The sequence below is a fragment of the Puia sp. genome (assembly GCF_036500295.1).
GTDB lineage: Bacteria > Bacteroidota > Bacteroidia > Chitinophagales > Chitinophagaceae > Puia.
Window position 1 is genome coordinate 1 of record NZ_DASYCH010000057.1, and the last position, 106,280, is coordinate 106,280.

At 54.0% G+C, this 106,280-nt stretch carries 90 protein-coding genes; 46 read left to right on the plus strand and 44 right to left on the minus strand.

All coding sequences use genetic code 11. The annotated features are described in order from the left end of the window. Positions 1–194 precede the first annotated feature (194 nt). The 5 genes from VGM48_RS11485 to VGM48_RS11505 all read left to right on the plus strand — a co-directional run bounded on the left by VGM48_RS11485 (position 195) and on the right by VGM48_RS11505 (position 3,331). Positions 195–443 (plus strand): NAD-dependent epimerase/dehydratase family protein, encoded by a 249-nt coding sequence (locus tag VGM48_RS11485; RefSeq protein WP_331579158.1) that lies wholly within the window; start codon positions 195–197, stop codon positions 441–443. Positions 444–580: 137 nt separating this feature from the next. Further along, positions 581–1,357: an alpha/beta hydrolase gene (locus tag VGM48_RS11490; protein WP_331579160.1), complete on the plus strand. Its 777-nt coding sequence runs from the start codon at positions 581–583 to the stop codon at positions 1,355–1,357. A gap of 27 nt (positions 1,358–1,384) precedes the next feature. After that, positions 1,385–2,140 (plus strand): SDR family oxidoreductase, encoded by a 756-nt coding sequence (locus VGM48_RS11495; RefSeq protein WP_331579162.1) that lies wholly within the window; start codon positions 1,385–1,387, stop codon positions 2,138–2,140. A gap of 58 nt (positions 2,141–2,198) precedes the next feature. Continuing rightward, positions 2,199–2,414, plus strand: coding sequence for a hypothetical protein (locus tag VGM48_RS11500; protein ID WP_331579164.1), 216 nt, complete (start codon positions 2,199–2,201; stop codon positions 2,412–2,414). 62 nt (positions 2,415–2,476) lie between these two features. Beyond that, complete coding sequence (locus VGM48_RS11505) at positions 2,477–3,331, plus strand: hypothetical protein (RefSeq protein WP_331579166.1); 855 nt, start codon at positions 2,477–2,479, stop codon at positions 3,329–3,331. A 27-nt stretch (positions 3,332–3,358) separates the two neighbouring features. On the opposite strand, the gene VGM48_RS11510 is transcribed toward VGM48_RS11505, so the two are convergent. After that, the gene (locus tag VGM48_RS11510) at positions 3,359–5,818 is read right to left on the minus strand and encodes an ABC transporter permease (RefSeq protein WP_331579168.1); all 2,460 of its coding nucleotides are present in this window, start codon (positions 5,816–5,818) and stop codon (positions 3,359–3,361) included. Positions 5,819–6,072: 254 nt separating this feature from the next. Between VGM48_RS11510 and VGM48_RS11515 the strand changes: the two genes are divergently transcribed. Beyond that, positions 6,073–7,287 carry a T9SS type A sorting domain-containing protein gene (locus tag VGM48_RS11515; RefSeq protein WP_331579170.1) on the plus strand — a complete coding sequence of 405 codons (1,215 nt, stop codon included), beginning with the start codon at positions 6,073–6,075 and terminating at the stop codon, positions 7,285–7,287. Positions 7,288–7,335: 48 nt separating this feature from the next. Here the strand turns inward: VGM48_RS11515 and VGM48_RS11520 are convergent, their stop codons facing one another. From VGM48_RS11520 to VGM48_RS11540, 5 genes are all read right to left on the minus strand, one after another. Then, positions 7,336–9,156 carry a RagB/SusD family nutrient uptake outer membrane protein gene (locus tag VGM48_RS11520; RefSeq protein ID WP_331579172.1) on the minus strand — a complete coding sequence of 607 codons (1,821 nt, stop codon included), beginning with the start codon at positions 9,154–9,156 and terminating at the stop codon, positions 7,336–7,338. A gap of 20 nt (positions 9,157–9,176) precedes the next feature. Next, positions 9,177–12,491 carry a SusC/RagA family TonB-linked outer membrane protein gene (locus VGM48_RS11525; protein ID WP_331579174.1) on the minus strand — a complete coding sequence of 1,105 codons (3,315 nt, stop codon included), beginning with the start codon at positions 12,489–12,491 and terminating at the stop codon, positions 9,177–9,179. 50 nt (positions 12,492–12,541) lie between these two features. Further along, the gene (locus VGM48_RS11530) at positions 12,542–14,095 is read right to left on the minus strand and encodes a hypothetical protein (protein ID WP_331579176.1); all 1,554 of its coding nucleotides are present in this window, start codon (positions 14,093–14,095) and stop codon (positions 12,542–12,544) included. 86 nt (positions 14,096–14,181) lie between these two features. Further along, positions 14,182–16,944: a glycoside hydrolase family 2 protein gene (locus VGM48_RS11535; protein ID WP_331579178.1), complete on the minus strand. Its 2,763-nt coding sequence runs from the start codon at positions 16,942–16,944 to the stop codon at positions 14,182–14,184. 62 nt (positions 16,945–17,006) lie between these two features. Continuing rightward, entirely contained in the window at positions 17,007–18,524 is a 1,518-nt protein-coding gene (locus tag VGM48_RS11540) for a biopolymer transporter TolR (protein WP_331579180.1), read from the minus strand. A 216-nt stretch (positions 18,525–18,740) separates the two neighbouring features. Here VGM48_RS11540 and VGM48_RS11545 point away from each other — a divergent pair, with 216 nt between their 5' ends. Beyond that, positions 18,741–21,653, plus strand: a complete 2,913-nt coding sequence (locus VGM48_RS11545; RefSeq protein ID WP_331579182.1) for a ligand-binding sensor domain-containing protein — start codon at positions 18,741–18,743, stop codon at positions 21,651–21,653. Between the two features lie 16 nt (positions 21,654–21,669). Here the strand turns inward: VGM48_RS11545 and VGM48_RS11550 are convergent, their stop codons facing one another. Beyond that, positions 21,670–22,575, minus strand: a complete 906-nt coding sequence (locus VGM48_RS11550; protein ID WP_331579184.1) for a sugar phosphate isomerase/epimerase — start codon at positions 22,573–22,575, stop codon at positions 21,670–21,672. Positions 22,576–22,722: 147 nt separating this feature from the next. On the opposite strand from VGM48_RS11550, the gene VGM48_RS11555 reads away from it, so the two are divergent. The 3 genes from VGM48_RS11555 to VGM48_RS11565 all read left to right on the plus strand — a co-directional run bounded on the left by VGM48_RS11555 (position 22,723) and on the right by VGM48_RS11565 (position 26,305). Then, the gene (locus tag VGM48_RS11555; RefSeq protein ID WP_331579186.1) at positions 22,723–23,820 is read left to right on the plus strand and encodes a redoxin family protein; all 1,098 of its coding nucleotides are present in this window, start codon (positions 22,723–22,725) and stop codon (positions 23,818–23,820) included. Positions 23,821–23,997: 177 nt separating this feature from the next. Continuing rightward, on the plus strand, positions 23,998–25,404 hold the full coding sequence (locus VGM48_RS11560) for an MATE family efflux transporter (protein WP_331579188.1): 1,407 nt from the start codon (positions 23,998–24,000) through the stop codon (positions 25,402–25,404). 178 nt (positions 25,405–25,582) lie between these two features. After that, positions 25,583–26,305, plus strand: coding sequence for a murein L,D-transpeptidase catalytic domain family protein (locus VGM48_RS11565; RefSeq protein ID WP_331579189.1), 723 nt, complete (start codon positions 25,583–25,585; stop codon positions 26,303–26,305). Between the two features lie 100 nt (positions 26,306–26,405). Here VGM48_RS11565 and VGM48_RS11570 read toward each other — a convergent pair whose 3' ends face one another. Then, a complete protein-coding gene (locus tag VGM48_RS11570) occupies positions 26,406–27,020 on the minus strand; it encodes a hypothetical protein (RefSeq protein ID WP_331579191.1) in 615 nt (204 codons plus the stop codon). Beyond that, the gene (gene rpoN, locus VGM48_RS11575; RefSeq protein ID WP_331579193.1) at positions 27,017–28,498 is read right to left on the minus strand and encodes an RNA polymerase factor sigma-54; all 1,482 of its coding nucleotides are present in this window, start codon (positions 28,496–28,498) and stop codon (positions 27,017–27,019) included. Before rpoN ends, VGM48_RS11570 begins: the two co-directional genes overlap by 4 nt. A gap of 188 nt (positions 28,499–28,686) precedes the next feature. Here rpoN and VGM48_RS11580 point away from each other — a divergent pair, with 188 nt between their 5' ends. Further along, a complete protein-coding gene (locus VGM48_RS11580; RefSeq protein WP_331579195.1) occupies positions 28,687–28,926 on the plus strand; it encodes a hypothetical protein in 240 nt (79 codons plus the stop codon). 64 nt (positions 28,927–28,990) lie between these two features. On the opposite strand, the gene VGM48_RS11585 is transcribed toward VGM48_RS11580, so the two are convergent. The 4 genes from VGM48_RS11585 to VGM48_RS11600 are packed head-to-tail and all read right to left on the minus strand — an operon-like array spanning position 28,991 to position 33,758. Next, positions 28,991–30,211: a DegT/DnrJ/EryC1/StrS family aminotransferase gene (locus tag VGM48_RS11585; RefSeq protein WP_331579197.1), complete on the minus strand. Its 1,221-nt coding sequence runs from the start codon at positions 30,209–30,211 to the stop codon at positions 28,991–28,993. 17 nt (positions 30,212–30,228) lie between these two features. Then, the gene (locus VGM48_RS11590; protein WP_331579198.1) at positions 30,229–32,211 is read right to left on the minus strand and encodes a family 10 glycosylhydrolase; all 1,983 of its coding nucleotides are present in this window, start codon (positions 32,209–32,211) and stop codon (positions 30,229–30,231) included. Positions 32,212–32,232: 21 nt separating this feature from the next. Further along, positions 32,233–32,715 carry a DinB family protein gene (locus VGM48_RS11595; protein WP_331579200.1) on the minus strand — a complete coding sequence of 161 codons (483 nt, stop codon included), beginning with the start codon at positions 32,713–32,715 and terminating at the stop codon, positions 32,233–32,235. Positions 32,716–32,726: 11 nt separating this feature from the next. Beyond that, positions 32,727–33,758, minus strand: coding sequence for a radical SAM/SPASM domain-containing protein (locus tag VGM48_RS11600; protein ID WP_331579202.1), 1,032 nt, complete (start codon positions 33,756–33,758; stop codon positions 32,727–32,729). A 65-nt stretch (positions 33,759–33,823) separates the two neighbouring features. On the opposite strand from VGM48_RS11600, the gene VGM48_RS11605 reads away from it, so the two are divergent. Next, a complete protein-coding gene (locus VGM48_RS11605; RefSeq protein ID WP_331579204.1) occupies positions 33,824–34,600 on the plus strand; it encodes a glycoside hydrolase family 25 protein in 777 nt (258 codons plus the stop codon). Between the two features lie 5 nt (positions 34,601–34,605). Here the strand turns inward: VGM48_RS11605 and VGM48_RS11610 are convergent, their stop codons facing one another. Next, complete coding sequence (locus VGM48_RS11610; protein ID WP_331579206.1) at positions 34,606–35,211, minus strand: hypothetical protein; 606 nt, start codon at positions 35,209–35,211, stop codon at positions 34,606–34,608. Then, on the minus strand, positions 35,192–35,713 hold the full coding sequence (locus VGM48_RS11615; RefSeq protein ID WP_331579208.1) for a sigma-70 family RNA polymerase sigma factor: 522 nt from the start codon (positions 35,711–35,713) through the stop codon (positions 35,192–35,194). The genes VGM48_RS11610 and VGM48_RS11615 overlap by 20 nt, the downstream gene beginning before the upstream one ends. A 55-nt stretch (positions 35,714–35,768) precedes the next feature. Between VGM48_RS11615 and VGM48_RS11620 the strand changes: the two genes are divergently transcribed. Continuing rightward, positions 35,769–36,122: an arsenate reductase family protein gene (locus VGM48_RS11620; RefSeq protein WP_331579210.1), complete on the plus strand. Its 354-nt coding sequence runs from the start codon at positions 35,769–35,771 to the stop codon at positions 36,120–36,122. On the opposite strand, the gene VGM48_RS11625 is transcribed toward VGM48_RS11620, so the two are convergent. The 3 genes from VGM48_RS11625 to VGM48_RS11635 all read right to left on the minus strand — a co-directional run bounded on the left by VGM48_RS11625 (position 36,111) and on the right by VGM48_RS11635 (position 39,886). Next, a complete protein-coding gene (locus VGM48_RS11625; protein ID WP_331579212.1) occupies positions 36,111–36,707 on the minus strand; it encodes a transposase in 597 nt (198 codons plus the stop codon). The genes VGM48_RS11620 and VGM48_RS11625 overlap by 12 nt on opposite strands. Positions 36,708–36,816: 109 nt before the next feature. Continuing rightward, entirely contained in the window at positions 36,817–37,389 is a 573-nt protein-coding gene (locus VGM48_RS11630; RefSeq protein ID WP_331579214.1) for a hypothetical protein, read from the minus strand. Positions 37,390–37,537: 148 nt separating this feature from the next. Further along, entirely contained in the window at positions 37,538–39,886 is a 2,349-nt protein-coding gene (locus VGM48_RS11635; protein ID WP_331579216.1) for an ATP-dependent helicase, read from the minus strand. Between the two features lie 37 nt (positions 39,887–39,923). On the opposite strand from VGM48_RS11635, the gene VGM48_RS11640 reads away from it, so the two are divergent. Then, positions 39,924–41,072, plus strand: a complete 1,149-nt coding sequence (locus VGM48_RS11640) for a peptidase M48 (RefSeq protein WP_331579218.1) — start codon at positions 39,924–39,926, stop codon at positions 41,070–41,072. A gap of 20 nt (positions 41,073–41,092) precedes the next feature. Next, complete coding sequence (locus VGM48_RS11645; RefSeq protein WP_331579220.1) at positions 41,093–46,420, plus strand: AAA domain-containing protein; 5,328 nt, start codon at positions 41,093–41,095, stop codon at positions 46,418–46,420. Here the strand turns inward: VGM48_RS11645 and VGM48_RS11650 are convergent. Further along, the gene (locus VGM48_RS11650) at positions 46,417–46,575 is read right to left on the minus strand and encodes a hypothetical protein (RefSeq protein WP_325590382.1); all 159 of its coding nucleotides are present in this window, start codon (positions 46,573–46,575) and stop codon (positions 46,417–46,419) included. The two genes, VGM48_RS11645 and VGM48_RS11650, sit on opposite strands and share 4 nt — an antisense overlap. 86 nt (positions 46,576–46,661) lie before the next feature. Between VGM48_RS11650 and VGM48_RS11655 the strand changes: the two genes are divergently transcribed. Continuing rightward, positions 46,662–47,027 carry a hypothetical protein gene (locus VGM48_RS11655; protein WP_331579225.1) on the plus strand — a complete coding sequence of 122 codons (366 nt, stop codon included), beginning with the start codon at positions 46,662–46,664 and terminating at the stop codon, positions 47,025–47,027. A gap of 104 nt (positions 47,028–47,131) precedes the next feature. Here VGM48_RS11655 and VGM48_RS11660 read toward each other — a convergent pair whose 3' ends face one another. Beyond that, the gene (locus tag VGM48_RS11660) at positions 47,132–47,623 is read right to left on the minus strand and encodes an META domain-containing protein (RefSeq protein ID WP_331579227.1); all 492 of its coding nucleotides are present in this window, start codon (positions 47,621–47,623) and stop codon (positions 47,132–47,134) included. 49 nt (positions 47,624–47,672) lie between these two features. On the opposite strand from VGM48_RS11660, the gene VGM48_RS11665 reads away from it, so the two are divergent. Continuing rightward, positions 47,673–49,268 carry a Na+/H+ antiporter gene (locus VGM48_RS11665; RefSeq protein ID WP_331579229.1) on the plus strand — a complete coding sequence of 532 codons (1,596 nt, stop codon included), beginning with the start codon at positions 47,673–47,675 and terminating at the stop codon, positions 49,266–49,268. Here the strand turns inward: VGM48_RS11665 and VGM48_RS11670 are convergent. The 6 genes from VGM48_RS11670 to VGM48_RS11695 form a co-directional block, all read right to left on the minus strand. After that, positions 49,265–51,628 (minus strand): ATP-binding protein, encoded by a 2,364-nt coding sequence (locus VGM48_RS11670; protein WP_331579231.1) that lies wholly within the window; start codon positions 51,626–51,628, stop codon positions 49,265–49,267. The genes VGM48_RS11665 and VGM48_RS11670 overlap by 4 nt on opposite strands. Before the next feature lie 67 nt (positions 51,629–51,695). Continuing rightward, the gene (locus VGM48_RS11675) at positions 51,696–52,247 is read right to left on the minus strand and encodes an OmpA family protein (RefSeq protein WP_331579233.1); all 552 of its coding nucleotides are present in this window, start codon (positions 52,245–52,247) and stop codon (positions 51,696–51,698) included. Positions 52,248–52,250: 3 nt separating this feature from the next. Further along, on the minus strand, positions 52,251–52,517 hold the full coding sequence (locus VGM48_RS11680; RefSeq protein ID WP_331579235.1) for a hypothetical protein: 267 nt from the start codon (positions 52,515–52,517) through the stop codon (positions 52,251–52,253). 322 nt (positions 52,518–52,839) lie between these two features. After that, positions 52,840–53,949, minus strand: coding sequence for a hypothetical protein (locus VGM48_RS11685; protein WP_331579237.1), 1,110 nt, complete (start codon positions 53,947–53,949; stop codon positions 52,840–52,842). 2 nt (positions 53,950–53,951) lie between these two features. Beyond that, a complete protein-coding gene (locus tag VGM48_RS11690) occupies positions 53,952–54,683 on the minus strand; it encodes a hypothetical protein (protein ID WP_331579239.1) in 732 nt (243 codons plus the stop codon). After that, complete coding sequence (locus VGM48_RS11695; protein WP_331579241.1) at positions 54,652–55,215, minus strand: sigma-70 family RNA polymerase sigma factor; 564 nt, start codon at positions 55,213–55,215, stop codon at positions 54,652–54,654. The genes VGM48_RS11690 and VGM48_RS11695 overlap by 32 nt, the downstream gene beginning before the upstream one ends. Positions 55,216–55,388: 173 nt before the next feature. Between VGM48_RS11695 and recA the strand changes: the two genes are divergently transcribed. Beyond that, complete coding sequence (recA, locus tag VGM48_RS11700) at positions 55,389–56,390, plus strand: recombinase RecA (protein WP_331579242.1); 1,002 nt, start codon at positions 55,389–55,391, stop codon at positions 56,388–56,390. 303 nt (positions 56,391–56,693) lie between these two features. Here recA and VGM48_RS11705 read toward each other — a convergent pair whose 3' ends face one another. Beyond that, complete coding sequence (locus VGM48_RS11705; RefSeq protein ID WP_331579244.1) at positions 56,694–57,278, minus strand: T9SS type A sorting domain-containing protein; 585 nt, start codon at positions 57,276–57,278, stop codon at positions 56,694–56,696. Between the two features lie 159 nt (positions 57,279–57,437). Here VGM48_RS11705 and VGM48_RS11710 point away from each other — a divergent pair, with 159 nt between their 5' ends. The 6 genes from VGM48_RS11710 to VGM48_RS11735 all read left to right on the plus strand — a co-directional run bounded on the left by VGM48_RS11710 (position 57,438) and on the right by VGM48_RS11735 (position 70,058). Continuing rightward, positions 57,438–57,926, plus strand: coding sequence for a methylglyoxal synthase (locus VGM48_RS11710; RefSeq protein ID WP_331579246.1), 489 nt, complete (start codon positions 57,438–57,440; stop codon positions 57,924–57,926). Positions 57,927–57,938: 12 nt separating this feature from the next. Beyond that, positions 57,939–60,170: a transferrin receptor-like dimerization domain-containing protein gene (locus VGM48_RS11715; RefSeq protein ID WP_331579248.1), complete on the plus strand. Its 2,232-nt coding sequence runs from the start codon at positions 57,939–57,941 to the stop codon at positions 60,168–60,170. Positions 60,171–60,172: 2 nt separating this feature from the next. Then, positions 60,173–62,638 carry an AsmA-like C-terminal region-containing protein gene (locus VGM48_RS11720; RefSeq protein WP_331579250.1) on the plus strand — a complete coding sequence of 822 codons (2,466 nt, stop codon included), beginning with the start codon at positions 60,173–60,175 and terminating at the stop codon, positions 62,636–62,638. Between the two features lie 26 nt (positions 62,639–62,664). Then, on the plus strand, positions 62,665–64,704 hold the full coding sequence (gene uvrB / locus VGM48_RS11725) for an excinuclease ABC subunit UvrB (RefSeq protein ID WP_331579252.1): 2,040 nt from the start codon (positions 62,665–62,667) through the stop codon (positions 64,702–64,704). 19 nt (positions 64,705–64,723) lie between these two features. Further along, positions 64,724–67,633, plus strand: coding sequence for a DNA polymerase I (polA, locus tag VGM48_RS11730; RefSeq protein ID WP_331579254.1), 2,910 nt, complete (start codon positions 64,724–64,726; stop codon positions 67,631–67,633). Between the two features lie 121 nt (positions 67,634–67,754). Next, positions 67,755–70,058, plus strand: a complete 2,304-nt coding sequence (locus tag VGM48_RS11735) for a hypothetical protein (protein ID WP_331579256.1) — start codon at positions 67,755–67,757, stop codon at positions 70,056–70,058. 10 nt (positions 70,059–70,068) lie between these two features. On the opposite strand, the gene VGM48_RS25600 is transcribed toward VGM48_RS11735, so the two are convergent. Further along, a complete protein-coding gene (locus VGM48_RS25600) occupies positions 70,069–70,521 on the minus strand; it encodes a hypothetical protein (protein WP_414711252.1) in 453 nt (150 codons plus the stop codon). On the opposite strand from VGM48_RS25600, the gene VGM48_RS25605 reads away from it, so the two are divergent. The 3 genes from VGM48_RS25605 (at position 70,414) to VGM48_RS11750 (ending at position 73,254) form a co-directional block, all read left to right on the plus strand. Continuing rightward, the gene (locus VGM48_RS25605) at positions 70,414–70,779 is read left to right on the plus strand and encodes a DsbA family protein (RefSeq protein ID WP_414711253.1); all 366 of its coding nucleotides are present in this window, start codon (positions 70,414–70,416) and stop codon (positions 70,777–70,779) included. The genes VGM48_RS25600 and VGM48_RS25605 overlap by 108 nt on opposite strands. Before the next feature lie 111 nt (positions 70,780–70,890). Further along, the gene (locus VGM48_RS11745; protein ID WP_331579260.1) at positions 70,891–71,514 is read left to right on the plus strand and encodes a DUF5606 domain-containing protein; all 624 of its coding nucleotides are present in this window, start codon (positions 70,891–70,893) and stop codon (positions 71,512–71,514) included. 6 nt (positions 71,515–71,520) lie between these two features. Further along, entirely contained in the window at positions 71,521–73,254 is a 1,734-nt protein-coding gene (locus tag VGM48_RS11750) for a M3 family oligoendopeptidase (protein WP_331579262.1), read from the plus strand. Between the two features lie 228 nt (positions 73,255–73,482). On the opposite strand, the gene VGM48_RS11755 is transcribed toward VGM48_RS11750, so the two are convergent. Together VGM48_RS11755 and VGM48_RS11760 are read right to left on the minus strand one after the other, a co-directional pair. Next, positions 73,483–73,902 carry a Fur family transcriptional regulator gene (locus VGM48_RS11755; RefSeq protein ID WP_331579264.1) on the minus strand — a complete coding sequence of 140 codons (420 nt, stop codon included), beginning with the start codon at positions 73,900–73,902 and terminating at the stop codon, positions 73,483–73,485. 16 nt (positions 73,903–73,918) lie between these two features. Continuing rightward, the gene (locus VGM48_RS11760; RefSeq protein ID WP_331579266.1) at positions 73,919–74,581 is read right to left on the minus strand and encodes an SCO family protein; all 663 of its coding nucleotides are present in this window, start codon (positions 74,579–74,581) and stop codon (positions 73,919–73,921) included. Positions 74,582–74,653: 72 nt separating this feature from the next. Between VGM48_RS11760 and VGM48_RS11765 the strand changes: the two genes are divergently transcribed. From VGM48_RS11765 to VGM48_RS11780, 4 genes are read left to right on the plus strand one after another with little or no spacing between them, the layout of a single operon-like run. Continuing rightward, on the plus strand, positions 74,654–75,022 hold the full coding sequence (locus VGM48_RS11765; RefSeq protein WP_331579268.1) for a MerC domain-containing protein: 369 nt from the start codon (positions 74,654–74,656) through the stop codon (positions 75,020–75,022). 28 nt (positions 75,023–75,050) lie between these two features. After that, positions 75,051–75,644: a NifU family protein gene (locus VGM48_RS11770; protein ID WP_331579270.1), complete on the plus strand. Its 594-nt coding sequence runs from the start codon at positions 75,051–75,053 to the stop codon at positions 75,642–75,644. Beyond that, a complete protein-coding gene (gene pnuC / locus VGM48_RS11775; protein WP_331579272.1) occupies positions 75,644–76,279 on the plus strand; it encodes a nicotinamide riboside transporter PnuC in 636 nt (211 codons plus the stop codon). The genes VGM48_RS11770 and pnuC overlap by 1 nt, the downstream gene beginning before the upstream one ends. After that, positions 76,269–76,811 carry an ATP-binding protein gene (locus VGM48_RS11780; RefSeq protein ID WP_331579274.1) on the plus strand — a complete coding sequence of 181 codons (543 nt, stop codon included), beginning with the start codon at positions 76,269–76,271 and terminating at the stop codon, positions 76,809–76,811. Before pnuC ends, VGM48_RS11780 begins: the two co-directional genes overlap by 11 nt. Here VGM48_RS11780 and mtgA read toward each other — a convergent pair. The 4 genes from mtgA to VGM48_RS11800 form a co-directional block, all read right to left on the minus strand. After that, positions 76,800–77,501 (minus strand): monofunctional biosynthetic peptidoglycan transglycosylase, encoded by a 702-nt coding sequence (gene mtgA / locus VGM48_RS11785; protein WP_331579275.1) that lies wholly within the window; start codon positions 77,499–77,501, stop codon positions 76,800–76,802. The two genes, VGM48_RS11780 and mtgA, sit on opposite strands and share 12 nt — an antisense overlap. Before the next feature lie 27 nt (positions 77,502–77,528). Beyond that, on the minus strand, positions 77,529–78,035 hold the full coding sequence (locus tag VGM48_RS11790) for a hypothetical protein (RefSeq protein WP_331579277.1): 507 nt from the start codon (positions 78,033–78,035) through the stop codon (positions 77,529–77,531). An 80-nt stretch (positions 78,036–78,115) separates the two neighbouring features. Continuing rightward, on the minus strand, positions 78,116–78,760 hold the full coding sequence (locus VGM48_RS11795) for a LysE family translocator (protein WP_331579279.1): 645 nt from the start codon (positions 78,758–78,760) through the stop codon (positions 78,116–78,118). A gap of 41 nt (positions 78,761–78,801) precedes the next feature. Continuing rightward, positions 78,802–80,295 carry a GH3 family domain-containing protein gene (locus VGM48_RS11800; RefSeq protein WP_331579281.1) on the minus strand — a complete coding sequence of 498 codons (1,494 nt, stop codon included), beginning with the start codon at positions 80,293–80,295 and terminating at the stop codon, positions 78,802–78,804. 102 nt (positions 80,296–80,397) lie between these two features. Here VGM48_RS11800 and VGM48_RS11805 point away from each other — a divergent pair, with 102 nt between their 5' ends. Beyond that, on the plus strand, positions 80,398–81,102 hold the full coding sequence (locus VGM48_RS11805) for a hypothetical protein (protein WP_331579283.1): 705 nt from the start codon (positions 80,398–80,400) through the stop codon (positions 81,100–81,102). Here VGM48_RS11805 and VGM48_RS11810 read toward each other — a convergent pair. After that, entirely contained in the window at positions 81,097–82,389 is a 1,293-nt protein-coding gene (locus tag VGM48_RS11810) for a glycosyltransferase family 2 protein (protein WP_331579285.1), read from the minus strand. The genes VGM48_RS11805 and VGM48_RS11810 overlap by 6 nt on opposite strands. 68 nt (positions 82,390–82,457) lie before the next feature. On the opposite strand from VGM48_RS11810, the gene VGM48_RS11815 reads away from it, so the two are divergent. The 4 genes from VGM48_RS11815 to VGM48_RS11830 are packed head-to-tail and all read left to right on the plus strand — an operon-like array spanning position 82,458 to position 86,143. Continuing rightward, positions 82,458–82,748 (plus strand): metalloregulator ArsR/SmtB family transcription factor, encoded by a 291-nt coding sequence (locus tag VGM48_RS11815; RefSeq protein ID WP_331579287.1) that lies wholly within the window; start codon positions 82,458–82,460, stop codon positions 82,746–82,748. Between the two features lie 14 nt (positions 82,749–82,762). Next, positions 82,763–83,551, plus strand: a complete 789-nt coding sequence (locus VGM48_RS11820; protein ID WP_331579289.1) for an inositol monophosphatase family protein — start codon at positions 82,763–82,765, stop codon at positions 83,549–83,551. A 7-nt stretch (positions 83,552–83,558) separates the two neighbouring features. Then, positions 83,559–84,596: a thiamine-phosphate kinase gene (thiL, locus tag VGM48_RS11825; RefSeq protein WP_331579291.1), complete on the plus strand. Its 1,038-nt coding sequence runs from the start codon at positions 83,559–83,561 to the stop codon at positions 84,594–84,596. 8 nt (positions 84,597–84,604) lie between these two features. Next, positions 84,605–86,143 carry a S41 family peptidase gene (locus VGM48_RS11830; protein ID WP_331579293.1) on the plus strand — a complete coding sequence of 513 codons (1,539 nt, stop codon included), beginning with the start codon at positions 84,605–84,607 and terminating at the stop codon, positions 86,141–86,143. Here the strand turns inward: VGM48_RS11830 and nagA are convergent. The 3 genes from nagA to VGM48_RS11845 all read right to left on the minus strand — a co-directional run bounded on the left by nagA (position 86,121) and on the right by VGM48_RS11845 (position 88,617). Then, complete coding sequence (gene nagA, locus VGM48_RS11835) at positions 86,121–87,236, minus strand: N-acetylglucosamine-6-phosphate deacetylase (protein ID WP_331579295.1); 1,116 nt, start codon at positions 87,234–87,236, stop codon at positions 86,121–86,123. The genes VGM48_RS11830 and nagA overlap by 23 nt on opposite strands. 93 nt (positions 87,237–87,329) lie before the next feature. After that, positions 87,330–88,136, minus strand: a complete 807-nt coding sequence (locus tag VGM48_RS11840) for an amidohydrolase (protein WP_331579297.1) — start codon at positions 88,134–88,136, stop codon at positions 87,330–87,332. Between the two features lie 16 nt (positions 88,137–88,152). Further along, entirely contained in the window at positions 88,153–88,617 is a 465-nt protein-coding gene (locus VGM48_RS11845; protein WP_331579299.1) for a regulatory protein RecX, read from the minus strand. A gap of 131 nt (positions 88,618–88,748) precedes the next feature. Between VGM48_RS11845 and dnaN the strand changes: the two genes are divergently transcribed. The 7 genes from dnaN (at position 88,749) to mgtE (ending at position 96,182) form a co-directional block, all read left to right on the plus strand. After that, entirely contained in the window at positions 88,749–89,864 is a 1,116-nt protein-coding gene (dnaN, locus tag VGM48_RS11850) for a DNA polymerase III subunit beta (protein WP_331579301.1), read from the plus strand. A 31-nt stretch (positions 89,865–89,895) separates the two neighbouring features. Beyond that, positions 89,896–90,744: a sterol desaturase family protein gene (locus tag VGM48_RS11855; RefSeq protein ID WP_331579303.1), complete on the plus strand. Its 849-nt coding sequence runs from the start codon at positions 89,896–89,898 to the stop codon at positions 90,742–90,744. 28 nt (positions 90,745–90,772) lie between these two features. Then, positions 90,773–91,498 (plus strand): 3-deoxy-manno-octulosonate cytidylyltransferase, encoded by a 726-nt coding sequence (kdsB, locus tag VGM48_RS11860; RefSeq protein ID WP_331579305.1) that lies wholly within the window; start codon positions 90,773–90,775, stop codon positions 91,496–91,498. 124 nt (positions 91,499–91,622) lie between these two features. Next, positions 91,623–92,540 (plus strand): ROK family protein, encoded by a 918-nt coding sequence (locus VGM48_RS11865; protein WP_331579307.1) that lies wholly within the window; start codon positions 91,623–91,625, stop codon positions 92,538–92,540. 112 nt (positions 92,541–92,652) lie between these two features. Beyond that, complete coding sequence (locus VGM48_RS11870; protein WP_331579309.1) at positions 92,653–93,735, plus strand: iron-containing alcohol dehydrogenase family protein; 1,083 nt, start codon at positions 92,653–92,655, stop codon at positions 93,733–93,735. A 43-nt stretch (positions 93,736–93,778) separates the two neighbouring features. Continuing rightward, positions 93,779–94,702: a fasciclin domain-containing protein gene (locus VGM48_RS11875; protein ID WP_331579311.1), complete on the plus strand. Its 924-nt coding sequence runs from the start codon at positions 93,779–93,781 to the stop codon at positions 94,700–94,702. Between the two features lie 112 nt (positions 94,703–94,814). After that, positions 94,815–96,182: a magnesium transporter gene (mgtE, locus tag VGM48_RS11880; protein WP_331579313.1), complete on the plus strand. Its 1,368-nt coding sequence runs from the start codon at positions 94,815–94,817 to the stop codon at positions 96,180–96,182. Here the strand turns inward: mgtE and cydB are convergent. From cydB to VGM48_RS11900, 4 genes are all read right to left on the minus strand, one after another. Further along, positions 96,179–97,213, minus strand: a complete 1,035-nt coding sequence (cydB, locus tag VGM48_RS11885) for a cytochrome d ubiquinol oxidase subunit II (protein ID WP_331579315.1) — start codon at positions 97,211–97,213, stop codon at positions 96,179–96,181. The two genes, mgtE and cydB, sit on opposite strands and share 4 nt — an antisense overlap. Positions 97,214–97,220: 7 nt before the next feature. Next, a complete protein-coding gene (locus tag VGM48_RS11890; protein ID WP_331579317.1) occupies positions 97,221–98,606 on the minus strand; it encodes a cytochrome ubiquinol oxidase subunit I in 1,386 nt (461 codons plus the stop codon). A 10-nt stretch (positions 98,607–98,616) separates the two neighbouring features. Continuing rightward, positions 98,617–99,126, minus strand: a complete 510-nt coding sequence (locus VGM48_RS11895) for a DUF2480 family protein (protein ID WP_331579319.1) — start codon at positions 99,124–99,126, stop codon at positions 98,617–98,619. A gap of 71 nt (positions 99,127–99,197) precedes the next feature. After that, the gene (locus tag VGM48_RS11900; protein ID WP_331579321.1) at positions 99,198–101,351 is read right to left on the minus strand and encodes a peptidylprolyl isomerase; all 2,154 of its coding nucleotides are present in this window, start codon (positions 101,349–101,351) and stop codon (positions 99,198–99,200) included. A 528-nt stretch (positions 101,352–101,879) separates the two neighbouring features. Here VGM48_RS11900 and nadA point away from each other — a divergent pair. Continuing rightward, on the plus strand, positions 101,880–102,890 hold the full coding sequence (nadA, locus tag VGM48_RS11905; RefSeq protein ID WP_331579323.1) for a quinolinate synthase NadA: 1,011 nt from the start codon (positions 101,880–101,882) through the stop codon (positions 102,888–102,890). 35 nt (positions 102,891–102,925) lie between these two features. Here nadA and mnmG read toward each other — a convergent pair whose 3' ends face one another. Together mnmG and ybeY are read right to left on the minus strand one after the other, a co-directional pair. Then, on the minus strand, positions 102,926–104,788 hold the full coding sequence (mnmG, locus tag VGM48_RS11910; RefSeq protein ID WP_331579325.1) for a tRNA uridine-5-carboxymethylaminomethyl(34) synthesis enzyme MnmG: 1,863 nt from the start codon (positions 104,786–104,788) through the stop codon (positions 102,926–102,928). Positions 104,789–104,936: 148 nt separating this feature from the next. Then, entirely contained in the window at positions 104,937–105,371 is a 435-nt protein-coding gene (gene ybeY / locus VGM48_RS11915; protein ID WP_331579327.1) for an rRNA maturation RNase YbeY, read from the minus strand. A gap of 12 nt (positions 105,372–105,383) precedes the next feature. On the opposite strand from ybeY, the gene VGM48_RS11920 reads away from it, so the two are divergent. Next, the gene (locus VGM48_RS11920) at positions 105,384–105,614 is read left to right on the plus strand and encodes a FeoA family protein (RefSeq protein ID WP_331579329.1); all 231 of its coding nucleotides are present in this window, start codon (positions 105,384–105,386) and stop codon (positions 105,612–105,614) included. Beyond that, positions 105,611–106,186, plus strand: coding sequence for a nicotinate (nicotinamide) nucleotide adenylyltransferase (gene nadD, locus VGM48_RS11925; RefSeq protein ID WP_331579331.1), 576 nt, complete (start codon positions 105,611–105,613; stop codon positions 106,184–106,186). Before VGM48_RS11920 ends, nadD begins: the two co-directional genes overlap by 4 nt. The last annotated feature ends 94 nt before the right edge of the window (positions 106,187–106,280 follow it).

Below are 106,280 nucleotides of genomic sequence, written 5' to 3' on the forward strand. Positions count from 1 at the left end.
AAAAGTCAGCTGGCGATCTTCTTCAAAGATTCTTGATATAACAACAGTCTCCCGCGTATTCCAAAAATTAAATTATTGCAAACCAGCACCCTGTGTTTCCGGCACAAACTTGGTCTGTTGCAATGGAAATTTGTCAGCAGGAGTACTTCAACTCCTGCAAGTAAGAACTTTCACTTTCAAAAAACAATACAGTTATGAAGATCGTAGTAATCGGCGGAACCGGGCTTATCGGTTCGAATCTGGTAAAAAAGCTTTGCCAGTTGGGTCACACAGCGATAGGCGCCTCTCCTGCAACCGGAGTCAACACAATCACCGGCGAAGGCCTGAGTGAAGCATTGACGGAGGCAAATGTTGTTGTAGATGTAGCCAATTCTCCCTCCTTTGAGGACAACGCGGTCCTTGAATTCTTTAAGACGTCCACGACGAACCTGCTTGCGGACTGAAAGACGATGCCCTGGTTCCGGCAAAAACCGCGCGACTTGGAAACATCCTATTCGCAGATTGGCTCAAGACCCAGTTGGTTAAAAACTGATGCACCAGGCAGCAGTATCCTTATTTCTAACTCTCAAAATCTGATTTTATGTTTACTCTTAACCGATCTATCGCCCTGGCATGGGCTGCAGTGGTTGCGATATTTATCCTGCCACAAAATGCAAATTCACAACCTGTCCCAAAAGGAATAAAGAATGTGGTGTTGGTTCACGGCGCCTTCGCCGACGGTTCCAGCTGGGCAAAGGTCATTCCCATACTGCAATCGAACGGGTATCGGGTGGTCGCCGTACAAAACCCCCTCACTTCATTCGAGGAGGACGTTGCTGCCGCCAGGCGTGCGATCGCATCCATGGACGGACCAGTCTTACTCGTGGCCCATTCCTATGGAGGGATGGTGATCACCGAAGCGGGAAACGATCCAAAGGTCGCCGGATTGGTTTATGTCGATGCGTTAATCCCCGAAGACGGTCAATCGGTGGCAGATGTGATCAAACCATATCCCCCCTCTCCGGGCAATAAAGAGTTCCAGCAGGACGCTTCGGGGTTCCTGAGTCTGTCATTTAAAGGGATCAACTCCTATTTCGCCCAGGACCTGAGTGCACAAGAAAGAAAAGTGCTTTATGCAACACAAACTCCCTGGGCGGCAAAAGCCACCGTCACGCCAATTACCAAAGCTGCCTGGAAGAATAAGCCGTCATGGTGCATCATCGGCCTAAACGATAAGACCATTCCACCTGCATTGACCAGGGTCGAGGCAAAAATGATCCATGCAACGACGCTTGAGTTGAGCTCGAGTCATGTGCCCATGCTGTCCCAACCGGTTAAGGTTGCCGCGTACATTATGCGTGCAGCACAGACCCTGTAATAAGATGGCCTTTTAAAAATTAATAGTATGAAAATCGTCATCATCGGAGGCTCCGGCCTCATTGGCAGCAAGGCCACGGCCAGGCTGCGCGGCAAAGGCAATGAGATCATCGCCGCGTCACCCAATACGGGAGTGAACACCCTGACCGGCGAAGGACTTGACGAAGTCCTCGACGACGCGGAAACAGTGATCGATCTGACCAATGCACCCTCCTGGGAAGACAACACGGCCATGGAATTCTTCACGACTTCGGGCCGTATTCTACTGGCAGCGGAGAAAAGAGCCGGTGTCAGACATCATCTCGTCCTTTCCGTCGTGGGCATCCCGCTGATGCAGGAAAGCGGTTATATGCGGGCAAAAAAGGCGCAGGAAGACCTGATCGCGCAATCCGGAATACCTCACACCATCATCCGGAGCACCCAGTTCTTCGAATTTATCAAAGGGATCACCGATCATGCCACAGAAGGGAATATTGTCCGGTTATCAGACGTTCAATTCCAGCCTATCGCCGCTCAGGATGTAGCTGTTTTTGTAGCGGAATCGGCATTGGAATTTCCTGTCAATAGCCTATTGGAGATTGCGGGTCCCGACCGCTTTCCGCTGCCCGGGGTTGTCACCCGTTATCTCCAAAGAACGAACGATCCCCGAAGGGTAGAGCCAAACGATCGCAGCCGATATTATGGTGCCCGGATAGAAGAATTTACCCTGGTACCCGCCGGCCTTGCAAAACTAGGGACGATCAATCTGGATGCCTGGCTTGCCGGTCAGCCGATGCGCGCCTGATCATTGTCCAGAAGCGACGGACAGCAGAATCATTTTCCGACAATCAAAATCAAATACCATGCGCCTTCCTTTTTTTCCTCCCGCACAAAATATCGCAGACGGACCATCACAGGAATTCAGCGACGAACGACCACCGGTAGTGATTCGCGAACAATCACAGAACACCAGCGAAGGCAGCGAGTTCCTCGACGACGCCCTTCGCACGGAAGATCTTTTCCTGCCCCGAACCGAAGAAAGCGTTGCGGCCGGAACTCCCGGTCACTTATTATTATAAACCAAATGAAATGCAGTTCGATGCCTGTTTATAGCTTAACTAGCCGGCCGGATATACAATCCGTGCTATCGACCCTTGGCATCCTTCTGCGGGAGCAGACCGCATTAGTAGAGCTGTTCTTACGGCAAACGGAAAAGCAACGGGTGATCAATCCCTTTCAATATGCCGGTGAACCCGTGATCGGCGATTCGATCACTGACGAGCTTTGGGAGGCAAGCGGAATGCGCCGGATCGTCCTGAATGAAGCCAATTTTGGGTCTTCACTCACGAGTCTTTCGGCTCTTATCAGCAACTGTTCGCTTATCGAGTTTGTCGACTGGGCGGTCACAGGCAATGTCTCGGACTCCTGGGATTGTCTCTATTCGAAGGTGATCAAACCCTCCGGTAAACGCGACTTTCGTTTTATCTTTCACCTCGGAGATATTGCGGTAAAACCGGTATTCGAGGTTGACGAGGTTCTCGACATCATCGGCGACTATTCCTCCTACGGGCGAGTGACGCTGATTCTCGACAATACGGAAGCCGATCATCTTTGGTGCAGGTTGAACGGCCGGGATCCCAGGGCCTTCACGCCCGGGTTGGGAACGCCGCCTCCCGGAACCAGATATAAGTCGCTTTTTAATACGATGAGGATCGACTCGATGATCGTTCTCTTTCCTGCTTTCGCCGTGCATTTCTCGCGGGCCGGTCTGTTCGACCTTGAGAGTCATTCGCCCGGTGGTTTGCTTAGAAGGGCCAATGACAGACGCAGCTTCAGCATCGGCTACCAACTTGGTTTATTGCTTCGGCTTGACGTCTTTTCTTGTGCGGCTCTTGGCCTGGCGTATACTGGAAGCGATCCCGGACCAACATTTTCGGATCCGGTGTCATCCGTCCTGATCGATTTCATCCAACATTGGTCGAACTCTTTATATTAAACAGCTGATCGTTGCCGTTCGATCAGCCTATTCGCTGCGCAGCGCTTTGACGGGGTTGGCGGCCGCGGCGCGAATGGCCTGGTAACTGATGGTCGCAAGGGCGATCGCCACGGCGAGGATCCCCGCAAACAGAAAGACCCACCACTCGATGTCGATGCGGTAGGTAAAGTCCTGCAGCCACTTATGCATGATCAGCCAGGCGACAGGCGAGGCGATGAGAAAGGAGATGACCACCAACCCAATAAAATCGCGGGAGAGGAGCAGAACGATATTGCCGATGGATGCACCAAGGACCTTTCGAACGCCGATCTCCTTTGTCCGCTGCGCGGCCGCGAAGAGCGAGAGCCCGAGGAGTCCAAGACAGGCGATGAAGATGGCGAAACCTGAAAATATAGCGAACGCCATACCAAAGAGCTGGTCGTTGGCATATTGAGCGTTGAATCGCGCGTCGAGAAAGAAGTAGTCGAAAAAGTTGCCGGGGAAGAAATTGTCGTATACCTTCTTTATCGCGGAAATAGTGGAAGACAGATCCTGCGAGTGGACCTTTATCGAAATAGAGCTGCCGGTACCGTATGCCGGCATCAGCATCGTGGGCTCGATCGGATATCGCAGGGACTTCTGGTGGTAGTTGTCGATCACTCCGACCACAGTCCATTCCCGTTGCCCGCGCAGGATAGTCTTGCCGATAGCATCCTGCGGCGTGCTGAAACCCAGCAGCTTTGTCGCGCTTTCGTTGATGATCAGGTTGTGCACCTTGCCGAAGTCAGGGTTGAAATCGGTATACGTATAATCCCTTCCCGCGATGACCTTTATTTTGTATAAACCAAGCCAGCCCATGCTGATGGCATTATGCCGCATCGTATAGCGGACGGTATTGTCCTGATCGAGGCGGCGCACATTAAAGCTCCGGCCCGTCTCGCCACCCATGACATTCCACGAGGTGGCCGCCCCCTGAATACCCCGGATTTCCGTCAGCTCATGCGTCATGCTGTTCATCCGGCTGATAAAAGTGGAATCCCAGGAGGTAAGGTTCGGTGGTCTAACGACCAGGACCCGGTCGATATTCATCCCCAACTCCTGACTGCTCATGAACCTGATCTGCCGATAGACCACCAGCGAACCGATGATCAGGATAACCGTGACCGCGAACTGACCGATCACGAGTCCCTTACGCAATAATACCCCGCCTTTCGAAGCACTGAATTTTCCTTTCAGCACGAGGATCGGCCGGAACGACGACAGCACAAACGCCGGATAGAATCCCGATACAAAGATGCCGGTCAGCACCAGGATCAGCAGGCCGATGGTAATGCTGTAGCCGCCCATGCTCTTTTGCAGAAGGTAGGTAAACGAGAGATGATGGCCGATCAGCGCATTGAAGGCAGGCTGCAGAATAAACATAAACGCCAGCCCCAAAACCAATGCAAAAAGATTGATCAGGAATGACTCCGTAAGAAACTGCCGGATCAACTGACCCTTCTCGGCGCCGATCACTTTGCGTACACCCACTTCCCTGGCCCTTTCCGTAGACCGGGCGGTGGAAAGATTGACGTAGTTGACCCAGGCGATAACGATGATAAAGAGGGCGATGATCAGCAACCCCCAGACGACGGTCGCGCTGCCGGTCTTCCCGATCTCATATTCGAAGTCGGAATACAAATGGGCCCGTGAAAGCGGCTGCAGATAGAACTTTTCCTCGCTGCCGGAAACTTTATTCCCTTGAAAATAGCGCTGGCTGAATCCGCCGAATTTGGCTTCGAGGGCTTTTGGATCCGTGCCTTTCTTCAGCTGGATATAATGCCAGAAATCGGAATCCCTGAAATCATAGTCGGCTTCCTTCCACGGGTCCTTTCCCGCATAAAGGGTGACATAGGAGGACAGCAGATCGAACTGCAAATGCGAGTTCTCCGGGACATCCCGGAGTATCCCGGTTATCTTATACGGGATAGAATCGGACCCCACGATGATGGCCTTTCCCAATACCGCGGCTACATCATTTCCCTTTACACCGAAATACCGGTTGGCGGCCGCCGCCGTAAGCACGACGGTATAGGGCTTCGCCAGCGCCGTATTCGCATCCCCTGCGACCAGCGGATAGGAAAACATCGTCAGAAAGGAATTGTCCACCCCAAACATCTCCTGATCGCCGAATTGCTTTTTCTCATAACTGACGATCCGTTTCCCAAACGGTTCCACCCGGGCATGATCGACGACCTCGGGAAAATCGTGCTGCATGGCTTTGCCGATGCCGGAATAGGTGATGGTTCCGTGCTGGATCAGCTTCCCATTCTGATAGCGATCGTTATACACGCGGTAGATGTTCCCGATGTTGGTGTTGAACTGATCATAGCTTAGCTCGAAATTGACGTACTGCAGGATCAGCAGACAGGCCGCCATACCGATGGACAGACCGATGACATTGATGAAGGAGAATATCTTGTTCTTGCGGATGTTCCGCCAGGCGGTGGTGAGATAACTTCTGAGCATAGTACTGGGGATTGGCTCTTCGAAAGACGAGCGCGCCGGCGAAATGTTGCACTGGGATTTCTTCCCAAAAACCCGGCGAATTTCTCCTTTTGGGAAAGCCTCCAAAAAAGCCGGCCCCCGGGAAATTGTTGAGTCTATACGCAATTGGATAATAACCAGCCCGTAACGGATGGTTGAAAGGCGTGATTTTAGGAATAACGCCTTTGGTATGAGCCTTGTCTTTACCTATACGACCCGCTTCCTAAACATCGTGTATGAAAAATCTTTACTTTCTTATCGCCCTTTTTCTCACAGTAACCGGCCTTTCCTTTTCGGCCGCGGCCCAGACGCCGGTGCATAAGCAAACCAAGAGTAATATCATTCTGAGCAACGTGGATGCCATCGGCGTAACCTTTACAAATACCAGCACCGCCGGTGATCTGATCATTGTTCAGATCACCTGGGATAAACAGAACAGGACCGTGCAATCCCTCACCGACAGCAAAGGCAATCTCTACCATCAAATTGGTACAGAGACCAGCTGGGGAGGTTCGTATAGGTCGGCCCTCTACTATGCTTATAACATCAGCGCCGACGCCTCGAAAATTACCGTCACCGCTAACCTCGATCACAAAACTCAAAATCTGCTCGAGATCTACGTCAGTGAATACTCAAATATTCTGTCGACCTCCGATCCGCTGGACCAGGTTAAGACCACCTTCGGCAGCGGCACTGCGATCAACACCGGGAACGTAACGACGACCTCTCCCAATGAGCTGCTCTATAGTATCGCGATTGGCGAATCGGTGCATATCACTGCCGGTGCCGGGTTTAATGTCCGGTCTACCGATCAGGATAATGTCGTAGAAGACCTAACCGGTGTCGCAGCCGGCTTGCGGAGCGCCAGTTTTACCGGCGGCGGCAACTGGATCGCTCAGGTAGCCTCCTTCAAAGCCGTTGTGACCACCCTGCCCGTGAGCCTTCTTTCGTTTGACGCCAGGACCTTGTCGAATAAGACCGTGGAATTGGATTGGGCAACGGCCACCGAAGCCAACAGCGATCATTTCGAAGTCGAACGCTCGCAAAATGGTCTGGACTGGACCACCGCCGGCCGGGTCGACGCCGCAGGCAATTCCAACACCACGCTAAACTATTCCTTCGTCGATGAGAATCCATACACCGGCCTTGGTTACTATCGGCTGAAACAGGTGGACCGGGATGGTAAAGCCACGATCTTCAAAACCGTGACGGTACATATTGACGAGGCTTCGATAGCCACCGTAAAAGTCTACCCAAATCCCGCGACAAGCTATCTCGTGGTCGAGGGTGCAACGCAGGCCGTGTCGATCTATAGTACAACCGGCCAGCGCATGCTTGTCCGCATTGTCCCGGATGGCGAGATGAAGACGACGGTCGATCTGACGTCGCTGCCCCACGGCGCCTATTTTGTAAAAGCCGGAGAACATAGCTCGCTGTTTTATAAGCAATAAAAAAAGCCGGCCCCGTTGGGGCCGGCCGAAAATGCCGCAAAGTCCGGTTTAGTTATACCCCGGATTCTGCTTCAGCACCACTTTCCCATTCGCATTTTCCGCATCGATCTGTTGCTGCGGAATCGCAAAATACTCGTTGACCCCTTTTGTGAAAACCGCGGTGTTCACGACATAGTAGAAGCTATGTCTCGTCTTCTCCGTAGCAACATAAGTATTCAGCGTATTGGCCATCAACCCCGTCCCATTATCCCAGCGTTGCAGATCGAAAAAGCGGTGGCCTTCCATCGCCAGCTCCAGGCGCCGTTCGAAACGGACCGCATTGCGGGCATAGTCCTGGCCGCTGGCCGTAAACGCCCCGGCCGGATAGGGCTTGACCAGATAGTTGTCCGCCTGGACCGCGCTGCCGCCGGTGGAATAAGTCCCGTTTGTCGCATTGTATGTCGCATTCTTATAGACCCAGCCCGCGGGACTGGCGGCACGGTTACGAACCATATTGACATAGGTCTCCGCCTGGTCAAGACTGCCGATCTCCACCTCGCATTCCGCATCCATCAGCAGCACATCGGCATACCGCATGAGATTGGTGTTGAGGGAAGTGATCTGCGTGGCGCCCCAAAAAACCGTCTCCGTGGACGAAGAGCTTCCCTGCTGGGCCTTTGCATAGACGTTCTTTTTCGCATCGAAGATGCCATTACTGTTGGGGTCACGAATCCAGTCGGCGGAACCAAGCCCCCAGTCGAGATAGGGGATGCCGGGCCGCGACATCGTCCAGTCGATCCGCGGGTCCAGCGTGCCGGTATAAAGATTGGCGGAATCACTTACGACCTTCCCGTTATTCGAAGTCCCGTCCAGTAGCGGCAATCCGTTGGCATCTGTCTTATACGCATTGGCCAGGTTCCAGCTGGGATTATTGAATCCGCAACAGCCTACCGGACCGCTGCCATAAGGGAAGTTGAGTACATCCCCCATATTGCCGTTACCCCCGTCATTGGCCGAGGAAGAGCCATCGTTGACGGAGTTCTGACAGGCGAATACGCTTTCCGGGCCATTCTTCTGCGGCGCGTTGAAGTTGGCTTCGAAGTTGGCACTGAGGGCATATTTCGCACCCGATGCCGTCACCCCATGCTGGATGACCTGGTCGAGATAGAATTTCGCGCTGTCGAATTTCCGCTGACACAGATAGTCCTTACCAAGAAAAGCCATGGCTGCCCATTTGTTGACACGCCCCGCCTCCGGCTGCACCTCGGGAAGGTTGTTTACCGCGTATAGCAGATCGCCGGTGATCTGCGGCCAGATATCGACATCGTTGGGAACGTTGAGGTTGTTGTTGACAAAGGAAACGTTCTCGTCGACATAGGGGAAGAAGTGGAAGATCCGGCGACCGTCCAGATGATAATAGCCCCGCAGGAACCGCGCTTCACCCGAGAGTTCGGTAGTGTCCGCCGGTGAAATGCCCGTCGACTGACGCATGACGCGCAGTACGTCGTTGGCGCGCTGGATCCCCAGGTAAAGGATCGTCCATTTTTCGTTGAGATAGGTCGTTGTGCCGCCCTGCGACAAGGCCCAGGATTCGAGCGTCGACAGATCCGGCTGGTCGGAAGGGACCGAGCCCTTATAAGAATCATCGGCACAGACGCTGCCGTATTGCCAGTTGGAGCCTGCACTGCCATACGCGTCGCCGGCAACCGGGACATTCTCGCCATCGAGGATGGCATAGGCGCCGATGAGCAGTCCGTTGACCCCGGACAGGTTTTGGATGTTCGCCTGCAACAGCGACCCCTGCGGCTCTACATTCAGCTTGTGACCGCAGGCTGATACGCCGAGGATTGCCGCCGTGACCCCAATTACTATTCTTTGTTTGCGATTCATATATTTCATTTTTGCAGACATTAATGAAGAGTTACGTTTACCCCGATGGTATACTGTTTCTGATTATTGGGATAGGCTCCGCCGTCGATCCCGAACAGGGTATTGCCGCCGAGCACTTCAGGGTCCTGCCCATCATAATTGGTGATGGTGAACAGGTTTAACACCTGGCCGTATACGCGGATGCGATCAAAATGAAGAGCCCGCAAGGCGGCATTGTCGAAGCTGTAGCCCAGGGTCAGCGTTCTGCACCGCAGGAAACTGCCGCTTTCCATCGCATAGGAGTTGAACGCGGTGGAGTTGCTGAAATTGGCGCTTTGCTCGAGCATCGGAACAGATGTTCCGGGGTTGGCTACATGCGCGGTCTGGTCGTTGATGTTCGTCGCACTGCCGCTGGAGTTGACAAGACGCGCCGATTGGGTGGCGACCCGAACACTCATCGCGTTGCCGAAAGCCTGGGGGAAATCCGTTGAGCCTTTCACGTCGTTGAGCACTTTGTTACCAATGGAGGTATACAGCAACATAAAGAGATCGAAATTCTTATAGTTCAGCCCGATATTCAGGCCGGCAGTGAATTTCGGATTCGGGTTTCCAAAGAAGGTCCGGTCCGAGTCCGTGATCTTTCCATCGTGATTGACATCGGCATACTTGAACCGGCCGGGCGCCGCGCCGTCCTGGGTAGCGGATTTGTTGACGTCATCATAGCTCTGAAAGAGTCCGACAACCTGGTAACCATAGAAGGCGCCCACCGGGTGGCCGGGCTGGAGCCGGGACTCCTGGGTCGCTCCGCTGTAAACAGGGATATAGGTCTCACCGGGAGGCAGCCGTTTGACCATGTTGACATAAGAGGTAAACGTACCGGTAAGATCGAATTTCAGCTGATTGGCCAACGCCGACCCATGATAGGTCACCGCCAGATCGATGCCATGGTTGGTGATGTCGCCGGAGTTGATATAGGGTAGCAAGGGTCCGGCGGCGGTAGCCGTCGCGGTACCCGCCGTGCCGGGGGCCGTGACCTGGTTGATCAGGCCGCTGATCAGCTTGTTGTACCATTCGATGGACAGGTCGATCTTGTTGTGCAGGATGGTGGCGTCGAGGCCGATATTGGTGAGTTGATCGCGTTCCCAGGTCGTTCCGGGGTTGCCGTATTGGAGGTTGGCGATACCGGCCGTGGCGGAGTTGCTGCTGCCGCTGATATCATAGGTCGATTGATTGGCCACCTGGCCATATAAGGAATAAGGATTCGTCGGGTTGATATTACTGATCGAACCCATCTTGCCCCAGCCGCCGCGAATCTTCAGGTCGGTGATCCAGTCGACATTCGCCAGGAACTTCTCCTTCGAGATGCGCCATGCACCCGACACGGAAGGGAAGATACCATAGCGCTGGCCGGAGGTGAATACCGAAGAGCCGTCCCGCCGGATGGTGCCGCTGATCAGGTATTTATCGTCATAGTTATAGTCCAGGCGCCCAAACAGCGAATAGATATTCGACTCATACGGCGTCGGCGTCAGCACGTTGTTCAGAAAGATGTTGGGATTCTGATTCGTTTGCGTGCTCGCATTGCCCGCATTGAGCGTCCAGAGATTGGGATTGACCGTAAGGCTGGACGAATCCGTGATATAATAATTCCCGCGGGAGGACTGCGAAGCCCGGCCCTGGTTGCTGATGTATTCGGTACCGGCCAGCAGGGTCAGGTTATGCTTTTCCGCAAACGTGTTGGAATATTTCAACGTGCTCGTCCAGGTGAGACTGGTATTCCAGCCATAGATCTCCTGATAGCTGTTGGCGTTGGTGTTGTTCTCCGCATTCTCGTAGGAGGTATAAAGGAAGGCATTGCTGTAGAAATTGTCCACCATCCCGCCCACCTGGGTATGCGCCGTAAAATGTTTCAGAAAATCCACCTCGGCAAAGACGCTGCCCGAGAGATTGTAGTCATTGTTCCGGTTGTTCCGCTGCCGTTCCTGTATGGCTACGGGGTTAGGTGCATTCCCCAGCCCGCCGCCGAGCCCCCCTGCATAATTTCCCACGATATCATGAACCGGGATGATGGTCGGGATCTGATAAGATGCGCCGATCGCATTGGCGTTGTTTACGCCGGCAAGATTTTGATACCCGGGATTCGACTTATACACCAGGAAAGCATTCTCCCCGATGCGTACTTTATTGTCCAGGAAGCTATAGGTGGAGTTGATCCGCGCGGAATATCGCTTCAGGCTCGTATAGATAAGCGTACCCGGCTGGTCGGTATAGTTAAAGGAATAAAAATAGGTCGAACGGTCCGAGCCACCGCTGGCTGAAATGTTTTGGCTCCAGATGGTGACGGGATGGAAGATGTCGTGGTACCAGTCATTGCCTGCCTTGTCGGCTTTCGTGATCTGGTTGGTGAAGAGCTGATAGGTGGCGGGATCCGTCCCCGGCGCCCCGGCCATCGCCCCCGTAGGAATTAGATAGTCGGGTACGACGGGTTGTGCTCCATTGCCATATTGTTTGTTGCTTGGGGTAAGCCCATCATTCAGATAGGTCTGCCACAGCGCCTGACCATATAAAGTCGGATCGGCAAGTCCGCCCCACCCTTTTTTCAGCGGTCGTTGAGTGCCGACATAGCTGTCATAGTTGACCGTCACTTTCCCGGTGCGGCCTTTTTTTGTGGTCACGATGATAACCCCATTCGAACCGCGAACCCCATAGATCGATGCCGCTCCCGCGTCCTTCAGCACCTGTACCGACTGGATATCATTGACGTTGATATCATGCAGATATCCGGGTGTTCCGTCGATGACGACAAGCGGGTCGGTGTTCCCGAAGGAGGTGATCCCGCGAATGTGGACATTGCTGTAGCCGCCCGGTTGACCGCTGTTGGCAACGGTAACCCCCGAGGCCTGTCCCTGGAGCAGCGACTCGGTGCTGCCGGAGGGAACGGATTTCATATCGGCGACGTTGACAACCGAAACCGATCCGGTGATGTCCTTTTTCCGCTGCGCCGTATACCCGGTGACGACTACATCGTTCAGCGTCGTGGGCGCCGCCGTAAGGCTGATATCCCCAAGGGCCGCACCGGCGGTCACCGGCAACTCGAGGTCGGTAAACCCAACCGCCGTAATGACAAGTGTTCCGGTGCTGCCGGCAAGATTGATGGAGAAGCTGCCATCCGTCCCGGAAGGAACAATGACTTTTGTACCCTTGAGAGTGATCGTAGCTCCGGGAACAGGCTGGTTGTCTGCTTTATTGATCACCCTTCCCGTAATCTTTCCCTGGGCGAAGGCCAGGCTGGTACAAAGCAGCAGGCTAAGTACCATACAGCTGATCCTGGTCAGCCGGTTTGTTTTTTTTGGCATAAGCAGTTTTTTATTTATTATTTAAAAAAGCAAAGACAAAAGGGTATTCATCAGGGTCTGGGTTCGGAATTACTGACAAAAGCAAGATGTTTACTATCCGGCGACCACGACGGTGCGTTGAGTGTGCCTTGCCCGCCATAGAGGTAGGCAATAACCCTGGGAGCACCCGGGGTCGTCAACGGCATCAGCCGAAGCGTTACATCCTTGTAAGAGGGATGGGAATCGGGGTCGATATCCATTGGAAAAGAGATGTAGGCCATCCACCTGCCATCGGGCGAAATATGCGGAAACCAGTTGTGATACTCGTCAAAGGTGAGTTGTTCTTTCCCCGAGCCATCCGGGTGCATCCGCCAGATCTGCATGGTGCCGCTGACATTGGCATTGTAATAAATATATTTCCCGTCGGGTGAATATTCAGGACCATCGACATGCGTCCGGGTATTGTTGGTCAGTGCGGTTTCTTTGTTGTCTTTCAGCGACACCTTATACAGGTTGTACACCGCCGATCCATTGCGTTTCGCCACGATTGCCAATTCCCTTCCACCCGGCGCCCAGCCATGCAGAAAGGAAGGGGTTACTTCCGTTACCAGCCTCGGCTCACCGCCGGTAAGCGGCAACACGTGGACAAAAGATCCCGATCCGCCGCCTGCCCGGCCGCTGCTGATACCCAGCATTTTTCCATCGAAGGAGATCATATGATCGTTGTTGATCCCACCGACGCTGCCGGTGTTCAGCTTTTCCGGCGTACCGCCTTCGATCGGAATAGTGTACAGCCCGCCGCCTTCGTTAAACAGCAGCTTCTTTCCATCCGGCATATAATTCGGTGCTTCGAACCGGCCCGGCGCCTCATGGATCACCTTTCGGCTGCCGTCGGCGATATCAAGGATCTCCAGGCGGCTGCCGAGTACGTCGTGCAGCGGCGCCGGTGTGACATGCGGGTTGGAACTGTATTCATGGATCACGGGTTTGTCGATCCGAACATTCCACACTTTGGCGTTGGCGACCTTATCCGAGTCGTGCGAGCAGATATAGAGTCCGACGAGCACCTCCTTCTCCAACGCGTCGGTCGAACAGGACCCGACCAGCTGCAGGGGTTCGCCGGGATGTGCGATCTTCATGGTGATAAGACTGCCGATCCGCTCGAGCTGGATCGTCTGACCGCCTTTCTTCGGATAGAAGCGTTCCTCTTCGGGGTCGCGCATGAACATCCCATGATAAGGCCGCCATTGCAGAACTACGAGCCCGTCGATATGCTTGCAGGCATTTGCGCTGGCCGCGCCTTCATCCGTGGACTCGCGGATCATCCAGCCAATCTTTCGATGACCGACCGCGTCTGCCGTGTCGCCGGTGAATTCAAAGTCGGCGGTAAGGATAAAATCGCCTTTCATTTTCCTGTACAAAAATTGGAATTCATCCTTGTTGAACCAGATATTGGCGCCCCCGCCTTTCAACCGATAGGTCTGGGTAGCCTCGTCATAGGTGGCATCGCCGTGGATCTTCGGATTGCCGATATCCAGATGGTCCTCGAAGATGCCCACCGGATGCTGGGCGAAGGCCGCCGCTCCGATGAGGAGGAAGGCAGGAAAGAGCAGTGCTTTGATCATATAGTAAGCGGTTTGTTGAGCAAAAGGATCCCCTCCGGCAGTCAAAAGCATTTTTTGACGCCGCGACTTTCATCACGCTTTTCAGTTTAAGGCATAAGGCGTAGGTCCGCCGATCGGATATTCCATCCTTCCAGCCGCAATTGCGGAGTCCGGCCGGCCAACGCGGCCACCGGGCAACTAACCTTTACCGTAATAGACTGTCCTGCCGGAATGGAGAAATAATTATCGGACCAGAAACTCGGCAGCACTTCCTCCCCACCCGCGGTCACCTGCGGGTTGACAAAAAATGCGAGCCGTGAAGAGACATTTGTAAAACGGAGCGTCCAGCCGGAATAGCCTGCTTTTTTCTCCGTTGCCTGCACTTGCGCCGTCACCCGGGCCGAAGGCATCGCGCGCAGATCGGCGAAGTCATGACCGGGGGACATCCAATAGACGTTTTGCGAGCAGGTCCTGCCTTCTTTGTCGGTCAACCGCAGCAGGACAAAGGAGATGCCTGTTGTCTGTTGCAGCACGGATCTCACCGGCAGCACTTCTCTGACGTCGGTTGTGTCGAGACTGACGACGCCTTCCTTTTTCAGCAGCGAGGTTCCGGTCATGCCGACCACTTCCACTTCATAATGCAGGCCCGGTCTCGGGATGTAGGTACGGTTGACCACCGCAACCGTCGAGTCGTCGAGGTTAAGCTGGATATGCACCGGCTCGCAGGCCCGTTGCATGAAATAATACCCGGCATTGGGTTCGAGATACCAGTCGTACACCTGCCAGACTACGCTGGGAAAGGCCGCGTTGAGCTTCCAGAGCATGACGCCGCCGGTCTCATTCAATTTATGTCCGGCCGCCTCGAAGATGCCCCGGTAGCCGCCTGCATTCAACAGCTGCATCTTTTCGGAAAAATCGCGGATGCTGACAGGCTTGCCAAAGCGATCGAGCATGGCCTTATAATAGGTGTCGTAGTGTCCGTTTCCCGTGCAGGCATCGTGATACCCCCAGGTATCGTTCAGCGGATAGGGCAGGCCGTTATCCGGAACCAGGTTGGGAATGATCTTCGCGAGTGTGTTGTACGGCGGTTGGGAGGGGATGCCCGTTTCGTCTTTAAAGACCCAATCCCTGCCGGCATCGACGAGCCGGTAATATTGTGCATCATCCTGCCAGGAGTATGGGCCGCCGCTATAGACACCCGCCGGCCGGTCATCGGGCCAGGAGCCCTTCCAGTCCTTTGGCGCCCGGGAGAAACCCGAAGAGCAGGGGATAAACGGCCGGGTACCGTCGAGATGGGCGACATTGTCGCGCATGGCATTGTAGAGTTCGGCCCGCGCATGTCCTTCGTTGCCCCCTGTCCAGACCAGTAGGCTGGGATGGTTGCGGATGCGATAGATGGTGCTGATGACGTTGCTGACAAAGACCCGGCTTTGGAGGGGCCAGTCCGCCGAACCCTTAAAGCCGCCGTTGGTATCCCCCGTGATCCAGAAGTCCTGCCAGACCAGCAGTCCATAGCGATCGGCCAATTCGTAGAAGTCATCGGTCTCGCCCAGACCGCCGCCCCAGATACGAACCAGGTTGACATTGGCGTTGCGGCAAAGGCGAAGCTCATAATCATATCGCTGATAGTCGCGGTTGAGCATCATATCGGGAACCCAGGCGCCACCCACCAGGTGGACCCGTCGCCCGTTGACAAAGAAATCCCGGCGTACCCAGCCGTTGACCGTAGTCGTGGCGGTGCTGACGGTGCGAACGCCAAAGACAAAAGAAGTGTCATCTGAGACACCGCCGCCATCCGCAAATTTCAGGCGAACGCGATACAGCCAGGGCTGTCCATAGCCATTAGGCCACCACAGCCGGGGATGATGCATCACCAGGGCAGGGATCTCCCCCGCGGACAAATGGATGGTCTTTACGCCGCCTGCGTCGATCATCGCTTTCGTCGTAAAGGCGATGGGTGCCCCGGCAAAATTCTCAGGCGTGATGGTCACCTCAACCTGTCCCTGTCGCGCCCGGGATTCATTATTCGTCAGCGTCAACTCAAGGTCCAGCCGGGCGATCCCCGTATCCGGCAGATTGGGCAACGTCGTAACGATCCGAGGCCGGCTGATCACCACCGCACCCGTCGTCCGCAGATATACCGGTTGCCAGATGCCGATATTGCGGTCCCGCACCGCGGGTATCCAGTCCCAGCCCACCGAGCTGAGCATGGTCACATTCTTGCCGATATCCCCGGTAGGTCCGCCGTTCTCATAAAAATCCTCCAGCGCCTTTAGCTGCGGCGTCGCCGGTTCGCCCGGGACATCGAGCGGGTATATTTTTACGGCAAGCGCATTCTCCTCCCCGGCATGGATCGCCGCGCTTGCGTCCAGATCAAACTCTTCGAACATCCCCACCATCTTTGCCGAATCCGCCAGAAGCCGGCCATTCAGCCAGACTTCCGCCCGGTAGTTGATGCCTTTGAAGATGAGCTGAAAATGCCGCCCCTTGTCGGTGCCCGGAACGGAAAACGTCGTCCGGTACCAGTACGGCTTCTTCCAGGGATTGGGTTCACCGGGCAGGAAGCTGTATTGCTCCAGATGATATTCCCGGTTAAACGTATCGGAAGCATCGGGGATCAGCATATTGTTCATCCCCGTATAAGGATCGGGATAGATCTTATTGGCCACGAGCCCGGTCAAAACGGTAGACGGCACGGTCACGGGGAACCAGTAATTGGCGGGTAGGTAATGGATGGACGAGAGGGAGTCCCCGCCGGCCCGCACCACCGCTGAAGATTGCAGGGTAAACCGGGTGAGCTTTACCTGGCTCACCGGCTGTGCCCGCAGAAGCGCCGGCAGCAGAAGCGCCGGCAGCAGAAAAGCACACATGGCAGTTGTTTGCAGGAGCCTGCGCCTGCAGCCGTTTAACATGAGCAATCGTTTTTGGCGTCTTAATTACCTCCCATGTCCGTATTACTGACAAAGGCAATTCTTTTTCCATCGGGTGACCAGGATGGAGTATTGATAGTACCCTGACCGCCGTAGATATAGGCGAGGACCTTCGGCGTTCCCTTGCCATCGATCGGCAGCAGCCGGAGATACACGTGCTTGTACGGCGGATGTATACCCGCGGGCGTTTCTTCGGGCAGGAAAGAAAGGTAGACGAACCATTTCCCGTCGGGCGAGATATGCGCAAACCAGTTGTCGAACCCGTCATTCGTCACCTGCTCCTGACCGCTGCCGTCGGGCTTCATGCGCCAGATCTGCATCAGGCCGCTGCGAACGGAATTGAAATAGATGTACTGCCCGTCAGGGGTGTATTCAGGTCCATCGTCAAGTCCCTTTGAGTCCGTCAGCCGGATCTCTTTTCCGCCGGCGGCGGGAACCTTATAGACATCGAACTCCCCGTTCCGCTCCCCGCAAAAGACGAGGTCCTTTCCGTCGGGGGACCAGCCATGAAGATAGGAGGGTCCCTTGGGCGTAATCTGTTTGGGCGTTCCTCCGGCTAGTGGGACCGTATAGATGATGGAACCGCCGAGGTCTCTTACAAAATTGCTAAGCCCCAACATTTTGCCGTCAAAGGAAAGGACATGGTCGTTATTATTGCTGGTCACCGACCCGGTATTGACGCGGGATGGCTTCCGGCTGGCCAGGTCGAAATTGTAGATGGTCCCTTTCGAGTCATTGAAGATGAGACTTTTCCCATCGGGTGTCCAGTTTGGCGCCTGGATCGAATAAGGAACGGTATAAATCACTTCCCGCTGTCCGGAAGCAATCTCCATCAGCTCGAGTCTGCTGCCAAGGGTCATTTGGGTCCGTTCATCAGATTGTCCTTTCAACGGCACCGTGATGCTGACATTGCTGAAAACCCCGGTTTCAAGAACATCCGAGTTGTGCGAGCCTACAAAAAGCCCGACATAGACCTCATCCCCCAGGTCGATGCCCGAGATGGTATCGGTCTCGAAAGGCTCCCCATAGATCGCGGCCCGCATGATGTATTGGTTTCCTTTTCTTTCCAGCTGAAGGATGTTGGCCTTGGTCATTTTCAGCTTATGTTCTTCTGTCTGCGCGCCGGCCGTCCGACGAAACTGCAGGGAGGTAAGTCCATCTCCATGCTCCACGGCATTGACATGCGGGGAGTTGCCATCCAGACTCTTGCGCACCATCCAACCCACTTTCCGGTGATAATTGACCCAGGTACCCAGAAACTCAGCCCGGGTGTAGAGGATGAAATCCCCCTTCATCTTTTTCCAGACGTACTGAAATTCGTCATGATCGGCCCAGACGTTGTAGCCCGCGCCGGTGATAACGTATTGCCCCGTGGCCGGGATGAACGTAGCCGAACCGGGTTTGACATTGATTCCGACATCGCCATGACCTTCAAAGATGCCCACGGACTGGGCAGCGGCCGGGACGGCGGAGAAGGCGAAAAAGGATGCAAGCAGTAGTAAGGCGTTAGACAATTTCATATGACAAATTTATGGTTGGATTGCTCAAATGTCCAGTTTTCGACTACATCTATACTACATCATACCCTAATATCTCCTTTGGGACTAAAGCAATTGCCACATCATCACCACATCAAAGGAGGATGGCCCCGGAAACCGGTACTTCTTTTCTGGGCGGTATCCCTATCTTTATGCCCGAAGTAGATCATGCCATATGTCACCCGAATACGAACCCTGATGACCCTCCTTTTAGGATGTATAGCAGGGGTCAGCCTGGCGCAAAACACCATCGGTATCCCGGAAATCGTCAACTACCCCCGGGATGTTTATGGTGCGGGCACTCAGAACCGGGGAATTGTTCAGGACCGGAACGGCATCCTCTATTTTGCGAACTATCAGGGTCTCCTGAGCTTTGACGGCAACTATTGGAAGAACTACCCCCTGCCTAACAAGACCGTCGTCCGGTCCATCGCTCTTGGTAAAGATAATCGCATCTATGCGGGCGGCCAGGACGATTTCGGCTATTTCTCCCCCGATAAGACGGGAAGACTGGTATTTACCTCGCTAAAAAGCCTCCTGTCGGAGAAGAACAATTCGTTTTCCGATATCTGGTTTATCGTTCCTTCCGGTAATGATGTCTTCTTTATGTCGCGGGAGGCGATCTTCCAGCTCAATAATAAGACGATCACGGTGTACCCCGCGGTTTCGGAATGGCGATTCCTGGGGGAAAGCAATCATCAGCTGATCGCCCAGGACGGAAAGAACGGGCTGCTGGAGTTTCGGGACGGCTTATGGACGCCGTTTATCAGGGAAAGCGCTTTGCCCGCCAGCTACCTGGCAACCTGCCTGTTCCCATTCGGTAAGGATAGCAGTTTTTTGGGAACGGTGAACACCGGCTTCTACATCCTGGCCAACAATACCATCACTCCTTTCCGGTTTGCCGGGCTAAATCCTTTTAACAACGAACGGATACTCACCGCCATCGCGGTCAACAAGGACTGGCTGGCGATCGGAACAAACCTTGACGGAACCTATATCGTCAATAAGCAGGGAGAAATGATCCAGAATCTTTCCCGGAAGGAGGGGCTCCAGAATAATAATGTCCTGATGCTTTTTCTCGATCGCAACAAGAATCTCTGGATAGGCCTTGACAACGGGATCGATTTTGTGGCCTATAACAACGCCATCAAACATATCTATCCCGAAAAGCTGAACGAAGGACTGGGTTATTGTTCCATAATATACAATAAGGAGTTGTTCGTCGGCACGTCCAACGGCCTTTATTCCCTGCCGGTTGATGATCGGCAGGATCTTAGCTTTCTGCGCGGTGAGTTTCGGAGCATCCCGGGAACAAAGGGTTCCACCTGGGGATTGAGCGATATTAACGGCGCCCTGCTGCTCGGGCATCACGATGGCGCCTTCGAGATCAAAAACGACCGGCTTCTGCCGATCGACACCAGCCGGGCCTACTGGACCTTTCTGCCGTTCTCCAACGTCCTGCCGTCTGCCCTCGTATTGGGGGGCAACGGGGTCGGCATCGATCTGCTCCAGTATGCCAATGGCCATTTTCACCCCGAAGGAAATCTGCCCGGCTATTCGGCTTCCTCGCAGTTTATCGCTCTCGACAATAACCGGAACATCTGGGTAGCCCATCCCTATCGGGGAGTGTACCGGGTAGATATGAACGAGATGGGACACCCGAAGGTGAAGTTGTACACGGAGAAAAACGGCCTGCCCTCCTATCTGAAGAACCATCTGTTCAAGGTGAAGAACCATATCGTCATCGCAACGGAGAAGGGCGTCTATGAATACAATCCCCGGCAGGACTCTTTTGAGCTTTCCGCCTATTTCAAGGATTTCTTTGGCGAACGCAATATCCGGGCGCTGAAAGAAGATGCCGCGGGGAATATCTGGTTCATCGAAGACAACAGCCTGGGGGTGATCGATCTCTCCGGCCCCAGACCGGAAACGATCTATTTTCCCGAGCTGAGCGGCAAACTCGTGGCCGATTATGAACACATCAACCCCTACGACAAGTACAATGTCTTCGTCGGGGCGGAGAAGGGTTTTTATCACATCAACTACGAGGAATACAAAAAGAACCACTACCCGCTGCAGGTACGGATCAGAAGCGTCCGGGCCTTCGGGCGATCCGACAGTCTGCTGTTCGGCGGTTATTTCGGCGAGGTGGACGACAGCCTGGAGCAGCCATCCTCCGCCGTGTATAGCATTTCCAATAAATGGAACTCCCTGCATTTTGAATATACAAGCCCGATGTACGCCGCACAAAACAGTATCCTGTACAGTTATTGTCTGAAGGGCTTCGACCGGGACTGGTCCGACTGGTCAAAAAAAACGGAGAAAGAATACACCAATCTTCCGGCGGGAACCTACAACTTCCAGGTCCGGTCAAAAAGCAATCTGGGCAATGAATCCGCGATCAGCAACTACAGCTTTACGATCCTGCCGCCCTGGTACCAGACCACCTGGGCCTATGGCTTTTACAGCCTCCTACTCGCCGGCATTCTTTGCCTGTTATATTTCTGGCAACGGCGCATCTTCCGGCAACAGCAGAAAAAACATGAGGAAGAGCAGGCACGGCTTCAATATCTGCACCAGCTGGAGCTGGAAAAATCCGAGAAGGAGATCGTCAAGCTGAAAAATGAAAAGCTCGAGGCGGAGATAGAGCATAAGAACACCGAGCTGGCTTCAACGGCGATGCATCTTGTGCAGAAGGGGGAGCTGTTGAGCAATATCCGGGAAGAGTTGGTCCGAATGAAAAAAGGCGCCAACGGCGAAGGTGTGGCGGCAGACGAGTTCAAGAAGATGTTGCGCATCCTCGGAGAAGAGAACAAGATGGACAAGGACTGGGAACAGTTTGCCGTCCACTTCGACAAGGTGCACAGCGATTTTCTGCAGATCCTGAAGCACTCCTATCCGGCGCTCAGCTCGCATGAGCTAAAGCTCTGCGCCTATCTGCGGATGAACCTCAGCAGCAAAGAGATTGCGCAGCTGGAGAATATTTCCGTAAGAGGGGTGGAGATCAGCCGCTATCGCCTGCGCAAAAAACTGAAGATCTCCACCGAAACAAACTTATTCGATTTCCTGATGGCGTTGCACGCAATGGGCAAGGCCCCAGGCCCGGTCTGAGAACCGGACCTTCCATTTACACCAGGTTCTGCCGGATATAGGTAATGCTCTTTGTGATGCTGTCGAAGGGGGAACCGGGACATTGGTCCTGCTCTACAAAGAAATACTTCATCCCGGCCTTGGCTTTCGCGGCAAAGATCCGTTTGAAGTCAACGGTGCCGCTGCCTACCTCCGTGAAAGAGTGCTTCGGCGTATTATCCATGTCCTTCAAATGCCAGAGGGGGAAGCGGCCGGGATGGGCGTCGAAAAGCTTCACCGGATCCTTCCCGGCCTTCGTCGCCCAGTAGAGGTCCAGCTCCATTTTTACCAATTGAGGATCGGTCTCGCTGAGCAATACCTCATACCCGGATTTCCCGCTTTGGGGATCGAACTCGAAATCGTGGTTGTGATGGCAGAACTGGATACCGGCCTTCTTACATTTTTCTCCGGCTACATTAAATTCGGCAGCCATCTTCTTATAATGGTCGAGCCCCCCGCGCTCCTTGGGCGACAACCAGGCGCAGATCATATATTGTAATCCCAGCGAATGAGCATCTGCCACGGCCTTGTCCCAGTCGTGGAGGATGGTTCCCTTATATTCACCGTTTGTGAGCGTCGCCCCCGAGCTATCCTCTCCCAGCCGGTAATGACAGCTTCGCATGACCAGGCCGTTGTTTTTCAGCACCCCCGCAAAGGTCTTGGGGTCCATTCCATAAAAGTTCTCTTTCCCGTCGTTGTAGGTGGCCCCTTCCAGCGAGTTATAGCCGATCTGCGCCACTTTGGCAAGAGTACCTTTTGGGTCTTTGGCCATAAAGTCCCGCACCGTATACAACTGTAGTCCGATTACCGGGCCGGCCGAAAGAAAAGAAGGGATTGCCGGCGCCGCCAGGATACCGGCGGAATAAAGTGCGGAGGTCTTAAGGAAGGATCTTCTCGTGTGCATGGTTGGAGTCGTTTTAATATGACAGAATTCGTTGCAGGTTTAAAATTATGCTTTCTCCTGTATTTTTCACTACATCATTACTACATCAGGCCCCGGAACCGGCGCATGGCTGCGATATAAATTGTAACTTTTGGGAAATTGGGCCATATGAATTTTCTCGCTTTTCTTACCAGTCTGATGCTTCTGGGGGGCGATCACCCCACCCTGCCTATCGGCGCCACTGCCCCTAATTTCTCCCTGCCGGGTGTCGATGGCAAGACCTATAGCCTGGCCTCCTTTAAGGATGCCCGGGTGCTGGTGGTGGTTTTTACCTGTAACCACTGCCCCACCGCCCAGGCTTATGAGGACCGGCTCATCCAACTGACAAAAGAATATAAGAGCAAAGGCGTCGCCGTCGTGGCGATCATGCCCAACGACCCTCAGTCCATCCGGCTGGACGAGTTGGGTTATACCGATATGGGCGACAGCTTTAACGAGATGAAGCGTCGCGCCGCGGAAAAACATTTCAATTTCCCCTATCTCTACGATGGCAAGACGGAGGCCGTCTCGTTGAAATATGGCCCTATCGCCACCCCGCATGTCTTCATTTTCGATAAGGCCCGGAAGCTTCGGTATAGCGGCCGGGTCGACGATGTGGAGAAGCCGACAAAAACTCCAAACACGCGGGACACCCGCAACGCGATCGAGGCATTGCTGAACAATAAGCAAGTCCCTGTGACGACGACAAAAGTCTTTGGCTGTTCGATCAAATGGGCGGAGAAAAGCGATTGGATCGCAAAAGCCAAAGAAGAGTGGGCAAAAGAGCCGGTAAAGCTGGAGACCATCACGGCCGATGGCATCCGGGAGCTGATCCGCAACAAGACCGAAAAGCTGCGGCTGATCAATGTCTGGGCCACCTGGTGCGGACCCTGTGTGGCGGAGTTTCCGGACTTCGTAGACATCAACCGGATGTATCGCCGCCGGGATTTCGAGTTTATCAGTATCAGCGCCGACGAACCGGCCAAGCGAAATAAAGCCTTGCAGTTTCTGCAAAAGTCCCAGGCCAGCGCCACGAACTATATTTTCAATATCGACGACAAGTACAAGCTGATCGAGGCTATCGACCCCAAATGGCAGGGCGCGCTACCGTATACCCTGGTTGTCGAGCCGGGCGGAAAGATCATTTACGCGAAAGAGGGGCCGATAAACGCCGCGGCCTTAAAGAAGCTGATCGTCGATGATCCGGCGATCGGCAGATATTATTGAGGGAGAATTTTTTCTTTTATTAAAAAAATTTCTCATCTTTACCCCTCAATCTCCGGGAATATGACCTGTTAAGTCTCGATCTGTCTCCATTGCAGATCGCCATCTCCACTCCTCTCCTCTGATGGGTTACTGCCCAACACGCCTTCTATTTTTTTACCTTCAAGTACAGACTTTATCATGTCATCTTCGCAACCTAATCAAAAAGGGAAAACCCTTTCTACCATAGCGCTTGTCCTGCGTCAATCCCTCTCGGGCGAACACCAGGATTTTACTTCGGGCAGCATCCGGCGTGCCGTTATTCTTTTATCGATCCCCATGATCCTCGAGCAGTGCATGGAATCGGTATTTGCCATTGTCGATATCTTTTTTGTCGGCCGGCTTGGCCAGGATGCCGTCACCACCGTCGGCCTGACGGAATCGGTGCTCACCCTTGTCTATTCCGTGGCCATCGGGCTTAGTATGGCAGCCACGGCCATGGTGGCCCGGCGCATCGGCGAAAAAGATCGCGAAGGGGCTTCACGCGCTGCCGCCCAGTCCATTATAATCAGTCTTGTCCTTACCGTGGTGATCAGCGTGGCGGGCAGCCTGCTGGCGCCGCATATTCTCCGCATCATGGGCGCGATCCCCTCGACGATCGCGGCCGGCGCCACGTATACGCGCCTGGTCTTTGCCAGCGTCATCGTGATCATGCTGCTCTATCTGATCAACGGCATCTTCCGCGGCGCCGGCAACGCCGCCATGGCGATGTGGTCCCTCTGGATCGCCAACGGCTGTAATGTCGTGCTCTGCCCGATCCTCGTGCATTTCTACGGACTGCCCGGCGCCGCCATGGCCACCATCATCGGCAGAGGTATCGGGGTCTGTTATCAACTGTTCTATCTCCTCCGGGGAAGCGGGGTGATCCGCTTTATCCGCAGTCATTTCCGGCCGGATGGCGTCATTATCCGCGGACTGACGAAGATCGCCTGGACGGGTACGACACAGTTTCTCATCGGTTCGGCTTCGTGGATCGTGATGACAAGGATCATTGCCAGCTTCAACGATACGGCCGCTACCGCGGGTTACCAGGTGTCCATCCGCATCCTGCTTTTCTTCCTCCTGCCCGCATGGGGGATGAGCAATGCCGCCGCCACCCTCGTGGGGCAGAATCTCGGGGCCGGCCTGCCCGACCGGGCGGAACAGTCGGTGCGCACGGCTTCCATCTACAATGCCGGGTTCATGCTGGTCGTCACCCTGCTTTTTCTCTTTGCCGCCTCGCCGATCGTAAAAGTCATCAATCCGGACCCGGCAGTGGAGGAATTTGCCATCAAAGTTTTACATATTGTTAGTATTGGATATGTCTTTTATGGGGTCGGAATGGTCCTTACCAATGCCTTTAACGGCGCCGGAGACACGCGAACCCCTACGGTTATCAATCTTTTCTGCTGCTGGGCCTTTCAAATCCCACTTGCGTGGACCCTGGCCATCGGGTTGAAACTGGGTCCGAAAGGGGTGTTTTGGGCCATCCTCATCACGGAAACGGCCATTTCCATCGTCAGTTTTATCATTTTTCGCCGGGGCCGGTGGAAGCGGGTAAAGGTGTAAGGGTATGCCTTTAAATTGTGGAAAAGTCCTGTAGGACACAATAAAAAATATATCGTAATAGACTCTTGCACAATCAGAAAATAGATAATATTTTAGTTTCCCCTCCGTTAATAACTCCGTTCGGGCACCGCTAAAAAGTGCCCGGCCAGATTTAATCCGGAGTAAAAACCTTTGAAACATGCGTCGCAGTCTATTTCATCCTGGCTTCTTGTGCGTCTTGGTCGCATTTGTTTTACCGGCAGGTATTGCAAGAGCCGGTGGTCCCGTCAAAACCAAAAGTTCAGCGAAAGCGGCGGCTTTTGCCGTCGAGGTGAACAATCTCTACCAGGCATTCGATCTGGAGGAGGTTGGGCTTAATAAAAAAGCTTTTGAATACGCCCTTAAGGGATATTATTATCTGCTGGAACATCACTGGCTGAACAAGACAAATATCCTGTCCATCTGCGACATGAGTCAGTCCTCCCGGAATAAACGGTTCTATGTGCTGGACCTTGACCAGAAGAAGGTGCTGGTGAATACCTATGTGGCGCATGGCCGCAACTCCGGTCAGGAGTTTGCCCGGTCCTTCTCCAACAGTCCTTCCTCTCACAAGAGCAGTCTTGGTTTTTATATCACCCAGGGAACCTATTATGGCAACAACGGGTTTTCCTTAAAGATCAGAGGGATGGAACGGGGCTTCAACGACAGGGCCAGCGGCAGGAATATCGTTGTGCATGGAAGCCAGTATGTCGGCCCGGACTTTTTGGATATGAACCGGTTTTGCGGCAGAAGCTATGGTTGCCCCGCGGTTCCGGCAGACGAATCGGAAATGATCATCGACCTTATAAAAGAAGGATCCTGTTTATTTATCTATCACCCAACCAAAAAATACATCACCAGAAGCAAGATACTTAACGGCTAGCATGGACGCATACTTCAGATGGTTTGAAGGTGAAAAAGCCCCCATTGGTTCGTACCCTATGGTAGGGCTTTTCTTTTTGACTTAACCGGCAAGGTCCCGATCAGAATTGCCACCCTATATATTGCGTGAGCAGGCCGACAATCACTCCGGCCCAGATCTCGAAAGAGGTATGTTCGGAAAGGATCAGGCGCGAAGTACAGACAATCCCTGTCAACAAAAGCGCAATGGCCACATACAGGCCCGAACCGTAATCATCATTGAAAGCAAACAGACAAAAGAACATCGTTGCACCGGCCAGCGCGATCGCATGCATGCTGACCTTGAAATAGATATTGCAGATCCAGGCGCCGCACACCGCCAGAAAAGTGCCAAGCAGGAAATGGACGGCCAGTGCAGGGGTATCGGGAAGGCGTTTAAACACCAGCCAGGTCCACCAATAAAAGATCATCGCTATCAGGTAAGGACCGATCCTTTCCTTTTCATTGCGCAGCATAGGTGACTTGATCAGCTGCAACCGCCAAAGCAAAAAGACGGCAAACAAAGGCAGAAAGGTATTGCAAAGGACGACCGTCATCAGCCGCATCACTTTTTGTTTTTGCTCGAAGCCTGCAAAAGCATAGGGATGAACAAAAATGATAAAGGCCATCACATAGGCGCTGATGAACAGCGGGTGAAAGACGATCGAGAAAAAATGCGCTAACGCTCTTTTGATCATAGTTCCTTCCTCAGTCTTGCGACGGGAATGTTTAATTGTTCGCGGTATTTGGCAACAGTGCGGCGGGCGATATTATATCCTTTCTCCTGCAACAGCTCGGTCAGCTTCTCATCGCTGAGGGGCTTCTTCTTGCTTTCGCCCTCGATGAGATCGCTGAGTATCTTCTTTACTTCCCTTGTCGAAACCTCTTCCCCGCTGTCCGTACTGAGTGATTCGCTGAAGAAAAATTTAAGCCGGTACGTCCCGAATTCCGTTTGGACGAATTTGCTGTTGGCCACCCGGCTTACCGTGGAGATATCCAGGGCTGTCCGTTCGGCAATATCTTTTAGGATCATGGGTCGCAGCGTCGTTTCATCCCCGGTGAGGAAAAAGTCGTGCTGGTAGTCCATGATCGTATGCATCGTATTATAAAGGGTCTGCTGCCGCTGCTTGATCGCATCGATAAACCATTTCGCGGCATCGATCTTCTGCTTGATGAACAAAACGGCCTCTTTCTGCCGCTTGTCCTTCTTGCTCCCCCGGTCATATTCCTTTAGCATCTCCTTATACCCCTCGCTGATGCGCAGGTCGGGCGCGTTCTTGGAGTTCAGGGAGAGTTCCAGCTTTCCGCCGGTGTTGGTGATAAAGAAATCGGGGATCACATAGCTCTCGGCCTTGTTGACCTCCGTCACATCCCCGCCGGGTTTTGGATTCAGCTTGATGATCTGGTTGATCACCTCCTTCAGCTGCTCATCGTCCAGGTTGAGACCCCGTTGGATCTTATCATAATGCTTCTTGGTAAACTCGTCGAAATAATAAGAAAGGACGTCGATCGCTATGTCGACGCTCTTACTGCTGTTCTTTTTCCGGCGTAGCTGGATAAGCAGGCATTCCTGCAGGTCGCGGGCGGCAACCCCCGCGGGATCGAAGTGTTGGATCTTCTTGATCAGCGACTCGATCTCTTCTTCGGTGGTCTCGATATTCTGCCGGAAAGCCAGGTCATCGGCGATGGAAGCCGTCTCCCGGCGCAGGTAACCATCATCATCGATGCTCCCGATGATCTGCTCGGCGATCTTCCTCGTGCGGTCATCGACGACCAGCATCCCCAATTGATCCAGCAACAGCTCATGAAACGAACTCTCCACCTTATGGGGCATTACCCGGTCCTCGTCCGCATCCGGGTAATTGTCGTCACGCAGTTTATAATCCGCTATATCGTCGTCGCCATCGTTGACATATTCGCTGATATCGATGTTCTCATATTCCGCCTCACTGCCATCCGCCTCTTCATATTCTTCCGCCGAGTCGAACTCATCCTTCAACTCCTCACTCCCATCCTCATGATCCTCCGTCACCTCCAGCGCCGGGTTCTCCTCCAGCTCTTCCTTGATCCTTTCCTCAAGGTTAGCCGTCGGCACCTGCAGCAATTTCATCAACTGAATCTGCTGCGGTGATAACTTTTGGAGTAGTTTTTGCTGTAATGATTGACTTAACGACATGTCTATCAGGGGTTTTGCTCTGCTCCTTTGACCCAATATCGGGTAAAAGGCGCGCGAACCACAAAAATCAGGCCGTAAATTTAAGGAAAAAGGAGGGACCAACCGTGCAACGAAAAAAAACTTTTCTTGTTGTATGTATCTCAATAGTTACCGCAGCTGTTAATGCCCAGTCAAGGGCGCCGTTCCCTGTGGAGAAAATTATCTTCACCCCGGCTTTCATCCCTGTTTTACACCTTTCGGTCCACCCGGCGACCCCTCCTCCCATCCCGCTTTCCCCGCGATCGATCACGCCCATCGATGGCAGCTATTATTCCAGCCATCTGGGCTTCTTCTGCAAAAAAGAGCTGGAGATTGAAAAATTCACCCGCCTGCCCCTGCATTTCCGGCTGGGATCGCTCGAATACGTCAATAGATTAGAAGGGAAATAAGCGCCGGGCACCCCCCGGGCGCAATAAGCCCCGGACGATCCGGCAGCACCCCAGGCCATCGGGATCAGGCAGCGGACGTCTTCTGCCGGGCCAGCACCTTCCTGACAGCCGCGACGATCTTCTCCCCTTTTTCCTTTGTCTGCTCTTCTGTCCAGGTCAGTCCGATCGCCGTGGAAAGACACCGGCTCATGATCTTGTCGCTGTCGGGAAACCCATCCGGCGCCAGGCCCGTCAGGGCGTTGCGCTGTTCTTCGTTGAGGTTGTTGAGTGTCGCCGCCTGCCGGAGATGATCCCACTTGCGGACGTAATGCCAGTTGTTATCAAACCAGTAGAAGTTTCCTGCCAGGCTGTTTTGTTGCCGCAGCTCGGCCACCACTGCCCGGGCGATCTCTTCCGTCGGCAGAAACCAGCTCAGGAAGGTATGGCTGTCTCCTTCGGCATCGGGGATTCGCCGGAAACCAATTTCAGCAACGGTTGAAAGTATCGCTTTCAGCGCCTGATGAGTCTTTTTCTGGATCGCCAGAAATTGATCCAGCTTCCCGATCTGCGCCAGGCCGATGGCGGCATGCAGCTCGGAGATGCGATAGTTATAGCCGATAAAGGGATGAGTGTCTGCACCGCGGTCGACGCCGGCATGGTCATGTCCATGGTCCGTATAGCCATCGCATTTCAGATAAAGTTCCTTGTCGTTCGTGATGACGGCTCCCCCTTCGCCACAGGTGACGGTTTTTACAAAGTCAAAGGAGAACGTCCCGGCATGACCGATGGTTCCCAGGGCGCGGCCCTTGTAGCTCGCCCCAAAACTCTGACAGGCGTCTTCCAACAGGATGAGGTCGTTTTCCTCACAGATCCGGGAAAGCGCGTCGAGGTCGGCCATGGCGCCGCACATATGAACGGGCATCACGCATTTGGTGCGGGGGGTGATGGCGCTGCGGACCGCATCCGGAGACAGGGTAAGCGTATCATCGATCTCCGTCAGCACGGGGATAGCCCCGACACTCAGTACGGATTCGAAGCTGGCCACAAAAGTAAACGTCGGCATGATCACCTCGTCGCCGGCACCGATGCCCAGCGCCGTGAGGGCTGTCGTCAGCGCCGATGTGCCGCTGGACGTAAGCTGCGCAAAACCGCAACCGAGCCGGGAGCAGATGGCAGCCTCCAGCTCTTTTGATTTCCAGATGCCCTTGCGCGGGCCGTCAAAGCCATACCGCATCAGGATACCGGTCTCCATGACGTCGTTGATATGTTTGCGTTCTTCAGGGCCAAAAAATTCGAAACCAGGCATATATAAAAATTTTTAGATTATTGATCGGCACCAAAGTTAGAAAAAAGCAACGGAACCGGCCGGCTTTCGACATTGTTTCGGCTGACGGCCGTGACAAAATAAAAAGGCGCCGGGCCCTTATCCTCGGCCGGCGGTTGATGAATCGTAAACCCCGCCACCTGGTCATAGGGGATAAACGCATTGGCGTGAATGGAATCGATATTCACCGTCGCCGAATCGGCCCGATAGATCGCATAGCCGCGAAGCGAGTCTTCCGTCGCCCCCTTGGACAGCCAGGCGGTGCCCGTTCGTTCCTTGCGATCATATTCGACATGAAAAAGCGGATCATGCGGCTTTGCCGAGTCGAGCCAGGGCATCGGCGGGATCAGCGCGGGATAATTGTAGTAATTGTTTTGAAGGCTGTCGCACCAGCCATAAGGGTTGCTCACAAAGCTGTTACTGCTGAAATAAACGGCGCCTTGCACTTCGGGATAGTCTCGCATCGCGCGGATCTGCCGGGGGATCTGGTTGGGGTCATGCCAGGCGGCGATCCGTTCGAAGGCCTTGTAGATGCCAAGACCGATGTAACAATGTTTGCCATAACTATGCCGCGCCCACCAGTCCAGCAGCGGGCCATAGGGCGCCCGTGGTTGATCGAAGTCGAAATAGATCTGCGGAACCACATAATCGATCCATCCCCGTTTGAGCCACAGCAGGACATCGGCATAAAGATTATCGTAGTCGGTAACCCCGCCCGAAGTTTCGCTGCCCTCGGGGTCCTGCGACCGGTTTCGCCAGATGGCAAACGGACTGACGCCGAATTTGCAATAGGGTTTTTCCTGCTTTATCGCCCTGCTGATCATCACGATCACCGAGTCCACATTGCTGCGCCGCCAATCGCCGATGGACAGCCCACCGCCATAGCGGACATAGGTGGCGTTATCGGGAAAATCCTTGCCCGGCGGACCCCCCTCGACGATATCATAGGGATAGAAATAGTCATCGAAATGCAAGCCATCGATGTCGTACCGGCGCACAAGATCCCGGATGACCATGGTGACATATTGTTGCACTTCTTTATTGCCCGGATCGAAATACAGGGTGTTCTCGAACCGGACGAACCAGCTTGGGTGTTTGCGGGTGATATGATCGGCGGCAATGGAGGACCTGCCCATCGTCTTTACAGCCCGGTAAGGATTGCACCAGGCGTGAAACTCCATGCCCCGGCGATGGGTCTCTTCGATCATAAAGGTCAGCGGATCATAGTAGGGGTCGGGCGCCTTGCCCTGGACACCCGTGAGCCATTCGCTCCAGGGTTCATAGGGTGAGGCAAAAAAAGCGTCGGCGGCAGGCCGGACCTGGACCACCAGTGCGTTCAATCCATTCCGCTTGTGCATCTCGAGCAGCCGGATGAACTCCACTTTCTGACTGTCCACGGGAAGCCCCTTCCGGGAGGGCCAGTCGATATTATCCACGGAAGCCACCCAGGCGGCGCGAAACTCATATTTGGGCGCCTTTTGAGCGGAGCAGACAAGCCCCGAAACGACCAGGAATACAAAGAAAACCGCAGACGACACCTGGCGCAGTTTATCGAGCAGCCCATTCAGCGTCTTTGTCTCTTCTTCGGACAGCTGCGTCATAAACTTGTCCGCGGACTCTTCAAAGGGATCGATCTTCTCCAGCAGTCTTTTTCCTTTTGCCGTGATCACCACGTCGACAAGCCGGCGGTCTTCGCCATTAGGCGTTTTCCGGACAAGCCCTTTTTTCAACAACCGGTCGACGATCCGGCTGGTGTCGCTCATCTTGTCGAGCATCCGCTGCCGGATCTGGAGCGTGGATAACGGCTTTCCCTCACCCCGCAGGATACGCAGGATGTTGAATTGCCGGGGCGTAATGTCCCATTCTTCGAAGATGGAGCTTATTTTTTCGGAAAGCCAGTTGTAGGTATAGATGAGATTGATCCTTGCTTTCTGGTATTCGGTGCGGAATTTCTTCTGATTTATTTCGTTTTCGAGTGCCATGCCTTACAAAGTAATGAAATTTTATTCAGGCAAAGTCTTGCGCAATTCGCATACCAGCATAAAAATTGTATAAAGATGATGGGCCTCGTGCAGGAGAAAGAACTCCACCCATTGCGACAGCTCGAACTGCCCATAGCGGGCATGCTTCCCCGTCCGGCATAGTTTGGTTTCGTCCATGCCTTCCAGTAGGGTGATCAGGGCCTGCCGGTCGGTGCGGATCTCTCCGAGCAGCCGCGACAGCGTCAGTTGCACATAGCGGGGAAATTCCGGATCGGCATCCGCAACATAACGGGAAAAAAACGGATTGTTCTCGTCCTGTATCCGCCCGAGCCGGTGCAGGAATACCGGCTGATAACAGGCCAGATGAGCGATATTCTCAAAGGCGCTCCATTTGGCGGGATCGACCCGTTGCCGGAGATGCTGCTCGGAAATATTACCGGTCAGCTCCCGGATAGTTTCGTGTTGATGACGGAGACGGGCGAGGATAGAGGCAGAAAGCGGCATATTTGTTCGGTTTAATTCTCCCAGACCTTTGTTCCCTCGCTGCAATTGGCACAGATGTCGATATTCTTCCGGCTTCCAAGCACCTGCCGTCTGAACTCGATATATTTTTCATCGTTCCACACCTCCTTAAAGGATTTTCCCTTCAGGTCGCCGAGCGGATGTTCGGCATCCTTGTCAAAGCAGCAGGGCACCACCAGTCCGTCCCAGGTGATCACCGTGGCATGCCAGAGCCGCCAGCAATGATTCTCCAGGGAGTTCTTGATAACCCGGCGGCCGTCCTTTTGCTTCCGGTAACGGCTGTATTTTTCGTTGACGGGGATCAGCCCGTTGGGGTCGTTCTCGTAATCATAAACCTGGGCTGTCTTGAACCGGACCTCATCGACGCCGGTCTCTTTTGCAAGCCGGCGGATATCTTCCAGCTGGTGCTCATTGGGCTTGACGACCAGGAACTGAAAAAAAACAAAGGGCTTCCTGCTGTTTAGTTCCTTTTTCCATTTGACGATGTTGCGGGCGCCCTCCAGCACCTTGTCCAGCCGGCCGCCGACCCGGTATTGTTCGTAGACATCCTGCGTGGTTCCGTCGATGGAAATGATCAGCCGGTCGAGCCCGCTCTCTACCGTCCGTTTTGCATTCCGGTCGTTGAGATAATGGGCATTTGTCGAGGTCGCGGTATAGATGCCCTTGGAGGAAGCATAGGCGACCATATCGAGAAAGGAAGGGTTCAGATAGGGCTCCCCCTGGAAGTAAAAGATCAGGTAGAGCAGGTCTTTGGAAAGTTGATCGAGCGTCTGGCGAAAGAAATCATTTTCCAGCATACCCGTGGGCCGGGTAAAAGCGCGCAACCCGCTGGGACATTCCGGGCACCGGAGGTTGCAGCTCGTGGTCGGCTCAAAGGAGATGGATACCGGATAGCCCCATTGAATAGCTTTTTTCGTCCATTTGCTCAGATAGTAGCTGCCCAGCACCTTCATGCCGTTAAATATCCTTCGCGCAGTGAGCTTGGACAAGAGGTTGATCGTATCGTGGCGATTAAATTCGGGCATGGAAGTATAAAAATACTAAATTATGTTTGTAACCGTTTGGGCACCCGAAGGCGCTAAAGATCACCATGGTAAAAAAGACAAAGAAGAGCAATACAGGCTGGAAGATATTCATATACACCGCCATCGCAGTCGTACTCGTTATGCTGGGTTTCGTGGGCTACGAATGGTGGCAGGAAAGAAGAGCTCATTTTGTCCGGTATGCCGAATTCGGGATCGATATCCCCGTCAACTATACCATCCATGGCGTGGATGTGTCCAAATACCAGGACGTCATCGACTGGAGCCTCGTACGGGATATGAAGGTGGGCGATGTGCAGATGAGTTTTGCCTTTATAAAAGCAACGGAAGGGCTGGGCAACGAGGACGCCTATTTCAAGCGCAACTGGAAAAAGGTGAAAGATGCGGGCCTGGCGCGGGGAGCCTATCATTTCTTCCTGGCCACCAAGAGCGGCAAGGCGCAGGCGGAGAATTTCATCAATTCCGTGGAGCTGGGGCCGGGTGATCTGCCGCCTGTACTCGACATCGAGCAGACCTATGGCATTCCAGGGGAAAAATTACGGGACCGGGCCAAGGAATGGCTGCAAACCGTACAGGACTACTATCATGTGATGCCCATCATCTATACGAATGTGGATTTCTACAAACAATACCTCAAGGATGATTTCGACGCCTATCCGCTCTGGGTGGCGCATTACCTGCAAAAAGAACGACCCAGTATTTACCGGGCCTGGGCCTTCTGGCAACACAGTGAAGCGGGCCGGGTGAACGGCATTATGACAAAAGTGGATTTCGACGTATTTAACGGAGATTCCACGGAATTCCGCAAACTCCTGATCAACTAGTCTTCCTACACCTCGTCCATTTCGCGCAGCAGCTCCTCCAGCTTGCGGATATGCCGGCCATACAACTTGTGGATATACCAGCGGTTCAGAAAATAAACGGCAACGGTGAGTCCGCCGGTAAGCGCGAACAGCAGCGACGCCATCCACACCCACGACGAGACGGGGGTCGTCCGGTTGTGAATGGTTATCTCAAAAGTTACAAAGAGACTCACCGGCACGATGAGGGTGCTGGACCAAAAGTAGAACCGGAGATATTTTTGCAGGGTCTTCAACTGTCCCGCCAGGTTGGACCGGACCTCACAGCTCACACATTGCATTTTTTTCAACAGGAGGTTCTTCCGGTAATAATACACATAAAAGAACGCGAACAGCCCGACGAACAGCCACGCCACGCCGGACATCTCGCCATTGAAAGCCAGCAAATAGAAAAGAATACAAAACCCGTAGGAAACGACCATCAGGATCACCTCCTTCCGCAGATTGCGGCGCATCCGGGCAATGGGTCCGCCCGATTGCTTTTGCAGCAACGCCAGGAGCTCCTCCCTGGAAGTCGCCGAAACCGGTGGCGTATCCTGCTCCTGCCAGATGGATTTAAGTGTTTCCAACTCCATAAACAGCCTCCTTTGTCATTTTACGTAATTTCTCTTTGATCCGGTTCATTTTTACCCGCAGATTATTCTGCGGGATACCCAGGATCTCTTCCATTTCTACATAGCTCTTGTCTTCGAGATAAAGCATCGTCAGCGCTTTCTCCACTTCCGTCAGCCGGCTGATGGCGGCATAAAGGGACTGCAATTGCTCCTCCTTTTCCGAATTGTATTGAATGTCCTGTAATTGGGTCGGCAGGCTGTCCGGGTTGATCGTGGTGATATGCCGGCGTTGTTTGCGCAGGTCGGAGATGGCCGTATTCAGGGCAATCCGGTAAAGCCAGGTGCTGAATTTCGAATCCCCCCTGAACGCCGGATAGGATCGCCAAAGCTGGATGACGATCTCCTGGAAAAGGTCTTGCCGGTCGGGCTCGGTAGCCCCATACATCCTGCAGATCTTGTAGAGGATACCGCGGTTGGTGTCCACCAGCCCGATAAAAGCGTCCTGTAGGCCCTGATTGTGCAAGTCGGGGGTTTTAACGATTTGTCGTCGAATGAACGAAATTATTACATTCGCAGCCATGAAGAAGATCTATCATCTCTCCACCTGCACCACCTGCCAGCGTATTCTGCAGGATACCGGTGCGGCGGAAAAAGGATTTGTCCTCCAGGATATCAAGACCGAAAAGATTACCGCCGCCGAACTCGACGCACTAAAGGAGAAGACCGGGTCCTATGAGGCCCTGTTCAGCCGGCGGGCTATAAAATACAAGGAATTGGGGCTGAAAGACAAGACGCTCACCGAGGCCGACTACCGCCGGCTGATCCTGGAGGAATATACTTTTCTGAAACGGCCCGTCGTCATCGCCGGGAAGAATGTGTTTGTCGGCAGCGAAAAGAAAACTCTCGAACAGTTGAAAAGATCAATTGGATGACAACAACTTCGATCCGAAAAGCCCCTGTTGCTGGACCACCCGGGTCCGGACGAGACCCGGCCTTCCCGTATAATCGCGCGCGCTGCTGAACAGGTATGCATCCGGCTGTTCGACGATCCTGTCCCTGACGGGGTTCTCATGGATATGAGCGATCCTTTCCAGCAGCATCCCGGGCTGCTTACAATCGATCCGCAGCGGGCTGCTACAGTCCTGCCAGATATGGAATCTCTCTTTTTTCTGCAGGGATTTACGATATTCCTCGAAATGCCGCAGCATCCAGTCCCGCCGGAAATCCATCTCCATTTCAATGGTTTCCAGCAGCGACCGCGTCGTATTTTTCTTGAATTCCCGCTCGAAATTGGCCGGGGCCGCAGCCTCCTTCGCCCGGACGATAAGATGCAAATGGCTGGGCATCAGACACCAGGAATAAATAGTCAGCCCCTGGGTGTCGACAAAATAATTCAATGCATCCGTGATCACCTGTTTATAAGCCGGCCGGGTAAATACGTCTATCTTGTCTACAATGTTGAAGGTCAGGAAATAACAGGAGTCCAGCGGAATTAGCGGCTTATCATTAGACAGCATGATCTCTTTTATTTTGGATTCACAAAATAATCAATGCGCAAACAGGTCCGGGATGGGGGATGTTGCTAAAATTACAACAAAAACATCCGAATCGTCTGCCCTGAACCGCTTATTTTTTTCCAATAAGAGACTCGCCGATGAGCCCGTCCGCCGTAAAGAGTTTCACCCGTTGCATGGGATAGGCGCTGCAATAGAGGTAATGGACCGGGTCGTCGACCCATTTGGCCTTTATCAGCTTGTCGATGGGGGTGGGAATGGGCTTGTCTTTGTTAACAAGCTTTTCAAGATCGACAGGCTGGTTGCCGAATTGCCAGAAATGATGCTCCGAATCATGCTGATACCGGTTGGCAAAGAAATGAAAAAGCCGCATCAGCCATTCCTTTCTGCTCTCATCCGGGTGCTCGGAGATGGCCCGGAGGATCTGTTTGGCCGAATAACTCTTCAGGTCGCGTAAGACTTTTGGTAGATTCCCCTTCCCTTGCTCCACGTCCGCGATCATATGCAATTGGCTTGGGAGGATGGTATATTCGTATACCCGTAACCGTTTATTCTCGATGCAGTAGTTGAGATTATCAACTAACAGATCGCAGTATTCATATCGCGTGAATACATCGATTCCGCCGACTACGGTTAGGGTTACAAAATACAATCCCTTGGGCTGTATCTTGTACATTTCGGTCATGCGGAAAAGGTAGTGAACTTTTGTTAAAACCCATAACTGCGCCGGGTTTCCGCGAGTGCCAAGAAGGCATTTTTTACTTCACTGCAGTAAAACCCCTCCCATCTTTTCCCATCGGGAGAATCTTTCCATGCGGGAGATGTTTTCCGGGTTATTCAACGATCCTCAGCTTGGCAAAGTTGAGCATGATCTTCTTTTCTCCATTGTACTGGAACTTGACGGTTGCGATCGGATTGTGCGCACTGCCCTCCATCGCGACGACTTCCCCGAATCCGAATTTCTGATGCTCCACTTTTTGTCCAACCTGCAAACCCGATGTATCGCTTGCCACAAAATCGGGCGAAGGATTGTGCTCGATCGTCTTCATATACGGCTTGGGCGGGACATAGGATGGACGCTGGTCTTTTTTTGTGGGCGGAGGACCATACTTTTTTTCCGCCTGTGCGGCGTTACCGCCAAAGCCGCCGCCATGCATCCGGTCATATGCGGAACCCGAGGATCCGGCAAAACCCTGATTGCGGGCGCCGCCGCCGGCAAAACTGCGGTCTAAATATTCCGAAGGGATCTCTTCGATGAACCGGCTGGGTTCATTTTGAACCAGGTTGCCAAACCGGTACCGCGTGTTGGCATAGGTGATCCACAGTTTCTCCTTGGCCCGGGTGATCACCACATAGAACAATCTTCTCTCCTCTTCCAATTCCTCGCGCGTATTGATCGCCATGGCATTGGGGAACAACATCTCCTCCAACCCCGCCGCGAATACGCAGGTGAACTCCAGCCCCTTTGCCGCGTGGATGCTCATCAGCTTCACCGTGTCGGCATTGGGGTCCTTGTCGTCGGCATCCGTCAGCAGCGTAATTTGCTGCAAATAGTTGCCCAGTCCCTTTGTCTCGGCCTCCAGTACGCCATCGTCATCGGGCCTTTCGGTGAATTCCTTGATCGAGTTGAGCAATTCCTGCACGTTCTCATAGCGGGCGAGACCCTCGGTGGATTTGTCGTTGAACAGTTCCTTGACGAGATTGGTCTGTTTCCCTACGTGCGCGGCCACCTCATAAGCATTTTGCTTCTCGAGCATCGACGCAAAGCTCCTGATCATCAGCACAAAATTTTCAATCGCCTCGAGTGTGCCGGCCTTAAAGCCGTACTGCCCGGCCTTTTCCAGCACTTGCCAAAGGGAGATATTGTTCTCGTTGGCGGCGAGGACGGCTCTGTCGATCGACGTCTTGCCGATACCCCGCGTAGGATAATTGATGATGCGCTTGAGCGATTCTTCGTCACGTGAGTTGACGATGATGCGGAGATACGCGATAAAGTCCTTGACCTCTTTCCGCTGATAGAAGCTGACCCCGCCAAACATCGTATAGGGAATCGCCATCCGGCGCAGACTTTCTTCAAAGGCCCGGCTCTGGGCATTGGTCCGGTAAAGGATGGCAAAGTCGCGGTTGTTGTAATGATTGCGCAGCCGCTGCTCCTGAATGGAGTCGGCGACAAATTTCCCTTCGTCATTGTCGGTCATCATCCTAACCAGCCGGATCTTTTCCCCGGGCGCATTGTCCGTCCACAGGTTCTTGGGAATTTGTCCCTTGTTGTTTCGGATGACCTCGTTGGCCACATTGAGGATACTTTGCGTGCTGCGGTAGTTCTGCTCCAGCTTCACCACTTTAACATCGTCATAATCCTTCTGGAACTGAAGGATATTCTCGATGGTGGCGCCCCGGAAGCTATAGATGCTTTGAGCATCATCGCCAACGACACAGACATTCTCATGGGCGGCGCCAAGCAATTTGATGATCTCGTACTGCGCGGGATTGGTGTCCTGGTACTCATCGATCATGATGTATTTGAACTTGTGCTGAAACTTGTGCAGCGACTCGGGGAAGTTCTTCAGCAACTCATACATCTTGATCAGCAGATCGTCAAAATCCATGGCTCCGTTCTTAAAACACCGCTTCGCGTAGGCATCAAAGATCTGGGCGATGGCCGGACGGTTGCTGCGCATATCTTCCTGCTGGATCGCATAATCGTTGGCATATTCCACGGGCCCGACCAGGCTGTTCTTCGCCTGGGAAATGCGATTGTAAACCGTATTTGGCTTGTAATGCTTGTCGTCGAGATTCAACTCGTTGATCACGGTCTTCAGGACGCTTTTAGCATCATCCGTATCGTAAATGGTAAAATTCCGGGGGTAACCCAGCCGCTCCGCTTCTCCCCGGAGCACCCGGGCAAACACACTGTGAAAAGTTCCTATATATAAGTTGCGGGCTTCGCTGTTGCCGAGGATCCTTTCCACCCGTTCTTTCATCTCTTTTGCCGCCTTGTTCGTGAACGTCAGCGCGAGGATATTCCAGGCGGGTACGCCCTGGGCCAGCAGATGCGCAATACGGGTCGTCAGCACCTTGGTTTTACCGCTTCCGGCACCCGCAACGATCATGATCGGGCCATCCTTATGCAATACCGCTTCTTTCTGTGGATCGTTCAATCCGCTAATATAATCTGGCATGTCGCGAAGTTACTTAAATCCGTAGATTTACGTGATTATGTTACCCGAGGTTCTACCTTATCACCTGAGCGTACGCGACCACTTTAAAAAGCATTCTTCCGTTTGGGAGTTTTTTGCCGCTGCCCATACCCGGGAAGAACAGCTGGGTGCATTCCAAACAGAATTACTAAAGAATAAATCTCCATTGCGGCGGGAAACCGATCCCGGCGTTTATGAACAGATCGATCTTGTCCTTGACCGGTTGGGTCTTGGTCAACTCTCCGTCACCGCCTGGCAGGCGGCGGATGCCGACGAGTTCGAGTGGAACGCCGGTATCGTTTATCTTCACCAGGAAGCGCACCTCGTTTTTTGCGGTCCGATCCGGCAACAGTTGAACGACGCCGAAATGCTGGCCGTCATTGCTCATGAGCTTACTCACATCCGGCTGTACACGGCTCTCGACGGAGAACTGGAGGTGGTGGACCGCATCATCACGGCCATCGCAAATCACCCCGGCAGCGAACCGCCTTACGACGAGACCGCCAGGCTTTTCAAAATATATGCGGAGATCTATTGTGACCGCGGCGCCTATGCCGTGCTGGGCGATTCCGATCCCATCATCACCGGGTTATCGAAGATCGCAACGGGTCTCCCCGGGGAAAATGCGACCACCCCGACCCACCCCAAAAATTTTATCCGCGCCCGCGCGATCCGGCTCTGGCAGGATCAGGGCGCAGCGGCGGACCCCGACATCGCAAAGATGATCGAAGGCCCGGCCGATCTGCACCGGCTGGACGTCTTTTCGCAATCGGCGCTTCACACCCTCACCCGGGAGGTGTTACTCGAACTGCTGCAACCGGATTGGGTACGCACCGCCGGCGTGCTCGGATTGGCACAGCAATATTTTCCCGGTTTGTCCTGGCCCGGCAATTCCGATACCGGCGTCCGCGAACGGCTGATCACCGCGCTTGAAAACGCAGAGCCCGGTATCCACGAATATTTTTCCTATCTTCTGCTGGATCTCGCCCTGGCCGACCCATCTTTGGAAAACCAGCTGGCGGGGCAGGTGATCGCATTTGCCGAAGAAGTTCGCCTGGCTGCGGTCTTCGAACCGATCTGCAAAAAGGAAATGCAATTCGGGGAAAAGAAATGGCAGCAATACAAACAATCGGCGCTGGCCGCCTGGCACGATGTTCGATCCGTATAAACCTATAGAAAATCGATCGCATGGAACAAGGTCGCATTCCTTTTGCCCGCTTCTTAGCCACCGCCTTTGACAAAGGTGATTATTCGACGGACGATACTATCGCCTTCGCCCTGCCTCTTTTCCGGGAGGTCCTGAGCTTTCATGAAGCCGGACTGGTCGGCGCCTTTGAAAAGGAGGAAGCCCTCTTCGTCACCGAAGGCGTTCTGGACATCGACGAGACACTCGCCCATGCGCCGGCCTATGCCCTCTATCGCGTCGGGACGAAGGCTGCCTATCTGCCCGGCTACGGCTGTTTTGAGCAACATGCCGGCCACCATGATCCGCAAACCGATATCTTCTGTCTGGGCCTGATCCTGGCCGGTATGGCCATGGGTCTCGATCTTTACGATCAGGAAGACCTCCGCCAATTCGTTTCCGGGCGGACCAATCCCTCTTTGCACTATCCCCGCATCCACCCTACCCTTGGGCGGCTGATCACGGAGATGACCGAGCTGGACAGAAGCCTCAGATCACAGGACCTCTATGATGTGATCGCCCGCCTGGAACATTACCGGGACTATGACCCGGAAAAACAAACCGATCTGAGCCAGGTGGCCGGCTGGATCCACCAGGAAATAAAAGAACGGGAAGCCTTTATCCTGAACAGACTTCGAAACCGCCTTTTTGATGTGAGCCGCCGGAACCGGCTATTGTACTATAAGCCCAACGCAAGATTTGTCAACCTCACGGTCAGCAGCGTTCCGATCGTCCTGCACTACCAAAGCATCCGGCCCGAACTGCTCTTCACCTGGAGTCCGGAGCTTGCCGGAAAGATCACCGGTATGAAGGAGATCGTGCTGAACAAATACCTGCGCTTCGAAGATCACGGCTATCTGCCTGCGTCGCTGGATGCGGTGCGCGTGGAGTCCCAGCGGAATATCCAGGAATATGGATTCAGCCAGCTTCGGCTGGTCATTGCTTTTCTGAACTGGCATAACCTGAAAGAGAGCCCCGGCGAACGGATCCAAAGTCCGCTGCTGCTGGTGCCGGTAAGTCTGAAGAAAAACAAAAAAGTAAAAGAAGATCATTATGTGCTGAAGGTGCTGGACAATGCCGCCGAGGTAAACCCCGTGCTGGCCGGCCAGCTGAGAGAGTTGTACGGCATCCGGCTCCCCGACTGGGTCGACCTCGATGAAATGAGTCCGGAGAAGTTTTACGAGTCGGTGAAGGCCCAGATCGAAGAGGCAAACCAGGGAATCGTCCTTCGCCATATCGACAACCCGCGTATCCGGCAAATCCATAGCGAAGCCCGGCAGACCGTGACCAACTATCGCAAGAGGGTCCGCCCCCTGCCGGAGAATCGGTCCGGTGATCATCCGATGGATGACAGCCATCCCCTGGGCAACTATAACCCGCTCGGGTTGGAGCTGTTCCGCCGGTATATCGAGCCAAAGAGCGGCTTTCTCCAGCTCTTGACCGACACGGAGATCAAGGCCCGCGCCGGTCATCTCATGGACCTGCCCTTGCAGGAAAAAGAACTCTTTCCCCCGGCCGAAAGCGAAAACAACCCCTACAGCTGGGATTTCGATGTCTGCAATATGGTGTTGGGCAATTTCAACTACAAGAAGATGAGCCTGGTGCAGGACTATAATTGGGCCATCGACCGCCAGCTGCGGCATCATAACTTCGACGCACTTTTCAGCAACGCGCCCCGGGTCGTGCCGGAACTCTCCGCCGATGCGGGAAATGGGTCGGGCAACCGGCCCGACGACTGGTTTCATGTCGTCACCGCCGATCCCACGCAGACAAAGGCCATCCTCCAGAGCCGTGCGGGACACAGCTATATCATCCAGGGGCCGCCGGGAACCGGCAAAAGTCAGACGATCACCAACCTGATCGCCGATTTTGTCGCCCGGGGAATGAACATCCTCTTCGTCTGTGAAAAACGCGCCGCCCTCGACGTCGTCTACCACCGGTTAAAACAGGTAGGCCTTGAAGAGCTTTGCTGCTATATCCACGACAGCCAGGGTGACAAGCGGGACTTCATCCGGAATCTCAAAAGCACTTATGAGGATTTTGTCGGGCATCGCGTGGACCTCCCCGCACTGAAAACCCGGCGCGAATCGCTGCTGCAGGCGATGGACCGGAACATGGAGCTGATCCGCGAATTCAATGACCGCTCGCTCGAATCCGGAAAAGACACAGGCATCACCGGTAGAGAGTTGATCGAGAAGATCATCGGGCTCCGGCAGGACCTTGTCGACCTGGATCCCCGTCAGGAAGAACTGCTGCCTTCCTTAATGGAGTGGACCGCGGCCGCGGAGGTCGTAGCGGAGCTGGAAGCTGTGCTCGAAGAGACCGGCGCGGACACCGCCTTCTCTCTGCACCCTTTCAGCCGGGTGCAGGAAACCATCTTTCTCGCCGATAGCCCGCACCGCACCCTTGACGAAACCCTACGCCAGGCGCTGGAGTCGCTGGAAGAAATCGAAACCCTTGTGAATGCCTGCCGCCTGGAGCCCCGGCATTTGCAGGAGGCCGAACGGTTGAAGAACCTGGTACAGTTTGCCGTTCTCCTGTATCCGCTGGCGCTGACCGGTAATATGGCGCTGGCCGACCCTGACCGGCCGGAGTCGAAAGAATGGAAGCGGCAGCTCGAAGCCTACCGCCGGCAGCAGGACGCTTATCAGGCCGCGCAACAACAGAATATTCATTGGAAACAGAAGATCTCCGAAGCAGATCTCGGGGCTGCGCTGGCCCTGACGAACAAACAGGAAGGGGCCTTCTTCAGCCTGTTGAACGGTTCGTGGCGCAGGTTAAGGCACCGGCTGCAGGAGAGCTATGACTTCACCGCACACCCGGGCGTGAAGCCTTCCTATCATCAGATACTCGAAGCACTGCAGACCGAGTACGCGGCGGCTCACCAGCTTGAACAGGTGCGGCAACAATTGCAGCTGCGCTACCAGCTGGATCAGCATATCGATACGGCAGGTCTGAGCATCGACCTGCTGCAGGGCAGGAAGGGACACCCCGAGCTCGACTACCTGATGCAGCGGCCGGATGGCGCCGCCCTGGTCGTTTCCTTACAGGCCCTTCAGCAACCGATCAGCCGCCTGGAGACCCGGCTGACGCGATGTCTGCACGAGCTTCCCACCGGAAGTCTGGCCGAGACCCGCGACGAGCTGGTCAATATCCGGCTCAACGCCGACAGTCTGCGCGACTGGCTGCCTGCACTGCGGGCCTTTACCGGACTTCCCGGCAGCGTAAAGACCAGCCTCCGGCGCCTGCCGTTGCGAATGAAACAAACCGAAGCCGCTATCGCAAAACGCGCCCTTCACCAGCTGTACCAGGCTCACCGCAGCTTCGCCAATACCGATGCCCAGACGCTTGAAAAGGCTGTTTTGCAATTCGGGAACGGCTATATGCGGCTTCAGGAACTGAACGCGGAACTGATCCGCGCTTTTGTCCGGCAACGTTTCCTGCAACAGCTGGACCTCGCGGGAAAACCGGCCGGCCAGTTGAACGAAGAACAAAAGAAGTTTAAAAAGACCTTCACGGAAGGCCGGAAGATCCTGGAGAATGAGTTTGGAAAGACCATGCGCTATAAAAGCATCCGGGAGCTCTCGGAAAAAGAAAGCGGCGGGGTTTTAAAGGCCATAAAGCCGGTATGGCTGATGAGTCCTTATAGTGTCAGCGACAGTCTGCCCATGGACGATTCCCATTTCGACGTAGTCATCTTCGACGAAGCCAGTCAGATCACGCTGGAAGAGGGCGTGCCGGCGTTATACCGGGCCCGGCAGACGATTATCGTGGGGGATGAGAAGCAGATGCCGCCGACGGATTTCTTTAGCGCCGGATCGAAATCCCTTGACCCGGACGATCTCGACAAAAGCGCGGATGGCGATGAGGACTGGTTGGCGGACGATGCCGACAGCCTGCTGGCGCAGGGCGCCCGTAAACTGGAAAGCACCCTGCTGAGCTGGCACTATCGCAGCCACTACGAAACGCTTATCAGCTTTAGCAATCATGCGTTCTATGAAGGGGCGCTGCTGACCATTCCCGACCGGACGATCCATCCTGCCGAAAAACCGGCTATCCGCATCGAATCACCGGCCGATGCCGCCGAACAGGTGAACAGCCTTTTCGACCGGAGCATCAGCTATCACCTGCTGACGAACAGCACCTATGAAAAACGCAGCAACCCGGCCGAAGCCGACTATATCGCCCGGCTGATCCGGGAGTTGTTGCGGCGCAAGACACCCGAAAGCATTGGAATCGTCGCATTCAGCCAGGAACAGCAGCACCACATCGAAGGGGCTCTCGACAGGCTGGCGGGCGAAGATGCCGAATTCGAACAACTGCTGGAAGAAGCGTATAACCGAACCGAGAACGATCAATATGCCGGCCTGATCATCAAAAACCTGGAAAATATCCAGGGCGACGAACGGGACATCATTATTATGAGTGTTTGTTATGGTCCCGACAGCCGGCATCGGATGCTGATGAATTTTGGTCCCATCAACAAGAAGGGCGGAGAAAAGCGGCTGAATGTTCTGTTCAGCCGTGCCCGTAAACATATGGCGGTGGTCAGCAGCATCCGGTATGATCAGATCACCAATGAATACAACGAAGGCGCCAATTACCTGCGTCGCTTTCTACAGTATGCGGAAGGGGTCAGCACCGGGAAGATGGCAATGGCAAGAACGATCCTCGATAGCCTGGTTCCCAACAAGACCGGCGAAGAGGCGCGGATCGCCCCAACGGTCATCCGGCGTCAGCTGAAAGACCAGATCACCGCCCTCGGCTATACCGTAGCCGGGCCGATCGGCCAGTCGGACTTCAAATGCAGCCTCGCCGTGAAACGGCATGCGGAGGATGAGGAATATGCATTGGCACTGTTGATCGATGATGAGGGGCATTACCGCAACGAGAACCTGATCGAACAATATTATCAGCGGCCCGCCATCCTGCGGAGTTTCGGCTGGAAGGTGCTTCCCGTCTACGCAAAGGACTGGCTGCACCAGCCGCAAAAAGTGATGGATCAGATCATAAAAGCCCTGAAGGAAGAGACGCCGCGACCCACGGTCGAACCCACAACAGAGACCCCGGCCCCGCTGCTGCCGCTGACGCCGGAGGCGAATACCCCGGGCCCCTATGATCATCTTTCCTTTCGCAGATTGGTGTCGGCGGATGGTAATTCCAGTCTCTTCTGGGAAGCGGCAACGGACGTCAATAAGCTGATCGTCCGGTGGGGGAAAACAGATACCCGCGGCCAGACAAAGCTAAAGACCTTCGCCGACGAACAATCCGCGCGAACGGAACTGGAGAGACAGGAAAAGGAACAGCTGGAAAAAGGGTTCCGGCCGGCTTAGGAGCCACGCTGCGAACCGCCTGTAAGCCGGGTATTGCTCTTCACCCCTTTGCTGTTGGCCTTTCCTTTTGGAGCAGGAAAGCCAGGGATATTGCTCTTGGGACCGGCCAATTGTTTGCCGTCTTTCTTTTTCTTATTGTTGGGGATGAGTGCCATATATATTGAATTTTTTCTGATTGTTAATAAGCAGGTATGAAGTTACTCAATATTAACGGAATTTTACCCGAGAAAGTCTATCCGATATGGCAAAAGAACTCTACTTAGATATCAGCACCGAGGACAGCGGCGGCAGTCTCTACCGGGTCATCGACGGGAAGGGTGAGGCGGCCTTTCTTTATAATCACAGCCAGATCGATCCCCTCACCGATGAGGTCACGGTCTTCGACACCTGGTATGTCAGCTTCGACGCGTTTTGGAAGAACCTGACGACAGACCCGAAATGGTATTACTGGCATCCGTTGTTTGTGCACCCCGAGCAACGGGAATTCGTTCGGGAACAATTAACGCGAGTGAACTGGGCGGTGCATCCTGACAGGAAATGGCAGGAGAGCCATCAACGGCAGTGGAAAAAGGTGCTAGCCGATCCCGAAGGCTATTATCGCTCCTGACCCGCACGCGAGGTCTCTGGCGCGAGGTCCTTTGCGCCAGGCCTCAGGCTACGTAAAACTCTTCGCCATACACATCGATCAGCGGCTGGCCCATTCCCGGCTCTTTAGGCCTTTAACGCCTTGGGTGCTGTCGCCGGTTTCCGCATCCAGCGGGAGAGTTCGGTTCGGTCATCGGAAAGCAGGGTCATGACTCCGTTACGAAGCCGGTAGTGCGTGGCGCTTTTCAGGCTCTTCATAAAAGCCGGTTCGTTATACCCCGGGCAGGCTATCTTTGTCGTGATGATCTTGTCGCTGAAGGAGAGGCTGCTGTCCTTGCCGCTGTACCAAAACTGACCCCGCATCGTGTTGCAACCCGTATTCCCCGTAAATCGTGATTTGTTGAGGTCCAGCTGAAGGATTGGCGTCTTGCCGGAAGCCGTGTCGGCGGCCAGCACCGGCTGAAGAAACCAGCTGCCTCCCAGGGTCGTGGAATCGGGCGGCCCCTTTGTAACGGCGGCAGCGGGCACAACGGAATCGCCTTTGTGCGCAGACGGGCCGCTTGCAGGTGACTGGCAGGCCAGGAAGGCCAGACTGACGGTGACAGCGATGAGTTTCATATTATAGTGTTTGTAGATACTATGGAAAAATTATGCCTACTTTACAATCATGGTTAAGGACAGCCTTTTACTGATCGTCTCGCTCCTTTTAATTGTCTCCATGCTGGCCATGCTCAGCCAAAAGCTGCGTATCCCCTATCCGATCTTCCTGGTGATCGCGGGACTGCTGATCAGCCTGGTCCCGGGTATTCCGAAGATCCAGCTGGACCCCGACATCATCTTTATCATCTTCCTGCCGCCGCTTCTTTTTTCCGCTGCCTGGTCCACCTCCTGGCATGACTTCTGGAAGTTTCGACGGCCGATCGGGTTATTGGGCATCGGGTTGGTGTTTTGTACGGCCTTTGCCGTGGCCTATTTCAGTCACTCTCTGATCCCGGAGTTCTCCCTGGCACTGGGGTTCCTGTTGGGGGGTATCATCTCTCCCCCCGATGCGGTGGCCGCCACCAGCGTATTCCAGAACCTGAAGGTCCCCAAAAGAGTGGTCGACATCCTGGAAGGCGAGAGTCTCGTCAATGACGCCTCCAGCCTTATCGTTTTTCGCTTTGCGATGGCCGCGGTCCTGACGGGGAAATTCGTGTTCTGGCGGGCGGGTCTGGATTTCCTGCTGGTGGTGGTCATGGGCATCCTGATCGGGCTGGTCATCGGGCAAATCGCCTATGCCATCTATCGCTGGCTGCCCACCACTTCGAGTATCGACACCGCTATTTCCCTGATCTGTCCCTACCTGATGTATATCGTCGCGGAACATTTTCATTATTCCGGCGTATTGGCCGTCGTCAGCGGCGGACTTTTTCTCAGCTACCGGAGTCCCGATATCTTCAGCTATGAATCCCGGCTACAGAATCAAAGCGTCTGGAACGTCATTGTGTTCCTTCTCAACGGCGTGGTGTTCATCCTCATCGGGCTGCAGCTGCCGAGTATAGTGCAGGGCTTAGGCGAATACAGCCTGGGCTCAGCCATCGGTTATGGTGTCCTCATCAGCCTGCTGACGATCGTGGTACGGCTGCTCTGGGTCTACCCCGGGGCGTTTTGTCCGCGGATGTTCAGCAAGCGGATCAGGCTGCGGGAGCCCAACCCGGGCTGGCGCCCGATATTTGTGATCGGCTGGGCGGGAATGCGGGGTGTCGTCTCCCTGGCATCGGCATTGGCCATTCCCATCACCCTGCCCGGCGGTGCGGCGTTTCCCCATCGCGACATGATCCTCTTTATCACTTTTTGCGTCATCCTGTCGACGCTTGTGCTGCAGGGATTGAGCCTGCCGATAATCATCCGGTGGCTAAAGGTGGAAACAAAAGAGAACACGGAAGAAGAACGGCTCTCGATCCGGCTTCGGATGGCCAACGCGATCGTCGATCATATCAATACCCACTATCCGAATGAAGCCGGCTCCATCGAAGCATTCACACGGCTGAAGAGCCGGTACGAACGGATGGCGGCTATCACCAGCAGCCGGCTGAAACATGAGGAAGAGGAGATGGGAAAGACTGCGCGGTTCCTGCCGCAATACCGGAAGTTGTTGATCGAACTGGTGGATATCCAGCGGCAGGAACTTGCCCGGATGCGCCGGCAAAATGAGTATTCAGAAGAGGTGTTGCGGAACAAGGAAACTGAACTCGACCTCGAAGAGGCGCGTTACCGTCGCTAGGGTCTCAGCTGCTGCAGGATGACCCGGTAGAGCTCTTCGGGATTAAAGGGTTTTACGATGACGCCGTTGAGCCCGGCGGCAAAGGCTTCGCTCTCCACTTCTTTTGGCATGCTGGCCGTCAACGCGATGATGGGAAGGGTTTCCCCGCGTTGCCGCAGAAGGGTCGTCGCCTCATAGCCATCCATTACGGGCATATGAAGATCCATCAGGATCAGCTGATGACGGCTCGAATCGAGCCGTTCAACCGCCTCCACGCCATTGGTCGCGACATCCACCGTAGCTCCATTATTCTCCAGCATGGTCTGCGCAACAAGCACATTCAGCGGATTGTCTTCCACCAGCAAGAGGGAAATATCGCGCAGCGGAAGTTCGTGACCCCCGATGGCCCGATCCGTCCTGCCGTCTATTTTAACCTCGTCGCTGAGCGGGAAGGTCTGGGTGTAAAAAAAGCAGGATCCTTTTCCCGGTTCGCTTTTCACCCGCAGTTCGACCCCCTGTAATTCCAGGATCCGTTTTGAGATGGCCAGACCAAGACCGGTGCCGCCATAGCTGCGGGAGGTGGAAGAGTCCGCCTGGGTAAACCGGTCGAAGATCATTTGTTGTTTTTCGGGCGAGATGCCGATGCCGGTATCCTCGACGCTGACGGTAACGGTCATGGCCTCTCCTGTCGCCTCCTGAACGAGGAGGGATACCCGCACCGAACCGTCCTTTGTGAACTTGATCGCGTTGTGGACAAGATTGTTGATCACCTGGCTTGTCCGGGTCGGGTCGCCGATGAGCATGCCGTCGAGCCGGTCGTCGACGTCAAGCAACAGGCTGATCCCTTTTTCACCCGCGGCAGTTTGCAGTCCCGCCACGATGTTTCGGGCGATGGCCGGCAGGTCGAGCGGGATCTGCTCGATGCTGATCTTGCCTTCTTCGATCTTATTATAATCGAGAATATTATTGACGATGCTCAGCAGGTTATTGGCCGAGAACATCAAGACATCCAGATCGCTTTCCTGATCGGGTCGCGGATCGTTGCGAAGCAGGAGATGCGTCATCCCGATAACGGCGTTCAGCGGCGTCCGGATCTCATGGGACATAGTGGAAAGGAATTCCGATTTTGCCCGGAGGCCTTGCTGCGCCTGATCGGCCGCCTGGCGAAAATTGTGGGCAAACCGATGGGACAGCGCCAGGGATTGCAGGAAGAAAAAAGAGAGATAGCAAATGAAAAGCACCAGGCGCAGATCGGGGATAAAGCCAAAATAATGCAGGTTGGTCAGCAGGAAGATGAGCAGCATGATGGCCGTGCTCAGCAGCGCGAAGAGCGAGCCGCTGCGGTGGTTGCGGGCAGCGCGGAGATAGACATACTCCGCATAGGCGATGAATGCGAACATGATCCCGAGGAAGAAGATGAGAAACCGGGTGAAGATGATCGTAGGCGTTAGAAGGACGGCCGCCGAAAAACAGAGACAAAACCCGACCATCAACTTCATCACGACGGGATGGGCATCCTGTGGATAGAGGTTCCGGGTGTAGACGGAAAACAGGGCAATGCCCAACGACAGGGTCAGGTACTCGATGCGAACGGTGATAAACCAATCCAGATGCGTGAACAGTGAATGGAGGGAGTAGTTATTCGTTCCTACCATCCGGTAGCTGAAGACGATGCAGAACAGCGAAAAGTAAAGGATCGTTTTGTCTTTGCGTCCAAAAGCATACAGCCCCAGGAAAAAGAGTCCGCCCATCAACATACAGCCCGTCAGCGCAAAATCATAGGCGGCATCCTGGTTCTTCTTCAAAAACAGCTCGTCTTTATCACCGATGAGGATATCCTTGAAGGGGCCGCCGCGCGCATGCCAGAAATTGGCCACCTGCATTACGAGGACAAGGGTATCCGATTCTCCGGGCGCCAGGGCGACGGTCCGGCTTACCCAAAAAGGGGTGCCATTTTCCCGTGTTGTCGCCGGTTGGCCATTCTGCGCTACGACAACCCCGTTCGCAAAAAGCTTGTAGGCGCTGTAAACATGGTGGATCTCAAGGCCGATCCTGGGTCTTTTGGCGGGTAGAAGGACGGTCAGCCGGTAGGTAGCATATCCCTGGGAAGGGACGGGCTGGCCATGAAGCCGGAGGTCCTTCCACAGGACCGGGAAGGGAACATAGTCGGGAGCGGCGGCGGAAAGGCTGTCGGGAGTCAGGAGCCGGTTCCAGTAGAATGCCCATTCTCCACTGATCTTCAATTCGTTGTCAAACAGATCGGCATTCCGCAGATCGATGATGCCTTTCTTGGCGACAGGCTCCTGGGCGAAGCCGGAAAGACTCAAAAGACCGCAAATAAGCAGAACCGGTACGACGACTATTCTCCGCAAACCTTTCATACAAGGCGAAAACGAAAAAAAAGCGGCCGTCTTGTCAGACGGCCGCTTTTTTATTTTATGGAAGTCCTTATTTCTTTTCGAGGAGCTTGAAGAACTGATCCAGTTGCGGCAGGATCACGATACGGGTGCGGCGGTTAGCGGCGCGACCTTCTTCCGTGTCATTGGCGGCAACAGGTACATATTCGCCACGGCCGGCAGCAGTGATATGGGCCGGATCGAGGCCATATTGTTTCTGCAGGATGCGAACGACGGAGGTAGCGCGTTTCACGCTAAGATCCCAGTTGTCCAGCATATAGGGCGGGCGGGAGTAGTTCTTGTTGTCGGTATGACCTTCGACCATGAACTCGATGTCGGGCTGAGCCTTCAGGACGGTAGCGACCTTGCCGAGAACGGTCTTGGCGGCATCGGTGACTTCATAACGGCCGCTCTTGAACAGCAGCTTGTCGGAGATATCGATATAGATGACCCCCTTGTCGACCTTGATGTTGATGTCCTTGTCATCCATGTTGCCGATCGCGCCTTTCAGGTTCATCACGAGGGCCATGTTGAGGGAGTCTTTGTGAGCCAGTTCGGCCTGGAGGTTCTGGATATAAGAATCCTTTGCGCCGATATTATCCAAAGATTATTTGATGCTTTCCGCCTGAGAGTTGGAGATAACAGAAAGATCTTGCAGTTGCTTGAGGGTTACGTCGTGGTTTTGTTTCAGGAAGTCGATCTGTTTGTTGAGGGCATCGAGCTGATTCTGCAGGGCGGTACGCTTGTTGGCGTCGTCGGCAGTCAGGTCGTTACAGTTCTTCAGGTCGCCGGCTAATTTGGCGTTGGCAGCGGTTAAGGAGTCGATCTTTGCCTGCGCAGCCTTAAATTTCTTCGAGCTGACGCATGAGAACATAAACACAGAAAAGGCAGTAAAAAGCAAAGTTTGTTTAAGCTTCATCATAGTAATATCTTTTTTTTAAAAAATAATTATCCCCTTCTGTGCATGCCGTGCGTGTTACTGCTGCCATCAGAGAAGAATAATGGTGTCAAAGATAACCCAACAAACTAATAAAAGATAATCTGTTGTAGCAAAAAATAGGCGAATTTGATGCCAAATTCACCGGTTGTGATCCCCATATTTTCAAAGTGGCCCGCGCAATGGGACAAAACAGGGGGGCTATTGGCTCCCGGGAGCTATCGTTTTGCCGCTGAAAGCCCTTTGCTGAAAGCCTTTGCTAAAAGGCCTTATAGCAAAGTCTGAGCCCGGGCGTTACATTTTTAAAGATGTTGCTAAAATAGATACAAGGCTGTAAGACGATGCGATTCCCGCGGAATTTGATCTCGCCGGCCGTCAGCCGCCAGCTGTCCCTTTCGAAATAATCCCCGCTCCGCCGGATAAAGTAGCCGAGGGAGATATTCGTATTGAGTCCGACGGGTGCCAGCGGGTCTTTTAAAGTCCCGGCGACGTCGAAGGCATAGTGGAAGACGAGCAGGTCGTTGCGATAGGTCCGCAACCGGCCCCGGCTGTCGGCGCCAAAGAGGAACAGGGGCTCCCAGTAGAGCCCGAATTGATTTACGTAGTCCTTTCGGCGGAGCCCGATCGTTACGCCGAGGTCGACCGACGGCGTCAGATAGTTTTTGTAGTTCTGCAAACCGACGATGGCATCGAGCTCCAGATAGTCATGGGTGTGGCTGTCGGAATAGATGGAATCGTCCTTGAGGGTAATGGAGGGGTCCTGCCTGAGATAAGCCGGCTTGCCTGGACGGGGGTTCCAGTCTCCAGCCCAGGTGTTGTTCTTTTTGATGCCCATCTCCTGCATTTTTGTATTGAGTCCCGTGGCGATCCAGTTTTCCAGATCGCTATACCGGTTGAGGATGACGGTAAGCCGGTTGAACCGGTTCTTTCTTTCCGCCAGCATAATATATACGGTATCCTGACGCAGCCGGAGAAGGCTGGGGTCGTTCTCGCCAAGCAGGAAGGTGGTTCCCGGCGACCGGGTCTCCCGGATCCGGACCATTTTATGACCCGCGGTATCGACGCGATAGTCGACGCGTTTGCCGGACAGCGGGTCGGAAAGCGAGTCTTTGAACGGCTTCATGTCACTCAAAAAAACGAGGAGCAGGGAATCGATGTTCTGGAAACGGCTGAGCTGGGAACCGTCCACCAGCTCCACCTCGAGGTAGTTGCCCTTGCTAAGATCGATATGAAAGGCTTTTTCAATGGAGTAGTGCGGGAGATCGAAAAACTGATCATCCGCGGTCCGCACCGGGTTATTGCGTTGGGCACAGAGGGATGCTGCCAGGCTCAGCGAAGCGCCGAGCAGGGCGACCGTTTTTAAGAACATGTCTAGCGATTTTGGGTGGTAAGATTTAGTTTCAGCCGGCTTTCATCCTCCCGGGAGGACGACGTACTTTCTCCGGGACCGGTATTCCCCAATCCCAGGCCGATGCGCAGAAGCGAAGGCTGCCGGTTGGCGGCCATTTGATGCGGCCGGGGTCCGCCGGGGTCCAGTTCGTTCCAATCGACCACCTTCCACTGTTTTTTGGGCGCCGGCTTTGACGGCCGGGCGGTTACCGGCGGCGGCGCGACGCTCGCCGGCTGCGCCGTGATGGTCGCCGGTTGCAGTGTGATGGTCGCCAGCTGCCCGGGTGCGATGGTCGCCGGTTGCCCGGGTGTGGTGGGCGCCGGGGCGGCCGCGGGTCTTGTCCGGGGCTTTAGCATTTTAGCCGGGGGCAGGGGGGCAGGCCCTTGCCGCGTCGGCAACACGCCCGGGGTTGCTTGCATCGGCGCCGGGCGCATCTTTTCCGCCACCGGCCGGTCTTTTCCGCCGGTAGTCCGGTCCTGGAACAACCGGGCGGCGGGGATCAGCAGGATCAGGATACAGGCGGCGACGGCCCGATAGCCGAAGAGCGGCCGGGGCGGCTTCTCGCCCAACCGCTCGAACAGCTTATCCCAGGCGGCATCCTTGTCGGTGAGCCCCTGTTCAGGGAGCGCTTCCGGCTGCGCAAGCTTATGTCGCCAGGCGGCAAAGGCATCGGGTGTCCGTTCACTGGGAATTTCGTTGGACTCGTTTGACATAGTTTATCCCCTTTTGCAATAGCATTTTTTGTAACAGTACCCGGGCCTTGCTGAGCTGCGACTTCGACGTCCCCTCGGCGATACCCAGGACCTTTGCGATCTCCCGGTGCTCCATCCCCTCGATCACGTGGAGGTTGAATACGGTCCGGTAGCCTACCGGCAGCTGGACGATCAGGTCGAAGATCTCCGCGGCCGAGAGATCGGCCAGCGGTTCCACCGGCGTGGAAACCTCGTCCGCCGTCATCTCCGGGACCACCAGAAAAGCATGGCGGCGGCGAAGGAACATCAGACATTCATTGACCATGATGCGCTTGATCCAGGCATGCAACGCCGCCTCCCCCTGATACCGGAATTCCTTCAAATGTGAAAAGAACTTATAAAAACCGTCCAGCAGCACCTCCTCCGCGTCCTGCCGGCTTTTCAGATACCTGCAGCAAAGCGCCATCATCGGATCGGCCAAATGATCGAAAAGCGCCTTCTGCGCTGCCGCGTTCCCGCTTCGGGCGTCCTGTATCTGTTCGGGTATGTTCATCCGGTCTACTCCTAAATGCAGTTTACGAACAATGCGTTGCCCGGGAAAATTTTAATTTTTGCCCCGGAGCCAAAAATATTAGTGAAAAAATACTAAGTTTGTTAGTGTGTATAATTAATTTATCCTAGCTTTGCTGAATCAATACATTTGGGGGAACTAAAAAAATAACGATTATGTCAAACACAGAGAAGCTCAAGGCTTTAAAGTTGACGATGGACAAGATAGACAAGGATTTCGGGAAGGGAAGTGTGATGATGATGAACGAAAAAAGCCAGGACCCCATGGAGGTCATATCCACCGGTTCAATCGGTCTGGATATCGCCCTTGGTGTCGGAGGTCTGCCGAAGGGAAGAGTAGTGGAGATCTATGGCCCCGAATCTTCTGGTAAGACGACCGTCGCCACTCATATCATCGCAGAAGCCCAGAAAAAGGGCGGCATGTGTGCGATCATCGACGCAGAACATGCTTTCGACAGCGCCTATGCTCAAAAGCTGGGCGTCGATATAGATAACCTGCTCATCTCTCAGCCGGACTACGGCGAGCAGGCGCTCGAGATCGCCGACCGCCTCATCCTCTCCGGCGCACTCGACGTTGTGGTCATCGACTCCGTCGCTGCGCTTGTCCCCAAGGGTGAGCTCGAAGGCGAAATGGGCGACAGCAAAATGGGTTTGCAGGCGCGCCTCATGTCACAGGCACTCAGAAAGCTGACGGCTACCATCAGCAAAACAAATACCATCTGTATCTTCATCAACCAGCTTCGCGAAAAGATCGGTGTCATGTTCGGCAACCCCGAAACAACCACCGGTGGTAACGCCCTTAAATTCTACGCCTCCGTCCGCCTCGACATCCGGCGCATGGCGCAGATAAAGGACGGCGATGAAGCAGTCGGCAACCGGGTAAAAGTAAAAGTGGTGAAGAACAAGGTTGCTCCGCCCTTCCGCGCCGCTGAATTCGACATCGTCTTTGGCGAAGGCATCTCAAAAATGGGCGAGATCGTCGACATGGGGGTGGAACTGGGTATCGTACAAAAAAGTGGTAGCTGGTTCAGCTACGGAACCGACAAACTCGGCCAGGGCCGCGATACCGTAAAACAACTGCTGCATGATAATCCCGAACTGGCGACCGAGATCGAGAAAAAGATCCGGGAAAAAGTAAAGGAAATGCAAGCCAGCTAATACAGCTGCCGGAAGTTTTTATTTAAATTGGTTTAGTAAGTATACGGGCTCCGATCTCCATCGGGGCCCTCTTTATTTTGGCGGCCTTTTGCTGCGCCGGGGAAGCGCCCGGAAGATTGAGCGCAAGGCGTGCGTATAAGTACGTATGGCTCAATCTACTATGGCTAAAAATAAAAAAGGGGTCTGAATAGAAATTCAACCCCGTTTTAAAATCCAATATCCTATGAAAAACCAAGATAAAGGTATAGGAATAAAATCAAATCTGCAATACCATTTTCAGGTAATATTTTTTTTAAGGCTATTTTAATTCTTAACCAATTGCTCGGAAATCGCTCTATTGCTTTCTTTATCAGTTACTCGGAGAATATAGACCCCTTGCTCCAGGGCGCCCACGTTAATCACCTGTATTCCAGGTTGTAACCGTTTACTTATTCGGATATTGCCGGAAGCGTCAAGGATTTGGAGGTCCAGACTGTGCTCTGTTCGCACGATAAAAACCTTGTCGACCGGATTGGGGTAGAATTTGAAATCGACATCTGTGGAGAGACTTAGTTGCATCGTCTTTGAATAGAAGGCAGAATCCTTGCGGCCCGAATATTTGACGCGGTAGAAATTGGCGCCGTTGGGCGGCGCCTGGTCCGTCAGCTCATAATGCCCCCCTGTACCCGTGGACCGTAACGCGCCGATGGTCTCAAAATGATTAGTATCCTGTCCTCGTTCTACGATGAAGTAATCTCCCTCCAGCGCACTGTCGGCATCCCATTGCAACCAAACCGACCGGCCCGTCTCCTTCAACGCAGCAGTGAAATTTATAACCGGCCCATGTTGCGCCTGGCAGGTGCAGCAAAGAACAATAGCCATCAACGAGAGACAGGTTCTTTTTTTCATTGCCGTTGGATCAGTAAGTAATCAACAACCGAGGGCGGAGAGCGTAACAAATTCCATGCCTGATGATTAAAACGATTCGCGGCCATCAAAATTTTTTGTGAGTTGTTATAGTATTCTTAAAGAAGGTATCTTCAATGCACGATCAAAACTGCTTCGTATATGCAAATCCCCGTGAGGAAAATGACCGGCACCAAACGCATCGCGCTTGTGGCCCACGATAACAAGAAAAGCGAACTCATCGAATGGGCCGTCTATAACAAAAAGGCCTTGAGCAAACATCAGCTCTTCGGCACCGGCACGACGGGCAGTCTCGTAGAAACAGCCCTCGGCCAGCCCGTCAGCAAATTCCTCAGCGGCCCGCTCGGCGGCGACCAGCAGATCGGATCGCGGATCGCGGAAGGAAAGCTCGACGTCCTGATCTTCTTCTGGGACCCCATGGAAGCTCAGCCGCACGACCCGGATATAAAGGCCCTTCTCCGTCTCGCCGTGACCTGGAACATCCCCTTCGCGTGCGACCGCGCCACCGCCGACTTCATGCTCACCTCACCCCTGATGTTCGCCGACTATGAGGTCATCATTCCCGACTATACCCAATACACCCGGCGTCTTGACAAGCCCGATAACTCCAATCTATCACCCAAACAATAACTATAAACACACATGAGAAAACAATTTCTTGCCGGCACCCTCCTGCTGGCGTCCACGCTTGCCCAGTCCCAGTCCCGCAGCCTCTCGGGATTCAACGAAGCCGAAGCCAAACAGGAAATCCAGCTGGAGTCGAGCTTCGACGGTTATCTCCGCGCCGCCAACGTCGACAGCGGCATCCGTATCATGTCCTCCCGCCCCCATCATGTCGGCTCACCCGGGGACAAAGCGGTCGTCGACTATATCTATAATAAGTTCAAAAGCTGGGGCTATGATGTCCAGACAGAGACCTTCTCCGTACTCTTCCCAACGCCGAAAGAACGGCTGTTGGAGATGACCGCGCCCAGCCATTTCAAAGCCACGCTTTCCGAACCCGCGTTAAAGGAAGACCGCACCTCGGGTCAGACCAGCGAGCAACTACCTACGTATAACTGTTGGTCGCCGGACGGGGATGTCACCGCCGAACTGGTGTTTGTCAATTATGGGATTCCCGACGACTACGATCGCCTCGAAAGAATGGGTATCTCCGTAAAAGGAAAGATCGTCATCGCAAAATATGGTCGTTCCTGGCGCGGCATCAAGCCAAAAGTGGCCCAGGAACACGGCGCCATCGGCTGCCTGATCTACTCCGACCCCAAAGACGACGGTTACTATGATGGTGAGGTCTATCCAAAAGGCGCCTTTAAGAGCGAATACGGCGTACAACGCGGTTCCATCATGGACATGCCGATCTATCCAGGCGACCCGCTCACTCCGGGCGTAGGTGCAACAAAAGATGCCAAGCGCCTCGATCGCAAGGACGCGGCCGTCCTGCTCAAAATACCCGTCCTTCCCATCAGCTATCATGACGCCGAACCCCTGCTGCGGGCGCTGGATGGACCCGTTGCACCGGAAGACTGGCGCGGCGCCCTGCCGTTTACCTATCATGTAGGTGCCGGCAAGACCCAGGTTCATCTCAAAGTGGCTTTCAACTGGGATATGAAACCGGTTACCGACGTCATCGCCAAAATGCCCGGCAGCGTATGGCCCGATGAATGGGTGATCCGCGGCAACCACCACGACGCCTGGGTAAATGGCGCGGGCGACCCCATCAGCGGCCAATCCGCGATGCTGGAAGAAGCCCGCGGACTGGCCGAACTGCGCAAGACCGGCTGGAAACCGAAGCGGACCATCGTCTATTGCGCCTGGGACGGGGAAGAACCCGGCCTCATCGGTTCGACCGAATGGGCCGAGACCCATGCGACCGAGCTCCAGCAAAAAGCCGTGGTCTATATCAATTCCGATGGCAATAGCCGCGGCTATCTGGGGGCCGAAGGCTCCCATGGCCTCGAACCCTTTGTCAACGAAGTGGCCCGCGACGTCATCGACCCCGAGACGGGTCTCTCCGTCATCGATCGTCGCCACGCCCGCGATCTCGTAAACGCCGCGGAGTCGGGTCGCCTGAAAAAAGAACTTTTCCAGAAGAAAACGATCAGCATCGGCGCAATGGGCTCGGGTTCCGACTACTCGTCCTTTCTCCAGCACCTGGGCATCCCCTGCCTCGACTTCGGTTATGGCGGGGAATCGGCCGGCGGGGAATACCATTCCATCTACGATAGCTATGACGATTACCGCCGCTTTAAGGATCCCAGCTTCCAATATGGCGTAGCCCTGGCTAAAACAGCCGGTCGTTCGACGTTGCGCATGGCGGACGCCAACCTCCTCCCCTTCGATTTTCGCGTATTGTACAATACCATTAACGGCTATGCCACCGATCTGATGACCCAGACCGACCAGCTCCGCGAGACGACGACCCTAACCAATCAGCTGATAAAAGACCACGACTACGCCAATGCCACGGATACGGCCAGGCACCTACTGGCGCCCGTCAGCAAGACCGAGGTTCCCTTCCTGGATTTCTCCCCGCTTCAAAACGCGCTCAACATGGTCGGGCAAGCGACAAAACACCTCGCCGATACCCTGGCAAAATCAAAGCTGAGCGATGCCCGGTTACAAGCCGTCAACGAGGCGCTCTATCGCGCGGAACAACAATTGCTATCTGATAACGGGCTTCCCCGCCGTCCCTGGTACCGGCATTCCATCTACGCCCCCGGCTTTTATACCGGCTACGGAGTAAAGACCCTGCCAGGCATCCGGGAAGCGATCGAGCAACGCAACTTTGCCGAAGCCCAGCAGCAGATCGCGATCGACGCTGCCGTGCTGAAGAAGTTCGCCGTTTATTTAAACGGCATCTTCCTGAAAGAATAGCCTTGACAAAACCTCTACGATATCTGATCCGAATAGCAGGCTCCTTTGTGGGCCTGCTATTGCTTGTATGGCTGGGCCTCATCGGCTACGCGCTTCTCAACAAAGCAGCGTTACTGGAAAAAGCAAGGGTCGCCCTGCAGGACCGGATTGGCGGCGATGTCCGCATCGGCAAGCTGGACCTTGCCTTCTTTCGGCATTTCCCCAACATTACCGCCCGGCTTTCGGATGTCTCGCTGCGCGACAGCGCCTGGGCCCAACATCATCACGATCTGTTAAAGGTGACCGATGCCTATATCTCCTGCAACCTGTTCAAAAGCCTCCTCAGCCGCCGGGTACAGCTGGGGGAAATGGATCTTGAACATGGCCAGATCTATTTCTATACCGACAGCACCGGTTACTCCAACACCTATATGCTGCGCAACCAAAAACCCGGCAAGGAGGACAAGAACGACAAGCCCGCCGATCCGCCCGACATCGGGCTCACCGATATTCGCTGGGTAATGGAGCGGCAGGATAAGCACAAGATCTTCGATCTCGATATCCGTAAGCTGCATTGCAGTATCAAAAGAGACAACCGCCTTCTCCGGCTTCACGTCAACACCGGCATGGTCGTCAACAGCTTTACCTTCAACACAGAAAAGGGCAGCTTTATAAAAGAAAAAGAACTGTCGGGAGATTTTGCGGTGGACTATAACACGGCCAGCAAGATCATCCAGTTCAGCGAGGCAAGGGTGGCTATCGACGGACACCCTTTTGTCTTTAGCGGCCGGTTCTTCCCCACCGTCATTCCCGACCCTTTCCTTCTGAAGATAGAAACGGACAATATCGCTTACCGGCAGGCGACGGCCCTGCTGACGCCAAACATCCAGCAGAAACTGGACATCTACGATATCGACAAACCGGTAAGTATCCACGCCCAGCTGGACGCGGGCTCCGCGGAGGATCGAACTCCACAGATCCAGGTACGGATCAATCTGGACAACGGCAGCCTACTGACCCCCGCGGGTCGCTTTACGGACGTGTCCTTTAAAGGCAGCTTCACCAATGAATGGCAGCGGGGTCAAAAACGCGAGGACGAGAATTCCGCCCTGCGCTTCCTCAACTTTTCCGGCCGCCTGCAGGAGCTTCCGCTGCACGCCGACACCATCACGATCACCAATCTAAAATACCCGCGGGTGGCCTGCGACCTGCATTCCCGGTTCCCCCTCGACCGGCTGAACGATCTCACCGGAAGCCAGACCCTGCGATTTATGGGCGGTACCGGTAACATGAACCTTTATTACAAGGGCCCGCTTTCCGAGAACGATACCGCGGGAACCGTCGTCAACGGCTTGCTCGACCTCGATTCCGCCGCACTGACCTATCTGCCCTACTCTTTTCGCCTGACCAACGGAAAAGGCCGGCTGCTTTTCAAAGACCAGGACCTGCTCATTGAACAGTTGAATATCCGCGCCGGCAACACGCCAGTTCTTGTAAAAGGGGTGGCGAAGAATCTTGTCGCCCTCCTGGACCGGAACGCGGAAAATGTCGGCATGGACTTCAACCTCACCGCGCCGCATCTTGACCTGGAAGATTGGACGGCCCTCGTGGGCAGGGCGGCACCGGGCAGCACCGCCCGAAATAAAAACAGTCCGTTTGCCGCGAGCTTCTCCCGCATCGACCGGCTGCTCAAAGAGGGCGCGATCCATGTGGGGATAGAGGCGGGTGACCTGCGGTACAGGAAGTTCTCCGGGGCACATGCCAACGCCGATCTGGTATTTGACGACCACGAGATAAAACTCAACCGGCTCACCATCCAACAGGGTGCCGGTTCCATCGACCTGAGAGCGCGGCTTAGCCGCAACGGCGGCGGCGACCACAACTTCGTCACACTCGAATCCCATCTCAACCGGGTCGATCTGCCAAAGCTCTTCGCCGCCTTCAACGACTTCGGCCAGGACGCCGTTACCGGCAAAAACCTGAAAGGCCTTCTTTCGGCCGATATCCGGCTCGACGGCGCAATGACCGAAAAAGCAAAGATGGTTGCCAATAGCCTGAAAGGAACGGTGGATTTTGCTATCGAAGGCGGCCAGCTGGTGGACTTTGAGCCGATCGAAAAAATAAAGTCGACCGTGCTGAAGAAAAAAGACCTCTCCGCGATCCGTTTCGCCGATCTGAAAAATCATTTCGACCTGGACTCCACCACCCTGACCTTTCAGCGGATGGAAATTCGCTCCACCGCTTTTATCCTCTATGCCGAGGGTCTCTATGATCTAAAGACCGGACCCGATATGAGTCTTCAGATCCCGCTCAGCAATCTCTCCAAAAATGAGAACCAGAACATCCCCCCGGATAGCAGGGGCAACGACAGCAAGGCCGGCGTGAGCGTCCGGCTGCGCGCCCGAAGAGGTGATGACGGGAAATTGAAGATCACCTGGGACCCATTTAAAAAAGCGCTTAAAAAAGCAAAACATCGGGCGGCCCGGTGAGCCGGGTAAAATCGTAATTTTACCCTATGCCTTTTAAACTTAATTCACCTTTTCCTCCTTCCGGCGACCAGCCGGAAGCCATTCGTCAGCTAACCGAGGGCATTCTCGCGGGAGAACAGTATCAAACCCTGCTCGGTGTCACCGGTTCGGGCAAGACTTTCACGATCGCGAACGTGATCCAGAACACGCAGCTTCCGACCCTCGTGCTGACGCACAACAAGACGCTCGTTGCACAGCTTTATGGCGAGTTCAAACAATTCTTCCCGGACAGTGCCGTCGGCTATTTTGTATCCTACTACGACTACTACCAACCGGAGGCGTACATGCCCGTCAGCAATACCTATATCGAGAAAGACCTTTCCATCAACGAAGAGTTGGAAAAACTGCGGCTGCAGGCAACCACCCAGCTGCTCAGCGGCAGAAGGGATATCATCGTGGTGGCCTCAGTCAGCTGTATCTATGGTATCGGTAATCCCGCCGATTTTGAGAACGGGATCATCCGCCTCAAGCGGGGGCAGGTGATCTCGCGCCAGGGATTCCTGCATTCCCTGGTCAATTCGCTCTACAAGCGAAGCGAGGTGGAGTTTGCACGCGGTAATTTCCGGGTAAAAGGCGATACCGTCGATATCAACCTGCCCTATGTCGACTATGGCTACCGTATCAGCTTTTTCGGCGACGAGATCGATTCGATCGAAAGCTTTGAACTTAAGACAGGCAAACGCATCGCCCCGATGGCGGATGCCGCCATCTTCCCGGCCAACCTCTATCTTGCCCCAAAGGATATCCTGCAGCAGGTGATCTACCAGATCCAGGATGAGCTGGCCGAACAGATAACCTATTTCAAGAACGTCGGAAAATATATCGAGGCGCAACGACTTGGCGAACGGGTGAATTACGATGTCGAAATGATCCGGGAGCTCGGATATTGCAACGGCGTGGAGAACTACTCCCGCTTCTTCGACCGGCGGATGCCCGGCACCCGGCCGTTCTGTCTGCTGGATTATTTCCCGAAGGATTTTCTGTTGGTGCTCGATGAGAGCCATCAGACCGTCCCGCAGATAAGCGGGATGTATGGCGGCGACCGCAGCCGCAAGCTGGTACTGGTGGATTATGGCTTCCGGCTTCCCAGCGCGCTGGATAACCGGCCGCTGAATTTTCATGAGTTCGAGACATTGACCGGCCAGACCATCTATGTTTCGGCCACGCCGGGCGACTATGAACTGGAACAGACCGGTGGCGTCGTCGTCGAACAGGTGGTCCGGCCTACGGGGCTGCTCGATCCGCCCATCGAGGTGCGACCCAGCACCAACCAGATCGATGACCTGCTCGATGAGATCGACAAACGCGTCAAAAAAGGCGACCGCGTGCTGGTCACGACGCTGACCAAACGAATGGCCGAAGAGATGGATAAATATCTTCACCGGATCGACATCAAATCAAAATACATCCATAGCGAAGTGGACACGCTGGACCGGGTGGAGATCCTCCGGCAGCTGCGGCTCGGCGAGATCGATGTGCTGGTGGGCGTCAACCTGCTGCGGGAAGGGCTCGACCTTCCCGAGGTCTCCCTCGTCGCCATCCTCGACGCCGACAAGGAAGGCTTCCTTCGCAATGAAAAGTCTCTTACCCAGACGGCCGGCCGCGCCGCCCGAAATGTGGACGGACTGGTGATCTTTTACGCCGATACCATCACCGAAAGCATGCAAAGAACGATGGATGAAACCCTGCGGCGAAGAGAGAAACAGATCGCCCATAACAAAGAACACGGCATCACTCCCCGCACCATCATAAAATCCAAGGAACAGGTGTTTGCGCAAACCTCCGTACTGGACATCAAGGGCTATAACCCGGAAGACCCGTATGCGCTGGCGCCAGACGCGGACCTTGTCCCCGTAGCCGCGGAAGACCAGGAGGTCTATCAAACCATTCCACAGGTGGAAAAGGCGATCACAAAGACCAAAAAGGAAATGGAGAAAGCGGCCCGGGACCTCGATTTCATGGAAGCCGCAAGACTCCGTGATGAGATGTTCACACTGCAAAAGAAGCTAAAGGAGATGAAGGCGTAAATTGCCTAATTTCGCTACTATGGAAAATACGGACAAGAGACTATTCCTCCTCGACGCGCTGGCGCTTGTCTTCCGCGCCTATTATGCACTGATCAGCAACCCGCGGCTCACCACCAAAGGCCGGAATACCAATGCCCAGTTTGGATTTACAAACGCCCTGTTGGATCTTATCAACAACCAAAAGCCTTCACACATGGCCGTGTGCTTCGATACCGAAGCACCGACCGAACGGCATATCGATTTCGCCGATTACAAGGCCAACCGGCAGGAGGCGCCCGAAGACCTTCTTGCTGCCCTGCCCGATATAAAGGCGATTATCACGGGTTTTAATATCCCCTGTGTGGAATTGGACGGGTTTGAGGCCGATGATGTGATCGGTACCCTGAGCAAGCAGGCCGCGGCGGCGGGTTATGAGGTGTATATGGTCACCCCCGACAAGGATTATGGCCAGCTGGTCTCGGAGAAAGTGCGTATTTACAAACCCGGTTACCAGGGTGGCACCGCCGAGATCCTTGGCCCGACGGAGGTTTGTGCTAAGTGGAATATCAAGGATGTCTCACAGGTGATCGATATCCTGGGGCTGATGGGTGACGCCGTCGACAATATCCCCGGGATAAGAGGAGTGGGGGAAAAGACGGCCGCCAAGCTGCTGGCTGAATTTGGTACGCTCGAAAATGTGATCGCCAACGCCGACGGCATCAAAGGTGCGTTGGGGGAAAAAGTGCGGGGGGGTAAAGAGGCTGCCATCATGAGTAAGAAACTGGCCACCATTATCACTACGGTGCCGGTGGAATTCCACGAAGAGAATTTCCAGCTGAAGGATTGGAACCGGGAGGCGTTGAATGAGATCTTTACGATGCTCGAGTTCCGCACCCTGGGCAAACGTATCCTGGGTGAGAGCTTTACCCCGGCCGTTGGCGCACCCGAGGGCGTGCAGACCGATCTGTTTGGCAATGCGGTGAAACCCGCCACGGCCAGGAAGAAACCAGCCGCGTCGACGCAATCCGCGGAGAAGCTGGAAGAAGCCAGCAATCGGCTGGAGGCTGCCGTGGAAAAAGGAGAGGAAGACCTGAAAAGCGAAGACGGCGATGGACTGCTCCCGCCGGCAGGCAGGACGATCCACAATACCGAACATCTCTACACGGCGGTGGTCGGCGAAGAGGCGATTTGCGCGCTGGTCGATAAATTAAAACAGGAAAAGGAGATCTGTTTCGATACGGAAACAACGGGTATCGATGCCAACGACGTCGACATCGTCGGCATGAGCTTCGCCGTGAAACCCGGTGAAGCCTGGTATGTCCCCTGTCCGCCCGATTTTGTCGCGGCGCAAAAGGTGATAACTCTGTTTTGTCCCCTCTTCGATTCACCGGATATCGTTTGGATCGGTCAGAACTTAAAATATGACCTGCTGGTGTTGAAATGGTATGGCATCACGCTGAAAGGGCCGATGTTTGATACCATGCTCGCTCATTATGTCATCGAACCGGAGGGCAAGCGCGGGATGGACCTCCTTAGCGCACAATACCTCGGCTATGAACCCGTGCACATCGAGGAATTGATCGGCAAGAAGGGAAAAGGCCAGGGAAATATGCGCGACGTAGAGCTGGAAAAGATAAAGGATTATGCCGCCGAAGATGCCGATATCACGCTGCAGTTGAAGCATACCTTCCTGCCACAACTGACAAAAAAAGAAGTGACCCGCGTCTTTTACGAAGTGGAGAACCCCCTCGTAAAAGTGCTCACGGATATGGAGTTCGAAGGCATAAAAGTCGATACCGGATTCCTGGTCGAGTATAGTAAGGAGCTGGATCGCGACGCCCGCCAGTCAGAAGAAAAGGTCTATCAACAAGCCGGCGAACGCTTCAATCTCGCTTCGCCAAAGCAGCTGGGGGAAGTGCTTTTCGAACGAATGAAACTGGATCCGAAAGCCAAAAAGACAAAGACGGGTCAATATGCGACGGGGGAGGATGTGTTGCTAAAACTCGCCAGCCGTCATCAAATTGTCGATGATATCCTGGCCTACCGCGAGCTTACGAAATTAAAGTCGACCTATGTCGACGCGCTGCCGCAGATGATCAACCGGAAGACCGGCCGCGTACATACAAGTTACGCACAGGCGGTCGCGGTAACGGGCCGGCTCAGCAGCAACAATCCCAACCTGCAAAACATCCCCATCCGGACCGAACGCGGCCGGGAGATCCGCAAGGCATTCGTTCCCCGCAATGAGGATTTCGTGTTGGTCTCCGCCGACTATTCGCAGATCGAGTTGCGCATCGTTGCCGCCATCAGCGCGGATGTTAACATGTGCGCCGCCTTTCGTGATGGCAAGGATATTCATACGGCCACGGCCGCAAAGGTCTTTGGCGTCGAGGAGTCGGCGGTGACCAAGGAGATGCGGTACAAGGCCAAGAGCGTCAACTTCGGGATCATTTACGGTCAGGGCGCTTTCGGCCTTGCCGATAACCTCGGCATCAGCCGGACGGAGGCAAAAGAGATCATCGATAATTACAAGGCCCAGTTCCCGGGCATCCAGAAATACATGGACGATACGATCAACTTCGCCCGCGAGACCGGCTACGTGCAAACCCTGATGGGCCGGAAAAGATGGTTGAAGGATATCAATTCCGCGAACTTCACCGTCCGGGGTTTTGCGGAACGAAACGCCATCAACAGTCCTATCCAGGGGTCGGCGGCCGATATGATCAAATTGGCCATGATCCGTATCCACGAAGAGTTTGCCCGGCAGGAGCTGCGATCGAAGATGCTCCTGCAGGTGCATGATGAATTGGTGTTTGATGCTTATAAAGCTGAGCTTGATATAATTAAACCCATAATAATGCGTTGTATGCAAACGGCGCTACCCCTGCCCCAGGAAGTACCCTCTATCGCCGAGATGGGCTCGGGAATCAATTGGCTGGAAGCACATTAGACTGATATTAAAATTGAGCTCGATTTTTTAACATCTTATTTGTAAATGGTAACAAACTTTGTGGGCTTAAACGAGTCTATATAGGCAATAACCTTGTTACTCTTAATATAAAAAATAACATATGAGAAGCATTCGTACTATATTCTCCATCTTGCTTGCCTCCGGCCTGCTCACGGGTACTGCCTTTGCTCAGGACGCCCAGGACGGGCCGCCGCCACAGCAGCAGCAACAGCAGCAGGATTGGCCGAGAAGTTTTACGACCGATGACGGCACCGTCATCAAGATCTACGAGCCCCAGCCGGAAAGCCTTGCGGACAATGTCCTCAAATCCCGTTGGGCTATTTCCGTTACGCAGTCCGGTAAGGATCCCGTATTCGGCACCTTTTGGTCGGTGGCCCAGGTCGAAACCGACAGGGACAACCGCCGGGTCATCATCCAGTCGGTAAAGGTTCCGAACGTAAAGTTTCCCGGTCAGACCGATGACAACTTTTCGAACAGCCTGAAAACGGCGCTGGAGGCCAACCTGCCTTCCGCCGCCGGTGATCTTTCCCTGGATGAACTGCTTTCTTCACTCGACGTGAACACGGAGCAGAAGAAATTGTCGAAAGACCTTAATACCTCGGCGCCCCGGATCATCTATAGTGATAAACCGGCCCTGCTGGTGATGATCGACGGTCAGCCCAAGCTGCAAAGCAACAAAGATTGGAATCTCGACGTCGTCGTCAATACCCCGTTTACGATCGTCAAGGCCAACAACGGCGGTTTCTATCTCTATGGCGGGAAGCACTGGTATCAGGCGCAGTCGGCAACGGGTCCCTATAGCCCTGCCGGCAATATTCCCTCCGAGCTGGAGCAGGTGAAGAGTGCCGTTGACAACGCCAACAGCAGCAATGCAGGCTATATCGACTCGGCTTCGGCTCAGCAGGACACGAAGTTATCGGACATCATCGTCAGCACTTCCCCTGCCGAACTGGTGCAGACCGACGGCAAACCCAGTTTCACAGGCATTGCCGGAACGGGTCTTTCTTACGCCACCAACTCTTCCAACGATCTCTTCCAGGATCAGGGTTCGGGTAAATATTTTGTACTGATCTCCGGCCGCTGGTATTCCTCCGGTTCGCTGACGGGTGGCTGGCATTATGTAGCCAGCAATTCATTGCCGGCCGACTTTGCCAAGATCCCCGAAGGCAGTCCAAAGGACAATGTGCTGGCCAGTGTAGCCGGTACGGATGCGGCCCGTGAGGCGATCATGGATGCCCAGGTTCCCCAAACGGCGAAGGTGGACCGCAACTCGGCCAACACCTCGGTCAACTATAACGGCGAACCCGAATTCTCGGCTTTGCAGGGTACGGATATGCAATATGCGACCAACACTTCCTCTTCCGTTATCCTCGATCACGGTATTTATTATTCCGTGGACAATGGCGTATGGTTTCAGGCGCCCAGCGCCAACGGACCCTGGACAGTGGCCACCGAGCGTCCTGATGAAGTGGACCGCATCCCGCCGACATCTCCCCTGTACAACACGAAATATGTTTATATCTATGATGTAACGCCGGATGCCGTCTACATGGGCTATACTCCGGGTTATCTCAACACGTATATCTATGGCTCTACCGTCGTCTACGGGACGGGGTACTATTACAATCCCTGGTACAACGGGTTCTATTACCCGCGGCCCTGGACATGGGGTTTCAATGTCTGCTACAATCCCTGGGCCGGCTGGACCCTCGGCTATGGCTTCGGCTTTGGCTGGTTCCACTACGGTCTTGGCTTCCATGGCGGTTGGGGTGGCTGGGCCGGCGGCGGCTGGTGGGGTCCCCACGTTTACCGCCCGATGTATGCCTGGAACAGGGGTAGAAGCTATGGCTTTTATGGCTCGAACTTCTATCGCAACCGGAATGTCTACGTGAACAATTACCACACGAATATCTATGCCGGCCGCGGCGGCGTGGTCACCCGGGATAATCATACCTTCTACAACCGGAATACGATCAGCAGAGGCGCCAGTTTCGGGAATGGCGGGCGGCCGGGATTCAACGGTGGCCGGCCGATAGGTCAGCAAAACGGAAGACCCGGAAGTAATGGGTTTGCAAGGCCGGGCAGAAACAATGTCTTTTCCGATCGCAGCGGCAATGTCTATCAGCGCAATCAATCGACCAACCAATGGCAGCAGCGGAGCAATAACTCCTGGCGGCCGGTGGGCAATAACCCGTCGGTTCAGCAAAATCTCAACCGGCAGCAACAGATGCGGGATCGCGGGCAGACCCGGACGCAGAACTTCCAGCAGTCCCGCAGCTTTGGCGGCGGCGCCGCAAGACCCGCCAGTGGCGGTTTTAGCCGGCCCTCGGGTGGATCGCGGCCTACTGGTGGCGGAGCAGCACGGCCTTCCGGCGGTGGCGGCGGCCGGCCGGGAAGACACTAAAAAAACTATCTTACTTTTGCCGGGGCTGGTGCCCCGGCAATTTTTTTTTAGACCTATGACGATCTATTATTGTTACGATGCGTATTGCGGTTGGTGTTATGGATTTAGCCCGGTGATCCGGCGCATCTATGAAGAATTTCGTGAGACCATTGCTTTCGAAGTGCTTTCTGGCGGGATGATCCTGCCTGAAAAGCCGCGGCCTATCGGGGTGATGGCAGAATATATCCGCGGCGCCTATCCGATCGTTGAAAAAAGGACCGGCATCCGGTTCGGCCAGGACTGGCTCTGGCATATCAATAACCCGGACGAAAGCGACTGGTATCCTCATTCGGAAAAACCGGCCATCGCCCTCTGTGTGTTCAAGGACTATTACCCGGATGATGCCGTCCTCTTCGCGGGGGAATTGCAATATGCCCTGCACTACGAAGGCCGCGATCTTACCGATGACGAAGCCTACCGGCATCTGCTTGAAAAATACCGGATACCCGAATCGGAATTCTACGGGAAGCTGCACGATCCCGCGTATAAAGAAAAAGCGCAGGAAGAATTCGCCCTGGTACGACAATTGAAAGTAAATGGTTTCCCCACCGTATTTTTACAGGTCAGCCCATCCCGATTCTACCTGCTTACCCGGGGGTATGCGGACTATGAAACGATACGGCAAGCAATCGGTCAGGCCTTATCCAGCGGCCCTTCTGACGCACATTTGCAGGGAAAATAATTGTCTATAAATGATCGATTAACATTAACTTGCATGTCCTCGAAAAAGGGCCAATGGGACGAAAAAACGGCGCCCTGCGCCCGAACAAAATGGGGTGTATAAACATCGAATATGGAATATAACAAGATCATTGCAGTTACCGGGATGCCGGGCTTGTACGAGTTGTTAAGCAGCAAATCCGACGGCGCTATCGTCCGTTCCCTGGATGACAAGACCACGCGATTTGTCGCCAGCCGCAGTCATAATTTTTCGCATCTGGAAAGCATCGAAGTGTATACCGTCCGGGACAATGTCAACCTGGTCGATGTGCTCAAGGCGATGGAAACCAGCGGCGAGAAGTTGCCCGATGAAAAAGACGGCGCGGCATTAAAAGCGTATTTCAAGAAAGTCTTTCCCGATCTGGATTTCGATCGCGTCTACAGCAGCGACCTGAAGAAAATGGTCAAATGGTTCAGCGTTCTGAAAGCAAACGAGATCGAGATCAAACTTTCCGAACCCGAAGAGGAAGCCGAAGAAGTGGAAGAGGGGTCGCCCGCTAAGGCATCGGTGTCGGAAGAAAACCCCGCGCCTGCGAAAAAAGCGGCAAAACCTGCAAAAGAATCGCAGGATAAGAAAGTAAAGGAAGAGGCTGCCGAAGAAAAACCAAAGGCGAAAAAAGCCGCCCCGAAGAAAAAGGCAGAGAAGGAAGAGAAAGAGGAGAAGCCAAAAAAGGCAGCAGCAAAAAAGAAAAAGTGATAAACAATGCCCACCGCTAATTTGGAAAAGCCGCAACGGCATTTCCTGCCCACCGAATATGTGCTTACGGATTGGAACAGTCTGGAGCCTTATTTCCAGAACCTTGCCGACCGGCCGCTGGATACCCGCGCACAGTTGGAGAAATGGTTGCTGGATATGAGCGAACTGGAGGCCTTCGTAAGCGAAGACGCCTGCTGGCGCCAGATCAAAATGACCTGTGATACAGAGAACAAATCGCTCGAAGAGGCTTTTAATTATTTCTGCCTCGAGATACAGCCAAAGATACAGCCCTACGCCGACCGGCTCAACCGGCGGCTCGTGGAAAACCCGCATACGCAGGAACTGGATCAGAAGGAATATTTCACCTACCTGCGCGGAGTCCAGAAACGGATAGAGCTGTTCCGGGAGGCAAATATTCCGCTCTACGCCGAGTCCAGTGTACTCGGCCAGCAGTATGGCGTCATTTCCGGTAAGATGACGGTCGAGGTTAACGGTCAGGAGTACACGCTGCAACAGGCGTCGAAATTCCTGGAAAACCCCGACCGGACGCTGCGCGAGAGCGTCTACCGCAAGATGCAGGACCGGCGGCTGAAGGACAAAGAAGGACTGAATGACCTGTATTCCAAATTGATAGGCCTCCGCCACCAGATGGCTCAAAACGCCGGATTCCCCAATTACCGGGATTTCAAGTTCGAAGAACTGGGCCGGTTCGACTACACCAAAGAAGATTGCTTCCGCTTTCATGAAGCAGTGAGAGAATATGTCGTCCCGCTGGTCGGCCGGATCAACGAAAAAAAGCGAAAGAAGCTGGGTCTCGACACCCTGCGGCCCTGGGACGGGGAAGCGGAGCCGGAAGGGACGGAACCCCTGCGGCCTTTTACCAATGGACAGGATCTCCTGACCAGGACAACCGCCTGCTTTGACGAGCTAAACCCCTTTTTTGGGGACTGTTTACGGACAATGCAGCAAATGGGCCGGTTCGACCTGGAAAGCCGCAAGGGCAAGGCGCCAGGCGGCTACAACTGCCCGTTAGCGGAAACCGGGGCTCCGTTCATCTTCATGAATGCCTCGGGCCAGATGGGCGACCTGACGACCATGGTCCACGAAGGCGGCCACGCCATTCACTCCTTCCTTTCACATCCGCTAAAACTTAGCGCCTTCAAGGAGTATCCCATGGAGATCGCGGAGGTGGCCAGCATGTCGATGGAGTTGTTCAGCATGGATCACTGGGAGTTATTCTTTACAAATAAAAACGATTTAGCACGGGCCCGGGAACACCAGCTTGAAAGAGTGATCTCCATTTTTCCCTGGATCGCGACTATTGATAAATTTCAACATTGGGTATACGAAAACCCTAATCATTCGCTCGAGGAAAGAAAAGAGAACTGGCTGCGTATTCTGAATGAGTTCTCCTCGCAATCCGTTGACTGGACCGGGTTGGAACACTATCGCGAATACGGCTGGCAGAAGCAGCTCCACCTTTATGAAGTGCCGTTTTACTACATCGAATACGGCATCGCGCAGTTAGGAGCCATCGGTCTTTGGATGCAGTATAAGAAGAACAAAGAGAAGGCATTAAGTAATTATATAAAGGCGCTTAGCCTCGGCGGAACACGCACGCTACCGGAATTATACGAGGCCGCGGGCTTGAAGTTCGACTTTTCAAAAGAACATATCAAGCAGCTGATGGCATTCGTGAGCGAAGAGATGGAAGCGATCGAGACGCAAGATTTGCAATAAGAGTGCGCGAAAAAATTTTTAAAAAATACCCGGAAAGTAGTACCTGTATCGCTTGTTCGTATGCTTTTTTCCGGCTATATTTGCAATGAATCATTCGCAAAATGTAAGTGGGTAATCCGCGAATCTAATATAAAGAGGACGACGGCAAGCGCCGTCGGTACATAAAGAAGCTACTAATCAGAGCCTTAACCAAAAGTCCCGGTGTTTCTACATCGGGGCTTTCTCTTTTTATCTGTTACAGCTCTTGCACACACCGCTGACAAGCATTTCCACCTGATCGCTGACATATCCCCGTGGGAGCTTTATCGGCGGCACCGTCACATCTTCCAAACAAACCGTATTGCCACAGTTGTTGCAAATGAAGTGCACATGATCATCGTGGTGATGTCCACCGGAACAGTCGTCTTTACACAACGCGTAACGTATAGAATTATCCGCGGTCGGTATACTGTGGATCAATCCTTTCTCCAGAAAGGTTTGTAAGGTCCGGTAAACCGTGACCCGGTCGAACTTCTCTCCCGCCCTCTTCTCGATATCGCTGTGCGACAGCGCTCCATCCTGCTGGAGAAAAAGCTCGAGAATCTTTCTCCGCCCACCGGTGATGCTCAACTGATTTTTCTTTAGGAGCTCATCTATTTTTTTCTCCATGATCGGCCTCTTTTGATCAACCCGGGTTATTGTTAAACAAACCATTTGCAAAACGGGGCACCGTTGTTTTTTCCTTTAGCAGCCTCCGGATATCCTTTTCCATATCGGCCAATTCATCCTTCTTCAACCCATCGTAGATCTTCCTTACCCTACCGCCCTTGTCGACAAGCGCCAGGAATTGGGTATGCAGAAATTGCTCATTGATATTTAGCGCATTGTTTTTCGGATCGTCCAGCAGATAGCCCGAACGCGCCAGGTGGTAAAGACTATCCTTGCGGCCGGTGAGGAAGAACCATTTCTTCGGATTGGCGCCAAGTGAATCGGCATAGACCTTCATCCGCGCAACGCTGTCCGTCTCAGGATCCACGGTATAGGAAAGAATGCGAAAATCGGCTTCGCCCGCAAACTCATGCTCGACATCCCGCATATTCGTATTCAGTCTTGGACAGATCCCCCTGCAGGTCGTAAAAAAATACTCGGCGACATACACCTTGCCGGCAAGATCCTTATCCGTCACCGGCTTGCCTTCCTGGTCACTAAAGGAAAAAGCAGGCACCGTGCTCAGTACCGGCAGCACCGGCTCGCCGAATCCGGGGATGATCCGGCCGATCGCAAAATAAAAACCGACAAAAAGCAGGATAAAAAATCCCAGCAGGAAGAGAAGCTTCTTCTTTTTCATGATTTGACAAAGTTAACAATGTTCCGGCAAAATTATTTGCAACATTGTTGCAAGAGTGTTAGTTTTGCACCCATGGAGTCCAGGATCAATTGGGATGCGCTCGGAGTCACCACCTCCGTCCTTTGCGCCATACACTGCGCCATTCTGCCGCTGGCGGTAGCCAGTCTGCCCATATTGGGGATCAATATCATTCATCATGCCGGTTTTGAATATGGGATGATCGCCCTGGCCTTTGCCATCGGCACGCGGGCCCTCTGGCATGGCTTCCGCCGCCACCATCACCGGTGGGTCCCTCTCCTGCTCTTTGGGGCCGGAATGAGCTTCCTGATAGCCAAACAGATATGGCATGATTACGAACTGGCCCTCCTTCCCTTTGCCGTCATCGGGATCGTCGCCGCCCATGTGGTAAATTACCGGTTTTCCCGAGTCCGCGAGATTTAGTATTTTTGCTGGACTAATAACGGCTTTTATGATCAAAACAGGTAACCCGGTGATCAGTATCTATACCGAAATGACTCCGAATCCGGAAACGATGAAATTCGTGGCCAATAAACTATTGTATCCCGGCAAGATCATCGATTTCCCGGATGTCGAATCCGCCAGGCCTTCTCCGCTGGCCATCGAGCTGTTTGGTTTTCCCTTCATCAAAAGCGTTTTTATCGCCAGCAACTTTGTCACCCTGACAAAGACCACCGATACCGATTGGGATGACGTTATCCCCGCCATCCGGCAATTCCTGAAAGAATATCTCGAAGAAGGAAAGTCCGTCGTCAACGAGGACGAAGTCGTTATCACAAAATCCGAGGGCAACACGATCGATGCCGACGATGACGATGTTGTAAAGCGTATTAAAGAATTGCTGGAGAACTATGTGAAGCCAGCCGTGGAAATGGACGGTGGCGCCATCCAGTTTAAAAGCTACAATGAGGGCGTCGTCAACCTGATGCTGCAGGGCTCCTGCTCGGGCTGCCCCTCTTCCATGATCACGCTGAAGGCCGGCATCGAAAGCATGATGAAACGCATGATCCCCGAAGTAAAAGAAGTCGTCGCCGAAGCCGAATAATGCTTTTCGAGCTATACCGACAATTCCTGACCGACCTCCTCCACACCCGCTGGGTGGAATTTGTTGCCGTCATTGCCGGTATCCTCAGTGTATGGTACAGCCGCACCGAGAACATTTTGGTCTACCCGACGGGGCTGATCAATACCATCATCTACATCTTTCTCAGCTTTCAGTCGTCGCTTTTTGGCGAGGCAAGCGTCAATCTCTATTACACCGCACTAAACCTCTATGGTTGGTATGCCTGGACCCGGAAAGATGATCAAAAGGAGCTGGTCCTGCGAATCACCTTCTCCTCGCGGCGGGAATGGGTCTATGAATCCGCCTTTTTCGCCTTCTTCTATCTCACCGTCTTTTTCGCGCTTACCTTTTTGAAGAAGGGGTTTGCGCCCCTGGCCATCCCCTGGGCCGATGCCTTTGCCTCCGCCTCCGCGTATACGGGAATGTGGTTGATGACCAAAAAGAAAGTGGAAAGCTGGTATTGGTGGATCGCTACGAATATCTCCGCCATTCCGCTGTATTTTGTCAAACATTATGTATTCACCAGCGTCTACTATCTCGTCCTGCTGATCATCGCCGTCGGCGGGTTGATAGAATGGCGCAAACGGGCAAAAGCTGTTACCGGATATGCCACTTAAGAAGATCGTTATCATCGGCCCGGAATCGACCGGGAAATCCTCGCTCTGCGAAGAGCTCGCCCGGCATTACCAAACGGATTGGGTCCCCGAATATGCCCGGGAATACCTGACCCGGTATGGAATGGATTACCGGCCGGACGATCTCCTGGTCATCGCCCGGGGTCAATTGGCGCTCGAAGAACAACACGCCGCTGCAGCCGAAGCCGCCGGCCATAAGCTGCTGTTTATCGACACGGATATGTATGTGATGAAGGTCTGGAGTGAGTTTGTTTTTGGCCGCTGCGATCCGTGGATACTCGGGCAGATCGTTCTGCGACAATATCATGGCTATCTTCTTTGCCGGACCGACCTGCCCTGGGCGCCCGACCCCCTTCGCGAATACCCCGAAGGCTCTTCCCGCGACCGGCTCTTTCAAATCTACCGGGATTGCCTGATCAACCAATCCACCCCCTGGGAAGAGATCGGCGGACAAGGCGAGGACCGCATCGCCGCGGGAATCGCCGCGGTAGAAAAGGTCCTCCTACCGCAATAATTTTTGAATATCGGGGTCGTTTTGCAAAACGCCCATCTGCCCGACGATCCAGGCGCTGCGGCTCGCCACATGGCTGGACAACGGCTTTACCGTAAAGACCTTTGGATTAGGCAACCCGGCGGCGATACGGGCGGCTTCGATCCGTGTCAGGGTATGTGCCGGCTTGTTGAAGTCGGCATGCGCCGCGGCTTCGATCCCATATACCCCCTTGCCCATCTCGCTGATGTTGAGATATAGTTCGAGGATCCTTTTCTTCCCCCACATCCATTCGATCATAAAGGTAAAATAGGTCTCCAGCGCTTTCCGGAACCAGCTTCTCCCCTGCCAGAGAAAGACATTTTTGGCCACCTGCTGGCTGATGGTGCTGGCGCCATGCAGCGACTTACTCTTTTGATTATGCTTCATCGCTTTCTCGATGGACTTAAAATCAAACCCATCATGATCGGGAAACAGCTGGTCCTCGGAGCAGATGACCGCCAGCTTCGCATACGGGGAGATATCCTTCATCGACACATAGCTCCGCTTGAGCCCTTCACCCCGGAACAGACTGCCCAGCTGGGTCAGCGTGATCGGCGGATCGACCCATTTCAACAACAGCAGATAAAAAAGATGGAAGACGAAAAGGACGATAAACACCCGTTTGATGATTCGCCAGGCACGGGGGATCAGTCCTTTTGTATTTATGGCCATCCGGTAATTTTACGCCTGCAATATACCCTAGCGCCGCCCGATCTGCAAATATTGCAGCTTGTATCTCCCCCCGAGCCGGTAAAATTTTTTTACGCTGGCGATCAAATATACCCCGGTAGCGATGAGCCCTCCGCCCACGATATACCCGGATGTCGTAAACCATTCCTTTGCTTTATCGCCACGCCGGGCGCCGTTGATGGCCCCGATCGCAAACAGCCCCGCTCCCGCGGCGGTCAGCAGAATACCCGTGCCGCGATTGCTATACCCGGTCCATTTGTTAAGCCCCTGTCTATCCCGTTCGATAGCGTCGATCTCCTTATAACTAAAGGCTGCACCGTTCATGTATACCGTATCCCGGCGAAGATCGTCGATCGTGCCGGTAAACCATTGACCATAGACCGTTTCAAAAGTGAAGGGATCGCCGACGGTAAAGGCGCGGACGTGCATGCCTCTTCTCGTCAGGACGAGAACATCATTTTGAGCCTGGCTCAGAAATGGGATGATACAAAGGAGTAATATGACAATTTTGCGCATAGCAGTAACAGTAGGAATCAAAAGATAAGGACACCATCCGGTTCGGGTCAAACATACAAAGATCAATTGCAACTCAGATGTTAATGCGCATTTATTTTATGCAGGAAAAGAACCTCATAGGCCAGCACAACTCCAAAGATGATTAACAATGCCCCCGCGATCTTGTTGATCACCGACAGCATTTTTATCGTCAGTTTGTTCCGCAACTTTCCCGCCATCATCACTTTGCCGACATCTGCGCTCATATTGACCAGCAGACAGATAGAAAAAATAACGATCCGTTCGTTGAAGGTATAGCTGGCGGCGAGCAGCGTCGTATTCCCCAGCCAGAAAAAGATCACGCCCGGATTCAGCGTGTTGATGATAAAGCCCGAAGCAAAGATGCGGGCGACGTCCCGTTTACGGAAACGCGCCTGCGGACCATCCATATCCTTGGCGAGGCTCACTTTCTTAAAAAAGAAGAAGTAGAGGCCCATGAGAACGAGAAAGCTGCCGCCGAGAGCACCCACCACCTGTTTGTGCTCGTCGAGCGAAGAAACGACCGCCGTGAGCGTATTGCTGAGGAAGACCAGCAGGATATCACTGATCCATACGCCGGCGACAAAGCTGAAACCGCCCTTATGGCCGTTGTCAAGACTTTGCTTGATGATGGTAAAAATGATCGGCCCAACCGATAAGGCAAGCGCAAACCCCAGGGTCAGTCCTGTTAAAACGGCCTTCAACATGATATAATCTTTTCTCTAACCGGACACCTGTCCGGGCAATCTTAAATGCTTCCCGTCTCCAGAAATTTTTGCCAGTCCAGCAGCATTTTTCCCTTTAACACCCGGGGGAATTTATGTTGACCGCCTATCTTTCCTTTAAGGCGCATGAATTCCATGAATTTTTCTTCCGGCAGCACTTTTACATAAATATCTTTCAGTGCGCTGTCCCGTTCGACCGCATAGTCGTCGTTCAGTTCTTTCAGCTTCTTGTCTATCTTCTGACGGATCAGCTGCTCATCCACCGGGTCGTTGCTGGCCAACCACCATTGATGTGCAAAAAAGAGACCATGCGGAATACCGGCAACCGCAAACTCGCGAATGGAGATATTCATTTCCTCCACCACCAGCTGTATCGCCTTGTTCATATTGTCGACGCTGAGATGCTCGCCGACCAGGCTAAGGAAATGTTTGGTCCTCCCGGTGATAATGATCTCGCAGCGTTCCTTGTCCACAAACCTCACCGTATCCCCGATAAGATACCGCCAGGCGCCCGCGCTCGTGCTGAGCAGCAGGGCATAGTCCTTTCCCTCTTCCACTTCATGGATCATATAGGCTTCGGGATTTTCTACCAGGTTGCCGTCAACATCGAAATTCTTATTATCGAACGGCACAAACTCAAAAAAGATATGCTGGTTGGTTGCCAGTTTCATCCCCGTCGCATTCTGTGCATCCTGGTAAGCGATAAACCCCTCGGAGGCAAGATAGGTTTCGATATAGGTAAGGGGCTTCCCCAGCAATTTTTCAAAGCCCTTCTTGTACGGCTCGAAAGAAACCCCGCCGTGTACGAAAAAGCCCAGGTTGGGCCAGATCTCGTGGATGTTTTTGAGGTTGTACTTTTCGATGATCTTCTCCATACATAGCTGGATCCAGCCCGGGACCCCGACCACAAAGCCGATATCCCACTGTGGTGCGAGCCGCACTACCTCTTCCAGCTTTTTTGTCCAGTCCTGCGTTCGCGCGACCTTCCTTCCCGGCTTATAAAACGGCTGAAACCAGAAAGGGACCTTGCGGGCCGTGATGCCGCTGAGATCCCCGGAATAATATCCCGCGCCCTTCTGCAGGCTGGTACTGCCGCCGATCATCAACCAGCCTTTGCCGATGCTCTTTACCGGGATATCCCGGTAGTTGCGCAGCGTAAGCAGTTGTTTGACCATGATGATGCGGTTGCCCCGCAACAGATCGTTGGTGATCGGAATATATTTGCTGCCCGCTTCCGAAGTGCCGGAAGAAAGCGCATAGAACTTTATCTTTCCCGGCCAGCACACATCCGCTTTCCCTTCGAGGGTCTGATACCACCAGGCGTCGTGAATGCTGTTGTAGTCAAACGTGGGAACCATCTCCTGAAATTTCTTTCCGGGATGGCGGTTCAAAAGGATCTCATCGAATCGGTATTGCTGACCAAACTCGGTGAATCTTGCTTTTTTAAGTAATTTCCGTAATACCTTTAATTGCTGCCGCCGGGGTGATTTCTGGGGCAGCCTTAGAGCCTTAGCCAAAGATTTAGGTAATTGAATTTCAATCAGCGCCATTGAGAAACCCTTGTCATTTGGTATGCGGCGAAATTAACGTTTTGGATGATATTTTTGTTACATTTATTTATGAGACTGAAACTAACCCCCATTTATATCCTGTCCTTCCTCTGTCTTACCTTCTTTGTAATGGAAATACACGAATGGGCCCATACCGCCGCAGCGGCCCTGGTTAGCGGGAAATGGGGACCACATGGATTCGATCGCTGGGAATTCGCGGCCGGTATTTCAGCCTCCAACGGACAACGGGCGGTGGCGACCCTGGCGGGTCCGATCATAAACTTCCTGGTCATCTGGATCGGCTGGATAAAAATGGCCAACCGGGAAAGCCTAGCCGATCAATCGCTCGGCTGTAACCTGGTCCTGGCGGCCCTGCCGATGGGGTTGCTCATCGCCGCGGTCTCTGGCGGCGGGGACCTGACCATCGGATTAAAGCTGCTTTTCTCGCGGATGGATCGCACCTATCCCCACCTGATCGCCGTCATCGCGCTGCTGATCATTCTGATCATCGCCGTCCCGCCGCTTATCCGCATCTTTATTCTCCTGCCCAGCTGGGGCGCAAAGTTTATCTATTTCCCCCTCTTTCTGTTTGCTCCCATCTGGGTTCATCACCACCTGACCCAGCTGCTCGACAGTTGGCTGCGGCACTATGAACCCGATGAAGGACTGGCCTATGCCTGGGTGCTCTTCTGGGATGCGGTCCTCCTTGGTGGCTGGCTCTTCACCCGGCGCCGGCTGGAAGCCCTGCTAAAAGACAGCGAGCTGCCTTTATAGCCCGCCGGTTGCGGGTCGCCTGGCTGCCGGAGATACGCCGTCCGATGGCTCATCTGCCGGAGACTCGTCCAACGGCTGCTCGCCGGGCGAGGGCTCGAATGTAAATACCGTTCCGCGGTCGTTCCGGTCCGGACTGCCAACAGCCGAATCACTACCCGCGGCATGAAACCATACCCGGCGGCTACCCGCCCTTCCGTTTTCCTCCAGCCACCCGATGCCCTCGCGAAAGGAAAACCGCTCCCCCTCACAAAGCAACACCTCCTCCGCCTCGCCCCGGACAAAGATGCGGACACCACCGCCTTTGACCCGGTCCGGCGCAACGCCAATCTCTTCCCCCTGCCCGCCTCCTATCCTGCTTCCCGGCGCGTCTTGCATCCCCGGCTCCGGCCCGTCGCCGATGCGCTTCCCCGCTGCGGCCCAAACCTCCCGCAGCCGGATGGCCGCCTGGATACCCCAGTTGAAAAAGGCCGGCAGTCGCTTGTTGAAATGCTTGCGGCGAAACTGCCGCATCGCCCGGTAGAATTGCCGGACATAAGCGATGTCCTTCCGGGTGCTTTCCCCCTTGAAATGGACGATCGTAACCCCCGGTGTGTAGTAATTCGCATACCCGGCCTGCCCTATCCGAAAACTAAGGTCGATGTCCTCGGCATAGAGAAAGAATTGCTCATCAAAAGACCCGACCTCCCCAAGGATGGCCCGGCTCACCCAAAGACAGGCGCCCGAGAGCACCGGTGCGGGATGCGCGGCATCCGCCGGCAGATATCCCAGATAATACCCGGAGAAGAAACGGCTGCGGGGAAAAAGCGCGGCAAGGCCGGTAAGCTTGCAAAAACCGACCCAGGGCGTTGGGAAACCCCGCCGGGATTCTTTCAAGAAATGTCCGCCGCCATCGATCATCCGTACGCCCAGGCCGCCGATGCGGGGGGTCGCCCTCAGAAAAGCCAGACAATGCGTGGCGGCATCTTCGGGAAGGATCGTATCCGGGTTGAGAAAGAGGATATATTCGCCCTTCGCCTCGCCGAGGGCAAGGTTATTCGCCCGGGCAAATCCTACGTTCTCCGGGCTTGCCAGGAATTTCACACCCGGAAAACGCGGCCCGAGATAGGCCAGGCTGTCGTCGCCCGAATGATTGTCGACGACGATGATCTCCGCATCCAATCCCCTTATCGCCTTCCCGACGGAATGCAGACAAAGCTCCAGAAAATACTTTACCCGGTAATTGACGATGATGACCGAAAGGATCATGGTTGCACGCTTCTTCTCGCGAATTACGTTTATTTTGCACACATGCGGAAAAATTGATACATTTGCATTTGTCAATGGAACGACAGCCCATTCGCGCAAATATCAATGTGATGACATTAACGCTCAAACAAGTCGAGAAAATATCCAAGGCCCTGGGAGACAGCAACCGCCTCAAGATCCTGCACTACATCTCCGGGAAAGGCGGGTGCGGCGAATGTTCGGGTCTGTCGGATGTGGTCGGACTCGCGCAACCTTCCATCTCCCATCATGTAAAGATCCTGGTTGAGTCCGGGTTGATCGACGGTGAAAAAGAAGGCCGGAACTACAGTTACCACCTGAACACCGACGTACTGAATCAATATCTTGCCTCTCTGCGGCAGCTGGAAACGAAGGGCAACTAGCCTATCTTTGCGCCATGCTAAAATCAACACTTATAAAGGCAGCCGAAGCTGGGGCTGCCGTTATGCAACGGTATTTTCAGGGGGAGTTCACGATCTCCAACAAGGAAGGCATCAATAACTTAGTCACGGAAGCAGATCACGCGTCGGAAAAAGCGATCTTTGAAGTTATCAAGACCGACTATCCCGATCACTTCATCCTCAGCGAAGAGGCCGGAGAGATCGTTATGGATTCCAATTATAAATGGATCATCGACCCCATCGATGGAACCGTCAACTTTGCACATGGGCTTCCGCTTTGCTGCGTATCGATCGCCGTGGAGCAGGATGGCGAGATGATCCTGGGCGCCGTCTACAACCCCTTTATAAAAGAATTCTTTTTTGCCCAGCGCGGCTATGGCGCCACGCTGAACGACAAGAAGATCACGGTCAGCAGCGAGACCCGGGTCGCAAGCGCCTGTCTCGTCACCGGCTTTCCCTATACCTATCTCGACCAGTCCAACGGCCCGCTGGAGGTGTTCTCCCGCCTGATCCGCGGCGGGGTGCCGGTACGCCGGCTGGGATCGGCAGCCATGGACCTTTGCTGGGTGGCCTCCGGTCGCTTCGACGGGTTTTATGAGCACAAGCTACAGGCCTGGGACAGCGCGGCAGGCTTTCTGATCGTAGAAGAGGCCGGGGGACGCGTTACGGATTTCACGGGCGCCCGGTATTCTCCCTATCAACCGCATATTATCGCCACCAACGGCAGGATCCATGATGAATTGGTCGACGTGGTGAACGGACGGCATGCCGTCCTGAACAAATAAAAACAATATGAGCGAAAACAGGACCGAGATCTCTTCCCTGGGAGAGTTTGGATTGATCGAGCATCTCACGGCGAATATCGAAATAAAAAACGCCTCCACCCTGGTAGGCGTCGGCGACGATGCCGCCGTCATCGACCACTTTGGCCGCCAGACGGTGATCACCACCGATCTGCTGATCGAAGAAGTGCATTTCGATCTGATGTATACGCCCCTGCAGCATCTGGGCTATAAATCGGTGGTCGTGAATCTGAGCGACGTATACGCCATGAACGCCATCCCGACCCAGCTCACGCTCAGTATCGGTATCAGCAACCGGTTCAGCCTCGAAGCCCTGGACCAGTTTTATGAAGGAGTCTATGCCGCCTGCGAAGCCTATGGGGTCGATCTGGTCGGCGGCGACACCGCCTCGTCCAAAAAGGGCTTTGTCATTTCGGTTACGGCCATCGGTGAAGTGGCCCCCGATCAGTTTGTCCGGCGCAGCACCGCCAAAAAAGGCGACCTGATTTGTTGTTCGGGCGATCTCGGCGCAGCCTACCTGGGTCTGATCCTGCTCGAACGCGAAAAGAAGATCTACCTCGAAAGCCCGGGTGTAAAAGCCGACCTGGAAAATGAGCGGTATGTTATCGGCCGCCTCTTAAAGCCCGAGGCGCGAAAGGACATCATCGAATTCTTCCAGCAGTCCGGCGTCGTCCCGACCTCGATGATGGACATCAGCGACGGGTTGAGCTCCGAGATCCTCCATATCTGCCGCCAGAGCGAACTCGGCTGCGTTCTCTACGAGGAGAAGATACCGGTTGCCGAGGATACCCGCAATGCCGCCTTCAAGTTCGAACTGGACCCGACGGCCTGCGCGCTTAGCGGCGGGGAGGATTATGAGTTATTGTTCACCATTGCCCAGGAAGATCACGACAAACTGGTGCTAAACGAACAGATCAGCGTCATCGGCTATATGACAGAACCGGAACAGGGCAAGAAGATCATTACCAAGGGGGGCAATACGTTTGACATTACCGCACAGGGCTGGAATGCCTTTGCCTCCAAATGAGCTTACTGATGAACCGACTTTATTCTTTTTTTTGCCTGTTGTCCACCCTTTTTCTATTCGCCTGCGGCGCATCGGAAAAGGGCTTTCGTCCGGACAGGAAATATGCACCGGAAGTACTTCGCAAGGATTATACGGTGTTCCGGAACCTGCTGGAAGCCTGGCACCCCAGCCTGTACTGGTATACTCCCAGGGACAGCATGTCCGCTTATTTCGACGAAGGGTATGCCGCCATCCGGGATTCGATGACCGAGCCGCAGTTCAGGACCGTGTTGAGCTTTGTCATCGCAAAAGTCGACTGTGGCCACACCTCCGTCCGGGCCTCGAAGGCCTATGTACATTACCTGGATACGGCCCGCCTCCCCTTGTTCCCGCTGGTGCTGAAGTTCTGGAGCGACACGATGGTTGTCGCAGCCAACCTTAACCGGCGCGATATGACCCTGAGAAGAGGCACCCAGGTGTTAAGTATCAACGGCCGCACCACCCAACAACTGACGGATACGCTCTTCAATTATATCGTAACCGACGGGCTCAACCAAACCGGCAAATACCAATACCTCAGCACCGGCCTGCATTTCAGTTCCTGGTACAAAGACCTCTTCGGCTATTCCGATTCCTTTGAGATCGCCTACCGGGACACCGCGGGTCTGGTGAAGAACATCCGCATCCCGCTTTATGATCCCCGGGCCGATACCTTCCGGCGAAGCCTTGGCCGTGTCCTGTTGCCCGGAACGGGTCAGCGCGAAAAAGGGCCGGCCCAACGGACCCGGCCGCCATCCAAACGCGCCCGGAAGAAGCGCGAGCTGCTGCTCACCCGCAATCTGCAGGTGGACAGCGCCAGTCAAACCGCCTATATTACCCTCAATACCTTTGAACACGGTTATCATCTGCGCGGATTTTTCCGTCACGCCTTCAAAGAATTAAAAACCCGGAAGGTGAAAAACCTGGTCCTCGACGTCCGCAGCAACGGCGGCGGCGATGCCTCCCTTTCGACCCTGCTTACCCGCTACCTGATCGACAAGCGTTTCAAGGTCGCCGATTCGTTGTACACGGTCCGCCGTCACAGTCCCTACGACCGCTATATCAACAATGGATTCCTGTATGAGCTGCTGACCCTGGTAGCCAGCCGCAAGCACAATGATGGTAAATATCATTTCGGCTATTTCGAACGGCACCACTATTCCCCTTTTAAAAATCTCCATTTCGACGGACAGGTCTATATCCTCACCGGCGGCAACTCCTTTTCAGCGACCTGTCTTTTCGCCGGCGCGTTGAAAGGACAATCCAATGTCACGCTGGTAGGCGAGGAAACAGGCGGAGGATATTATGGCAATACCGCGTGGATGATCCCCGATGTCACCCTCCCGAATACCAAGGTCCGGTTCCGGCTGCCGAGATTCCGGCTCGTGGTAGACCGCACCCGGGAGAAGAATGGCCGGGGGGTTTTGCCGGACGTACCCGCATTGCCGACCATCGAAGCCATCGGCAAGGGACAGGATTTCAAGACCGCCCGGGTGAAGGAGTTGATCACCGCTCACCGTCTACAATAACCTGAAGTAAGTTAAGTTCTTCGTCCAGCAGGACAAGATCGGCACGGGCGCCCGGCTGGATGGAACCCCATTGCGCCTGCTGGCCCAAAACCGTGGCGGGATAAAGGGATGCCATCCGCAACGCCTCGGGAAGGGGAATCCCGCATTTCTCCACTCCGTTGCGTACGCATTGGAGCATCGTCAGCGAGGAACCCGAGAGGGTCCCGTCGGGCAGCGTATAGCGATCGCCTTTGAACACATGGACGTATTCGCCATACGCGACTTCGGCTACGGCATCCGTTATGAAGAAAAGGCGGTCGCCCATGATCTTCTTGCTGATGCGGATCGAAGCAAAGTCGACATGGACGCCGTCACAAACTACACTGCACCGGACATCATTGTTATCGTAGATGGCGCCGACCATTCCCGGCTGGCGCCCCTGTAACGGCGACATGGCATTGAAAAGATGGGTCGCGGCGGGTATGCCCTGGTAAAATCCGTCGATGGCTTGTTCATACGTTGCGTTACTGTGCCCCGCCGATAAGATGATCCCGCTGTTGAGGAGAAGTTCGACACAGGTCCGGTCACACTGCTCGGGGGCGAGGGTCATCATCCGAAAAATGTCTTTTCCTTTTTGCAGGAGCTGCCGGATCTCACTCTCCTCCGGCTTCTTGATGAATTTCTCAATATGTGCCCCCTTCTTGACAGGATTGATATAGGGACCCTCGAGATGAACGCCAAGAAGACCCTTTCCTCCCCCATTGCGGTATTCCCGCGCCACTTCCAGGCCCCGGATAAATTTCTCGATGGAATTCGTGGCCAGCGTGATCTGGAACTGCGTACACCCGCCTTGCAGACAATATTCATACGTGGCTTCGAGGGACTCCGTCGTCATCTCGGCGGAGAAAAGCTTTCCGTTCCCGCCATAGATCTGCAGATCGAGAAAGGCCGGCGCAAGCAAATAACCGCCCAGGTCCGCTTTCCGGTAACCCGCCGGAATGGCGTCGGCCTCCGTTATACCCTGCACTTTCCCGTCCTTTACAAGGACAGCCTTTCCGGTCTGGATCTCGCTGCCGGTAAAGATCTCCCGGGCGATAAATGCGGTTGCTGACATGATTTCGCGACTTTGGGTTATATGCGAAAGTAACCCTTCGCCGCGAAACCATCAATGATGGGCCTTCGGCCGGCGGACCCGTGGTCCGCTCTGTTAAGGTTCTATTGAGAAATGATCTGCGTCGCGCCAAAAAGGGAACCGTTGCCGCACTTCCGTTAGCCGGTCCTTTTGCAGGGTATGGGTGTAAACTTCTTCCTTACCGACACCATGGTAGAGAATCTCCCCCAGGGGGTCGATGATCATCGAATCTCCGCTGTGGTTGATGTTGTTCCCATCCATCCCGACCCGGTTGACCCCAATCACAAAGGCCTGGTTCTCGATGGCCCGGGCGGATAAAAGTGTCTTCCACGCCAGGGACCGCCGTTCGGGCCAGTTGGCGACATAGATGATACAGTCGTACTCGAGGGTTTCTTCACCGGCCACTTCCCCGGCGGGCGTCTGCCGGCTCCATACCGGAAAGCGCAGATCGTAGCAAACCAGCAGCAATATCCGCCAGCCCTTTACGGACGCGATAAGGCGTTTATTCCCCGCGGTATACTCCTTGTCCTCGCCGGCAAAGGCAAAGCGGTGACGTTTGTCATAACAGCCGTATTCTCCGGTCGGCAGCATCCAGATAAGCCGGTTATAATACCGGCCTTCCTCGCCGATAATCACACTGCCGGTAAGAATGATCTTACGCCGGGCGGCGATTTCGCGCATCCAGTTGACCGTGGGTCCGTCCATCGGCTCGGCAAGGGCGGCCGGCCGCATGCTGAAGCCGGTGCTGAACATCTCCGGCAGAACCACGACTTCGGCGGGATCCCGAAGGGAAAGGATCTGTTTTTCCAGCCGCTGAAGGTTGGCGGTCTTATCTTCCCACACAAGGTCGGGCTGGATGGTCGTAACGGTGAGAGCAGACATAATTGCAATGTACTCATTATTTCAGGACAGCGGCTATCCGGTCCGCCTCGTACCCCTTCCGCAGCAGGAATTCCTGCAGCTTCTGTTTCCGGGCAAAGACATTCGGCTCATCGGCAAGCAATTCCACCCTTCCCGCGGCCAATTTTTCAAGGGTGCGTTGATAGTCTTCCTCGTCGATCGTCGACAGGGCTTTTTTGATACAATAATCGGACACCTGCTTTTGCTTCAGCTCATACCGGATGCGAACCCGCCCCCAGGACTTTAGCCGGAAATGACCTCCTGCATACTGGATGGCAAACCGCTCTTCATTGAGGTAATCCTCTTCGATCAGCGTCGCCATCGCCTGTTCGACATCCTTCTTCCGCAGGCCGAAAGAATACAGCTTTTCCTGCACCTCCCGGTGGCAACGTTCCTGGTAACCACAGTAATGGCGGGCCTTCTGGAGGGCCTGTTCAAGGGATAATGCCGTTCGTCTGATCATAATCAATTGGTAGTGGCAAAGTTACGAGTTAGTCACAGGAAATTCACATTCATTGCCCGCTGCAATAGACGCTTTTCTAATCTCTTGGGTATTACGCAAAAATCAGTAGTTTCGCCACAAAGATATATTCCATGAAGTTTATCGTTTCCTCGTCGGCATTACTGAAACAACTGCAACAGATAAGTGGTGTGATCAATGCGAATACCGTTCTCCCCATCCTGGAAGACTTTCTCTTCGAGGTGGAAAAGAACAAGTTAACTGTTGTCGCAACCGACCTGGAAACCGTCATGAAAGTGCACCTGGAAGTGGAAGCAAAGGACACCGGCAAGGTATGTATCCCCGCCAAGATCCTCATCGACTCCCTGAAGAACATCCCCGATCAGCCCCTTACCTTCAATATCGACAAGCATTTCGCGGTCGAGCTGACCAGCGACAACGGTAAATACAAGGTGATGGGCGAGAATCCCGATAACTTCCCCAAGGAGCCCGCCAGCGATGAGACGACGTCCTTCACGACGACCTCCTCCGCGCTCGTCACCGCCATCAACAAGACCCTGTTCGCCGTCAGCAATGACGATCTGCGGCCCGCGATGACCGGAGTATTCTTTGAAATGGACAAGAACGGATTGCAATTCGTAGCCACGGATGCTCACCGCCTGGTCCGCTACAAGCGGAAAGACGTCTCCTGCCCCAAGAACGATTCACTCATCGTCCCCAAGAAGCCGTTGAATCTGCTGAAATCCGCGCTTCCGACCAACGAGGACGAGATCACGATCAGCTATAACAGCAATCATCTTTTTGTCACCCACGGAACGACGCAGATGAGCTGTCGCCTCATCGACGCCCGCTTCCCGGATTATAAGGTGGTCATTCCATCCGACAATCCCTATAAGCTGGTGGTAGGCCGCAATGATTTCCAAAGCGCGCTTCGCCGGGTAAGCATCTTCAGTAATAAAAGCACCAACCAGGTGGTCCTGAACATCCACGGCAGCGAACTGCAATTGGCTGCGCAGGACGTGGACTTCTCCTTCGAAGGAAACGAAAGAATGAAATGCCAGTACGATGGGGAAGACCTTGCCATCGCCTTCAACGCCCGCTTCCTGATCGAAATGCTCGCATCCACCGATAGCGACGAAGTCCGGATGGAGTTGTCCACGCCTACGAAAGCGGGGATCATCAAACCCACCGACGAAGACGAGAATGAAGAGGTCCTGATGCTGGTAATGCCGCTGATGCTGAATAGCTAGAATTGTCGTAAATTAGGAAAAGCGCCACCATATGGAAAGCCTTTCCTACTATTTCCAACACATTCCCTCTTATCAACGAAGCCTGATCCTCGCCGGCGGCCTCGTATTATTCTGGATCATCGAAGGGATCATTCCCCTCATCCGGTTCCGTTACCGTCGTGTGCGTCACGCAGGACTGAACCTGTTCTTCACCCTCACGACCGTTATCATCAATTTCGCCTTTGCCGCACTGATCATCCGGGCGGCCGATTACAGTACCGCCCATCACACCGGGCTGCTCTACCTGCTGCCCCTTCCGCTCTGGGCTTTTACGCTCATCGGGCTGATGATCCTCGATCTGATCGGCGCCTGGTTTATCCATTGGATCCACCACCAGATAAAGTGGCTCTGGAAGTTTCACCTGGTACACCACAGCGATACCTGGGTGGACACTACGACGGCCAACCGCCATCATCCGGGCGAGAGTTTCTTCCGGGCCCTTTTTACGCTGATCGCCGTAATCGTAGCCGGCTCGCCGGTCTGGCTGGTCTTTCTCTATCAATCCCTGTCGGTTCTCTTCTCACAGTTCAACCACGCAAATATTTCGCTCCCAAAATGGCTGGATGCGATCCTGGCCTGGATCGTCGTCTCCCCCAATATGCACAAGGTTCATCACCATTACCGCCGGCCGCTGACAGACACCAACTACGGGAATATTTTTTCCATCTGGGACCGGCTGTTTGGAACCTATCGGGTTGTACGCGACCCGAAAGACCTCGTGTATGGCATCGACACACATCCGGAGGAGGTGGAGAACAATCGGATCAATGCCTTGCTCGGTATGCCCTTCCAGGCCTATCGTCCGCCCACCAATGAGGCGCCTGCCGAACCCGCAAACTGAGTTGGGAGAATAGCGTATTTTCGTCCCCATGAAAATTATCGCGATGATCCCCGCCCGGTACGCGGCGACCCGTTTTCCTGCCAAGCTGATGCAACCGTTGGGCGACAAAACGGTGATCCGCCATACCTACGACAATACAAAGGCTACGGGTCTTTTCGATGAGGTGATGGTCGTCACCGACAGCGAGATCATTTACGGGGAGATCACCCGTCACGGCGGAAAAGCGAAGATGAGTATCCGGTCTCATGAAAGCGGGAGCGACCGCATCGCCGAGGCGATCGCCGATATGGATGTCGATATCGTTGTGAATGTACAGGGTGACGAGCCCTTTGTCCGGCGGGAGCCGCTGGAAATGCTGCTCGACGTTTTCCGCGGCGAGGCGGGACGATCGGTACAGGTGGGATCCCTGGTGCAGGTGCTGAAAGAACAGCGGCTTATCGATGATCCCAATTATGTAAAGGTTGCACTCGACAAAAATAACAATGCCCTGTTCTTTAGCCGCAGCGTCATCCCCTATCCCCGCGACCCGGCTGCGGCAGTCATTTACTATGAACATATAGGCGTATACGCTTTTCGGAAGGAGGCTCTTTTGCAGTTCACCGCATGGCCGGTCAGCCCGTTGGAGGCCGCGGAAAAGATCGAATGTCTTCGCTATCTCGAAAACGGTATCCCCATGCGAATGGTGATCACCACTTATATGGGTGTCGAGATCGATACCCCCGAAGACCTCGTACGGGCGGCGAAATTGCTATAGGTTCCTGCAAAAAATCGGCTGGCGTTCTGCAAAAAAAAATTATCCAAATGCTAAAAAGGTTAATCGTTAAATTAGCCGCCAGTAACCGGTTTCGCCGGTTTGTACACGAAGAACCATCTGCATCATGAATCAACCAATATGGGGAATTGATCTGGGAGGAACGAAGATCGAAGGAGTGATTTTACAATCCATGACCGACCCGACCCCCATTCTGCGGAAACGCGTAGACACAGAAGCATCCAAAGGATATGAACATATCGTCAGCCAGATGGTCCGGCTCGTCGCTGAAATGGAGAACGCGTCGGGGCTGAAGCCCGGCGCCATCGGCATCGGCACGCCGGGTGTCCTCGATCCGACCCTGCAGACGATGAAGAATTGCAACACGGTTGTTCTCAACGGAAAGCCCCTCAAAAAAGATGTCAGCGATGCTCTTCAATTAAGGATAGAGCTGGCCAATGATGCCAACTGCTTTGCCTTGGCGGAAACGCAATGGGGCGTCGTTAGTAAGTCGGCGCCCTCGGCCCGGCTGGTCTTTGGCATTATCATGGGCACCGGTGTGGGCGGCGGCATCGTGATGGACGGCAAGATCTGGAACGGCCGGCACGGCATCGGCGGCGAGTGGGGGCACAATTTCCTCGACGAATCCGGCGGTCCCTGCTACTGCGGTAAAGAGGGTTGCGTGGAAACGGTCATTTCCGGCCCGGCCACCGAACGCTTCTATAAAAGTCTCACCGGCCATTCGCTAAAACTAAAAGAGATCGTCGCCCGGCATCAGGACGGCAGCGATCCCGCCGCGGAAAAAACGATCCGGCGCCTCTGTCATTTCTTTGGCAAAGGAGTCTCCGTCATTACCAACCTGCTCGACCCCGATGTGATCGTGATCGGCGGCGGCGTCGGCAATATCGACCAGCTCTATACTACCGGCCTGCAGGAGCTCGACCACTTCATCTTCAACAACCGCGTGGAAGTCCCCCTGCTAAAACCCTCTCTTGGGGATAGCGCCGGGGTTTTTGGAGCTGCCGCGCTCGTCGCAAGCCTCTAGGGCGTAGTTCCGGGCATCGGTACAGAACAACCAAATTCCCCTAACTTTGCGGCTCAATTTGATATCATATGAAATGCGCTTGCGCATTCATGAACTCCATTAAAAGACAGATATGGCTGTGAATAAATTTCGCAATTTCAAAATGGTGGGCTATGTCGTATATGGCCGCGGAAGCTTTAACCAGTTGGACGAGATCCTGGCCCCTCACCGGAAGGGTGACGCCCCGATGGTCTTCCTGCTGGACCACTATTTTGAGAATAAACCCCTCGCCCGCCGCATCCCCCTTCGCGGAAAGGACAAGCTCATCTTCGCTGACGTTTCTTACGAACCGAAAACATCTTATGTCGACCGGCTCGCCGGCGAACTGAAGCAGGAATTCGGCACCGTCAGCGGCGTCGTAGGCATCGGCGGCGGCTCGGCCATGGATCTTGCCAAAGCCGTCTCCCTGATGATGACCAATTCCGGATCATCCGCCGACTATCAGGGGTGGGATCTGGTAAAAGTCCCGGGGGTCTACAAAGTAGGCATCCCGACCCTCAGCGGCACGGGCGCGGAAGTCTCCCGGACCACCGTTCTCACGGGTCCCACAAAGAAGCTGGGGATGAACTCCGACTTTACTCCGTTTGACCAGATCGTCCTCGACCCCGAACTGACGGCCGACGCCCCCGCGAACCAACGCTTTTATACCGGGATGGACTGCTATATCCATTGCATCGAAAGCCTGCAGGGAACCTATCTCAACGAGTTTAGCAAATCCTATGGCGAAAAAGCCCTCCAGCTCTGCCAGGAGGTATATGTGAAAAAGCAGGGTTGGGATGCGGAAAGCGATGACAAACTGATGATGGCCTCCTATGCCGGTGGAATGAGCATCGCCTATTCCCAGGTGGGCGTCGCCCATGCAGTAAGCTATGGCCTGGCCTATCTGCTGGGGACCAAACACGGGATCGGCAACTGTATCGTCTTCGACAAGCTGGAAGAGTTTTACCCCGATGGCGTCCGCGAGTTTAAGAAGATGGTCGGGAAGAACAAGATCGATATCCCCCAGCATATCACAAAAGGGCTCACCGATGAACAATTCAATACCATGATCGACGTTTCTTTGGTGATGAAGCCGCTCTGGGAGAATGCGCTCGGGAAAGACTGGGAAAAACAGATGACCCGGGACAGGCTGCGAGCCTTGTACGAAAAACTCTGACCGGGGCAGGATCGTTTGTTAATCACGCTAAAAACAGGTTCCGATGAGGAAAAGCTCTTCGCTCGCAATCCACCTGCTACCCGGGCTGCTAAGCCTGTTGCTCATCGGCTTCCTGGCCTGTAAGAAGACCCCGCCGCCAAAGGTCCAGATCACACCCTTACAGACCCTGATCAACACCGACACCAATCTGAACCTCTTTCACCGGATGATCCTGCAGGCAAACGACGTCGTGTTACTAAATGACGAACCGGTAATCCTTTTCATTCCCCACAATTCTGTTTTGATCCAGGCCGGCTATCCCGAGGTCGTCATCGACTCGATGAGCTCCACGCTTGCCGACCGGATCGTTCGCTATCAGTACCTGACCTCACCGGTGAATACCGACAGCGCCGGCTATACCCCCAATCCGACCCTGTTGGGTGTTCCCCTTTATATCGGCAGGGACGGCGCCGGAAACCTGCTGCTAAATGGCATCGCCACCGCGCCGGATAAGTCGGTGCAGGTGGGTAAGGCTTCGGTGTATTATCTCAATACCCTGGTCCCGGCAAGTGCGGACTCGCTCACGGAACTGCTGCAAACCGACTCCAGCCTCAGTCTTTTTGCCCAGGTCTTCGCCCGTACCAACCTTTACGACTCACTGCTGCTTTCGGGTGGTTTTACCGTATTGGCCCCAGTGAACAGCGCGATGCTGCAAGCGGGCTTCGACAGTCTGCGGATCGATACCGTTAGTATCGATACCCTTCTCTCACTGGCCCAGGATCAGGTGGTGAAAGGCGCCTGGTTCTCCACTACTTTTCCGTCCGCCCTCACCACACTTAACGGAAGCAATATTGCCGTCAGCGTCGTCAATGGTGTTCCCCAATTTGCCGGAAACGGGAACCCTTTGCCGGTCCATTGGCTCAGCGGCGACCAGGTATCCGGTGCAGGACTGATCCTGCATCATACCGACGGGGTTCTCTCCCCATAGCAGCCCCGACCAGGATGACCCTCACCCCGCGGCCCCTTGCCATACAGGTATAACAGTAAAATAATATATTCCTCCTTTGCCCAAACAGAATGGGGTTCGTTATTTTTGATCTATGCTCAATTTCAGTGATATCAAGAATCTGATCCAGCACAACAGGATCGCGGATTTCGTCAAGCTGAACAAGCTGACGCCCCGCGACATTGCCGAGTTTGCAAACCGCCATACCCAGTGGGCCGGAAAAATGTTCCAGCACCTGGACCCCAAGCATGCAGCCCGTGCCTTTAAATTCCTGCGCCGCAAAAAGCAGGAGCAGATCATCAATTCATTGCCGGAGGAGAAGGCGGCCGAACTGCTCAACGCCATGCAGCCTGACGATCGCACGGCCTTCCTGGAAGAGCTCTCGGGAAATCATGTAAAAGAACTATTAAAGATCCTCACGCCCGAAAATCGCGCCGAGACCCTCGAATTGCTGGGCTACGCCGAAGGCTCCGTCGGGCGATTGATGACACCCGATTACGTGTCTATAAAAAAGGAAGAGACTTGTGAGCAGGTGCTGGCGTATATCCGCCAGCGGGGCCAGGCGACCGAAACACTAAACTGGCTTTTTGTCATCGACGAAAAAGGTGTACTCATCGATGATGTCAATATCAAGGATTTTCTGATCGTAGACCCGCTGACAAAGGTGTCGGAGATCATGGACAACCAATTTGTCGCCCTCAAAGTCAACGACGCCCAGAAAGAGGCGATCCTCGTCTTCCGCAACCACAGCCGGTATGCCCTCCCGGTGGTGGACGACAAAGGCATCCTGTTGGGTATCGTTACGCTCGATGACGTCTTACGGCTGGCGGAATCGGAAGGCACGCGCGAGATCCAGAAGATCGGGGGTTCCGAAGCGTTGGACGAGCCCTACAACACCATTCCCTTCGGCAGCCTGATCCGCAAACGCGCGGGGTGGCTGATCATCCTGTTCCTCGGCGAAATGCTGACGGCCACGGCCATGGGACATTTCGAAGACGAGATCAGCAAAGCCGTCGTACTGGCCCTGTTCATCCCGCTGATCATTTCCAGCGGCGGCAACTCGGGCAGCCAGGCATCCTCCATTATCATCCGGGCCATGGCCCTGGGGGAGATCGGCTTTGCAGACTGGTGGCGCGTAATCCGCAGGGAAATCCTTTCCGGTCTGGTGCTGGGCACCATCCTCGGTATTGTCGGTTTTCTTCGGGTGGCCATCTGGCAGGAACTGCATATCCAGACCTATGGCCTGCACTGGATAAAAGTCGCCTCCACCGTATTTTTCTCGCTTATCGGTGTCGTCATGTGGGGCACGGTCTCCGGCAGCACGCTGCCACTGATCCTGAAAAGACTGGGTGCCGACCCGGCCGCGTCTTCGGCGCCGTTCGTCGCCACCCTGGTGGACGTAACCGGTCTCGTCATCTACTTCAGCGTAGCCTACATCATTATGAGAGGGACATTGCTCTAGTAACTCGTCTCATCCAGCTGCACTTTCCCTTTAAAAGTCCAGAAGACAAAGGAGGTATAGATCCCGACAAGCGGGGTGCCTACAAGCGCCATCACCAGCAGGATCTTCATGGTGCGCGCGGAAGAAGCCGCGTTATAGATGGTAATGCTGTTCTCGGGATGTCCGGGAGAATACAACAGATAGGGGAATACTTCCAACGCCACCATGATCAGCAACAGGGATATCGTGACGGCGCTGCTGATAAAGGCAAAGCGGTATTTGCCCACCTTCACCTGTCTCGGGATATTGGCTATCGCCAGGATCATCAGCAGCGGTATCACGAAAAAACCCGGCCGGCCCTTGAAGAAATCGCTTAGGTGCGGGATATAAAGCAGCGTATACACGGTGGTGATGACAAAGCTGACGACAAAGAAGACGATAAAATTATTGGCCAGGACATGCAATTTGACAAACAGCCGGTTCTCCGTTTTCATGGTCAGGAAGATGGCGCCATGCATCATAAACAGGGCCAGGGTCGTGATGGCGACAAGGATCGCAAAAGGGTTGAAAAAGGAGCCGATGTCCCCGGCGAATTCCCTGTTCGCGTTGAGCGGCAGCCCTTCGACCACATTCCCCAGCATCAGTCCCAGTGAAAGCGAAATGATGATGGAGGCAAAACAATAGACGATATCCCAGGCCTTTCGCCACCAGGGCCAGGGCTCCTTACTCCGAAACTCGATCGACACGGCGCGGAAGATAAGCCCGACGAGAAAGATCATAAAGGGGACATAAAATGCCGAGAAGATGGCGGCATACGCGACGGGGAATCCGGCAAACAGGGCGCCGCCGCCGATGACCAGCCAAACCTCGTTCCCATCCCAGATGGGGCCGATCGCGTTCATGGCGATCCGGCGGCTTTGTTCTTTTTTCAGAAAGAGATGCAGAGAGCCGGCGCCGAGATCGAATCCGTCGAGGATGGCATAGCCGCTGATGACGGCCCCAAAAACGAGAAACCACCAGATATTATAGTCGAGACCCAGGAATTCGTGCATAGCTTTCTTACGATTGATGCTCCAAAAAAGGGTTATCCCGCCGCGCTCCGCTTTCCATCTCTTCCTTCGTTCCATAGTCCACCGGCCCATGCTGGATCTTCCGGTTCAGCAAAAAAAGGAACAACGCAAACAGCACGATATAGACGATGGTGAAAAGGATAAGAGAAAAAATGATCTGGTTTGCCGTGACGGCCCTTGACAGGGCATCCGAGGTTCGCAGCAACCCATAGACTACCCAGGGCTGCCGCCCCATCTCCGCGGTGAACCATCCCGCCTGGTTCGCAATCTGCGGCAGCAGAACGCTGAACGCATATACCCAGAGCAGCCAGCGGTAGTTAAACAGTTTTTTCCGCCACCAGAGCCAACAGCCGAGCAGCGAGAGAAAGATCATGGTCACTCCGCAAATGACCATCAGATGGTAGAATTGAAAGACGCTGTTCACCTGCGACGGGCGGTCTTCGGGTTTGAAGGCCCGCAGACCTGTGACCGGCGCCTTGAAGCTTCCATAGGTGAGGAAGGAAAGTCCGCCGGGGATGCTGATCCCATGGGTCTTTTCATGCCGCTTGTCGACATAACCGAAGAGAAACATATCCGCGATGCCCGAGCTGTCGTAATGGCCTTCCATCGCGGCCAGCTTTGCCGGCTGATAGCGAGCTACCACCTCGGCGCTCCGGTCCCCGAAAAAGAGTTGGAGCAGAGAGAAGAAAGTAACGACGACGAGTGCGATCTTGAAGGTCGGCTTTGCGATCTCGAGATGTTTGCGGTGAAGAAGGTACCAGGCATTGACACTCAGCACAAGGAATCCGCCAGCGAGAATGGCGCCCGTCCATACATGGAGTATCCGATCCACGCTGGACGGGTTAAAGACCATGGCCCAGAAATCGATGATCTCCGCCCGCGCATTTAGTCCCTGGCCGACAATATGGAAACCTGCGGGGGTTTGCTGCCAGGAATTGGCGACGACGATCCAGACGGCCGAGAACATGCTGCCCAGGAAAACCATGATCGTCGAAAGAAAATGGATCCGCGGCCCGACCCGGTTCCAGCCGAAGATGAGAATACCCAGGAAACCCGATTCCAGCGCAAAGGCAAAGATCCCTTCCGCAGCAAGCGCACTCCCGAAGATATCGCCCACATATTTTGAATACGTGGCCCAGTTGGTGCCGAATTCAAACTCCATGATGATCCCGGTAGCGACGCCGATCCCGAAGATGAGTGCGAAGATGCGGATCCAGAAACGGACGGCCATTTCATAGACGCGGTTGCCGGTGCGCAGATAAAGCGCTTCCAGAATGACGAGCATAAGCCCCAAACCGATACTGAGAGGGGGATAGATATAGTGAAACCCGATGGTAAAAGCGAATTGGATCCTGGCCAGGATTTCGACGTCCATATAAGAAAAATTACTGCTTCTTCTTAAAAATGGGGACATTGCTGCAGGCCTCCCCATACAGAATGCTTTTCACAACCGGCCGCAACCTGCGGGCAATTTCAAGGTACGCGAATCCACCGACGGAAAGATCCCCGCAGCCCTTAACAACTACCCGTCTGTCGGTGAGTTCCGATACATCGATGGCGCGAAGGTTGGCCAGAAAGAGTTCCTGCAGCGCCGTCTGACGGTCGCCGAGGTAGAGATTTTTAATATACGGTTCCGCATGAACGGCGACCAGCATATACGCCCACAAGGGAATGATGGTATCCACCGTACAGGTAATCGCCAACACCTTATCCTGGTATTGGCTCCAGTCGATGGTTTGCAGGGCCGCGCGGAATTCCTTTTCCTTCAGGATCATCTCCATGAACAACAGCGGCTTCAGGTCAAAGACGACGATCTCGTCTTTGGGATAGTACTCTTCCAAATCCAGCGTATACAGGCCGCTTTGCGCTACTTTATTGACAATCTCTTCTGCCACGGTGCAAAGATACGGCAAAAAAAAGCCAGACTCCCCGTGAAAAGAAGTCTGGCGCTTTTTAGAAGATTTTGCTAAAAGAAGGTAGCCCGGTAGTCCTTGATGTCCGCCAGCTTCCGCATTGCTTCCAGCAGGCGGGATCCCATGACCTGCCGCTGTACCTGTTCCTGCATAAACCGCTGTTGCTGGAGATCGGCATTCGGGTTGGACATGGCGCTGACGTTATTCACCTTTATAAAGAACAGCGCTCCGTTTCCGGCGATGGCCGGAGAGATGGGTTTGCCGGCGAGTTGCTTGTCGAAGGCCGCGCCGATAACCTTTCCTTCCTGACCCGCGTTGCCCAGCGTCATCGAGGAGAACCGGAGACTGTCGGCCTGCTGAACGGCCTGACCCGTGGCGCCGGCAGCAGCATCAAGCGATGCCAGGTTGCCGAATTTCTTTGTGAGCACCTCGGCTTTCTTTTTATTGCGCAAGAGAGGTTCTATCAGGTTTCTTGCCTTTGCGGGCGTCATCGTCCCTTCCTTATTGATCTCGGTAAGGATGGCCACGACATAACGGTCGCCGACGGTAAAGGGCTCGGATACGGTTCCGGCATCGGCCTTATAGGCCCACTGGACCAGTTGGCGGTTGACCCCAAGTCCGGGGATGCTCGATTCAGTCGGAGCGATATCGGCGGCCGGAATTTTTTGCAGATGATTTTTTTGAACATTCTCGTCGAAGGCCCTCGCATCCCGGCTTTGTCCGGCGAACTGGCTGGCAAGGCCGAAAGCTGCCTGATCCGTTTCCTGGCTGGCGTCGATCTTCCGGGTCAGGTAGGCGATCTTATAGGCCGGCTCGAAATTCTTCTGATCGAGGATCTCGATATAATGGTAGCCGAACTGGCTCTTTACGATCTTCTTCTCCCCTTTCTTACCGTTAAAGCAGAAATCGGAAAATTCTTTTACCATCCGGTCGCTGGTGAAATAGCCGAGATCCCCGCCCTTTTCCTTTGTACCCTGATCGTCGGATACTTTAAGTGCAAGGCTGTCCCAGTTGCCGCCATTTTCCAAAACCGTCTTGATACTGTCGATCCGCTTTTTTGCGACGCTGTCTTCGGCGATGGGTTGTCCCGTTTGCGGATTGACGGTGGCAATCAGGATATGACGGGCACGGGCCGAATCAGGGAGTGTCTTCTCATCCACCAGTTTCGCGAGAACATAGCTGCCCGCGTCGAGGTAGGGGCCGAAGACCCCGCCTTTCGGCAGTGCGAAGATCGAATCCTTATTAGGAACCATGATCCGGGATTTGCCCATGTAGCCGTTATAAAAAGGCTGCGCACTTCCTACGCGGCCAAAGAAAGCATCCATGTCATCCGACTTTTGAAGGTCCGGCGAAAGATCGACAAGCTGTTGTCTGATGCGCTGGCTGTCCGAAGCATTGGGTCCGGCGTTGAAAGACACATAGGCGATGCTCCGGCTTTCTTCCTGTTTGTATTGGTCCTTGTGTTTGTCGATATATTCCTGGATCTCCGCGTCGGAGATCTTTACCGAGCTGTCGGATACCGTGAAATAGGGCGCGGCGACATACGACACCGATGCCAGCTGGCTATTGTCGGCATTCGATTTCTCCAGCATCCACTTGGGAACGTATGCGCTGTTTACAAACAGGGCTGTATATTTTTCGCGCAACCGCATCTTGACGATCTGCGGGAGCGATTCCTCAAAAAACCGGCGGGCAGCCTCATAACGGCCATTGTCCGCGTTCTTTTTCGGTCCACTCTTATATAAGGTGCGCAGCTGGTTGATCTGGGCCGCTGCGGCCTGGGCGTCGAAAATTCCGGTCTTTGGATCGGTGAACGCCTGCTTGACATCCGGGATCGCATTGGCCCCGACCAGCATGTCGTTTACTTCCTTGTCGGTAACATCGAGCCCGAGCGACGCATAATCATTGGTGAGCAACGCGTCCTCCGTCATCGTACGCCAAACCATTTCACGGACGTTCTGCTGCATCGCATCATTGACCTGGTAACCTCGGGCCTTGTACTGCTCTTCCTGATCGTTTATTGCTTTCTCGAAATCGGTGATCTCGATCTTCTCTCCGTTAACCGTTCCCACCACAGAGGAGCGGTTTCCGAAGAGCTTGCTCTTTCCTGCAAAAGAATCCATTAAAAGAAAGCCGATAAGGCTTAGGGCGATCAGACCAAAAACTAACCAGGCCGCTTTCTCGCGGATTTGCTGAATAATTGACATATCTTTCTATTACCGCTTTTTCGGTGGATGGCAAAAATAGGGGAAATGAACAACTTGTGGAAAATCTTGTTAATTGGGCTTCCACTCAGCGTTTTAGCCCGCTTGCTTATCCCGTTTCCAACGCGTGAAACTTTTTGCGTGAAACCATAATCAACAAGGAGTTATGAATAACCCGGAAAGTCGGTGGAAAACCCGGGTTTTGCAGCTTCGGATCTTGGGGGTAGATGGGCCGCAACTTTATTTGGGTTGAACTGCGCACTCCCTGCCGTGTATAATTCCCCGGTTATTCCACAGCCGTTCACAGAGACCGGCCGAAATAGTTTTCCGGACGCCTTTTTCATCCACAGAAGTGGAAAACTGATGGAAAGCGTGATCCAAACAGCGATGTGACTTGTTAACTGAATGTGGAATGCGGTGAATAAAGTGGTAATTTGCGAATTCGAACAGCAGTGAAAAAAAGATTATCCACGTATCCACCAGTATAGTAGTAGTAGTTTCTTTTTAAATAATATTTTATTATTAAATACTATGGCTGATATTAACATCGCAGCGGCACGTGAAAAATTATCTTCGAAAGGTTTTTTGGATGTTGCGATTTCCCCGGAGCTGGATCTTTTCCTCGAGATCGGGAAATTGAAAAAGGAAAAGAACGCGGTTATCCTCGCCCACTACTACCAGGAGTCGGATATCCAGGACGTGGCGGATTTTCTCGGCGATAGTCTTGCTTTGGCGCAGCAGGCGGAAAAGACCACAGCGGATCTGATCGTTTTCGCGGGCGTGCATTTTATGGCCGAAACCGCCAAGATCCTTAACCCGGATAAGAAGGTCGTGCTTCCCGATCTGAATGCCGGCTGTTCACTGGCGGATTCCGCGCCGGGATATTTGTTTAAAGAATTCAAAGAGCGATACCCGGACCACCTGGTCATCTCCTACATCAACTGCTCGGCGGAGGTAAAAGCGCTGAGCGACATCATCTGCACGTCCTCAAACGCAGAGAAGATCATAGAAAGTGTGCCAAAGGACCAAAAGATCATTTTTGCACCCGATAAGAATCTGGGAGCCTACCTCATAAAGAAGACGGGCCGGGACATGGTGTTGTGGAATGGGGCCTGCATGGTCCATGAGATCTTTAGCCTGGAGAAGATCACAAAGCTGAAGATCCGGCATCCCAACGCAAAAATCATCGCGCACCCCGAATGTGAGGACCCGATCCTGCGGATAGCGGATTATATCGGTTCGACCACGGGGTTGCTGAATTATACCAAAAAAGATACGTCTTTGGAATACATCGTTGCGACAGAGACCGGAATATTGCACCAGATGCAGCTGGCATCCCCAAGGAAGACCTTTATCCCTGCACCGCCGACCAATAACTGTGCTTGCAATGACTGCCCGCATATGAAGCTAAATACGCTTGAGAAGCTATACCTCTGTATGAAGTATGAGCAGCCCGAATTGCTGATGGACCCCCGGTTGATGGTCGCAGCAAGAAAACCGATCGATCGGATGCTGCAGATCAGTGCAAGTTATGGTTTATAATATCTTAATTAGTTGATATTCAACTAATTATGTTCTTATCGGCCCATAAAGACCATTAGGATCTGTACATCACTGGGGTTAACCCCGCTGATCCGGCTTGCCTGACCCAGGGTTCTCGGTTTTATCTTTTTAAATTTCTGTAGCGCTTCGTTGGAGAGTGAGGCGATCCGGTCATAATTGAAGTTGTCGGGTATCAGCAGATCTTCCAGCTGGGCCATTCGCTGTACCAGTTCTTTTTCCTTCTCGATGTATACCTCGTATTTCACCTGGATCTCGGCTTGTTCAAGAATTTCCGGGGTATGATCTTTTAATGTATCACCAAACCTCGGAATAGATTGCGTCATCGATAGAAGATCGATACCCGGGCGAAGGAGTACCTGTCCGGCCTTTTGTTTTTGGTTCAGCGGCGCTGTATTCTTTCGGAGAAGATATTCTTCGGATTCTGTCGGATCGAGGGAAAAGGTCTGCAGCGTTTCTTTTATCTTTTCCACGCCAATCTTTTTCTTCATCGTTTTTTCCATCCGCTCCTGGGTAGCGAGCCCAAGCCGATAGCTCATTTCTGTCAGCCGGAGATCGGCGTTGTCCTGGCGAAGAAGTGTCCGGAACTCGGCGCGGGAAGTGAACATGCGGTAAGGTTCTTCGGTACCCTTGCTGATGAGATCATCGATAAGGACACCGATATAGGCTTCGCTCCGCTTGAGAATAAGCGGTTCCTGTAGTCTTATTTTTTGATGGGCGTTGATGCCTGCCATTAGTCCCTGACACGCGGCTTCTTCATAGCCGGTTGTTCCATTTATCTGTCCCGCAAAAAAGAGGTTGTCGAGCAGCTTTGTTTCGAGGGTATGCCGCAGCTGGGTGGGTGGAAAGTAATCGTATTCGATGGCATAGCCTGGCCGGAAGATGCGCACGTTTTCGAACCCCGGTACCTGCTGCAGCGCGGCGTATTGCACTTCTTCCGGGAGAGAGGTCGAGAATCCATTGACATAGATCTCGACGGTATTCCAGCCTTCGGGTTCGATAAACAGCTGGTGACGGTCACGTTCAGCAAAGCGATTGATCTTGTCTTCGATGCTGGGACAATATCTTGGGCCTACCCCTTCGATGCGCCCGGTATACATTGGACTGCGATCGAATCCGGTCTTTAAGATCTCATGTACAGTTGGACTCGTATAGGTGATCCAGCAGCTTCGTTGTTGAGCCGGCTTAGGAATGTCGAGATAGGAGAATCCGATGATTACCTCGTCGCCCTTCTGTTCTTCCATTTTTGTATAGTCCAGGCTTCGGCCATCGATTCGGGGCGGAGTTCCGGTCTTCAGGCGATCGCTTTCAAAGCCGAGGGAGACAAGTTGTTCTGTAATACCAGTGGCTGCCTTTTCTGCTACCCGGCCGCCACCAAAACGTTTTTCGCCGATATGGATGACCCCGTTGAGAAAGGTTCCGCTGGTAACGACTACGGCCGAGGAAAGAATGGTATGACCCAGGCCGGTAACGACGCCACAGACCCTACCCTCTTTTACCACCAGGGAATTGACCATGTCCTGGTAAAAATCTACGTTGGGAGTCTTTTCAAGCATTTCCCGCCAGGTGGTCGCGAATAGCATCCGATCGTTTTGAGCCCGGGGACTCCACATGGCGGGTCCCTTACTGCGGTTCAGCATCCGAAATTGGATCATGCTTTTATCCGTGACGATACCGGAATAGCCGCCTAGGGCGTCGATTTCCCGGACGATCTGACCCTTGGCTATTCCACCCATAGCGGGGTTACAGCTCATCTGGGCGATGGTTTGCATGTTCATGGTAATGAGAAGAACCTTCGAGCCAAGGTTGGCGGCAGCTGCCGCGGCCTCACAGCCGGCATGACCCGCGCCAACAACAATTACATCGTAATGGGGAAACATGCTGCAAAATTACTAGGACCCGGGCGAATACAGGGGAATATTTTGGCGGGGGGATGCGTTCCACGTGGAACGACATGGAGTAGAATTTATTATTGGTGACTTGAGGTGAAAGCCGCGGTGACCGAAAAGACGCTGAGATGCGACCGTTTCACGTGAAACGTTCATAAAGCGCCAGATATTTATCCTCCATTTTCCGCATTTCCAGTTCCTCTTTAGCCGTCTTGTCTTTAAATCCGCACAAATGGAGGGCTCCATGGAAGATCACCCGGTGTAACTCCCGCTTCAGGGGGGAGTCAAAATTGAGGGCATTATCCCTTACCCGGTCGACACTAATGTATATCTCTGCGGTTATCGGCTGGCCCTTTTCCGAAAGATCAAAGGTGATAATGTCCGTATAAAAGTCGTGATGAAGGAATTGCCGGTTGATATCCAGAAGGTAAGCGTCCGAACAAAAGACATATTGAAGCTCGGCAAGCGACTTGCGCTGTTTCTTAAAAAGCAACGAAGTAAATCGCTTTAGCCTGGTCCTGTCCACCAGGGAAATGGGCTCGAGGAAATTAAATCGAATGGTGGGATTATTCATAATTTTACAAAGATGAAAAGATTATCAGAATTAGAACCCGGAACCATCGCTAAGATCCACTCATTTGAAAAAAACGACCTGTTTCTGAAACTCATGGAAATGGGTTGTGTACCCGGAGAATGGGTCAGGGTTGAACAAATCGCTCCGCTTGGTGATCCCATTTCTATAACGGTAGCCGGGTATAATCTGAGCCTCCGCCTCGACGAAGCAGAGAATATCTTTATGGAGGAGGGGGAAAGATGAGGGTCGGGCTTTACTTCGGTTCTTTCAACCCGATTCATCACGGTCATTTACTCATTGCCACTTATCTCCTGCAGAACACCACTCTCCAGCAGGTTTGGTTTATCGTCTCCCCCCAGAATCCTCTAAAACCCGCAGCCTCCCTGCTTAACGAATACCACCGGCTACATCTTGTACAGCTGGCCATCGAAGGAGAAAAAGATCTCAAGGCGCTGGACATCGAATTCAAATTGCCCAAGCCTTCCTATACGGTTGACACCCTCGCCTATCTCCAGGAGAAATATCCCACACACGAGTTTTCGGTCATCATGGGGAGCGATAGCTTTCAAAACCTCCCCCGGTGGAAGAACGCAGAATGGCTGCTGAAGAACTATTCAGTTTACGTCTATAAGCGCCCGGAGCACGAGCAGCTTCCGGTCTACCCGGGAAGCAAGGACATTCATATCCTGGAGGCGCCGCTGCTTCCGATATCGTCCACCGGTATCCGCAAGAACAGAAAAGAAGGGAAGTCGATCCGCTACCTGGTCCCCGAAGCCGTACGGACAGAGATCGAAAGAAACGGCTATTACAGTTGATCCTTTTTCGGCAGAGACTTCATCACCAGTTGATAGGAATCATCGATCATCTCTCTTAATATCCGGGCAGGAATACTACCATCGGCAGTCACGG

What these genes read in the sequence shown, in the direction of transcription:
- VGM48_RS11485 (WP_331579158.1), top strand. Translation starts at nt 195, where the DNA reads ATGAAGATCGTAGTAATCGGCGGAACCGGGCTTATCGGTTCGAATCTG.
- VGM48_RS11490 (WP_331579160.1), top strand. Translation starts at nt 581, where the DNA reads ATGTTTACTCTTAACCGATCTATCGCCCTGGCATGGGCTGCAGTGGTT.
- VGM48_RS11495 (WP_331579162.1), top strand. Translation starts at nt 1,385, where the DNA reads ATGAAAATCGTCATCATCGGAGGCTCCGGCCTCATTGGCAGCAAGGCC.
- VGM48_RS11500 (WP_331579164.1), top strand. Translation starts at nt 2,199, where the DNA reads ATGCGCCTTCCTTTTTTTCCTCCCGCACAAAATATCGCAGACGGACCA.
- VGM48_RS11510 (WP_331579168.1), bottom strand. Translation starts at nt 5,818, where the DNA reads ATGCTCAGAAGTTATCTCACCACCGCCTGGCGGAACATCCGCAAGAAC.
- VGM48_RS11515 (WP_331579170.1), top strand. Translation starts at nt 6,073, where the DNA reads ATGAAAAATCTTTACTTTCTTATCGCCCTTTTTCTCACAGTAACCGGC.
- VGM48_RS11520 (WP_331579172.1), bottom strand. Translation starts at nt 9,156, where the DNA reads ATGAATCGCAAACAAAGAATAGTAATTGGGGTCACGGCGGCAATCCTC.
- VGM48_RS11525 (WP_331579174.1), bottom strand. Translation starts at nt 12,491, where the DNA reads ATGCCAAAAAAAACAAACCGGCTGACCAGGATCAGCTGTATGGTACTT.
- VGM48_RS11530 (WP_331579176.1), bottom strand. Translation starts at nt 14,095, where the DNA reads ATGATCAAAGCACTGCTCTTTCCTGCCTTCCTCCTCATCGGAGCGGCG.
- VGM48_RS11535 (WP_331579178.1), bottom strand. Translation starts at nt 16,944, where the DNA reads ATGTGTGCTTTTCTGCTGCCGGCGCTTCTGCTGCCGGCGCTTCTGCGG.
- VGM48_RS11540 (WP_331579180.1), bottom strand. Translation starts at nt 18,524, where the DNA reads ATGAAATTGTCTAACGCCTTACTACTGCTTGCATCCTTTTTCGCCTTC.
- VGM48_RS11545 (WP_331579182.1), top strand. Translation starts at nt 18,741, where the DNA reads ATGACCCTCCTTTTAGGATGTATAGCAGGGGTCAGCCTGGCGCAAAAC.
- VGM48_RS11550 (WP_331579184.1), bottom strand. Translation starts at nt 22,575, where the DNA reads ATGCACACGAGAAGATCCTTCCTTAAGACCTCCGCACTTTATTCCGCC.
- VGM48_RS11555 (WP_331579186.1), top strand. Translation starts at nt 22,723, where the DNA reads ATGAATTTTCTCGCTTTTCTTACCAGTCTGATGCTTCTGGGGGGCGAT.
- VGM48_RS11560 (WP_331579188.1), top strand. Translation starts at nt 23,998, where the DNA reads ATGTCATCTTCGCAACCTAATCAAAAAGGGAAAACCCTTTCTACCATA.
- VGM48_RS11565 (WP_331579189.1), top strand. Translation starts at nt 25,583, where the DNA reads ATGCGTCGCAGTCTATTTCATCCTGGCTTCTTGTGCGTCTTGGTCGCA.
- VGM48_RS11570 (WP_331579191.1), bottom strand. Translation starts at nt 27,020, where the DNA reads ATGATCAAAAGAGCGTTAGCGCATTTTTTCTCGATCGTCTTTCACCCG.
- rpoN (WP_331579193.1), bottom strand. Translation starts at nt 28,498, where the DNA reads ATGTCGTTAAGTCAATCATTACAGCAAAAACTACTCCAAAAGTTATCA.
- VGM48_RS11585 (WP_331579197.1), bottom strand. Translation starts at nt 30,211, where the DNA reads ATGCCTGGTTTCGAATTTTTTGGCCCTGAAGAACGCAAACATATCAAC.
- VGM48_RS11590 (WP_331579198.1), bottom strand. Translation starts at nt 32,211, where the DNA reads ATGGCACTCGAAAACGAAATAAATCAGAAGAAATTCCGCACCGAATAC.
- VGM48_RS11595 (WP_331579200.1), bottom strand. Translation starts at nt 32,715, where the DNA reads ATGCCGCTTTCTGCCTCTATCCTCGCCCGTCTCCGTCATCAACACGAA.
- VGM48_RS11600 (WP_331579202.1), bottom strand. Translation starts at nt 33,758, where the DNA reads ATGCCCGAATTTAATCGCCACGATACGATCAACCTCTTGTCCAAGCTC.
- VGM48_RS11605 (WP_331579204.1), top strand. Translation starts at nt 33,824, where the DNA reads ATGGTAAAAAAGACAAAGAAGAGCAATACAGGCTGGAAGATATTCATA.
- VGM48_RS11610 (WP_331579206.1), bottom strand. Translation starts at nt 35,211, where the DNA reads ATGGAGTTGGAAACACTTAAATCCATCTGGCAGGAGCAGGATACGCCA.
- VGM48_RS11620 (WP_331579210.1), top strand. Translation starts at nt 35,769, where the DNA reads ATGAAGAAGATCTATCATCTCTCCACCTGCACCACCTGCCAGCGTATT.
- VGM48_RS11625 (WP_331579212.1), bottom strand. Translation starts at nt 36,707, where the DNA reads ATGCTGTCTAATGATAAGCCGCTAATTCCGCTGGACTCCTGTTATTTC.
- VGM48_RS11630 (WP_331579214.1), bottom strand. Translation starts at nt 37,389, where the DNA reads ATGACCGAAATGTACAAGATACAGCCCAAGGGATTGTATTTTGTAACC.
- VGM48_RS11635 (WP_331579216.1), bottom strand. Translation starts at nt 39,886, where the DNA reads ATGCCAGATTATATTAGCGGATTGAACGATCCACAGAAAGAAGCGGTA.
- VGM48_RS11640 (WP_331579218.1), top strand. Translation starts at nt 39,924, where the DNA reads ATGTTACCCGAGGTTCTACCTTATCACCTGAGCGTACGCGACCACTTT.
- VGM48_RS11645 (WP_331579220.1), top strand. Translation starts at nt 41,093, where the DNA reads ATGGAACAAGGTCGCATTCCTTTTGCCCGCTTCTTAGCCACCGCCTTT.
- VGM48_RS11650 (WP_325590382.1), bottom strand. Translation starts at nt 46,575, where the DNA reads ATGGCACTCATCCCCAACAATAAGAAAAAGAAAGACGGCAAACAATTG.
- VGM48_RS11655 (WP_331579225.1), top strand. Translation starts at nt 46,662, where the DNA reads ATGGCAAAAGAACTCTACTTAGATATCAGCACCGAGGACAGCGGCGGC.
- VGM48_RS11660 (WP_331579227.1), bottom strand. Translation starts at nt 47,623, where the DNA reads ATGAAACTCATCGCTGTCACCGTCAGTCTGGCCTTCCTGGCCTGCCAG.
- VGM48_RS11665 (WP_331579229.1), top strand. Translation starts at nt 47,673, where the DNA reads ATGGTTAAGGACAGCCTTTTACTGATCGTCTCGCTCCTTTTAATTGTC.
- VGM48_RS11670 (WP_331579231.1), bottom strand. Translation starts at nt 51,628, where the DNA reads ATGAAAGGTTTGCGGAGAATAGTCGTCGTACCGGTTCTGCTTATTTGC.
- VGM48_RS11680 (WP_331579235.1), bottom strand. Translation starts at nt 52,517, where the DNA reads ATGTTCTCATGCGTCAGCTCGAAGAAATTTAAGGCTGCGCAGGCAAAG.
- VGM48_RS11685 (WP_331579237.1), bottom strand. Translation starts at nt 53,949, where the DNA reads ATGTTCTTAAAAACGGTCGCCCTGCTCGGCGCTTCGCTGAGCCTGGCA.
- VGM48_RS11690 (WP_331579239.1), bottom strand. Translation starts at nt 54,683, where the DNA reads ATGTCAAACGAGTCCAACGAAATTCCCAGTGAACGGACACCCGATGCC.
- VGM48_RS11695 (WP_331579241.1), bottom strand. Translation starts at nt 55,215, where the DNA reads ATGAACATACCCGAACAGATACAGGACGCCCGAAGCGGGAACGCGGCA.
- recA (WP_331579242.1), top strand. Translation starts at nt 55,389, where the DNA reads ATGTCAAACACAGAGAAGCTCAAGGCTTTAAAGTTGACGATGGACAAG.
- VGM48_RS11705 (WP_331579244.1), bottom strand. Translation starts at nt 57,278, where the DNA reads ATGAAAAAAAGAACCTGTCTCTCGTTGATGGCTATTGTTCTTTGCTGC.
- VGM48_RS11710 (WP_331579246.1), top strand. Translation starts at nt 57,438, where the DNA reads ATGCAAATCCCCGTGAGGAAAATGACCGGCACCAAACGCATCGCGCTT.
- VGM48_RS11715 (WP_331579248.1), top strand. Translation starts at nt 57,939, where the DNA reads ATGAGAAAACAATTTCTTGCCGGCACCCTCCTGCTGGCGTCCACGCTT.
- uvrB (WP_331579252.1), top strand. Translation starts at nt 62,665, where the DNA reads ATGCCTTTTAAACTTAATTCACCTTTTCCTCCTTCCGGCGACCAGCCG.
- polA (WP_331579254.1), top strand. Translation starts at nt 64,724, where the DNA reads ATGGAAAATACGGACAAGAGACTATTCCTCCTCGACGCGCTGGCGCTT.
- VGM48_RS11735 (WP_331579256.1), top strand. Translation starts at nt 67,755, where the DNA reads ATGAGAAGCATTCGTACTATATTCTCCATCTTGCTTGCCTCCGGCCTG.
- VGM48_RS25600 (WP_414711252.1), bottom strand. Translation starts at nt 70,521, where the DNA reads ATGCCGGTAGGCTTCGTCATCGGTAAGATCGCGGCCTTCGTAGTGCAG.
- VGM48_RS11745 (WP_331579260.1), top strand. Translation starts at nt 70,891, where the DNA reads ATGGAATATAACAAGATCATTGCAGTTACCGGGATGCCGGGCTTGTAC.
- VGM48_RS11750 (WP_331579262.1), top strand. Translation starts at nt 71,521, where the DNA reads ATGCCCACCGCTAATTTGGAAAAGCCGCAACGGCATTTCCTGCCCACC.
- VGM48_RS11755 (WP_331579264.1), bottom strand. Translation starts at nt 73,902, where the DNA reads ATGGAGAAAAAAATAGATGAGCTCCTAAAGAAAAATCAGTTGAGCATC.
- VGM48_RS11760 (WP_331579266.1), bottom strand. Translation starts at nt 74,581, where the DNA reads ATGAAAAAGAAGAAGCTTCTCTTCCTGCTGGGATTTTTTATCCTGCTT.
- VGM48_RS11765 (WP_331579268.1), top strand. Translation starts at nt 74,654, where the DNA reads ATGGAGTCCAGGATCAATTGGGATGCGCTCGGAGTCACCACCTCCGTC.
- VGM48_RS11770 (WP_331579270.1), top strand. Translation starts at nt 75,051, where the DNA reads ATGATCAAAACAGGTAACCCGGTGATCAGTATCTATACCGAAATGACT.
- pnuC (WP_331579272.1), top strand. Translation starts at nt 75,644, where the DNA reads ATGCTTTTCGAGCTATACCGACAATTCCTGACCGACCTCCTCCACACC.
- VGM48_RS11780 (WP_331579274.1), top strand. Translation starts at nt 76,269, where the DNA reads ATGCCACTTAAGAAGATCGTTATCATCGGCCCGGAATCGACCGGGAAA.
- mtgA (WP_331579275.1), bottom strand. Translation starts at nt 77,501, where the DNA reads ATGGCCATAAATACAAAAGGACTGATCCCCCGTGCCTGGCGAATCATC.
- VGM48_RS11790 (WP_331579277.1), bottom strand. Translation starts at nt 78,035, where the DNA reads ATGCGCAAAATTGTCATATTACTCCTTTGTATCATCCCATTTCTGAGC.
- VGM48_RS11795 (WP_331579279.1), bottom strand. Translation starts at nt 78,760, where the DNA reads ATGTTGAAGGCCGTTTTAACAGGACTGACCCTGGGGTTTGCGCTTGCC.
- VGM48_RS11805 (WP_331579283.1), top strand. Translation starts at nt 80,398, where the DNA reads ATGAGACTGAAACTAACCCCCATTTATATCCTGTCCTTCCTCTGTCTT.
- VGM48_RS11815 (WP_331579287.1), top strand. Translation starts at nt 82,458, where the DNA reads ATGACATTAACGCTCAAACAAGTCGAGAAAATATCCAAGGCCCTGGGA.
- VGM48_RS11820 (WP_331579289.1), top strand. Translation starts at nt 82,763, where the DNA reads ATGCTAAAATCAACACTTATAAAGGCAGCCGAAGCTGGGGCTGCCGTT.
- thiL (WP_331579291.1), top strand. Translation starts at nt 83,559, where the DNA reads ATGAGCGAAAACAGGACCGAGATCTCTTCCCTGGGAGAGTTTGGATTG.
- VGM48_RS11830 (WP_331579293.1), top strand. Translation starts at nt 84,605, where the DNA reads ATGAACCGACTTTATTCTTTTTTTTGCCTGTTGTCCACCCTTTTTCTA.
- nagA (WP_331579295.1), bottom strand. Translation starts at nt 87,236, where the DNA reads ATGTCAGCAACCGCATTTATCGCCCGGGAGATCTTTACCGGCAGCGAG.
- VGM48_RS11840 (WP_331579297.1), bottom strand. Translation starts at nt 88,136, where the DNA reads ATGTCTGCTCTCACCGTTACGACCATCCAGCCCGACCTTGTGTGGGAA.
- VGM48_RS11845 (WP_331579299.1), bottom strand. Translation starts at nt 88,617, where the DNA reads ATGATCAGACGAACGGCATTATCCCTTGAACAGGCCCTCCAGAAGGCC.
- dnaN (WP_331579301.1), top strand. Translation starts at nt 88,749, where the DNA reads ATGAAGTTTATCGTTTCCTCGTCGGCATTACTGAAACAACTGCAACAG.
- VGM48_RS11855 (WP_331579303.1), top strand. Translation starts at nt 89,896, where the DNA reads ATGGAAAGCCTTTCCTACTATTTCCAACACATTCCCTCTTATCAACGA.
- kdsB (WP_331579305.1), top strand. Translation starts at nt 90,773, where the DNA reads ATGAAAATTATCGCGATGATCCCCGCCCGGTACGCGGCGACCCGTTTT.
- VGM48_RS11865 (WP_331579307.1), top strand. Translation starts at nt 91,623, where the DNA reads ATGAATCAACCAATATGGGGAATTGATCTGGGAGGAACGAAGATCGAA.
- VGM48_RS11870 (WP_331579309.1), top strand. Translation starts at nt 92,653, where the DNA reads ATGGCTGTGAATAAATTTCGCAATTTCAAAATGGTGGGCTATGTCGTA.
- VGM48_RS11875 (WP_331579311.1), top strand. Translation starts at nt 93,779, where the DNA reads ATGAGGAAAAGCTCTTCGCTCGCAATCCACCTGCTACCCGGGCTGCTA.
- mgtE (WP_331579313.1), top strand. Translation starts at nt 94,815, where the DNA reads ATGCTCAATTTCAGTGATATCAAGAATCTGATCCAGCACAACAGGATC.
- cydB (WP_331579315.1), bottom strand. Translation starts at nt 97,213, where the DNA reads ATGCACGAATTCCTGGGTCTCGACTATAATATCTGGTGGTTTCTCGTT.
- VGM48_RS11890 (WP_331579317.1), bottom strand. Translation starts at nt 98,606, where the DNA reads ATGGACGTCGAAATCCTGGCCAGGATCCAATTCGCTTTTACCATCGGG.
- VGM48_RS11900 (WP_331579321.1), bottom strand. Translation starts at nt 101,351, where the DNA reads ATGTCAATTATTCAGCAAATCCGCGAGAAAGCGGCCTGGTTAGTTTTT.
- nadA (WP_331579323.1), top strand. Translation starts at nt 101,880, where the DNA reads ATGGCTGATATTAACATCGCAGCGGCACGTGAAAAATTATCTTCGAAA.
- mnmG (WP_331579325.1), bottom strand. Translation starts at nt 104,788, where the DNA reads ATGTTTCCCCATTACGATGTAATTGTTGTTGGCGCGGGTCATGCCGGC.
- ybeY (WP_331579327.1), bottom strand. Translation starts at nt 105,371, where the DNA reads ATGAATAATCCCACCATTCGATTTAATTTCCTCGAGCCCATTTCCCTG.
- VGM48_RS11920 (WP_331579329.1), top strand. Translation starts at nt 105,384, where the DNA reads ATGAAAAGATTATCAGAATTAGAACCCGGAACCATCGCTAAGATCCAC.
- nadD (WP_331579331.1), top strand. Translation starts at nt 105,611, where the DNA reads ATGAGGGTCGGGCTTTACTTCGGTTCTTTCAACCCGATTCATCACGGT.